70 protein-coding genes and 6 pseudogenes are annotated in these 81,500 nt (G+C 70.0%); 36 read left to right on the plus strand and 40 right to left on the minus strand.

Annotated elements, in window-relative coordinates; translation table 11 throughout:
* Positions 1-665: 665 nt before the first annotated feature.
* Positions 666-1,553: an alpha/beta hydrolase gene (locus AB0I51_RS39600; RefSeq protein ID WP_362983236.1), complete on the minus strand. Its 888-nt coding sequence runs from the start codon at positions 1,551-1,553 to the stop codon at positions 666-668.
* An 88-nt stretch (positions 1,554-1,641) separates the two neighbouring features.
* Between AB0I51_RS39600 and AB0I51_RS39605 the strand changes: the two genes are divergently transcribed.
* The gene (locus AB0I51_RS39605) at positions 1,642-2,121 is read left to right on the plus strand and encodes a MarR family transcriptional regulator (protein WP_362983237.1); all 480 of its coding nucleotides are present in this window, start codon (positions 1,642-1,644) and stop codon (positions 2,119-2,121) included.
* Between the two features lie 362 nt (positions 2,122-2,483).
* On the opposite strand, the gene AB0I51_RS39610 is transcribed toward AB0I51_RS39605, so the two are convergent.
* The 3 genes from AB0I51_RS39610 to AB0I51_RS39620 all read right to left on the minus strand — a co-directional run bounded on the left by AB0I51_RS39610 (position 2,484) and on the right by AB0I51_RS39620 (position 4,013).
* Complete coding sequence (locus tag AB0I51_RS39610) at positions 2,484-2,984, minus strand: hypothetical protein (RefSeq protein ID WP_362983238.1); 501 nt, start codon at positions 2,982-2,984, stop codon at positions 2,484-2,486.
* Positions 2,981-3,550 carry a SigE family RNA polymerase sigma factor gene (locus AB0I51_RS39615; protein ID WP_362983239.1) on the minus strand — a complete coding sequence of 190 codons (570 nt, stop codon included), beginning with the start codon at positions 3,548-3,550 and terminating at the stop codon, positions 2,981-2,983. Before AB0I51_RS39615 ends, AB0I51_RS39610 begins: the two co-directional genes overlap by 4 nt.
* 316 nt (positions 3,551-3,866) lie before the next feature.
* The gene (locus AB0I51_RS39620) at positions 3,867-4,013 is read right to left on the minus strand and encodes a hypothetical protein (RefSeq protein WP_362983240.1); all 147 of its coding nucleotides are present in this window, start codon (positions 4,011-4,013) and stop codon (positions 3,867-3,869) included.
* 398 nt (positions 4,014-4,411) lie between these two features.
* Between AB0I51_RS39620 and AB0I51_RS39625 the strand changes: the two genes are divergently transcribed.
* From AB0I51_RS39625 to AB0I51_RS39635, 3 genes are all read left to right on the plus strand, one after another.
* Positions 4,412-5,662 (plus strand): Clp protease N-terminal domain-containing protein, encoded by a 1,251-nt coding sequence (locus AB0I51_RS39625; RefSeq protein ID WP_362983241.1) that lies wholly within the window; start codon positions 4,412-4,414, stop codon positions 5,660-5,662.
* A gap of 206 nt (positions 5,663-5,868) precedes the next feature.
* Positions 5,869-7,275, plus strand: coding sequence for a histidine kinase (locus tag AB0I51_RS39630; RefSeq protein WP_362983242.1), 1,407 nt, complete (start codon positions 5,869-5,871; stop codon positions 7,273-7,275).
* 4 nt (positions 7,276-7,279) lie between these two features.
* Positions 7,280-7,933: a response regulator transcription factor gene (locus AB0I51_RS39635; protein WP_362983243.1), complete on the plus strand. Its 654-nt coding sequence runs from the start codon at positions 7,280-7,282 to the stop codon at positions 7,931-7,933.
* Between the two features lie 651 nt (positions 7,934-8,584).
* Here the strand turns inward: AB0I51_RS39635 and AB0I51_RS39640 are convergent.
* Positions 8,585-9,056: pseudogene (locus AB0I51_RS39640) on the minus strand (transposase family protein); the annotation flags it as partial.
* An 82-nt stretch (positions 9,057-9,138) separates the two neighbouring features.
* Complete coding sequence (locus tag AB0I51_RS39645; RefSeq protein WP_362983244.1) at positions 9,139-9,393, minus strand: hypothetical protein; 255 nt, start codon at positions 9,391-9,393, stop codon at positions 9,139-9,141.
* A gap of 588 nt (positions 9,394-9,981) precedes the next feature.
* Between AB0I51_RS39645 and AB0I51_RS39650 the strand changes: the two genes are divergently transcribed.
* The 4 genes from AB0I51_RS39650 to AB0I51_RS39665 all read left to right on the plus strand — a co-directional run bounded on the left by AB0I51_RS39650 (position 9,982) and on the right by AB0I51_RS39665 (position 13,352).
* Entirely contained in the window at positions 9,982-10,428 is a 447-nt protein-coding gene (locus tag AB0I51_RS39650; RefSeq protein ID WP_362983245.1) for an SMI1/KNR4 family protein, read from the plus strand.
* Between the two features lie 751 nt (positions 10,429-11,179).
* Positions 11,180-12,244 (plus strand): aromatic ring-hydroxylating dioxygenase subunit alpha, encoded by a 1,065-nt coding sequence (locus AB0I51_RS39655; RefSeq protein WP_362983246.1) that lies wholly within the window; start codon positions 11,180-11,182, stop codon positions 12,242-12,244.
* On the plus strand, positions 12,241-12,420 hold the full coding sequence (locus AB0I51_RS39660; RefSeq protein ID WP_200715902.1) for a hypothetical protein: 180 nt from the start codon (positions 12,241-12,243) through the stop codon (positions 12,418-12,420). The genes AB0I51_RS39655 and AB0I51_RS39660 overlap by 4 nt, the downstream gene beginning before the upstream one ends.
* On the plus strand, positions 12,417-13,352 hold the full coding sequence (locus tag AB0I51_RS39665; RefSeq protein WP_362983247.1) for a PDR/VanB family oxidoreductase: 936 nt from the start codon (positions 12,417-12,419) through the stop codon (positions 13,350-13,352). The genes AB0I51_RS39660 and AB0I51_RS39665 overlap by 4 nt, the downstream gene beginning before the upstream one ends.
* Here AB0I51_RS39665 and AB0I51_RS39670 read toward each other — a convergent pair.
* Positions 13,303-14,076, minus strand: coding sequence for an IclR family transcriptional regulator C-terminal domain-containing protein (locus AB0I51_RS39670; RefSeq protein ID WP_362983248.1), 774 nt, complete (start codon positions 14,074-14,076; stop codon positions 13,303-13,305). The genes AB0I51_RS39665 and AB0I51_RS39670 overlap by 50 nt on opposite strands.
* A 202-nt stretch (positions 14,077-14,278) precedes the next feature.
* Between AB0I51_RS39670 and AB0I51_RS39675 the strand changes: the two genes are divergently transcribed.
* Genes AB0I51_RS39675 through AB0I51_RS39690 form a run of 4 tightly spaced genes read left to right on the plus strand, consistent with a single transcriptional unit; the run spans position 14,279 to position 17,632 of the window.
* Positions 14,279-15,247 (plus strand): ABC transporter substrate-binding protein, encoded by a 969-nt coding sequence (locus tag AB0I51_RS39675; RefSeq protein WP_362983249.1) that lies wholly within the window; start codon positions 14,279-14,281, stop codon positions 15,245-15,247.
* A complete protein-coding gene (locus tag AB0I51_RS39680) occupies positions 15,244-16,017 on the plus strand; it encodes an ABC transporter permease (protein ID WP_362983250.1) in 774 nt (257 codons plus the stop codon). Before AB0I51_RS39675 ends, AB0I51_RS39680 begins: the two co-directional genes overlap by 4 nt.
* The gene (locus tag AB0I51_RS39685; RefSeq protein WP_362983251.1) at positions 16,014-16,793 is read left to right on the plus strand and encodes an ABC transporter permease subunit; all 780 of its coding nucleotides are present in this window, start codon (positions 16,014-16,016) and stop codon (positions 16,791-16,793) included. Before AB0I51_RS39680 ends, AB0I51_RS39685 begins: the two co-directional genes overlap by 4 nt.
* A 20-nt stretch (positions 16,794-16,813) precedes the next feature.
* The gene (locus AB0I51_RS39690) at positions 16,814-17,632 is read left to right on the plus strand and encodes an ABC transporter ATP-binding protein (protein WP_362983252.1); all 819 of its coding nucleotides are present in this window, start codon (positions 16,814-16,816) and stop codon (positions 17,630-17,632) included.
* On the opposite strand, the gene AB0I51_RS39695 is transcribed toward AB0I51_RS39690, so the two are convergent.
* The 15 genes and pseudogenes from AB0I51_RS39695 to AB0I51_RS39765 form a co-directional block, all read right to left on the minus strand.
* Positions 17,601-19,781 (minus strand): discoidin domain-containing protein, encoded by a 2,181-nt coding sequence (locus AB0I51_RS39695; protein WP_362983253.1) that lies wholly within the window; start codon positions 19,779-19,781, stop codon positions 17,601-17,603. The two genes, AB0I51_RS39690 and AB0I51_RS39695, sit on opposite strands and share 32 nt — an antisense overlap.
* 115 nt (positions 19,782-19,896) lie before the next feature.
* Positions 19,897-21,498 carry a glycoside hydrolase family 13 protein gene (locus AB0I51_RS39700; protein ID WP_362983254.1) on the minus strand — a complete coding sequence of 534 codons (1,602 nt, stop codon included), beginning with the start codon at positions 21,496-21,498 and terminating at the stop codon, positions 19,897-19,899.
* A 39-nt stretch (positions 21,499-21,537) separates the two neighbouring features.
* Entirely contained in the window at positions 21,538-22,413 is an 876-nt protein-coding gene (locus tag AB0I51_RS39705) for a carbohydrate ABC transporter permease (protein WP_362983255.1), read from the minus strand.
* Complete coding sequence (locus AB0I51_RS39710) at positions 22,410-23,366, minus strand: sugar ABC transporter permease (protein WP_362983256.1); 957 nt, start codon at positions 23,364-23,366, stop codon at positions 22,410-22,412. Before AB0I51_RS39710 ends, AB0I51_RS39705 begins: the two co-directional genes overlap by 4 nt.
* Before the next feature lie 4 nt (positions 23,367-23,370).
* Positions 23,371-24,717 (minus strand): extracellular solute-binding protein, encoded by a 1,347-nt coding sequence (locus tag AB0I51_RS39715; protein ID WP_362983257.1) that lies wholly within the window; start codon positions 24,715-24,717, stop codon positions 23,371-23,373.
* A 109-nt stretch (positions 24,718-24,826) separates the two neighbouring features.
* Positions 24,827-25,825 carry a LacI family DNA-binding transcriptional regulator gene (locus AB0I51_RS39720; protein ID WP_362983258.1) on the minus strand — a complete coding sequence of 333 codons (999 nt, stop codon included), beginning with the start codon at positions 25,823-25,825 and terminating at the stop codon, positions 24,827-24,829.
* Between the two features lie 86 nt (positions 25,826-25,911).
* Positions 25,912-26,604, minus strand: coding sequence for a GntR family transcriptional regulator (locus tag AB0I51_RS39725; protein WP_362983259.1), 693 nt, complete (start codon positions 26,602-26,604; stop codon positions 25,912-25,914).
* A 50-nt stretch (positions 26,605-26,654) separates the two neighbouring features.
* Positions 26,655-27,656: a proline racemase family protein gene (locus AB0I51_RS39730; protein ID WP_362983260.1), complete on the minus strand. Its 1,002-nt coding sequence runs from the start codon at positions 27,654-27,656 to the stop codon at positions 26,655-26,657.
* A 36-nt stretch (positions 27,657-27,692) separates the two neighbouring features.
* Positions 27,693-28,589 carry a dihydrodipicolinate synthase family protein gene (locus AB0I51_RS39735; RefSeq protein WP_362983261.1) on the minus strand — a complete coding sequence of 299 codons (897 nt, stop codon included), beginning with the start codon at positions 28,587-28,589 and terminating at the stop codon, positions 27,693-27,695.
* Between the two features lie 31 nt (positions 28,590-28,620).
* Entirely contained in the window at positions 28,621-30,081 is a 1,461-nt protein-coding gene (locus AB0I51_RS39740; protein WP_362983262.1) for an NAD(P)/FAD-dependent oxidoreductase, read from the minus strand.
* Positions 30,074-30,382 carry a (2Fe-2S)-binding protein gene (locus AB0I51_RS39745; RefSeq protein ID WP_362983263.1) on the minus strand — a complete coding sequence of 103 codons (309 nt, stop codon included), beginning with the start codon at positions 30,380-30,382 and terminating at the stop codon, positions 30,074-30,076. Before AB0I51_RS39745 ends, AB0I51_RS39740 begins: the two co-directional genes overlap by 8 nt.
* Positions 30,379-31,533, minus strand: coding sequence for an FAD-binding oxidoreductase (locus tag AB0I51_RS39750; protein WP_362983264.1), 1,155 nt, complete (start codon positions 31,531-31,533; stop codon positions 30,379-30,381). Before AB0I51_RS39750 ends, AB0I51_RS39745 begins: the two co-directional genes overlap by 4 nt.
* A 109-nt stretch (positions 31,534-31,642) precedes the next feature.
* Positions 31,643-31,996, minus strand: coding sequence for a VOC family protein (locus tag AB0I51_RS39755; RefSeq protein WP_362983265.1), 354 nt, complete (start codon positions 31,994-31,996; stop codon positions 31,643-31,645).
* A 48-nt stretch (positions 31,997-32,044) separates the two neighbouring features.
* A pseudogene (locus AB0I51_RS39760) lies at positions 32,045-32,209 on the minus strand (ABC transporter permease); the annotation flags it as partial.
* 197 nt (positions 32,210-32,406) lie between these two features.
* Positions 32,407-33,069, minus strand: coding sequence for a hypothetical protein (locus AB0I51_RS39765; RefSeq protein ID WP_362983266.1), 663 nt, complete (start codon positions 33,067-33,069; stop codon positions 32,407-32,409).
* A 223-nt stretch (positions 33,070-33,292) separates the two neighbouring features.
* Between AB0I51_RS39765 and AB0I51_RS39770 the strand changes: the two genes are divergently transcribed.
* Entirely contained in the window at positions 33,293-33,949 is a 657-nt protein-coding gene (locus AB0I51_RS39770) for a helix-turn-helix transcriptional regulator (protein WP_362983267.1), read from the plus strand.
* A gap of 33 nt (positions 33,950-33,982) precedes the next feature.
* Here the strand turns inward: AB0I51_RS39770 and AB0I51_RS39775 are convergent, their stop codons facing one another.
* A complete protein-coding gene (locus AB0I51_RS39775; protein WP_362983268.1) occupies positions 33,983-35,008 on the minus strand; it encodes an alpha/beta hydrolase in 1,026 nt (341 codons plus the stop codon).
* 218 nt (positions 35,009-35,226) lie between these two features.
* Between AB0I51_RS39775 and AB0I51_RS39780 the strand changes: the two genes are divergently transcribed.
* Positions 35,227-35,454, plus strand: coding sequence for a hypothetical protein (locus AB0I51_RS39780; protein WP_362983269.1), 228 nt, complete (start codon positions 35,227-35,229; stop codon positions 35,452-35,454).
* A 21-nt stretch (positions 35,455-35,475) separates the two neighbouring features.
* Here the strand turns inward: AB0I51_RS39780 and AB0I51_RS39785 are convergent, their stop codons facing one another.
* Together AB0I51_RS39785 and AB0I51_RS39790 are read right to left on the minus strand one after the other, a co-directional pair.
* Positions 35,476-36,156 (minus strand): 4'-phosphopantetheinyl transferase superfamily protein, encoded by a 681-nt coding sequence (locus AB0I51_RS39785; RefSeq protein WP_362983270.1) that lies wholly within the window; start codon positions 36,154-36,156, stop codon positions 35,476-35,478.
* Positions 36,104-37,009 carry a metallophosphoesterase gene (locus AB0I51_RS39790; protein ID WP_362983271.1) on the minus strand — a complete coding sequence of 302 codons (906 nt, stop codon included), beginning with the start codon at positions 37,007-37,009 and terminating at the stop codon, positions 36,104-36,106. The genes AB0I51_RS39785 and AB0I51_RS39790 overlap by 53 nt, the downstream gene beginning before the upstream one ends.
* Before the next feature lie 325 nt (positions 37,010-37,334).
* Between AB0I51_RS39790 and AB0I51_RS39795 the strand changes: the two genes are divergently transcribed.
* Both AB0I51_RS39795 and AB0I51_RS39800 read left to right on the plus strand, forming a co-directional pair.
* Positions 37,335-38,483 (plus strand): ATP-grasp domain-containing protein, encoded by a 1,149-nt coding sequence (locus AB0I51_RS39795; protein WP_362983272.1) that lies wholly within the window; start codon positions 37,335-37,337, stop codon positions 38,481-38,483.
* A gap of 155 nt (positions 38,484-38,638) precedes the next feature.
* A complete protein-coding gene (locus tag AB0I51_RS39800; protein ID WP_362983273.1) occupies positions 38,639-40,324 on the plus strand; it encodes a carbohydrate binding domain-containing protein in 1,686 nt (561 codons plus the stop codon).
* A 3-nt stretch (positions 40,325-40,327) separates the two neighbouring features.
* On the opposite strand, the gene AB0I51_RS39805 is transcribed toward AB0I51_RS39800, so the two are convergent.
* The 5 genes from AB0I51_RS39805 to AB0I51_RS39825 form a co-directional block, all read right to left on the minus strand.
* Entirely contained in the window at positions 40,328-41,212 is an 885-nt protein-coding gene (locus AB0I51_RS39805; RefSeq protein ID WP_362983274.1) for a sulfotransferase, read from the minus strand.
* Positions 41,213-41,410: 198 nt separating this feature from the next.
* Positions 41,411-42,661: an alpha-L-fucosidase gene (locus AB0I51_RS39810; RefSeq protein ID WP_362983275.1), complete on the minus strand. Its 1,251-nt coding sequence runs from the start codon at positions 42,659-42,661 to the stop codon at positions 41,411-41,413.
* Positions 42,662-42,747: 86 nt separating this feature from the next.
* A complete protein-coding gene (locus AB0I51_RS39815; RefSeq protein WP_362983276.1) occupies positions 42,748-45,807 on the minus strand; it encodes a glycoside hydrolase family 38 C-terminal domain-containing protein in 3,060 nt (1,019 codons plus the stop codon).
* Positions 45,808-45,909: 102 nt separating this feature from the next.
* Positions 45,910-47,247, minus strand: a complete 1,338-nt coding sequence (locus AB0I51_RS39820; protein ID WP_362983277.1) for a 6-phospho-beta-glucosidase — start codon at positions 47,245-47,247, stop codon at positions 45,910-45,912.
* Positions 47,244-48,008 (minus strand): DeoR/GlpR family DNA-binding transcription regulator, encoded by a 765-nt coding sequence (locus AB0I51_RS39825; protein WP_019069862.1) that lies wholly within the window; start codon positions 48,006-48,008, stop codon positions 47,244-47,246. Before AB0I51_RS39825 ends, AB0I51_RS39820 begins: the two co-directional genes overlap by 4 nt.
* 151 nt (positions 48,009-48,159) lie before the next feature.
* On the opposite strand from AB0I51_RS39825, the gene AB0I51_RS39830 reads away from it, so the two are divergent.
* The 8 genes from AB0I51_RS39830 to AB0I51_RS39865 all read left to right on the plus strand — a co-directional run bounded on the left by AB0I51_RS39830 (position 48,160) and on the right by AB0I51_RS39865 (position 59,786).
* Complete coding sequence (locus tag AB0I51_RS39830; RefSeq protein WP_362983278.1) at positions 48,160-49,176, plus strand: carbohydrate kinase family protein; 1,017 nt, start codon at positions 48,160-48,162, stop codon at positions 49,174-49,176.
* A gap of 99 nt (positions 49,177-49,275) precedes the next feature.
* Positions 49,276-50,562 carry an extracellular solute-binding protein gene (locus tag AB0I51_RS39835; RefSeq protein WP_362983279.1) on the plus strand — a complete coding sequence of 429 codons (1,287 nt, stop codon included), beginning with the start codon at positions 49,276-49,278 and terminating at the stop codon, positions 50,560-50,562.
* Complete coding sequence (locus tag AB0I51_RS39840; RefSeq protein WP_362983280.1) at positions 50,562-51,521, plus strand: sugar ABC transporter permease; 960 nt, start codon at positions 50,562-50,564, stop codon at positions 51,519-51,521. The genes AB0I51_RS39835 and AB0I51_RS39840 overlap by 1 nt, the downstream gene beginning before the upstream one ends.
* Before the next feature lie 14 nt (positions 51,522-51,535).
* Positions 51,536-52,399, plus strand: coding sequence for a carbohydrate ABC transporter permease (locus AB0I51_RS39845; RefSeq protein ID WP_362983281.1), 864 nt, complete (start codon positions 51,536-51,538; stop codon positions 52,397-52,399).
* On the plus strand, positions 52,399-55,320 hold the full coding sequence (locus AB0I51_RS39850) for a glycoside hydrolase family 2 TIM barrel-domain containing protein (RefSeq protein ID WP_362983282.1): 2,922 nt from the start codon (positions 52,399-52,401) through the stop codon (positions 55,318-55,320). The genes AB0I51_RS39845 and AB0I51_RS39850 overlap by 1 nt, the downstream gene beginning before the upstream one ends.
* Before the next feature lie 69 nt (positions 55,321-55,389).
* Complete coding sequence (locus AB0I51_RS39855) at positions 55,390-57,243, plus strand: LamG-like jellyroll fold domain-containing protein (RefSeq protein WP_362983283.1); 1,854 nt, start codon at positions 55,390-55,392, stop codon at positions 57,241-57,243.
* A gap of 27 nt (positions 57,244-57,270) precedes the next feature.
* Positions 57,271-58,944, plus strand: a complete 1,674-nt coding sequence (locus AB0I51_RS39860; RefSeq protein WP_362983284.1) for a PHP domain-containing protein — start codon at positions 57,271-57,273, stop codon at positions 58,942-58,944.
* Positions 58,944-59,786 carry a hypothetical protein gene (locus AB0I51_RS39865; RefSeq protein WP_362983285.1) on the plus strand — a complete coding sequence of 281 codons (843 nt, stop codon included), beginning with the start codon at positions 58,944-58,946 and terminating at the stop codon, positions 59,784-59,786. Before AB0I51_RS39860 ends, AB0I51_RS39865 begins: the two co-directional genes overlap by 1 nt.
* Positions 59,787-59,808: 22 nt before the next feature.
* On the opposite strand, the gene AB0I51_RS39870 is transcribed toward AB0I51_RS39865, so the two are convergent.
* Genes AB0I51_RS39870 through AB0I51_RS39885 form a run of 4 tightly spaced genes read right to left on the minus strand, consistent with a single transcriptional unit; the run spans position 59,809 to position 63,593 of the window.
* A complete protein-coding gene (locus AB0I51_RS39870; protein ID WP_362983286.1) occupies positions 59,809-60,264 on the minus strand; it encodes a MaoC family dehydratase in 456 nt (151 codons plus the stop codon).
* Positions 60,265-60,278: 14 nt separating this feature from the next.
* Complete coding sequence (locus AB0I51_RS39875; protein ID WP_362983287.1) at positions 60,279-61,784, minus strand: long-chain fatty acid--CoA ligase; 1,506 nt, start codon at positions 61,782-61,784, stop codon at positions 60,279-60,281.
* 10 nt (positions 61,785-61,794) lie between these two features.
* Positions 61,795-62,664 carry an amidohydrolase family protein gene (locus tag AB0I51_RS39880; protein ID WP_362983302.1) on the minus strand — a complete coding sequence of 290 codons (870 nt, stop codon included), beginning with the start codon at positions 62,662-62,664 and terminating at the stop codon, positions 61,795-61,797.
* Positions 62,665-62,675: 11 nt separating this feature from the next.
* A complete protein-coding gene (locus tag AB0I51_RS39885; protein WP_362983288.1) occupies positions 62,676-63,593 on the minus strand; it encodes an SDR family oxidoreductase in 918 nt (305 codons plus the stop codon).
* Positions 63,594-63,830: 237 nt separating this feature from the next.
* On the opposite strand from AB0I51_RS39885, the gene AB0I51_RS39890 reads away from it, so the two are divergent.
* The 5 genes and pseudogenes from AB0I51_RS39890 to AB0I51_RS39910 all read left to right on the plus strand — a co-directional run bounded on the left by AB0I51_RS39890 (position 63,831) and on the right by AB0I51_RS39910 (position 67,761).
* Complete coding sequence (locus tag AB0I51_RS39890) at positions 63,831-64,256, plus strand: MarR family transcriptional regulator (RefSeq protein WP_362983289.1); 426 nt, start codon at positions 63,831-63,833, stop codon at positions 64,254-64,256.
* A 22-nt stretch (positions 64,257-64,278) separates the two neighbouring features.
* Positions 64,279-65,049, plus strand: coding sequence for an IclR family transcriptional regulator (locus AB0I51_RS39895; RefSeq protein WP_362983290.1), 771 nt, complete (start codon positions 64,279-64,281; stop codon positions 65,047-65,049).
* 100 nt (positions 65,050-65,149) lie between these two features.
* Positions 65,150-66,342 (plus strand): annotated as a pseudogene (locus AB0I51_RS39900) (sensor histidine kinase).
* A pseudogene (locus tag AB0I51_RS39905) lies at positions 66,339-66,840 on the plus strand (response regulator transcription factor); the annotation flags it as partial. The pseudogenes AB0I51_RS39900 and AB0I51_RS39905, both read left to right, overlap by 4 nt.
* Positions 66,841-67,104: 264 nt before the next feature.
* Positions 67,105-67,761: a winged helix-turn-helix domain-containing protein gene (locus tag AB0I51_RS39910; protein ID WP_362983291.1), complete on the plus strand. Its 657-nt coding sequence runs from the start codon at positions 67,105-67,107 to the stop codon at positions 67,759-67,761.
* On the opposite strand, the gene AB0I51_RS39915 is transcribed toward AB0I51_RS39910, so the two are convergent.
* The 3 genes and pseudogenes from AB0I51_RS39915 to AB0I51_RS39925 form a co-directional block, all read right to left on the minus strand.
* A complete protein-coding gene (locus AB0I51_RS39915) occupies positions 67,673-68,038 on the minus strand; it encodes a hypothetical protein (RefSeq protein ID WP_362983292.1) in 366 nt (121 codons plus the stop codon). The genes AB0I51_RS39910 and AB0I51_RS39915 overlap by 89 nt on opposite strands.
* A complete protein-coding gene (locus tag AB0I51_RS39920; protein WP_362983303.1) occupies positions 68,029-69,276 on the minus strand; it encodes a hypothetical protein in 1,248 nt (415 codons plus the stop codon). Before AB0I51_RS39920 ends, AB0I51_RS39915 begins: the two co-directional genes overlap by 10 nt.
* A gap of 56 nt (positions 69,277-69,332) precedes the next feature.
* Positions 69,333-69,697: pseudogene (locus AB0I51_RS39925) on the minus strand (FAD/NAD(P)-binding protein); the annotation flags it as partial.
* Positions 69,698-70,038: 341 nt separating this feature from the next.
* On the opposite strand from AB0I51_RS39925, the gene AB0I51_RS39930 reads away from it, so the two are divergent.
* Positions 70,039-71,283: an Ig-like domain-containing protein gene (locus tag AB0I51_RS39930; RefSeq protein WP_362983293.1), complete on the plus strand. Its 1,245-nt coding sequence runs from the start codon at positions 70,039-70,041 to the stop codon at positions 71,281-71,283.
* A gap of 43 nt (positions 71,284-71,326) precedes the next feature.
* On the opposite strand, the gene AB0I51_RS39935 is transcribed toward AB0I51_RS39930, so the two are convergent.
* Entirely contained in the window at positions 71,327-71,521 is a 195-nt protein-coding gene (locus AB0I51_RS39935) for a hypothetical protein (protein ID WP_362983294.1), read from the minus strand.
* Between the two features lie 315 nt (positions 71,522-71,836).
* Between AB0I51_RS39935 and AB0I51_RS39940 the strand changes: the two genes are divergently transcribed.
* The gene (locus tag AB0I51_RS39940) at positions 71,837-73,240 is read left to right on the plus strand and encodes a glycoside hydrolase family 16 protein (RefSeq protein ID WP_362983295.1); all 1,404 of its coding nucleotides are present in this window, start codon (positions 71,837-71,839) and stop codon (positions 73,238-73,240) included.
* Positions 73,241-73,269: 29 nt separating this feature from the next.
* Here the strand turns inward: AB0I51_RS39940 and AB0I51_RS39945 are convergent, their stop codons facing one another.
* Both AB0I51_RS39945 and AB0I51_RS39950 read right to left on the minus strand, forming a co-directional pair.
* Positions 73,270-74,373, minus strand: coding sequence for a hypothetical protein (locus AB0I51_RS39945; protein WP_362983296.1), 1,104 nt, complete (start codon positions 74,371-74,373; stop codon positions 73,270-73,272).
* Positions 74,374-74,376: 3 nt separating this feature from the next.
* Positions 74,377-75,276: an AraC family transcriptional regulator gene (locus AB0I51_RS39950; RefSeq protein WP_362983297.1), complete on the minus strand. Its 900-nt coding sequence runs from the start codon at positions 75,274-75,276 to the stop codon at positions 74,377-74,379.
* A gap of 146 nt (positions 75,277-75,422) precedes the next feature.
* On the opposite strand from AB0I51_RS39950, the gene tkt reads away from it, so the two are divergent.
* The 5 genes and pseudogenes from tkt to AB0I51_RS39975 form a co-directional block, all read left to right on the plus strand.
* Positions 75,423-77,498 carry a transketolase gene (tkt, locus tag AB0I51_RS39955; RefSeq protein WP_362983298.1) on the plus strand — a complete coding sequence of 692 codons (2,076 nt, stop codon included), beginning with the start codon at positions 75,423-75,425 and terminating at the stop codon, positions 77,496-77,498.
* A 19-nt stretch (positions 77,499-77,517) separates the two neighbouring features.
* A complete protein-coding gene (tal, locus tag AB0I51_RS39960) occupies positions 77,518-78,675 on the plus strand; it encodes a transaldolase (protein ID WP_362983299.1) in 1,158 nt (385 codons plus the stop codon).
* A complete protein-coding gene (gene zwf, locus AB0I51_RS39965; protein ID WP_362983300.1) occupies positions 78,672-80,270 on the plus strand; it encodes a glucose-6-phosphate dehydrogenase in 1,599 nt (532 codons plus the stop codon). The genes tal and zwf overlap by 4 nt, the downstream gene beginning before the upstream one ends.
* A complete protein-coding gene (opcA, locus tag AB0I51_RS39970; RefSeq protein ID WP_362983301.1) occupies positions 80,267-81,202 on the plus strand; it encodes a glucose-6-phosphate dehydrogenase assembly protein OpcA in 936 nt (311 codons plus the stop codon). Before zwf ends, opcA begins: the two co-directional genes overlap by 4 nt.
* Positions 81,195-81,500 (plus strand): annotated as a pseudogene (locus tag AB0I51_RS39975) (glucose-6-phosphate isomerase); the annotation flags it as partial. The gene opcA and the pseudogene AB0I51_RS39975, both read left to right, overlap by 8 nt.

Genomic DNA, 81,500 nt, shown 5'->3' on the forward strand with positions numbered 1-81,500 from the left:
GGCGACCGACCGCTACGGATCCACGGACACCGGCAACGACCGTCCCACTGAGCCCAGTTGAGCCGAACCGAAGCGACCTCGGCCCGGCTGTCGAACGTCCACCCGCGCAAGGCAGTCCACCGCGACAGCGCAGAGCTCAAGAGGTGTCCCTCGCTCGCCTTGGAGGAGCCCTCCACCGTCGGACGAGGGCACGGAAGATGCGCCGCCGCTCAGCCGCACACCGCCCGCGATCCCCGCTGACGCCCAGTCCCTGGCCGAAGCGCGGGAGGTACCGAGTGGGCGGTTCGTGAGTTGATGTCCGTTCCGGACTTGGTTACTGCTTCTCGCTGAAGCTGGCGGTGTCTGTCTAAGTGAGGATCCCGAGTCTGACCAGTCGTTTCAGCTTGGCGCGGGCGCCTTCGACATTCTTCGGCAGCAGTTCGTGGCCGCGAACCCGGCAGACGTCCTTGGCCCGCAGCGGCCCGGTCGTGTGGTTGAAGGCGGCCAGGATGCGGGGGCAGTCCGGGTGCTCGGGCAGGTGCGGAACACAGGGCCCCGGGGAGAGTCACGTTCGTTCGGTTTGGTGACGGGATGCCATGGGAGGGAGGTGGCTTCGGGGTGGGTGCCCAGGATTCCCGGTCAAGTCCCAGGTCGGGGTGGTCCCTTCTGTAAGTCATCTGGAACCGTCAGAGGGAGTCGACGTTTCCGATGAATTCGAGAACGGCCTTCGCCAGTTCGTCGGGGGCCTCCATCGCGGCGTAGTGGCCCACGCCGTCGAGTGATACCGAGTTCACGTCGGCTGCCGTGGCCTTGGACATGGTGCCGGCCGTGAAGGGGCCTCCGACCGCGCCGACCGCGAGTACGGGCACGGTTAGGCCGTGCGTGTCGGCGAGAGCCTTGATTTCGGAGCCCTCCCGCAGCATCGACCGGTAGAGGCCGATCGCTCCGCGCCAGCCGTCGGGGCGCGCGTAAGTGCGGGCGAACTCCTCGATGTCGGCGTCGGTGATCGCTCCGGGGGTTGCGCTCAGGGCGGGGAATGCGAACTGTCCCAGGAATTCGCGTTCACGGCCGGCCAGGAGCATCTCGGGGATGCCGGGGGCGGCGAGAACGCCGATGTGCCAGGCGCCGCCGTGGGTGATGTCGGCCAGCGTTTCGAGGCCGAACCCCGGCAGGCCCATTTCGATCGCGGTGAGGCTGCGCACGTCCTGGGAGCGGGCGGTCGCCAGGCGGAAGACGGTCGCTCCGCTGATGTCCTGCCCGGTGAGGTGGACGGGGCCGACGTCGAGATTTTCGATGAGGAGGTGCAGGTCCTCGGCCGAGGTCGTGCTGTCGTACGGACCGGGCCCGTTGTCGGAGTCGCCGAAGCCGCGCAGGTCGACGGCGAAGACTCGGTGGGTCCGCGCGAGGCGCGGGATGAGCTTGTGAAAAGTCCACCAGGTCTCGGGAAACCCGTGGACCAGGAGGATCGGGGATCCGCTGCTTCCCGCCGCTACGTAGTGCAGCCGGGTCCCGTTGACCTCTGCGCGGTGGTGCGTGATCCCCGGAAGCGTGCGGCCCGCAGGAGTGGTGTCCATTGCCTCTCCCCATTTCGACAACCTTGTTGTCCATCAAGTTAGACAACCAGATTGTCGTTGTCCAGTCGCGTGGCCGTAGTCTTCTTCCATGGCACGATCCGGCGCTGATCTCGCACTGCTCCTGCTCGGAGGCTTCCGCTCGCTGGTGGACGCCGCGACCGCCGAACTGGCCCGCCGCGGCTACGACGACGTACGTCCTGTCCATGACTTCGCCATGCGGGCCATCGCCGCCGGCGCGGACAACGCTTCAGAACTCGGGCGGCGTTTGTCGGTCTCGAAGCAGGCAGCGGCGAAGACCATCACGGTGCTGCAGGACCGCGGATACGTGGCACGCGACACCGACCCTCTCGACGCCCGCCGCAAGCGTCTGCACGTCACCCCGCTCGGTCATGAGGTGCTGCGACAGGGCGAATCGATCTTTGACGAGTTGCGCGACCAATGGAAACAGCAGATCGGTTCCGCCGAGCTCGCGAGCCTGGAGTCGCATCTGACAGAGCTGGTCGGCGCCGAGCCGGTGCGCCTCGAGGCGCCGGGCTGGATCGTGCAGGATCTCGGCGAGCCGGTCTGACACCCCTCCCGCCCAGGGCGGCGCCTGCGAACGCCGGCAGTCACTGCGGCGGGGCGATGTCCGTGCCGTGGCCGTTGGCTTCACCGATGGTGGGACACAGACGCTGCAGCAGTCCCTGGCCACTGATGCCGTCACACACTCGGGCTGACAGGGACCCGCTCTCCTGCGGCAACAGCGGCGCCAGAGCGAGCCGCCACCCGTGGGGAGTTGGGTCTGGGCTTCGCCCCGTCACAAGTGCCGTCCCGATCGCCGTGGCTGCCGGCGGATTGCGATTGTGGCGCTTGGTGGATACGTCGGTTGGGCCGTCCTGAGCGGCTCGCGCGCGCACGCTCAGGACGGCTGCTACCGGACGACGGGTCTGATCAGCCCGCGCAGAGCGTCACGTTCACCGTGTCGCCCTCGGTCACGACCTTCGGGCTGTGGGGAGTGAGCTCGATGACCGAAGTCGGCTTGCAGCCGGGGCTGCTCACCTTGACGACCCTGCCGAGCTTCAGCCCCGCCTTGAGGAACTGCGCCTTGGCGGTGTCCAGGACCTGGCCCGTGAGGTCGACCGCGATGGGCTCCTTCGTGACGCCGCCCAGGAGAAAGGTGGCCCTGCTGTGGTCGACGGTGGCAGTGGCGGCGGGCGTCGCCGACGTCTGTGAGGCACCCGCCATGGAGGCCAGCGCCGTGCCCCCGCCCGCCACGACCAGGGCGGCGGCGAACCCGGCGATGAGGGTGGCCCGCCGGCGGCGGGTGCGGTGGACCATGCCGGCGGTGTCGAAGGCCGGGGCGTCGGTGGAGTGCGCGAAGTTGTTCATGGCGTTGATCAGTTCCTCTTCGAAAAGTGTGCAGCCGGAAGGCCGCGGCTCGTAGGAACTCATCGGGTTCCTTCCGTGGGCTGCTGTGGTGAAGGGGCGGAGGGTGCGGGGAACTGGCCTTTGAGCCGGTCGATTCCGCGGGCCAGCTGGGATCGGACGGTGCTCGGCGAGATCTTCAGGTCGGCCGCTATCTCGTCGTCGGACAGATCGTGGAAGTACCGCAGCACCACCACCGTCCGCATCCGCATGGGAAGTTGCTGCAGAGCACGGACCAACTGGTCCCGGCTGTCGATCCGTCCGTACTCGTCGCCGGGCGCGGCAGGATCGCCGTCGACGGGGTGTTGAACTGTGCGGCGGAATCTTCGCCAGCGGTCGTTGGCGAGGTTGACCATGATCCGCCGGACATATGCTTCCGGAGCGTCCTTGACGCTGATGGTGCGCCACTTGCGGCAGGCCCGCTCCAGGGTCTCCTGGACCAGATCCTCCGCCGCCTCGCGGCTGCCCGTCAGAACGAGTGCGCCCCGGAACAACGCAGCCGACCGGGCGGCGACGAATCCATGGAAGTCCCCCTCCACCGACTCGGCGCCACCGCGCTCGACGCCCGTTGCCCGCTTGGCTGTCAGATCCACACGCTCCGCCCTTCCTGTCACCCCTCCTCGACGGAAAGGCGTGCCGATCTGCTGCACGGCCACCGTGTGACCTGAATCACGCCGGTGATGCCCACTCGTCCCGCCCGCCGCCCGCGGACGGTGATGTCGCCCGAGCCGTCGACGCAGCCGCGCCGCAGAAACGGCCTGCCCAGCTGTTGGCCGTGATGTCGCAGAAGACTTCGTGCTCGCGATCCGGGGCGCTGGTCGGGATCGATCCGCCGGTTCCAGCCATGTGGGCTCCTCGCAGGGTTGGTGAACCAGGAGGGAGGAGGGCAGGCGGTCGAGGACGTTCGGTTTACGGGACGGCGACGATGTCACGGGCTGTGGTTGTCACCGACAGCAGGCCGGTGAGCTCGTCCGATCGTGCGGCAACGTCGGGCAGCGCGGACCAGGTCACCGACTCGCCGTCGGTGAGCCGGGAGGTACCGGAGGCGGCCGTCACCGAATGGCCTGCGATGCCGGTGGGACGACGGTCACGGTGATCGACCCATCGGTTCCTGTCGCAGCCCTGAGCACGTCGAAGGTGCCCGCAGTGCTGGGAGACCTGCCGATGCGTCGAAGGGCGTGCTTCGCCTCGCCTGCTGCCGGATCGGACCGAACGGCTTCCCGAGCGCAGTGCCGTACGTGGACGTCGAGCGGCCCCGCTGCCGACTCTCGCCGGGCGTGGGCAACGGCGGTGATCCGGGCCGAGGACGTCGCCGAGGTCACTGCGGGCACGCTCGGACGGGCCGGTCGGACCGGGAGTCTGGACGGTCGGCCGACGCGGTGTCCCTGGGCGCACGCCTAGCGTCGTTCCCACCAAGCCACCACGGCAGGACAGCTATCACGAGGGGACGTTCGATGGATCAGCGATCGACAACCGGAGCACACGCCGACACCACACCCGTGGCCGGTTCGACCACGGAGTTCGAGCCCGACGTCATGGACCTGCTCGTGGAAGCACTGCGCGGCGCGGTCAAGCACGAGTCACCGGCCGTGGGTACGGACACTGTGCTGGCCGCGCTCGTCATGGGGGACACCGACGCCGGTGCGGCCATAGCGCCGGGCATGCGGGCGTCCGGTGCGCTCAGCGGTGTGATCTTCGGCCGGGCAGGCCACGGTTGGGCGAACGACGACGAGGGCGGCACCGCGCCGGCCGCAGCCGACGCCGATGCGCTGGAAGTTGATACCGCATGGCGCGAGGCGCAGTGGCGCCTGCGCCTCGCCTCCCGAGGGCCCGGTCCGCGGAGCGACCTGCCCCGGCTGCGGATGACCGGAGCGTTGCGCACGTGCCTGCTCCTGGCGATGGCATCGGCACGCGCGGAAGGGACGATCTCGGTGCGCTGCCGCCACGTGGCCCGGGCCCTCGTGGACCTGCCCTGCGGCAGGGCACGCGAGGCCCTGCACCTGCGGGGACTGGATCCGGCCGCGGCGGCCACGGCGCTCGACGCGCTGCGCACAGCCGCCTCGGCCCAGGGCGAAGGCCCGGAGTCCCGTGGCGTCACCCTGCTCCGCCGGGCCGGAACCCTGGGCAGGAGCGGCAACCGCCTCACCCGCGCGATCACGTCGTGGGCCTCGGGGGCCGCCCAGAACGGCTCGCCGGTCCTGTTCGCGGTGTCCGTCGAGGCCATCCGGCAGGCAGTGCGACGCGGGCGCACCGAGGCCGAGTTGGTGGATCTCCTGCTGGGAATACTGTCCCTGGACCGGGCCCTCACCGTAGCCGGCCGGTCGCTTCCCGAGAGCCTCGCGACGACCAATTCCGCCGCGCAGTTGTCGCGCCTGTACGGTGTGCGGCAGGCTTCCCTGACCCTCGCGGCGGTCACATCCGTGCCCGGCGCAGCCGACGTCCATGATGTCGCCGATGTACGGCTCTCCGCCGCCGCCGACCAGATGATGGCCGTCGCACGGCTCATCGCGGCCGAGCACGGCTCCCCCACGGTCGGTACGGTCCATCTGCTGGCTGCGCTGCTCAGCGGGCCGGCGGCGGATACGAAGGCGGAGGCGGGCGTCGAGGGCGCGGACACGGGCGCGGTCGTACGGCTGCTGCGGACGTCCGGTCAGATGGACATGGCCGGCCTGCAGACGGAGCTGCGTCTCCGGTTGGGCGCGTGACTGCGCCACCAGGGAGCACTGGGGAGGCGTCTGCCACCGGCAGGGCCACCGCGTCGACAGCGGCAGCAGCAGGAGCAGGAGCAGGAGCAGGAGCGAGTATGAGTCAGGTGCCCGAAGACTCGGGACGGCTTCCCGTGCGACTGGGGCGCGGGGTGGCCGACATACCCCGGCGGACGAGGGCGTCGCTGGCTGCATGCCGGGCCGCGGTGCGCACCACTCCGCGCCGTACGGTCGTAGGCGAATTGCTGCTGTGCGCCCTGACGGCGTCCTTCGGACTGCTCCCCCTGCTGCTGGTGCCGCCGGACCGGCCCGCTCTGGCGGTACTCGAAGCTCTGTGGGCGACGCTGCTTGTCGCCGCGCGGCGGAACAGGCCGGTCGCCGTGGTCCTCGGCGTATCTCCGCTGATCGTCGGTCACAACGTATGGACGCTGGCGGCGGTGGCGCTGCTCACGCTGTCAGCCACCCGGCGTATCGCCCCGACGCGGCGTGCCTGGCAGGTCGTCGGAGTAGGCTGCGCCGCCGTGGCCCTCCTGACTGCCGTACGGGTGATCCCCCAGTGGGAGGACCTGCCGGTGGAACTGGCCGGCAACGCGGTCTCCATGGTGCTGCTCCTGCTGCTTCCCGCTGTCGCCGGCACCCTGCTGGGACAGCGGCGGCCCCTGGTCGATCTGCTGCGGGAGCGCAACGCCTATCTGGAGCAGGCCCGTTCGCTGAGCGCCTCGACCGCCCGGCTGGAGGAGCGGAACCGGATCGCGGGCGAGATGCACGATCTGCTGGGCCACCGGCTGAGCCTGATCTCCGTACACGCCGGGGCACTGGAACTCGCGGCGGCGCGCCAGGCGCCTCCCCTCACCGGACAGGCGGAACTTCTGCGCACGACCGCCGGTACGGCCATGGAGGAGCTGCGCGAGATCCTCGGGGTGCTGCGCCACGCCGACCTGGCGGACGGCTCCGGGAGCGACCGGGGTACGCGGGAGGACATCACCGCCCTGGTGACGGAGTTCCGCCGGACGGGCGGAGTGATCGAACTCGACTGGTCCGTGCCCGACTCGGCGATGGTGGGCGACCGCACCCGGCAGGCGATCCACCGGGTGGTCCGCGAAGGACTGACGAACATACTGAAGCACGCGTCCGGTGCGGCCACCCGGGTGGATGTCAGGAACGCGGGGGACGGGACAGAGGTGTCCGTCACCAACGGCGCACCGCTTACGGACGGCCGCTCACAGGGCGGAACCCGCAGTGGGCTGGCCGGTCTTCAGGAGCGGATCTCATTGCTGGGCGGAGCGTTCGAGGCGGGTGCCGTGCCCGGCGGCGGTTTCCGTGTGGTGGCATGGCTGCCGTCACGGTCGCAGGAACGGAAGCAGAGGGAGGAGCAGGAGAGTGTGCGCGCGTTCGCGGGGCCGGCCGCCGGACCTCCCGCGGACGCGCCCCGGCCCCTGTCCGGGGCCACAGGACAGGGGGAACTGGCCGGACAGGGAGGCAGTCGCTCTCCCCTTGCCGACGAGATCCTGACATGGCCACGTGTCCTGGGAGCAGGTTGCGCAGCGGTGCTCGTGGTCCTGCCGACAATCGGGTATCTCGTGTTCCTGCTGATGACGGCCGCCCTAAGATGAGCCGGTGATCCGAGTTCTGGTAGCCGACGACGAGGCACTGATGCGCGTCGGGATCCGGCTGATCCTGGAGAACGCCGACGACATCGAGGTGGTGGCCGAGGCGGGCGACGGCCTGGAAGCCGTCGCGGCGTGCCGCACGCGGGAGATCGATGTGGCACTGCTCGACATCCAGATGCCGGGCAAGGACGGGATCGCGGCCGCGGAGGACATCGGCCGTCTCTCGCCCCGCACGTGCGTCGTGATGCTCACGGCGTTCGGCCAGGAGGCGAGCGTGACGCAGGCTCTGCGAGCCGGGGCGAGCGGGTTCCTGCTCAAGGACACCGGCCCCACAGAGCTGATCCGCGCCGTGCAACTCGCCGCGAGCGGGGAGCCGGTCCTGGCACCGCGCATCACAAGACAACTACTGGAACGGCACATACGGTCCGGCCGTGACACCGAGGCCGCCCTGCGCAGGACCGAGGAGCTGACCCCGGCCGAACGGGACGTCCTGCGGTTGCTCGGCACCGGTCTGTCCAACGGGGAGATCGCAGAGCAGTTGTATCTGAGCGCCGGCACGGTCAAGGCGCACATCAGCAGGATCCTGACCCGCACCGGCTGCGCCAACCGCGTACAGGCCGCCGTCCTGGCGCACGACGCGGGTCTGCTCACCGAACGCTGAGAACCCTCGGTGCCCCACCGGGGAGCGGATTCAAGCTGCGGGCCGGTCGTAGCCGGTCGCGCCCACGCGGCGGAGCGCACCATGACACAGCTCCGCGCTCCAGCCGTCTGTGCCGTCTCCTGACGTTGCTCCCCGCTGTCGGGCCGGACGGGCGCAGGACGCAAGGAGCTCGGCGGAGTTGCTCCCGGCGGTGGGGTAACTCCCCTTTCCCACTCTGATGCTTGGTCTGCCGGGCCGCGCGGTACGGGCAATGCGCGCCGACTCGCCCCGCTCAAGGCGCACTTGATCCAGGGGCGGCGATTCGGCCACACCGCCGATCCCCCGCGTCGGGCGGGTGAGGTGAGTGCCGCCCGCCGTCCCTGTGCTCAGTCGATGCGCCCCACCGGCTCCGCACCTCGGTCCGCATCGGCAAGTCGGCGAGTGCTTCGGCGAGTTGTTCGGATCCGGTCCTCGGGGAAGCGGGTGGACGAGTCGGTGATCTCGATCAGCCGGCCCTTCGGATACGGCTCCGCCAGTCGGGAGCTGTGCTCACGCAGCGACAATGGGTCCTCGGTCGACCGGACGACCATCTCGCAGTCGGCCTCTTGGACGATGCCGACTGTCTGCCGGTAGATCCAGATGGCGGTGTCCGCGGTGAGCGGATGGTCTACCGCCGCAGGCGAGCACGGTGGTTCCGGAACAGACCACGGCCAGGCCGGTGTCCCGAAAAGCATGGGCGTCGGCCACGTTGCCCGCCACCGGAGCGCCGGTGGCTGTGACCAGGCGGGCGTCGGCATCGATGACGACCTACACGTTCACGGAGAAGCGGTAGTTGCGGCTGGAGGCGGCACCGGTGCGGTCGCGCACGGGGATCAGCTTGCCGTCCACGATCCGCAGCCGGTCCACCGCACCTTCGGGGCGGAGCGCCGGCTCCGGCGCCAGGGGCGTGTCCGCTTGCTGGATGGTCCGGCACACGGTGGCCGGACAGATCCCGAACAGCACGGCCGGCTGGCGCATGGTCAGGCCGGTCCGGCAGTACACCGCCACCAGGCAGCACCCGCTCGGCCAGCGACAGCCGCCACGGCCGCCTCATCCGCGGATGCCCACCACCCCGCTCCCGCGCGGCCCGCACCGGCCGGGCGAACCAAGAAAGGCCCGTCCAAGGACTTCTACAGGCTTAAGGAGAACCCTCGACGCTGCTGTCCCAGAAGCGCAGGGCACCTCAGTCAGGTGCCGCGGCGCTGCTCCTGGACGGCCCTCATAAGGTCCTCGATGGCGGACTGGGTGTCGCGGTGTCGCCCCTCGTCAATCGCTCCGAGAGCGGCGGCCGCGGCCTCACGAATCTGATGGGGAAGCCCGTCGGCGGGCGTGAGTTGGCAGGCGGCCTTGCGGCGCGCCATGCGCTCGGCGGCGTCTACTGCGTCGGGGCCGGACAGCGGAAAGACGGAGGCCCGGTATGCGGATATCCCCAGCACCATCATGTCCGCGATGCCGTCGGCGTACCCGAGCGCGGCGGCCTTCCCCTGGCCTTCCCGAATGGTTGCGACGATGCGACAGGGCCGTGCCCACGGCGGCGCTGCCTCCCACGGAAAGGCCGCAGGTGACGGCGAGGAACGGTCCGCCCCAGGCGAAGTCTGTGAATCCTCCGAGGACCGCGAGCGCAACCGTCCATGCGGCGGCTGTCCGGGAGCTTATTTACTCGGGCGTGGTGTCCATGGTGGCAGTGTGCCGGCCGGGACGGACAGCACCGGTACGGGATGGCCCGCCGGTCCCGGATCTTGAGCAGTTACGCCCGGAGGGCGAACCGCACGGGCCGATGTCGTTCACCCCAGTGCCACAGCCGTGCCACATCGGGCGGTCAGTCACGGTCAACGACGGTTCATCGCAGTCGACATGACTTGCTGAGCTGGGGACTCCTCGATCCTGACTTGACCTGCACACCCTCGACGATCCTGACCACCAGACCTACAACGGCTAACACAAAGAGATGGATCGGTCCTGATGGCCGTGTACGGGGCGGGAGTTGAGTGTCCGGTCCGATGTGGGAACGTCGCCGTGGATCCTGTCGGATGAGCTGCGGGACTGTCTGGAGCCGTTATTGCCGCAGGAGCCGGTCGGCCGACCCCGCCGATCAGACGGCGGCCCGCGCTCTGGCCGGACTGGATCTCGCCCCCGCCGACCTGGTCACCCTCTACGACAGCATCGGCGACATCGTCTGGGCGGACGTCGGCAACGGCTACTTCGTCGACCCGGTACCTGACGTCCTTCTGCGGCTCAAGGAGTACGGCGCTGCCGGCGACGGCACGGGTGAGGAGGCTCGTGGCCTGTTCATCGGCTCGAACGGTGGCGGACTGTGTTATCTCACCGGTCCCAGCGGAGTGGTCTACCGGACGCGCACAGCATCAATGGACGATCCCGAACTCGACAGGGTGGCTGATGATCTGCGTCAGTTTCTGGAGCTGCTGGAGCAATCCCTGACACGGTTCGTGGCCAACGGGGAGCCGGGATACCTGTAGGTACGGTTCCCGGCGCTTCTTTGTGTTAGCCGCGGCCAGTCGGGGGCGGCCGACGGCTCGGGGTCTCCGACACGGCGGTCTCCAGCACGCGGCGCAGCCAGCGCTCGACTCCCCAGAGTGCGGCAACCACGAGGGCAATCCCCCCGAGTCCTGAGCGATCACTGCGTGCATGCCGTCAGCAGCAACCAGGCACACAGTCGACACGCCGGTCAGCAAGCCGATCAGTGTGGCTGCGCGCCGGTCGGTCTGCAGCACCCACCGAAGCAGGGCCCAGAAGATCACGGCGGTCGCGTCGTCACACCGCATGACCAGCGCGGCGGCCACGAAGCCCGCTGCCAGACGGGACCGCTCATCCCCGCCCCTGACCTGCAACTACGCGCTGGAGAGGCGGAAAACGGCAAATTCGACCCGGCTTCGACCCCGCAGCCTGTCGACGCGGAAACAATCAGGATTGATCTGCTGCGATACAACTTCTGCCGGTGTATCACCAGTTGGTGGCACAACACTAGATAGAAAATGCCCAAAGCTGCCACATAGAACAAAACGGAAGCGCCGGGGTTGACGCAACCCGCCGACGGGAACGCTCAGCGACGTCGTCGGCCCTTCGCACTCCTGATTCCACTTCCACAGACGAGCACCTGCCCTGAACAGGCAATTTCCCCTGCTCCTTCCGCGAGACGGAAGAGGTATTGCGCCCCGGTGACGCCCTTCCGGACGATGTCGCCACCACCCAACGACGGGAGCCGCAACGATGCCGCACACCACCGCCTTCGCCAGGAACCAGTGGTACGTCGCCGCCTACAGCCACGAGGTCGGCCGTGACCTGCTCGGCCGGACGATCCTCGGCGAACCCCTCGTCTTCTACCGCACCGAGGACGACGGCACCCCCGTGGCGCTGCACGACCGGTGTGTGCACCGGCGGTTCCCGCTCTCCGAGAGCCGGCTCGACGGGGACCGGATCGTCTGCGGCTACCACGGCTTCACCTACGACACGACAGGCAGCTGCGTGTACGTGCCGGGGCAGAAACGCATCCCCCGCACCGCCCGTGTCGCCTCGTACCCGGTGGTCGAGCAGGACGCGCTGGTCTGGGTGTGGATCGGCGACCCGGCCCTCGCCGACCCGGAGATCGTCCCGCGGGCCCCGCACCTCGCCTCCCCCGACTGGGTCACGGTCAGCGGCATGGAGCCGATCGACGCCGACTACGGCCTCCTCGTCGACAACCTCCTCGACCTCTCCCACGAGACATACCTGCACGGCGGTTACATCGGCTCCCCCGAGGTCGCCGAGACGCCGATCACCACAGAGGTCGACGAGGGCGCCGGCGTCGTACGCGTGAGCCGGCACATGGACGACGCCGAGTGCCCGCCGTTCTACGCCAGGTCCACCGGCATACAGGGGCGGATCACCCGCTGGCAGGACATCGAGTACCACGCGCCCTGCCTCTACCTCCTGCACAGCCGCATCGCCCCGGTGGGCGTACTCCCCGAGGCGGACGGCAGCGACCCGAACGGCTTCCACACCGAGATCACCTACGCCATCACGCCCTCCTCCGACGGCAAGGTGTACGACTTCTGGGCGGTCTCGCGCGACTGGGCCACGGACGACGCCGAGGTCACCGAGTTCCTGCGGAGCAACAACCACACCGTCGTCATGCAGGACGTGGACGCCCTCAACCTCCTTCAGCGGACGCTCGGTTCGGAGCGCGCCGGCTATCAGGAGCTGAGCATCAACATCGACACCGGCGGTCTCGCCGCCCGCCGGATTCTCGCCCGGCTGGCCGAGGAGGGCGCCAAGCCGGTGGAGAAGGTCCAGTGACCGCTCCGACCGGCGAGGTCTACCGCATCGACTGGCTGCCGGGCACCGACATCCTGCACGGCACCTGTCACTGCGGGCGCGAGCACACCTCGCAGGATCCGATCGAGATGTGGGAGTGGATGCTCGCCCACCCCCGGGGCCACTCGGTCGACGAGCCGCAGGGAGCCGACGCATGACCACCTACGAGGCCGAACTCGTCGTCGACCGGCGGGAGTTCGCGGCCGACGGCGTGCTCGCCCTCACCCTGCGCCACCCGCTCGGCGAGCAACTGCCGCTCTGGGAGCCGGGCGCGCACATCGACGTCCTCCTCGGTTCCGGTCTGGAGCGCCAGTACTCGCTGTGCGGTGACCCGGCGGATCGTCGGGCGTGGCGGATCGCGGTGCTGCGGGAGCCGGACGGGCGGGGCGGATCGGCGTATGTGCACGAGCAGTTGGGGCAGGGCGACAAGGTGCGGGTGCGCGGACCGCGCAACCACTTCCGGCTGGAGCCGGCCCCCCGCTACCGCTTCGTCGCGGGCGGCATCGGCATCACCCCGCTCCTGCCGATGCTGGCCGCGGCGGAGGCGGCGGGCGCCGAGTGGAGCCTGCTCTACGGCGGCCGCACCCGCAACTCCATAGCCTTCACGGAGGAGTTGAGCCGCTACGGCGACCGCGTCACCGTGGCCCCGCAGGACGAGGTCGGACTGCTGGATCTGCCGTCCGTCCTGGACGACGTGCCCGAGGGCACCCTCGTCTACTGCTGCGGCCCCGGACCGCTGCTCGACGCGGTCGAGGCACGGTGCCCCGGCGGCATCCTGCACCTGGAGCGCTTCCAGCCGAAGGTCCAAGAGGCGGGCGCCGACAGCGAGTTCGAGGTGGTGTTGGAGCGGAGCGGCAAGTCCGTCACCGTCCCGGTGGGCGTGTCCGTGCTCGACACCGTGCGCGCCGCCGGGGTCGAGGTGCTGTTCTCCTGCACCGAGGGCACCTGCGGGACCTGCGAGACCGACGTCCTCGAAGGCACCCCGGACCACCGGGACTCGGTGCTGAGCGAGGAGGAGCGGGCGGCCGGCGAGACGATGCTCATCTGCGTCTCACGCTGCCGGGGGAAGCGGCTCGTGCTCGATCTGTGATCCGCAGATCGTCGTCGATGAGCGCCACCGCCGCCAGCAACTGGGGCAGCACGTCCCGCCGTACGGCCTCGGCGGAGTGCCGGCCCGCGGGCACTGCGACACTCACGCCGGCGACCACCGCGCCGTCCCGGTCCCGCACCGGGACGGCGACCGATCTGAGCCCCTCCTCCAGTTCCTCGTCGCCGAGCGCGTACCCCTCGTGCCGTAGCCGGTGAAGTTCCTTGCGCAGTACGTCGGTTGACGGTCGGGCGGCCAATTCATCGGCCGGCAGGTGGGCGAGGAGCACCCGACCCACCGCGGTGGTGCGGGCGGGGTGGCGGGTGCCCACCGTGATCGTGGCGGCCAGGATGCGGCGGGCCGGGAGACAGGCGACGTGGACGACGTCGTCGCCGTCGAGGACGCACAGGGACGCCGACTCCCCTGTCCGCGCGACGAGTTGCTCCAGATGCGGGACCACGATCTGCGGCAGGGTGGAGCCCGCGAGGTAGGAGTAGCCGAGCTCCAGGACGCGCGGGGTGAGCCGGAACAGGCGCCCGTCGGACTGGACGTAGCCGAGGTCGGCCAGGGTCAGCAGCAGCCGGCGGGCGGCGGCGCGGGTCAGCTCGCAGGCGCGGGCCACCTCGCTGAGCGTACGGGCGGGATGCTCGGCGTCGAAGGAGCGGATGACGGCGAGGCCGCGCTCGAAGGACCTCACGAAGTGCGGTGCGCGGACTGCCGCAGGCATCGTCGCCTCCAGACGGACGCACGGGGTGCGCTCCGGGAGCACGGTAGAAGCGCATTTCGATAACTGTCAACAATTTTGTTAGCCAAACCATTGACCCGGTCGGACGCCGGGTTCTACGTTCCCGCTGAGCACCAAGAAGAGCACCACTGTGCGCTGTGCGCACAGCCTGTCGGAACACCGTTGTCTGCACAGGAGGAGCCGTATGCGTCGTCTGCTCGCCGGTCTCACGGTCGGCACATTTCTGCTCGCCACCGCGGCCTGTGGCTCGTCCGACGGGTCGAGTTCGTCGAAGAGCACGTCCTCGGGAGGCACCACCACGGTCAAGGTGGGGGTCATCCCCATCGTCGATGTCGCCCCCCTCTACCTCGGCCAGAAGCAGGGCTTCTACACCAAGCACGGCCTGAAACTGACCATGACGCTCGCACAGGGCGGCGCGGCCATCGTGCCGGGTGTCGTCAGCGGCCAGTTCCAGTTCGGCTTCTCCAACATGACCTCGCTGATGCTCGCCCAGTCCAACGGCGTCCCGGTGAAGGCCATCGCCAACGGTGTCGCCTCAACCGGCGTCTCGGGCAAGGACTTCGGCGCCCTCGTCGTCAAGAAGGGCAGCACCCTCAAGTCGGCGAAGGCACTGGAGGGCAAGAAGGTCGCGGTCAACACGCTGAAGAACATCAACGAGACGGCCGTACGCGAATCCGTCCGCAAGGCCGGCGGCGACCCGGACAAGGTGAAGTTCGTCGAGCTGGCCTTCGACCAGATGCCGGCCGCGCTCGACAAGGGGCAGATCGACGCGGCGATGGCCGTAGAACCCGCGCTCACCACGATGCTGAACCAGGGCGCCCAGCAGATCGCGTGGCCGCTGGTCGACGTGGCGCCGAACCTCACCGTCGCCATGTACTTCACGTCGTCGGCGTACGCGGCCAAGAACCCGGACGTGGTCAAGAAGTTCCAGGAGGCCACCGCCGAGTCCCTGGCCTACGCCGACGCCCACCCGGACGAGGTCCGCCAGATCGTCGCCACCTACACCAAGGTCCCGGCCAGTGTGCTGGCCAAGGTGATCCTGCCCAAGTGGCCCGCCGATCCCAACCGTTCCTCGATCGAGGCGCTGGAGAAGCTGAGTGAGACGGACGGCCTCTTCAAGAAGACCCCCGACCTGAACACGCTGCTCCCGTGAAGGGACTGAACACCGCACTCGGTGCGGCCGGACTCGCGGCCTTCCTCGCCCTCGGCGAGGTCGTGCCGCGCGTCGGCATCGTCAAGGAGGCCTACTTCCCTCCCACCAGCCGGATCGCGTCCGCGCTCTGGGACGAGCTGACGGACGGCGCGTTCTGGTCGGCGCTCGGCGACACCCTCACCGGCTGGGCCCTCGGCCTCGCGATCGCCGTCGGCGCGGGCGTCGTCGCGGGAGTCCTGCTCTCCGTCGTCCCCTACCTCCGCGAGGCGAGCGCCTCGACGATCGAGTTCCTCCGCCCCATCCCCTCGGTCGCCCTCATCCCCCTGGCAGTGCTGTTGTACGGCACCGAACTCAAGTCAGTGCTGTTGCTCGTCGTCTACGCCTCCTTCTGGCAGATCCTCATCCAGGTCCTCTACGGCGTCCAGGACGTCGACCCGGTCGCCGAGGAGACGGCGCGGTCCTACGGTCTCGGCACCTGGGCGCGGGTCCGGCACGTGCTGTGGCCGAGCGCGCTGCCGTACGTCATGACGGGTGTACGGCTGGCGGCGGCCGTCGCGCTGATCCTCACCATCACGGCCGAACTGGTCATCGGGGCACCGGGGTTGGGCGCCACCATCATGGTCGCGCAGAGCTCCCAGGCCGTGCCCGAGATGTACGCGCTGATCGTGGTGACCGGTCTGCTGGGGCTGATCATCAACGTGGGCGCCCGGACGGTGGAACGGCGGGCGCTGGCCTGGCACCAGTCCGTGCGCGGGGAGGTGGCGGTGTGAGGCGCGTTCTGCTCCGGCCGCTGTTCGTGGTCGCGCTCCCGGCGGTGCTGCTCACCGTCTGGTGGCTGGCGTCGGACGGCAGCACCAATGTGTTCTGGCCACCGCTGCGGACCATCCTCAGGACCTTCCCGGACGTGTGGACCGCCGACCGGTTCAGGACGGACGTCCTGCCAAGTGTGCTGCGGCTGACGGCCGGTTACGCCGCTGCAGCTGTCGCCGGGATCGCGCTCGGCACCGTCATCGGCTCCTACCGGCGGGTGCGCGCGGTGTGCGAACCGGTTCTGGAGTTCCTGCGCGCGGTGCCGCCGCCGGTCCTGGTCCCGGTCATCATGCTGTTCGCTGGCATCGGTGACACGATGAAGATCGTGGTCATCGCGAGCGGCTGCGTCTGGCCGATCCTCCTCAACACGGTCGAGGGCGTCCGCGCGGTCGACCCGGTCATGAAGGAGACGGCCCTCTCCTACGGCATCACGGGCGCCGCCCGCCTGCGGAGCCTGGTGCTGCGCTCGGCGAGCCCGCAGATCTTCACCGGGCTGCGCCAGGCCCTGTCCATCGGGATCATCCTCATGGTCATCAGTGAGATGTTCGCGGGCACCGACGGTCTGGGCTACACCGTCGTCCAGTTCCAGCGCAGTTTCGCGGTGCCCGACATGTGGACCGGCATCCTCGTCCTGGGGATGCTGGGATTCCTGCTCTCCGTCGTCTTCCAGATGGTCGAGCGGCGGGTGCTCGGCTGGTACCACGGTCTGCGCGCGGCCACCCGCCGGTCCCCGTGAACATCGTGAAAGGGCGGTCCATGCTCGACGTACGCGGCCTCAACAAGGTCTACGAGGGTTCCGGCCGCCGGGTGGAGGCGGTGCGGGACCTCACCTTCACCGTCGAAGCCGGCGAACTCGTCTGTCTCGTCGGCCCGTCGGGCTGCGGCAAGACCACCCTGCTCAAGTGCATGGGCGGACTGCTCACCCCGACCGCGGGCGAAGTCCTCCTGAACGGACGGAAGGTGAGCGGTCCGCCACCCGGGATGGCGTTCGTGTTCCAGGAGTACGGGCGCAGCCTGTTCCCCTGGATGCGGGTCGGCGAGAACGTCGAACTGCCCCTGAAGCAGAAGGACCTGAGCAAGTCCCGGCGACGGGAACTGGTCACGGACGCGCTGGAGTCGGTGGGACTGGCGGAGGCGGCCGGGGCGTATCCGTGGCAGCTGTCCGGTGGCATGCAGCAACGGGTCGCGATCGCCCGCGCACTCGCCTACGAGCCCGAAGTCCTGCTGATGGACGAGCCGTTCGCGGCGGTCGACGCGCAGACCCGGGCCGATCTGGAGGACCTGGTACGGGGGTTGTGGCGGGAGCGCGGCATCACCATCCTCTTCGTCACCCACGACATCGACGAGGCCGTCTACTTGGGCGAGCGGGTGGTCGTCCTGTCCGCGTCGCCGACCGTCGTGCAGGAGCAGCTGAAAGTCGATCTGCCCGTGGAACGCGACCAGTTGCACACCCGGGTCGCCCCGCGCTTCGCCGAACTGCGGACCCATGTGTACGAGCAGATCCAGGCGGCGAAGCGCGGGACGCTTCCGGTCCAGGACCGGCTCACGAAGTCTGATACGCCTCCATTTCGCTGAACTGCGCCGCCGGCCAGCCGGAGTTGGCGCTGACACTGAGCCGCAGACAGCGCAGGCTGGTGCCGCTCGGCAGGGCCACGGTGACCGTGTTGCCGGTCGCCGGGTCGAAGCGGTAGCCGGTGGCGCCGACGACGGTCGAGTAGGTGGAGCCGTCGGTGCCGCCCAGCACGGTGACGGTCTGCGTGCGCGCGCTCCACGCGGACGCGGGCGGCAGCTTCAGCACCAGCCTGCGGACGGCCTGGGCCGCGCCGAGGTCGACCGTCCAGGCCTGCGGGAAGGCGTTGTCGGTGGACTCCCAGTAGGTGTTCGCGTCGCCGTCGACAGCCTTGCCGGGCGTGTACACGTCCTGCGAGCCGGTCGCGGTGGCCGGACGGCCCTTGGCGAGGTTGGTGTTCTGGTCCGGGGGCGGGTTGCCCTGGCCGGGCTGCGGCCAGGTCGAGCAGTCCGACCAGGTGCTGTTCCAGCCGGAGTTGCCTCCGCCGTCGGCGAGGGTGAAGGTGCCGGAGCCGGACGGGTAGGGGCAGTTGTAGATGCCGGCCGCGCCCACACCGGTGGCCTGGACGTTGCTGAATTTCGCCGCACCCTGCGCCTCGGCCTGGACGACGACCGTGCCGGTGTTCTGCACGGTCGCGCCGCTGACGGTGACGTTGCCTGTCGAGTGGCCGTGGCCACCGCCGGACACGAACTCGAAGGCGCTGTACGGGCTGTTGGTGATCGTCGTGTTGGTGATGTCGACGGTGGCGTTGACCGCGCTGTCGTACGAGTCGACGCGCAACGCGCCCATGGGATGGCCCCAGTTGGGGTTGATCGCGCCGGTGCGGACGAGGGTGTTGCCGTCGACCGTGATGGTGCCGGCGAGGGGGTAGAACGGGTCGAGGAACTTCTGGTTGGAGATCGCGATACCGCTGCCGAGGGCGTTGGTGTCGGAGATCAGGTTGTTCCTGACCGTGATGTTGGTGCCGTCGTAGATCGCTATGCCGTTGGCGAGGTTCGGCTGCGAGATGGTGTTGTTCTCGAAACTGCTGTTGGTGTCCGGGGAGTTGAGCGACCACATGGCGAGGGAGTCGTCTCCCTGGTTGCGCAGGAAGTTGTTGCGGACGATCACGCCGTGGGCGGTGCCGTTGAGGTTGAGGCCGTCGGCGGTGGTGTCGAGGATGCGGTTGTTCTCGACGACGAGGTTGTCGTTGTCGCCCATCAGCCAGAAGCCGCACTTGAGGTGCTGGATCCACATCCCGGAGACCGAACTCCCGGGCCCGAGCGTCCCGTTGACGAAGTTGTCCGGGTTGGAGTCGACGCGTTCGGTGACCTCGCCGACGACCGCGAAGTCCTTGATGTGGACGCCGCCGGAGGAACCGGACTGGTCGATGAACCGCGAGGTGTGCACGACCGAGTACCACTGACCGGCACCCTGCAATGTCACATTCTGTACGCCGCTGAGGGAGGAGGTGAGCCGGTAGTCGCCCGGCTCGATCCACACCACTCCCCCCTGGGCGGCGGAGATGGCGTCCCGGAAGGCCTGGGTGGAGTCGCCCGCGCCGCTGGGGTCAGCGCCCTTGGAGACCACGGACACCGAACCGGCGGGCTGTGCGGCGGCCCCGGCGACCTGCTCGAATTCGGCGACGTCGACGGTGACCTGGGTGCCCGTCGCGACGAAGGCGACCTTGTCGCCCTGCTGCACGTTCTGGCCCAGCAGGAGACGGGAGTTGTCGAAGAAGTGGTGCGTCTTGGCGCCCGCGATCCAACCGGTGTCGACGTACGAGTACTTGGAGGTGACGGCGAGCGTCTTGGCGATCCTGGTGCCGTTGACGTACACGTCGAGGCTGCCGCTCTGCCCGTCCAAAACGCTGTAGGACACGTTCACGGCGTTGGCCGCGCGCGGCACGGTGAACTCGACGCGCTGTCCGGAGGTGAGCCGTACGGCCTGCCGTCCGGAGGCCTCGGAAGCGAGGCTTCCCTGGGTGTAGTCGGGGCCGATCCTGGTCCCGGTCGTGGTGGCGGACTCGGCCTCGACGGAGGTGAAGGGGAGGGATGCGCCGGAGGCCGCGTGGGCGGCGGCGGGGGTCAGGGCGACGAGCATGCCCGCGGCGAGCGCGACGGCCGCACCGATGCTTGGCATGCGCCTGACAGTTCCGAACATGGTGCTGCGCATGTGCTGATCCCTTCGAGGTGGGGGTGCGGGGATAGCGGGATGCGGGGTGGCGGTCGGCTGGTGACTGGCCGCCGTCGACCGTTGATCGTCGACTGTCGGCAGTCGCCCGTCGGCATTACGCGGTGTGCAGCCAGGCCGCCGTGTCCTGTGACAGCCGGCCCTGGTCGTCCAGGGGGCCGCTGGTGAGCAGGAGTCGGGTGTCCGGGGGGAGGTCGACGGGCGCGCCCGAGAGGTTGACCACGCAGGTCGCGCCGTCCGCACGGGCGAAGGCGAGGACTCCGTCGGGGGCGGGCTGCCAGGTGAGGGGGCCGTCGCCGAAGGCCGGCCGGAGACGGATCGCCTCGCGGTAGAGGTGGAGCATGGAGTCGGCAGTCCGCTGCTGACGGTCGACCGCGTACGATGTCCAGCCGGCCGGCTGCGGCAGCCAGGGCTCACCGCGCGAGCCGAAGCCCGCGTACGGCGCGTCGGCCACCCACGGCAGCGGTACCCGGCAGCCGTCGCGGCCGGGGTCGGTGCCGCCCGACCGGAGGTACATCGGATCCTGGATGCGGTCGACCGGCAGCTCGACCTCGGGCAGCCCCAACTCCTCCCCCTGGTAGAGGTAGACGACGCCGGGCAGGGCCAGCGACAGCAGCGCCGCCGCCCTGGCGCGCCGGGTGCCGAGGGCGAGGTCGGTCGGGGTGCCGAAGGCCTTGGTGGCGAAGTCGAAGCCGGTGTCGGCGCGGCCGTAGCGGGTGACCGTGCGGGTCACGTCGTGGTTGCACAGGACCCAGGTGGCGGGGGCGCCGATCGGGGCGTGCTCGGCGAGGGTCTCGTCGATCGAGGCGCGCAGCCGGTCCGGGTTCCAGGGGCAGGACAGGAAGGAGAAGTTGAAGGCGGTGTGCAGTTCGTCGGGGCGCAGGTAGCGGGCGAAGCGTTCGGTGTCGGGGAGCCAGACCTCGCCGACGAAGACACCGCCGTACTCGTCGGCGACGGCCCGCCAGGCGCGGTAGATGTCGTGGAGTTCGTCGCGGTCGACGAAGGGGTTGGGGTCGCGGCCCTCGACGAAGTCGGGCAGTGCCGGGTCCTTGGCTAGCAAAGCCGCCGAGTCGATGCGAACTCCGGCGACGCCGCGCTCGAACCAGAAGCGCAGGATGTCCTCGTGCTCCTGGCGCACCGCCGGGTGGGCCCAGTTGAGGTCGGGCTGTTCGGGGGTGAACAGGTGGAGGTACCAGTCGCCGTCGGGGAGGCGGGTCCACACGGGTTCGGTGGAGGCGGCGAACTGGGACGGCCAGTCGTTGGGCGGGAGTTCACCGTGGGCGCCGCGTCCGGGGCGGAAGTGGAACAGGTCGCGTTCGGGGCCGCCGGCGAGGGCGGCACGGAACCACGGGTGCTGGTCGGAGACATGGTTCGGCACGATGTCGACGATCGTGCGGATGCCCAGCTCGCGTGCCTCGCCGATGAGTTTCTCGGCCTCGGCGAGCGAGCCGAAGGCCGGGTCGATGGCGCGGTAGTCGGCGACGTCGTAGCCGCCGTCCTTCATCGGCGACAGGTACCAGGGGGTGAACCACAGGGCGTCCACGCCGAGTTCGGCGAGATACGGCAGTCTGGAGCGGACTCCCGCGAGGTCGCCGGTGCCGTCGCCGTCGCCGTCCGCGAAGCTGCGCACGTACACCTGGTAGATGACGGCGGAGCGCCACCACTCGTCGTGGCTTTGGGCATGCCTGGGCTGTCCCACTGTGCTGGCCTTTCTGTCGGGGGGCGCCGAGGGGCGGTGTCAGCCCTTCGTGCTGCCCGCGCTGATCCCGGCGATGATGTGGCGCTGGAAGACCAGGAACATGGCGACCATGGGGATGCTCGCGATCACCATCGCGGCGATGAGCACGGTCAGTTGGATGTTCTGCGACAGCTGGACGAGTGCCACGCTGATCGGCTGTCTGTCGGTGTCGGAGAAGACCATCAGCGGCCACAGGAAGTCCTGCCACACGGCGACCAGGGCGAAGATCGAGACGACGCCGAGCACGGGCCGGGACATGGGCAGCACGATGGACCACAGGATGCGGAGTTTTCCGGCTCCGTCGATCTCGGCGGCCTCCATGACGTCGCGCGGGAGTTGGTCGAAGAACCGTTTGAGGAGGTACAGGTTGAAGGCGTTGGCGACGGCCGGCAGCCAGATGCCGAGGGGGTCGTTGAGCAGGCTGGTGTGGATCAGCGGGAGGTCGGCGACGGTCAGGTACTTCGGTACGACCAGGGCCTGCGCGGGGACCATCAGCGTCGCGAGGATGCCGCCGAGGATCAACTTGCCGAAGGCGGGCTTGAGTTTGGACAGGGCGTAGGCGGCGGCCGTGCACAGGACCAGCTGGAAGGCCCAGGCGCCGGCGGCCTGGACGACCGTGTTCCACAGGTGCTGCGGGAGCTGCATCAGGTCCCAGGCGTCGGTGTAGCCGCTGAGGTGCCAGTGTTTGGGGATGATCGTGGGCGGGGTCTGCGCCACCTCGTCCGGCGACTTCATCGCGCCGGTGACCATCCAGTAGACGGGGAAGAGGAAGGCGACGGCGAAGAGCACGACGACGCCGGTGAACACGGTCCAGTAGACGGCCCTGCCGCGCGGCCGGGCGAGCGCCGCCGGGGAGAGAAGCGTGCGGGTGCTCACAGGTCGTCCTCTCCGGAGCGGGTCAGCCGCAGATAGACCGCGGAGAAGACGCCGAGCAGCACGAGGAGCATCACGCTGAGCGCGCAGGCGCCGCCGAAGTCGTTGTAGAGGAAGGCGTATTTGTAGATCAGGTAGAGGATGGTGACGGTGGCGCTCTCCGGACCGCCTCCGGTGATCACGAAGGGTTCGGTGAAGACCTGCATCGTGGCGATGATCTGAAGGAGCATCAGCATCAGGATGACGAAGCGGGTCTGAGGGATCGTCACATGGCGCACGCGCTGGAGGAGGCTCGCGCCGTCGAGTTCGGCGGCCTCGTACAGCTCGCCGGGGATGGACTGGAGTGCGGCCAGGTAGATGAGGACGGTGCCGCCCATGTTGGCCCATGTGGCCACGATCACCAGGGAGATGAGGGCGGTGTCGGTGCCGTTGGACCAGTTCGAGGTGGGCAGGTGCAGAAAGCGCAGCGTCTCGTTGGCGAGGCCGGCCCCGGGGTCGTAGAACCACTTCCACAGCAGGGCGGTGACCACCGGCGGGATCATCACGGGGAGGTAGACGACAATCCTGAAGAACGCCTTCCAGTGCCTCAACTCGTTGAGGACCAGGGCGAGTACGAAGGGGATCGCGAAGCCGACGAGCAGGGCCAGCAGGGTGAAGACGAGGGTGTTGCGCCAGGCGGCGGTGAACTCGGGGTCGTGCCAGACGCGGGTGAAGTTGGCGGTGCCGACCCACTCGGGCGGGGAGCCGGGCGTGTACTTCTGGAAGGCGATCACGACCGCGCGGATCGCCGGGTACCAGGAGAACAGGGCGAAGCAGATGAGGCCGCCGAGGAGGAAGGCGTAGGCGCGGGCCTGGTCGAGGAGGCGGCGCCGCCCCCGGCCCCCTACCGGGGGCGGCGCCTGTACCTGTCGTACCGCCGTCGTCCGGGCGGGACTCCGGGTGGCCGTCCGGGTCATCGGGTCAGCCCCGGGCCAGGATGCCGTCGATCTTTCCGGAGGCGTCCTTGAGGAGTTGATCGATGTTCGCGTCCTTCTTGGTGAGGACGGCGGAGACGGCAGAGTCGAGGACGGAGTAGAGCTGCTGGGCGTCCGGCGGCTCGATCTTCATCTGGAGGGACTGGTTGCCGTCCAGGAAGGCCTGGTAGTTCTGCACCGGGACGTTGGAGTTGGCCTTCTTGACCTGTTGGTCCTTGGCGTCGGCGGCGCCGGTGAACAGGCGCGGTTCGGGCAGTCCGACGGGGGCGTCGGCCTTCTTCGCGCGGGCGTAGTCGCCGAGGAAGCCGCTGCCCGGGGTGAGGAACATGCTGTCGAGCCACTTGAGGCCGGCGCGGATCTGGGCGGGCGTGTCGTGCTTGTTGAACATGTAGCCGTCGCCGCCGATGAGCGTGCCCTGGCCGCCGGGCATCGGGCCGAGGGCGAGGTCGTCGTAGTTGCCGCCCTTCTCCTTGACCAGGATCGGGATGTTGTCCGGGGCGGAGAGGTACATGCCGAGCTTGCCCGAACCCATCAGCTGCTGCACGTCGTTGATGACGAGGAGCTGCTTGCTGCCCATCGAGTTGTCGGTCCAGCGCATGTCGTGCAGGTTCTGCAGCACGGCGTGGCCCTGCGGGGTGTCGATGGTGGCCTTCTTGCCGTCGTCGCTGACGACGTCGCCGCCCTGTGAGTACATCTCGGCGGTGAAGTGCCAACCCCCTTGGTTCTGGGCGCTGTAGTCGGCATAGCCGATGGTGCCGTTGCCGAGGGCGGCGATCTTCTTGGCGTCGGCGCGGACCTCGGCCCAGGTGGCCGGCGGCTTGTCGGGGTCGAGGCCGGCCTGCTGGAAGAGCTTGCGGTTGTAGATCAGGCCCATCGAGTAGCCGGTGCGCGGTATGCCGTAGATCTTGCCGTCGACGGTGTAGATGTCGCGCAGCTGCTGCTGAAGAGTGCTGTAGCTCTTCAACTCCTTGATGTACGGGGTGAGATCGGCCGCCTGGTTGATGTCGACGACGTGCTTGGCGTCGGTGAAGTACGTGTAGAACACGTCCTCCATCTGGCCGCCGGCGAGCTTGGCGTCGAAGGTCTTCGGGTCCTGGCAGGGGAAGGCGTCGTGCGCGACGACGTCGATGTCGGGGTTCTTCTTCTCGAAGGACGCGACATCGGAGTCGAAGAACTTGCGGTCGACCTTGGCGCTCTTGGGCGGCTCGCAGTTGACCGTGATGCGTGTCTTGCCGCTCGCCGAGTCGTCACCGGACCCGCAGGCGGCGGCGGTGAGCGCGAGAGAACAGACGCCGATCGCGGCGAAGGTACGGCGGAACCCGGTGCTTCTCATCGGTGGACCCCTCTGGGCAGGAGCGGTGGGCGCCCACACTCAAGCACCGCCGACATCCCTCCGCAAGATGTCGCGCAGAATCTGTAATTATTCGACAGCGATACGGCTGTCAGCTGCGAGGGGCTTGCGCGGTGGAACCCCTGACCACCAACTCCGGTTCGAAGAGCAGCTCTTCGGCGGGTACGACGGAGCCGCCGACCTGAGAGTTCAGGAGCTCGACGGCCGCCCGGCCCATGGCCTCGATGGGCTGGCGGACGGTGGTCAGCGGGGGCTCGGTGCAGTTCATGAACGCGGAGTCGTCGTAACCGACGACGGAAATCTGTGACGGAACGTCAAGTCCCTTGCGGCGAGCGGCCCTTACCGCGCCGAGAGCGAGCGGGTCACTGGCGCAGACGATGCCGGTGACACCGCGGTCGATCAGCCGGGAGGCCGCGGCGTGGCCACCCTCGATGGAGAAGATGGCACGTGCCACGAACTCGTCGGGCAGATGCGGGGACAGGGCCCGCGCGGCGGTCAACTTCCTTGCCGACGGCATGTGGTCGGCAGGACCGAGGACCAGCCCGATGCGTTCGTGGCCGAGGGAGGCGAGGTGCCGCCAGGCCTGTTCCACTGCGACGGCGTCGTCACAGGAGACGGCGGGGAAACCGAGGTGGTCGATGGCCGCGTTGAGCAGGACGACCGGGATCTTGCGCTCGGCGAGCAGCCGGTAGTGGCCGTGCGGCGCGTCCGCCTGCGCGTACAGGCCGCCGGCGAACACGACGCCGGAGACCTGCTGTTGCAGCAGCAGCGTCACATAGTCGGCCTCGGAGACCCCGCCCTTGGTCTGGGTGCAGAGCACCGGGGTGAGGCCGAGCTGGGCGAGCGCGCCGCCGATCACCTCGGCGAAGGCGGGGAAGATGGGGTTCTGCAACTCGGGCAGCACCAGGCCCACCAGCCGCGCTCGTTCACCGCGCAGCTGGGTGGGCCGCTCGTAGCCGAGGACGTCCAGGGCCGACAGCACCGACTGCCGGGTCGAATCGGAGACTCCGGGTTTGCCGTTGAGTACCCGGCTGACCGTGGCCTCACTGACCCCGACCTTCTTCGCCACCTCAGCAAGTCGTCGCGTCATGTGCGCAAGAATAGCGCAATTAACGCAAGCGGTTTGCATAATCGGGCAACCGGCCGGAACGCACTCACGGCGCCACGACTCCGATGTCAGTCGTGCGCGGCCCACAGACCGCGGACATGCCCCAGGTGACGGGTCATGATCTCACGCACGGCCCGCTCGTCACGGTCCACCAGGGCGTCGAGGAGGTCCAGGTGCTCCTGGGCGGAGGCCAGCAGACGTCCCTCCTTGACGAGGGCGGTGAGCCCGTAGAGGCGGGACCGCCCCCGCAGGTCACCGACGACCTCGACGAGATGGGCGTTGCCCGCCAGGGCCAGCAGCCCCAGATGGAAGCGGGTGTCGGCCTCGACGTACGCGATGAGGTCGCCGGCCACGGCCGCCTGAACGATCTCCCGGGCGGCGGGCCGCAGCGCCTCCAGCGACACGGGGTCGGCGGTCTTGGCCAGCCCCACCACCGTGGGGATCTCGATCAGGGCGCGGACGTGGGTGTACTCGTCGAGCTGCTTCTCGGAGACCGCGGTGACCCGGAATCCCTTGTTCGGGACGGTGTCGACCAGTCCCTCCTTGGCGAGGTCGAGCATGGCCTCGCGCACCGGTGTGGCCGAGACGCCGAAGCGGGCGGCGAGCGTCGGCGCGGAGTACACCTCGCCGGGCCGCAGCTCGCCCGCGATCAGCGCGGCCCTGAGCGCGTCGGCGACCCGCTCGCGGTAACTGCTCTTCCCGCCCAGCGCGGGCAGATCCGGTGCGGTGGTGGGTGGGGCGCCGGTGCGCTGGACGGCCATGGAGTCTCCTAGTGGTGCAATGTCACGCGTGACCGGCCATTATCCCCGGGCTAGAGGATGAACCCGCCGGGGAACGGGTCGGTGGGATCGAGCGAATACTGCGCGGTGCCGGTGATCCAGGCACGACCGGTGAAGCTGGGCAGTACGGCGGGCACGCCGGCGACCTCGGTGGTGCCGAGGAGCCGCCCGGTGAACCGGGTGCCGATGAAGGACTCGTTCACGAACTCGGTGTGAAGCGGGAGTTCGCCGCGCGCGTGGAGCTGCGCCATGCGGGCGCTGGTGCCCGTGCCGCAGGGTGAGCGGTCGAACCAGCCGGGGTGGATCGCCATCGCGTGCCGCGAGTGCCGAGCGGTCGCGCCGGGCGCGTACAGGTGGACGTGATGGCAACCGCGAATGGAGGCGTCCTCGGGGTGGACGGGCTCGTCCCGGTTGTTGATCGCCTCCATGAGGGACAGGCCCGCATTGATGATGTCGTCCTTGCGAGACCGGTCGAAGGGCAGCTCGAACTGGTCCAGCGGCAGAATGGCGTAGAAGTTGCCGCCGTACGCCATGTCGTATGTCACCGTCCGCCCGTCGGCGAGTGCGATTTCTCTGTCCAGGCCGACGGAGAACGACGGGACGTTCATGAGGGTGACGTTCTTCGCCGCGCCGTTCTCGACCGCGACCTCGGCGACGACCAGGCCTGCCGGGGTGTCCAGCCGGATCGTGGTGACCGGCTCGACGACCTCGACCATGCCCGTCTCCACGAGCACGGTGGCCACGCCGATCGTGCCGTGCCCGCACATCGGCAGATAGCCGGAGACCTCGATGTAGACGACGCCCCAGTCGCAGTCGGGGCGGGTGGGCGGCTGCAGGATCGCACCGCTCATCGCGGAGTGGCCGCGCGGCTCGTTCATCAGGAACTGCCTGATGTGGTCGCGGTGTTCGCGGAAGTACAGCCGCCGCTCGTTCATCGTCGCACCGGGGACGGTACCGATGCCGCCGGTGATCACCCGGGTCGGCATGCCCTCGGTGTGCGAGTCGACGGCGTGCAGGACGAGTTTGCTGCGCATGACGCTCCTGGTGGATCGGTGCCGATGCGAGGGTACTTACGCGAGTCCGGCCGCGACCGCCCTCTCGGTGGCGGCGCGCACGACGGCCTCCTGCCCGGGCAGCAGCGGAACGCGCGGCGGGCGCACCGGGCCGCCGTACCGGCCCACGATGTCCATGGACAGCTTGATGGCCTGCACGAACTCGACCTTGGAGTCCCAGCGCAGCAGCGGGTGCAGCTGCTCGTACAGCTTCTTCGCGGTGGCCAGGTCGCCGTCGACGGCCGCGTGGTAGAGCTCGACGCTCGCGGCGGGCAGCGCGTTCGGGTAGCCGGCCACCCAGCCCTTCGCGCCCGCGAGCGCCAGTTCCAGCAGGACGTCGTCGGCGCCGATCAACAAGTCCAGTTCCGGCGCGAGTTCGGCGAGCTGGTAGGCGCGGCGGACGTCGCCGGAGAACTCCTTGACGGCGTGGATGTACCCCTCGCCGTGCAGCTTGGCGAGGAGTTCCGGCACCAGGTCGACCTTGGTGTCGATGGGGTTGTTGTACGCCACGATCGGCAGGGCCGCCTTCGCGACCTCCGCGTAGTGCGCGAGGACCGAACGCTCGTCGGCGCGGTAGGCGTTGGGCGGCAGCAGCATCACAGAGGCGCAGCCGGCGTCGCGGGCCTGCTCGGCCCAGCGGCGGGACTCGGCGGAACCGTAGGCGGCGACACCGGGCATCACCCGCGCGCCGCCGATCGCGGCAACGGCCGTCTCGACGACCTTGGCGCGCTCCTCGGGGGTGAGTACCTGGTACTCGCCGAGCGAACCGTTCGGTACGACGCCGTCGCAGCCGTTGTCGACCAGCCAGGAGCAGTGCTCGGCGAACTTGTCGTAGTCGACGGCGAGTTCGTCGGTCAGCGGGAGCGCGGTGGCGACGAGGATGCCGCGCCAGGGACGGTTCGGGGTGGTCGTCATGGAGAGTCCCCTCTCAATAGGGTGTGACATGTCATTGATGCGCGTGCTCGTCCTCGCCGGCGTGCGCCAGTACGCCGAGCGGCACGGGTCGGGCGAACGGCCGCCGGGACGGGGTGAGTTCGCACCCGGCGAGTCCCGCGACCGCGGGCCCGCACATCCGCCCCTGGCACCAGCCCATCCCGGCCCGCGTCAGCAGTTTCACGGTGCGCACGTCACCGGCGCCGAGCCCGGCCACGGCCTCGCGGATCGCACCTCCGGTGACCTCTTCGCAGCGGCACACGATCGTGTCGTCGGTGACGAGATCCGTCCAACTGGCGGGCGGCGCGTACACGGTGTCGAGGGCGGCGATGAACTTCCGCGACCGTGTACGGGACTTGGCGGCCGTCGCCCACCCGTGCGGGTCGGGTACGGCACGCGTCAGGCGGGCGGCGGCGGAGCGTCCCGCGATGTGTCCTTCGGCGAGGGCGAGGTCCGCGCCGCCGATGCCGGTGGTCTCGCCGGCCGCCCAGACACCGGGGACGTCGGTGCGCTGTTCGTCGTCGACGTGGACGTGGAGCCCTTCGAGCCGGCAGCCGAGGGTCTCGGCGAGGTCGGTGTGCGGGAGCATGCCGTGGCCGACTGCGAGGGTGTCGCAGACGAGGCGCCGTTCGGTGCCGGGGCAAACCCGCCCGTCGGTGTCGAGGGCGGCGACGGTCACCGCCTCCAGCCGCTCGTCGCCGTGCGCCTCGACGACGGTGTGCCGGGTGAGCAACTTGACGCGGTGGCGCAGGAGTTGGGCCGCGTACTGGGCGCCTTCGACGACCTTTCCGGGCTGTGCCGCGATCGCGCGGGTCCGTCGCAGGAACGCCTTGGGGGCGGCGGACTCGACGAGCGCGGCCACCTCGACTCCGGCCGCGGCGAGACCGGTCGCCACGGGGAGGAGGAGCGGGCCGGTGCCTGCGACCACTGCGGTTCGTCCCGGGACTGCGAGGGAGCCCTTGAGCATGGCCTGCGCACCGCCTGCGGTGAGGACTCCGGGGAGGGTCCAGCCGGCGAAGGGGAGGACCTTCTCGTAGCCGCCGGTGGCGAGGAGGACGGCGTCGGCGCGGACCTCGACGGGGACTTCCTGTTCGGGGCCGACAAGGGCGTGCACGGTGAAGGAGTGACGGCTGCCGCTTCTGTCGGCGGCACCATCCCCTTCATCCAACCGCCGTTCCACGAACCAGATGTGATGATCCGTCAAGTGGCTTACGCGGCCTGCCTCCACGTGACGGGCGAGCGTGTCACTGAGTCGCTGCCACGTCCTCCACCGGTGGTGCAGGGCCTGCGGGCGTGCGGCGCGCAGCTCGGCGGCGGGCTGACGGTAGAACTGGCCGCCCGCCCGCGCGGCCGAGTCGAGCAGGGTGACCCGGACGCCGTGTGCCGCGGCGGCCGCGGCGGCCGCGGCGGCCGCGGCGGCCGCGAGGCCCGCCGGGCCCGCGCCGATCACGGCGAGGTGCGGTCGCTCAGTCATCGTGGCCCGTTCCCTCCTGTGTGCGGATGGCGTCACCGGGGTGCAATGGCACCAGGCAGGCCCTCTGGTTCGGGCGGTCGTTGACGGTGACGAGGCAGTCGTAGCAGACCCCCATGCCGCAGAAGACGCCGCGCGGTGCTCCCCCGACCCGGGTGGTGCGCCAGGACGTCACGCCCGCCGACCACAGTGCGGCGGCGACGGTCTGGCCGGGGACCGCCTCGATCAGGTGGCCGTCCAGGGTGACCGTGAAGGCCGGTTCCGGGTGGGCGTCGGCGAGGTCCTGCGGGGATCCTGAGCTCACTCGCCCTCCTGGTCGGGGAAGCGGTCGGGGCGGAAGGGTGCCAGGTCGAGGTCGGGGGTCCTGCCGCCGAGCAGTTGGGCGATCAGGTGCCCGGTGCCGGTGGCGAGTCCGATGCCGGCGCCTTCGTGTCCGCAGGCGTGGACGAGGCCGGGGACCCTGGGGTCGGGACCGATGGCCGGGAGGTGGTCCGGCAGGTAGGGGCGGAAGCCGAGGTAGGAGCGCATCGCCCGCACGTCGGCCAGGAACGGGAACAGGCGGGTCGCGCCCGCCGCCAGCGCCCGCAGGACCGGCAGCGGGAACTCCCGGTCGAAACCGACGCGTTCACGGCTGGCGCCGATGAGGACGGGTCCGGCGGCCGTGCCCTCCACGACGGGTGAGGTCTGCAGGGCGGCCGAGTCGCTGGCCACGTCGGCCACGTAGTCGGCGGCGTACACCTTGTGGTGGATCAGGCGCGGGAGCGGTTCGGTGACGAGGACGAAGCCGCGGCGCGGGAGGACGGGGAGGGTGGTGCCGGCGAGGGCGGCGAGTTCGCCGCCCCAGGTGCCGGCGGCGTTGATCACGGTCGGGGCGAGGATGTCGCCCAGGGCGGTGCGGACACCGTGGACCGTTCCATCCGCGTTGCGGAGTACGGCCGTCACGGTGCGGCCGGTGAGCAGGCGGGCGCCGGAGACCCGGACGAGGTGGGCGGCGGCCAGGGCGGGCATCACCTGGCGGTCCTGGGGGTAGTGCACGCCGCCCGGGAGGTCCGGGGCGAGGCGGGGTTCGAGGTCGTACAGGGCCTCGGCGTCGACCGGTTCGGCGACGACTCCGGCGGTGCGCTGTTCCCCGGCGAAGCGCTCCAGGGCGGTGAGTCCGCTGGGCGTGGAGGCCACGACGAGGCCGCCTTTGGCCTCGTACTCGATGAACTCTCCGATTTCCTGGGCGAGTTGTTCCCACAGGCGGGCGGAGAGGAGGGCGAGGTCGAGTTCGGGGCCGGGTTCCTTGTCGGAGACGAGCAGGTTGCCCTCACCGGCGCCGGTCGTGCCGCCGGACACCGGGCCGCGATCCACGATGACGACGTCGAGGCCGGCCCGGGCCGCGTAGAGGGCGCAGGCCGCGCCCACCACTCCGGCTCCGACGACCACGACATCGCAGGTCAGTCGCTTGCTCACGTCAGTACTATGTCACATACCTCTCTGTCTGAGTATGCCCCCGCGCCAATGTCGCCGCGCGCGAGGACGGTGAGCCGGAACGGACCGGGGACAACCCACCCAGGGGTGCTTACTGGCGCCGCTGCCCGAGGATGCAGAACTCGTTGCCCTCGGGGTCCGCCAGGACGACCCACGGCTGTTCGCCCTGGCCGATGTCGACCCGCTGCGCGCCATGGGCCTCCAGACGGGCCACCTCGGCGTCCTGGTCGTCGGGCCTGAAGTCGAGGTGCAGCCGGCTCTTGGACTTCTTGCTCTCGGCGAGCCGCACGAAGTCGATCCCCGGCAGGCGGTCCGGCGCCGGACGGATCTCGAACTCGTCGTCGGAGGAGTGGACCACCACCCAGCCGAGAGCCGTGGCCCACCACTGGCCCAGGGCCGCCGGATCCTCCGCGTGCACGATTACCTGTTCCCATTCCAAGGTCATCCGCAGAGCCTAGACCGGCCGACGCCCGGAAAACAGGTGCTCAGGGCGTCAGACCCGGCTGGCCGTGGCCGTGTCGGCGGACAGCCGCTGCGCGACGTAGATCGGGACGGCCGAGAGCAGGACGAGCACCGCGGCCACCACGTTGACGACCGGCGCCTGTTGGGGCCGGGTCATGTTGTTGAAGATCCAGATCGGGAGGGTCTCGATGCCGGGTCGCCGCGTCCACCGACCCGCGCCACCTGATCGGTTCGCTCAGCAAGGGCCCGGACTTCACAGAGGCGCTCGCGGCGGGCCGGGCCGGATATGCGCGAGGGCTGCGGCTGGTGCCGTGCGACGGGGTGCCGCTGGTGCTGGTCGTCGCCGAGCGCTGACCCCGGCTCCCGCAGCGAAAGAGCGAGTCGGGGCAGTGCTCAGTCCGCCGCCGGGACCACCCTCAGGCGTCCCGCACCGCGTCCCGGCCTGCGCATCCTGGGTGGCGGGGTGCGGCGGGCCTCGCGCAGAACCAGTGTCAGACGCGTGTAGCCCATGTTCTCAAGGGTCTTGGGGGTCTCGCCGACGATCCGGCAGTCCGTGACGCCCCAGCGCGGGTCGGGGTGCAGTACGGGCCGGACCGCGCCGTCGTGCTCGACGGCCTCCTCGCCCACCGCGCGGATCCAGTGCGGCAGGCCCTGCCGGTAGGCGGCCTCCATGATCGGGTCCTGGGCGATTTCGCGGCGGATCGCCTGCAGGCCGTGGTCGTGGCCGTGGCTCTCCACCACGGAGGCGAAATGGGCCAGCATCGGCAGGCACCAGCTCGACTCGTGCTCACCGAGAACCGTGCTCGCGTCGGGATGGAAGAGCACGAACCTGAGGAAGTTGTCGCCCGGCATGGCCGTCGGATGCGGACCGACCGCGCGGAAAAGTGACTTGAACGCGCCGTTGGTCAACACCACGTCCCAGCGGTGGTCCATGACGACGGAGGGGAAGGGGACGGCCTCCAGCAGCGTGGCGTAGTCCAGCAGATACGCCTGGGCCTCGGGACTCTCGGGGGCGGGCCGCGGTGCGGACCGCTGCCCACCTGCCTGATACGCCATCGGGAGGTCACCCCTCTTGCCTATGCGGCCTTCTCGCGGCGCCCTGATCCTGCTGCCCCGACGCGAGCCGTGTCAACTATCGTGGCATTTCATGCTTGTTGACGGCTGAAATTGGCCACAGTTGTGGCGAGACCTGGATGCAAGTTCGAACGAACCGCTACCCTCCGGGATGTTCACGGCCACCGTTTGTGAGAAGCCTGTGAGAGACGTAGGAGATCTGTCGGTGTCGGATGGCTTCGAGGTACCGGGCGCGACGGCGGGTGCCGTGCTGCCCGTCGTCGTCGACCGCGTCACCGCGCTCGCCGAGCGGCTCGACGTTCCGCAGGCCGAGGTCTTCCATGTGGGCCGGCTCTCCGTGGCCTCCGGTGTCCCGGACTCCGTGGTCAGGGCCCTGCTGAGCGGCCGTCCCGCGGGCGAGCCCGATGTGCAGGCCCGGTTCCTGCAGCGCCTCGACCTGCTGCGCCGCACCAGGCTCAAGCCCAACGGGCGCAAGTACACCCAGCAGGAGATCGCCGACGGCGCGGGCATGTCGCGCCAGCAGGCGGGCGCGCTCATCAACGGCGACCGGCGTCCCACGATGGAGCACTGCGACGCGCTCCAGCGCTTCTTCCGGGTGCACGCCGGATTCCTGACGGCCGAGGACCCCGAGGCCCTCGCGGGTACCCTCCAGCGCACCGAGCAGGAGCTGTTGCAGAAGCTCGCCGACCGCGAGCGGGCGGCGGACGAGGCCGCGGGAGACCCGCTGGAGCGGCTGCTGCAGGACCACGGGGTGCGCGGAATCGCCTGGCGCGCCGCGCAGTTGCCCACCGACCAGCACCGCGACAAGGTCGCCGAGTGGCTGGACATGCTCCTGGAGAGCGTGAAGCGTCCCGAGTCGTGATCCGGGGCCGCGCGGCCGGGAATTGACGGGGTGTCAGGTGGCGCTGCGTTCGCTCGCCTCCTTCAAGTCCCGTTCCGTCGCGTCGCCCTGGGCCGTGACACCGGGCCTGCCCTCGCACAGGAGGTCGCGCCAGTGCTCACGGCTCCAGTGGGCCGGGGTGGTGGTGCCGGTGAACTCGGTGACCAGGGCGAGGAATCGGGCCGGGTCGGTGTGGAACGGGAAGTGCCCCGCCCCCTCGAAGATCTCCAGCCGACTGCCCGGCATGGCCTCGTGGGCGCCGTGGGCGTGCCGTACCGGCACCACGCTGTCGCGGTCGCCCCACAGCAGCATCGTCGGCATGCCCTCGGTCAGATAGCAGCGGTCGAGCATGGTCACCACCTGGCCGCGCCAGTCGACGACCGCGCGCAGGGTGCGGATGAAGGCGTTGCGGGCGGTCTCGTCGGGCAACGCGTCGACGAGGGTGAGGAGTTCGGGGGCGTCCTGGCCGAGGTCGGTGTCGAGGAGCCTCATCAGGCCCACGGCGAGCCCGACCTGGAGGCGCATGCCGGGCAACCGGAGCGCGGACAGGGCGAGATGGGAACCCGGAAGGGTGACGAGCCGCAGCACGGGGTTGACCTCGCGGCCCACACCGCCGGCGCTGACGAGGACGAGCCGTTCGGTGCGTTCGGGGAACTGGTAGGCGAACTGCATCGCCACTCCCCCGCCCAGCGAGTGCCCGAGCAGCGTCGCGGACTCGATGCCGAGGGTGGTGAGCAGATCGCGCACGCCGTTCGCGTAGGCGGCGACCGAGTAGTCGGCCCGTGGTTTGTCGGAGGCACCGTGGCCGAGGAGGTCGGGGGCGATCACCGTGTGGGTGCGGGCGAGGTGCGGGATCAGCTCGGCCCAGGTGGCCGAGGAGTCGCCGATGCCGTGGATGAGGACGAGCGCCGGGCCCTCGCCGGCCATGCGGAAGGCACGGCGGTATCCGTGCACGACGCGGTACTGGAGCGTGAGTTCCGCGTCGCCCACCGGGCGCAGCCGTGCGGCGCGCGCCGGGCGCCGTGCCGGGACGTCCTCCACGCACTCGCCTCCCGTTCACCTGGCCGCCCGCGGACGGCCGAAAACCCTTCCTCTCAGCGTAGGGCCGCTGTCCCACGGGGGATTTCGGGGACGTTTCGCCTCCGCTAAGCGGGCGAACCGGGGCCGGGGGAAACGGGATTGTCAGTGGCAGGCGGCAAGCTGGAGTCGTGCCACCGCCGTGCGGGGGCGCACGACGCCGATCAAGGGAGAGCCGTCCTATGCAGACCGCAGTGATGACCGACCGCGAGCGCGCCGCCGTCCAGGCCTATCTACGGCTGCTGCACACGGTCAGAGCCGCCTTCGACGGCCCCCCGGGCGACCCACGCCCGGTCCTGGTCCCGCCCTCGGTGCTGGCCGAGGCGGACCGGGCTCTGACGGACGCCGGACTCGCGGGCAACGAGGAGGCGTTCTTCGGGCTGCTGGAGATGTGGTGCCCGGAGGGATGAAGCCGGAGGGATGAAGAGGGGTCACGGGTGCGGGACCGTGATCGCCGTGGCGACCAGTCCCCGTCGTACGGTCCAGCGGCCCTCGAAGGTGTCGAGGCGCTCGCCGCCGACCACCGGGCCGGGGACGAGGAGACGGGCGCGCAGGCCGCCGCGCGGTTCGTCGCCGGGGTCGGCGAGGAGTTCGATGTCGGCCTCCGAGAAGTCCAGCCACTTTCCGGTGAGGGGGAACCAGGCCTTGTAGACGGACTCCTTGGCGCTGAACAGGAGCCGGTCCCAGTGGACGGCGGGCAGTCGGGCCGCGAGCCGCGTCAGCCGTTCCTGTTCGGCGGGCAGGGCGACGGAGAGGAGGACGCCGTCGGGAAGCGGTGCATGGGGTTCGGCGTCGATGCCGAGCGAGGCGAGGTCGGTGGCGCGGGCCAGCGCGGCGGCGCAGTAGCCGTCGCAGTGGGTCATGCTGCCGATGAGTCCGGCGGGCCAGGCCGGCGCGCCGTGGGCACCGGGCAGGATCGCCTGCGGGGGCACGCCCAGCTTCTCCATGGCGCGCCGGGCGCAGGCCCGTACGGCGGTGAACTCGCGCCGCCGCTTGGGCACCGCACGGGCCACGCGGGCCTCTTCCCCGGGGTACAGCGGGGCGTCCTGGAAGCCCTCGTCACCGTGTGTCTCCACGGTCACCACGGACTCCGGGAGCAGCTCCTCGATCACCGGCTCGGACCTCCATCGGCAGGATGCGGCGCAGTCGTCCCGGGGGTTCCGGGCGCTTCTGCCACTCGCGGGGGTATCCCACGGACACCTCTTCGAAGCGGACTCCCTCGTGGTGGGTGGTCCGCGGGATGTGGAGATGGCCGTAGACCATGGTGTCCACGCGGAATCTGCGGTGCCAGTCGGCGGTCAGGGTGGTGCCGCACCACATGGCGAACTCGGGGTACCACAGGACTTCGGTGGGGTGCCGGTCCAGGGGGTAGTGGTTGATCAGGACCGTGGGCAGGGTGTCGGGGATCTCGGTGAGCCTGCGTTCGGTCTCGGCGACCCGGGCCCGGCACCAGGCCTCGCGGCTGGGGTAGGGGTCGGGGTGCAGCAGGAACTCGTCGTTGCAGACGATGCCGGTGCCGTGCGCGTACGTCAGTCCCTCGTCCTTGGTGGCGCAGCCGGCCGGCAGGAACGAGTAGTCGTAGAGGAGGAAGAGCGGGGCCACGACGACCGGGCCGCCGGGGCCGTCCCACACGGGGTAGGGGTCCTCGGGGGTGAGGACGCCGAGTTCCCGGCACAGGGCGACGAGATGTTCGTAGCGGGCGACGCCGCGCAGGGTGACGGGGTCCTTGGGGTGGGTCCACAGTTCGTGGTTCCCGGGGGACCACAGGACCTTGCGGAAGCGGCCGGCGAGGAGTTCGAGGACCCAGCGGATGTCGGCCACGGTCTCGGCGATGTCACCGGCCACGATCAGCCAGTCCTCGTCCGTCCGGGGGCGCATGTCCTCGACCAGGGCGCGGTTCTCGGCGTACCCGATGTGCAGGTCACTGATGGCCAGCAGCTGTCCGGCACCGGCCGTCGGCTCCACCCCTCGCCCCCTCCGCCTCCACGCGCACGAATGAGGCCACGAGATCACATCCCGCCGTTGCACGACAAGACGGCGGGCGGGACGGCCGGGGGCCGGACGAGGCGGGCGGGACGGCCCGACGGCGGGAGTTCATGTGCCGGGTGGGCAGGATCGGGAAATCCGTAACACGGGCGTTGCACGCGGCACCCCTTGAAAGCCGTATGATCGCCCCAACACCACCGCCACGAACGCCTCTTCGCCGAGGGCGGTTTGGTGTCCCTCCAACCACCCTGGCCGGGCACGGCCTCGCTCCGCCGTGCCCGCGAACCCGAAAGGACGGCCCTGCATGGTCTCTCGCGTACGCGTCTGGCTCAACCGCACGTACGCGGAGAACGTGTTCTTCATGGATCAGCTGCGGAGAAATCCCAGCGATCGGGCCGTCGAGATCCATGCCACGCACGGCGACGCGGACTCCCCCGTACTGGCCGCCGCCGACACCGCCGACCTGGAGCCCGAGGGCCTGTCCCCGGCCGGATACGTCGAGTACGCGCTCGACCAGTGCGCCCGCCGCGGCATCGACGTGTTCGTGCCCCGGCTGCACCAGTCGGGGATCGTGGCGCACCGCGCGGACTTCGAGGCGGTGGGCACGGCACTGCTGGCGCCGACCCCCGAGGCCGTCGCCGTCTTCCACGACAAGGTGATCGCCTACGAGGCGGTCCAGGCGATCGGCGTGCCCGTGCCGCCGTGGTGGCGGGTCCGCACGGCACCCGAACTCGTCGCGGCTGTCGAGGAGTTGGAGGCGGCCGGGCACAAGGCGTGCTTCAAGCCGGCGTCCGGTGCGGGCGGGGTGGGCTTCCGCGTGATCACGCGCGCCCCCTTCTCGCTCATGCACCTCAACGGATTCCCGACCCCCTACGTCCCGCTCGACACGGTCGTCGAGGCGCTGGAGCAGGCCGACGAGCAGGTCGACTGGCTGGTCATGCCGCGCCTGGAGGAGCCGGAGGTGTCGGTGGACTGCCTGACCGGTCCCGACAACCTGCTCCGGCTCGCGGTGGGCCGCACGAAGAACGGCCGCCGGCGCGGTTTCACCCTGCACGAGCAGTGGCTGGAGCCGGCCCGCCGGATCGCGGAGGGCTTCGGACTGCACTACCTCTCCAACATCCAGTTCCGGATGTTCGGCGACAAGCCGGTGTTGATGGACGTCAACACCCGGCCCGCGGGCGGCCTGCACCAGCTGTCGCTGTGCGGGGTCAACGCCCCTTGGGCGGCAGTGCAGTTGGCGCTCGGCGAGGACCCGGGCACGATGGAGCCGCCGTTCCTGGGCGCGGACTACGCGGTGGTCTCGGGCCCCCGTCAGCTGCGTCCCGTGACGCTCCCGCACCAGCGCGCGGAGGAGTCGGAGCCCCTGCTCCCGACGGTGCCGGCGCAGACCGGGGCGGAGCCGGAGACCACCCGCGCACCGGAGCTCGACAGCCGGGCGGCGGCCCGCGCGTAGCCCTCCGCGGTCTCCCCTTCCTCACTCCGCACCACAACTTCATACCGGTCTGGACCAATCATGGAGCAGCGTCTTGACACCATGATTGGTCCAGACCACATTGGTTGCGCACCTTCCTGCACTCCCGAACACCCCCATTCCTTCAGGGAGATCGCGTGCGCGACACACTCAGACGTTCCAGACGTCGCCTCCTCGCTCTGCTCGGTACCGCAGCCCTGGCCATGGCCGGCGCCATCGCGCTGCCCGGTACCGCGCAGGCGGCCAACGTCCTGACCAACCCCGGCTTCGAGTCGGGTTCCCTGTCCCCCTGGTCCTGCACCGGAAACCTCGGCTCGGTGGTCTCCTCACCGGTGCACGGCGGCTCCAAGGCCCTTGCGGGCGCGGTGAGTTCGAGCGACACCGCACAGTGCTCCCAGACGGTCGCCGTGCAACCGAACACGGCGTACTCGCTCAGCGGCTGGGTGCGCGGCAGTTATGTCTATCTCGGTGTCGACGGCGGTTCCTCGACGTGGACTTCGTCCCCGTCGGCGTACGCCCAGTTGACGACGTCGTTCACGACCGGCGCCTCGCAGACCAGCGCCACCATCTACGTCCACGGCTGGTACGCGCAGGGCACCTACTACGCGGACGACATCAGCCTCGACGGCCCGGGCGGCGGTGGCGGTGGCGACACCCAGGCGCCGACCGCGCCGACCGGACTGACCTCCACGGGCAAGACGTCCTCCAGCGTGTCCCTGTCGTGGGGCGCCTCGACGGACAACGTGGGCGTCACGGCGTACGACATCTACAGCGGTGCGAACCAGGTCCTCAGCGTCTCCGGTACGAGCGCCACGGTCAGCGGGCTCTCCTCCAGCACCGCCTACACGTTCACCGTGAAGGCGCGGGACGCGGCCGGGAACACCTCGGCGGCCTCCAGCGCGGCGAGCGTCACCACGAGTGCCGGCACCGGCGGCGGCACCGGGTTCACGCAGGCCGCGCCCTACCTGTACGAGGGCTGGGGCGATCCGCCGAGCCCGAGCACGGTGATGAGCGCGACCGGCATCAAGTGGTTCACGATGGCGTTCGTTCTGGACTCCGGCGGCTGCACCCCCGCCTGGGACGGCAGCCGGGCCCTGACCGGTGGCGTCGACCAGACCGCCGTCAACCAGATCCGCGCGGCGGGCGGCGACATCGTGCCGTCGTTCGGCGGCTGGCAGGGCAGCAAGCTCGGCGCCAACTGCTCCTCCGCGAGCGCGCTCGCCGGGGCGCTGCAGAAGGTGATCGACGCCTACGGCCTCAAGGCGATCGACATGGACATCGAGAACACGGACGAGTTCGAGAACGAGGCCGTCCAGGCGAAGATCCTGACCGCGCTGAAGACCGTCAAGGCCAACAACCCCGGTCTGAGGACGATCGTCACCTTCGGCACCTCGACCACCGGCCCGACGTACTACGGCAACCGGCTGATCGAGCAGGCGCAGTCGCTCAACGCCAACATCGACGTCTTCACCATCATGCCGTTCGACTTCGGCGGCGGCGCAGACATGTACGGCAACACCGTCGCGGCGGCCGAGGGCCTGAAGACCAAGCTGAAGTCCACCTTCGGGTGGGACGACGCCACGGCCTACTCGCACATCGGCATCTCGGGCATGAACGGTCTGTCGGACCAGTCGGAGACCACGACGCCCGCCATCTGGACACAGATCCGTGACTGGTCGAACTCGCACCACATCGCACGGCTCGCGTTCTGGTCGGTCAACCGTGACCGCGGGTGCGCCGGTGGCGGAGTGGTGAGCAACTGCTCCGGCATCAGCCAGAACACCTGGCAGTTCACGTCCATCACGGCCGGTTTCACCGGCTGAGCGTCAGCGTGGGGGTGCCCCGTCGGGGTATCCCCACGCCCGCGCCAACTCCGTAAGTCTGGGCGGGAGTTCGGTGGCCGGATCGGCGGTTCGGGCGGGCTGGACCCGGCCCGACTTGAGGGTGCTGCTCCAGTCCCCCAGCTGCGGCCGGTAGACGCCGTGGTCCTTGCTGCCGTAGTCGAGCATGCCGCTCTCCCAGGGGACACCGAGGTACTCGCACAGGCCGCGGGTCGCCTTCTCCGGTTCGGCGGTGAGGTCCTCGTACGTCATCACATGGGCGTCGAGATGCTGCCGGGCCTCCTCCAACTTCTCGGCGTAGCCGAGGACTTCGGCACGGATCGCCTCGTGGTCGGGGTCGTCCCGGCGGGCGGTGAGCGAGGCGACGACGGCGCCGGGGTGGCGCAGCAGCAGGATGTAGCGGGCGTGCGGCCAACATCGGTGCAGGCGGGGCCAGATGAGGGTGTTGGGCGGGGTCTTGTCGACGATGACGTCCTTGCCGCTGCGCTGCAGTTCGAGGTGGAGCACCCGGTCCCACAGGACGTGTTCCAGCTCCTCCTTGTCGAGTGCGAGCGCCCGCATGGCGTCGTCGGTGAACTCGCGGGATAGATGGACGTGCAGGGTGCGCAGATGCATCTCGTGCGGGGCGCGGATCCGGCTGTGACTGTTCATCAGCACCCGCAGCAGCGTGGAACCGGAGCGCACGGAGGACAGCACGAACACCGGCGAGTCCACCAGGCGCGGGGCGCGCGGCGCGGTGTAGCCGTCGGCGGCCGGCCGGGGCGCGGGCATCGCGTCGAGGGGGCGGCGCGGCGGGCTGACCGCCTGGGCCATCAGCCTCCCCCGCCGCCGCAGCCCCTTGCCGATCGCGGACATCCGCGGGTCTCGCATGCTGACACCTTTCGCTCGCCGTTCCCCCGGGATCCCAGAGGGGGCAGGCGAACTCCAGGTGTCACGGAGTCGAACGGCACGGGCCAAAACCGGCCGGAAAGCGCCGCCGACCTGCCCACTTACCGTTTCCTTAATTCTTGATGGGAACTGGTCCAAGTCTTGATGGGCGCTGGTCCGCGCTTCGGGACGCCAACGTTCTCAGAAGCGGCCCGAGCCCCGGTACAGCTCCAGTTCCCCGTCGAGTTCCACGGCGAGCACGGTGGCGTGCGGGTCGAGGTCGGCCGCGGCGGGCGGGTCGATCCACAGCACGCCGACCGCCTCGTGCAGCCCTCCGATCACGCGGTGGGCGAGTTCGGTGCCGGTGCCGAGCACGGTGACCCTGCGGACCGGGGTGACCAGTCCCCGGACACCGATCTCGGCGCGTGGGACGTCGAACAGGGTGAGATAGAGGGTGCGGCCGTCGGCGGAGAGGGTGCTCGGCCCGTAGTGGTGACCGGCCGGGAGGCCGCGGACCGTGCCGTACACGGCGTCGGAGTGCTTGCGGATCCACTCCCCCAGGCCTTCGAGGCGCTCGACCTGCGGCTGCGGGATCGTGCCGTCCTCCATCGGGCCGACGTCGAGGAGGAGGTTGCCGCCCCCGCCGATCGTCTCCGTGAAGTAACGGACCAGCTGGCTCAGCGACTTGTGGTTGTCGTCGTGCTGTCGGTAGCCCCACGAGTCGTTGATGGTGAGGCACAACTCCCAGGGCCCGTCCGGTGGTTCGATGGGGGCGCCCTGCTCGGGTGTCGCGTAGTCGCCCTCGCTGAGCATGCGGGCGTTGAAGACGACGTGCGGTGAGTACGAGCGGATCAGCGCGGCGAGTTCCCTGATGCGCCACTGCTCCTCGCTGCGGTCCCACTCGCCGTCGAACCACATCAGATCGGGCCGGTACCGGGAGGCCAACTCCCGTATCTGGCCGTCCCGGTAGGCGATGAACCGCTCCCAGGCCACCAGATCCTCGTCCTCGGCCGAGCACTCGGAGTACCGGTTGTCCTCCTGCTCCGGCGGGCGGCCCGGTTTGCGGGTGGTCGCGTAGTCGGGGTGGTTCCAGTCGGAGTGCGAGTAGTAGAGGCCGACCTTGAGACCCTGCTCGCGGAGTGCGTCGGCGTAGCCGGTCAGGTAGTCCTTGCCGAGGTTGAGATCGCCGAACTCGGTGTCCCACAGGGCCACTCCGTCGTGGTGACGGCTGGTGAGAACGGCGTACCCGGCGCCGGCGCGGGCGAACAGGTCGGCCCAGGCGCGCGGGTCGTACTTCGCGCCGGTGAACCGGCCGAGCTGGGACATGTACCGGTCGTGCGGCACGATGTCGTCGTAGAACGACCAGGACTCCTGGACGCCGTCGACGGCGTAGATCCCCCAGTGGACGAAGATCCCCAACTTGGCGTCGGTGAACCACGGTTGCATGGGCACGGCTGAGCTCCCGTTACGTACAAGGTCAGTTGGGGATGCCGGAGGGCGGGCCCGGCGTGCGACGACCGGGCCCGCCCTCCGGGGTTCTACTGGCCCGCGTCCGCCCGCTTCAGACGGAGCGTCAGAATCTGGAAGGGCCGCAGGGCGACGGCGACCGAGCCGCCGTCGAAGGAGACCTCCTCCTCCAGCGGGCGCTCCAGCAGGTCGGTGATCCGGGCGTCGGCGATCGGGAAGCCCGTGCGCAGTGCGCCCTCGGCGCGACCGCCGTTCGACTCGTAGAGCCGGACCACGACGTCGCCGGACTTGTCGTCGGCGAGCTTGACCGCCTCGACGGTGATGCCGTCGCCGTCGACGGAGACGACCGGCTGCGGGGCGCCGCCCGAATCGGCCACCCGCAGCGGGAGGTTGACGGCGTAGCCCTCGGCGACCGCGTCCTCGATGCTGGCGCCGGGCAGCAGCGAGTAGACGAAGCGGTGCCTGCCCTGGTCGGCGCCCGGGTCCGGGATGCGCGGGGCGCGCACCAGGCTCAGGCGGACCGTGGTCGTCGTACCGCCGTCCTCGCGGACGGTGCGGGAGACGTCGTGGCCGTACGTCGAGTCGTTGATGACGGCGACGCCGTAGCCGGGCTCGGCGAGGTGCACCCAGCGGTGGCCGGAGACCTCGAAACGGGCCGCCTCCCAGCTGGTGTTGGTGTGGGTGGGCCGCTGGATGTGGCCGAACTGGATCTCGGCGGAGGAGTGCGCCGCCCGGATGTCGACCGGGAAGCCGGCCTTGAGGAACTTCTCGGCCTCGTGCCAGTCGATGTCGGTCTCGAAGTCGATGCGTGCGCTGCCCGCGCGGACGGTGATCGTCTGCACGATCTTCGAGCCCTTGCCGAAGGACCGTTCCACGCGGATCGCGCCGAGCAGCGGGTCCTGCTCGACGACCGTGATGGAGTCGGCGTCCAGGAGGTCGGTGAAGCGGTTCTTGTAGTGCTTGTCGACGTCCCAGGCGTCCCAGTAGTTCGGGAGGTCGGTGTGCAGGCGCAGCAGGTTGCCCTGGTCGGCGAGGACTTCACGACCGCCGTGGCGCAGGTCGCGCACGGAGGCGAGGGTGCCGTCGTCGGCGAGTTCGACGCGGACGATGCCGTTGTCGAGGACGCGGTCGGTGACCGTGACCGCCTGCGGGACGTACTCGGCGGACAGCGGGGCGCTGCCGTTCGCCGGGACCGTCGCGTACATCGGCACACCGGTCGCGGTGCGGATGACCTCGGCGCGGTCGTAGGGGCTGGTGTTGAAGACGGTGGTGCCGCCGCCGCCCAGCGCGGCCACGGCCGCCGTCGTCAGCTCCTCCAACTCCGTTGCCACGCGCGCGTATTCGGCCTCGGCCTCGCGGTGCACCCAGGCGATCGAAGAGCCCGGCAGGATGTCGTGGAACTGGTGCAGCAGCACCGTCTTCCACAGCCGGTCGAGCTTCTCGTACGGGTAGGCGTAGCCCGGGGCGTGCAGCGCGGCCGTGGTCGCCCACAACTCGGCCTCGCGCAGCCTGTGTTCGCTGCGCCGGTTACCCTGCTTGGTGCGGGCCTGGGAGGTGTAGGTGGCGCGGTGGAGTTCGAGGTAGAGCTCGCCGACCCAGACCGGGGCGTCGGGGTACTCGGCGCGGGCCTTGGCGAAGAACTCGTCCGGGTGCTCGACGACGACCTTCGGCGAGCCCTCCAAGTCGGCCAGCCTGCGCGCCCGTTCCATGATCTCGCGGGTGGGGCCGCCACCGCCGTCGCCCCAGCCGAACGGGGCCAGCGAGCGGGTGGCGCTGCCCTTCTCCTGGTAGTTGCGGACCGCGCGGGACATCTCCTCGCCGCTGAAGCGGGCGTTGTAGGTGTCGACCGGCGGGAAGTGGGTGAAGATGCGGGTGCCGTCGATGCCCTCCCACCAGAAGGTGTGGTGGGGGAACTTGTTGGTCTGGTTCCAGGAGATCTTCTGGGTGAGGAACCACTCGTTGCCGGCGAGCTTGGCCAGTTGCGGGTAGGCCGCGTTGTAGCCGAAGGAGTCCGGCAGCCAGACGCCCTTGGTCTCGACGCCGAAGTGCTCGATGAAGAACCGCTTGCCGTGGATGAGTTGGCGGGCGATGGCCTCGCCGCCGGGCAGGTTGCCGTCGGACTCGACCCACATGCCGCCGACCGGCGCCCACTGGCCGCGTTTGACGGACTCCTGGATACGGGCCCACACCTGCGGATAGTTGTCGCGCACCCACTCGTACTGCTGGGCCTGCGAGCAGGCGAAGATGAAGTCCTCGTACTCGTCGGCGAGCGAGGTCACGTTCGAGAAGGTGCGGGACGTCTTGCGCTTGGTCTCGCGGATCGGCCACAGCCATGCCGAGTCGATGTGGGCATGTCCGACGCCGGAGACGATGTGCGCGCTGGCGTTGGCGGGCTTGGACAGCACCGGCTTGAGCGCGGCGCGTACGTCGGCGGCCGTACCGGAGACGTCGTCGAGGTCGAGGAGGTCCATGGCCCGGTCGAGGGCGTGCATGATCTCGTGCCGACGGGGGTCGTGCTCGCCGAGTTCCAGCATCAGTTCGCGCAGCACCTGGACGTCGAGGTCGAGGTGGAAGACCTCCTCGTCGAGGACGGCGAGGTCGGCGCGGCGGAATGTATACAGTGGACGGTCGCCCGCCGTCAGCACATCGCCGAGCGGCGTCGGCTCGGCGAAGTTGTTGGCGAGGATGTCGGGGTTGGAGGCCGCCTCGACCAGGTAGTCGATCTCCTCGCCGCCGGTCGCCGGATTGGCGATCGCCACGTACTGGTTGAGCGGGTTGACCGCCTTCAGCGGTGTCCCGTCCACGAGGTGGACCAGCGCCTCGGCCTGGTTGCCCGGCCAGTCGCCCGTGAAGCCGAGGTCGATGACGGCCTCGACGCGCTTCCCGGCCCACTCCGCGGGCACCTGTCCACGCATCCGGAACCAGGTGGTGCCCCAGGGCGGACCCCACGGGGTGTCCATCGCGAACGGCTTGTACGGCGCCGCCGCGGCCTCCTCGAAGGAGACCGGCTCGCCGGGGGCCTGCCAGGCCTCGACCGTGAAGGGCGCGGTGGCCGCGTAGATCGCGGGCTTGATCCGCTGGTCATGGGCGCGCTGGACGCGCTCCTCGATCCGGCTGCGTTCGTCGTGCATGGGAGGTCTCCAGGGAACCAGGGAGCTGAGCTGCTGAGTACGTGGGGAGCTGTCGAGGACTCGCTGCCGAGCACTCGGGGAAAGCGCTTACTGGGGCGGTGCCTACTTAAGGTACGCCAGACCCGGGTGGACCTCGGTGTAGCCCTCCACCAGACGGCGTGCGACGTTCACGGAGTCGACCAGCGGGTGCAGCGCGAAGGCCTTCACCGCCGTCGTGCGGGAGCCGTTCTCGGCCGCCGCGAGGACCTCGCGCTCGACACCCTTCACCGCGCAGACCAGGCCGGTGGCGTGGTCGGGCAGCGGGTCGACGGCGACGGGGTGGGCGCCGTTGGCGTCGACCAGGCACGGCACCTCGATGACGGCGTCCGAGTCGAGGACGGACAGCGCGCCCTGGTTGCGGACGTTGAGGATCAGGGTGGCGCGCTCGTCGCGGGCGATGGCCCGCATCAGGGCGAGGGCGACCTTCTCGTAGCCGCCGGAGAGGTCGTCGGCGTCGCGTTCACCGGCGCCGGCCGTCTCCCGGTTCTCCGACATGTAGGTCGCCTCGCGCTCGGCACGGGTGCGGTCCCAGGCGGTCAGCGCGGACGCGTCGGGGTGCTTCATCTCGTCGTAGAACTGGGCCTGTTGGTCACGCAGGAACGCGCCGCGGGTCCGCTCGGCCTCGCTGTAGGCGCGGACGGTCTCACGGTTGAAGTAGTAGTAGTGCAGGTACTCGTTCGGGATGGCGCCGAGCGACTGGAGCCAGTCGGTGCCGAAGAGCTTGCCCTCCTCGAAGGAGCCGAGCAGGTCGGGGTCGGCGAGCAGGCGCGGGAGTTCGTCGCGGCCGGCGACGCGCAGGCCGCGTACCCAGCCGAGGTGGTTGAGGCCGACGTAGTCGATGAAGGCCTCGCGAGGATTGGCGCCGAGCACCTTGGCGATACGGCGGCCGAGGCCGACCGGTGAGTCGCAGATGCCGATGACGCGGTCGCCCAGGTGGCGGGACATGGCCTCGGTGACCAGGCCCGCGGGGTTGGTGAAGTTGATGACCCAGGCGTCGGGGGCGAGGCGGGACACGCGCTGGGCGATGTCGACGGCAACCGGGACGGTTCGCAGACCATAGGCAATACCGCCGGCGCCGACCGTCTCCTGGCCGAGGACACCTTCCGCCAGTGCCACCCGCTCGTCGTTCGCGCGGCCCTCCAGGCCGCCGACGCGGATCGCGGAGAAGATGAAGTCGGCTCCGCGCAGGGCCTCGTCGAGGTCGGTGGTGGCGGTGACCTCGGGGGCGTCGGGGACGGTGGCGGCCTGTTCGGCCAGTACACGGGCGACCGCATACAGTCGACTGTCGTCGAGGTCGTGCAGCACCACTTCGGTGACCCGGCCCTCGCCGCGGTCCGTCAGCAGTGCCCCGTACACGAGCGGCACGCGGAATCCGCCGCCGCCCAGAATCGTCAGCTTCACGCTTTCACCTTTCCTGCCACGACGACCTCGACGCCCGCTTCCTCCAGGGAGGAGCGGGTCGCCGGATCGACCGGGGCGTTCGTCACGACCGCGTCGAGGTCCTCGGGACCGCACACCTTCGCCATGCCCGTACCCGGGAACTTCTGCGCGTCGGCGAGCAGGACGACCTTTTCGCCGGCCTTGATCATGGCTCGTTTGACCGGCACCTCAACGACCGTCGTGTCCATGACCTGCCCGCCGGGCCGCACGCCGCTGGTGCCGAGGAAGAGCCAGTCGGCGTGCAGCTGGCGCAGGTTGTCCTCGGTGAGGAAGCCCACCAGGGAGCGGTACTCGCGCCGGACCATGCCGCCGAGCAGCACCAGTTCGATGCCCTCGTCGTCGGCCAGCTCCTCGTAGACGACCAGGTTGCTGGTGATCACGGTGAGCCGGCGGCCGTGCAGCTGCCGGGCCAGCCGGTAGGCGGTGGTGCCGATGTCGAGGAGGACCGACTGGCCGTCGGCCACCATGGCGGCGGCGCGCGCGGCTATCGCGTCCTTCTCGGCCACCCGTACCTCGGCGACCTCGGCGAAGGGCTGATCCCCCTCGTCGGCCACGGCACCGCCGTGGACCCGGGTGAGCAGTCCGTCCTCCTCCAGTTTGAGCAGGTCACGCCTGATCGTGGCGGGGCTCACACCCAGCTGCTCGGAGAGATCGGTCACGGCCGCGGGGCCCCCGGAGCGCAGGGCCCGCAGGATGAGTTGATGTCGTCGTTCTGCCAGCACCTCGCGAACACTACTCGTCATCTTCAATCATTTCTATGCTCAGTTCTGCTTGGGTATTGACCAATCTCGTCGAGCAGCGCACGATTCCGGTCACCGAAATGAAGAGTTTTGACGAACTCTCCAGACGACCTGCCGACGAGAGGATGCGCGCGTGGACGACCCCCGGCCCGATGTACTGCTGACCGGGCTGCTCTTCTACGACCTCGTCCTCACGGGTCTGGGGCAGCCGCCGACGCCGGGCGAGGAGATCTGGACGTCCGGCATGGGCTGCGGCCCCGGCGGCATCGCGAACCTCGCGGTCGCCGCGTCCCGCTTCGGCCTGCGGACCTCCCTGGCCACGGTCTTCGGCGACGACTTCTACGGCGCGTACTGCCACGAGATCCTCGCCGGCCAGGAGGGCGTCGACCTCTCCCTGTCCCGCACCGCGAACGGCTGGCACACCCCCGTCACCGTCTCGCTCGCCCACGGCGACGACCGGGCACTGGTCACCCACGGCCAGGAACCGCCGTACTCGCAGGACGTGCTGATGGGCGACCCGCCCGAGGCGCGGACGGCGCTGGTGCACATCGAGGCCGAGCCGCGCGCCTGGCTCGCCAAGGCCTCCGCGAACGGCACGCAGATCTACGCCGACGTCGGCTGGGACCCCACCCAACAGTGGTCCACGGACCTCCTGGAGCAGCTCACCCTGTGCCACGCCTTCCTCCCGAACGAGGCCGAGGCGATGGCGTACACCCGCACCGACAGCGCGGTCGCGGCGCTCGGCACGCTCACCGAACTGGTGCCGGTCGCGGTGATCACGCGGGGCGGCGACGGGGCGATCGCCGTCGACCAGACGACCGGCGAGTACGCGGAGGTCCCGGCCCTGACCGTGGACGTCCTGGACGCGACGGGCGCCGGTGACGTGTTCGGCGCGAGCTTCGTCGCGGCCTCGCTCGGCGGCTGGCCGCTGGAGGAACGGCTGCGGTTCGCGGTACTCGCGGCCGGGCTGTCCGTCCAGCACCCCAGCGGCGCACTGGCGGCGCCGGGCTGGTACGGCGTCGACCGTTGGCTGCATACAGTCCGCGATCCCGAACTGCGGCGTGCATACGGCTTCCTCGTCGACCGCATCCCGGCCGACCCCGGCCCGCCCGTCGCCTACGCGCCCGTCACTCCCCCCGCACGGCAGTAACCCCCCACCACCTGGCAAGTCCCCTGCAAGTCCCCCCACTTCAGCCCCTCGTATGCACGACCCGAACAGATCGAACAGATCCGAAAGGCGGTGGGAGCTGTGCGGCTCTCACGAAGAGGCCTGCTCCGTGCGGGCCTGGCCGGTACGGCCGCCACGGCGCTCGGCGGCCTGGCGTCCGGCTGCGCCGTACCGACCGGTTCCACCGGCCGGAACATGGTCCTGTGGTACTGGGACGGCGGCCTCGGCGACACGGTCGTCAAGAACGCCAAGGCGCGTTACGACAGTACGGTCGACCTCCAGGCGATCAAGATCGGCGGCTACTACCGGTCGAAACTGATCACCACGATGGCCGGCCGGGCCCACATCCCCGACATCGCCGGCCTCAAGGGCGAGGACATGGCGTCCTATCTGCCCAACGCCGACCAGTTCGTGGACCTCAGGACACTCGGCGCGGACAAGTACAAGAGCCAGTACCTGACCTGGAAGTGGGAGCAGGGCATCGCCGACGACGGCACGATGGTCGGCTTCCCCATCGACTGCGGTCCGGTGGCGCACTTCTACCAGTACGCCGTGTTCCGGAAGGCGGGTCTGCCGTACGAACCGGCCGACGTGTCAACGGAGTTGAACACCTGGGAGAAGTTCTTCGCCGCGGGCGAGCAGCTCCGGAAGCGGATCCCCGGGAGCTCGCTGGTCACCGACGTCAACAGCATCTTCGAGAACGCGGTGAACCAGGGCTCCAAGCGGTACGTCGACAAGGACCGTCACTTCATCGGCGACCAGGAGCATGTGCGCCGGGCCTGGGCGCTCGCGGTGGAGGCCAAGCAGCGCAAGATCGTCTCCAATCTGGTGAGCGGTACGCCGGACCAGCTCTCGGCCGTGGAGGACGGCAAGCTGCCCAGCCAGCTGGGCGCCTCCTGGGCCACCAGTGACCTCAAGACCGGTGTGCCGAAGACCAAGGGCAGGTGGCGGGTGGCCGACATGCCGGTGCGGCCGGCCAACAACGGCGGCTCGTTCCTGTCGATCACCAAGACGTGCCGCGAGCCCGAAGAGGCCTTCCGGATCATCACCTGGATGATGAACGCGGCCAACCAGGCCCAGGGCTTCGTCGACGCGGGACTGTTCCCGTCCACCCCCGCCTCGTACGGCCTCAAGACGCTGCGTGCGCCGGACCCGTTCTTCGGCGGGCAGGACACGATGGACATCTTCGGGCCCGCCGCGCAGAAGATCACGGTCGCCTACAACAGCCCGTTCGACATCGCGCTCGGGCAGCCCCTCAAGGACGAGATCAAGAACGTCGGTGTCCTCGGCAAGGACCCCAAGAAGGCCTGGAGTGACGCCATGAGCAAGTGCCGGCGCATCGCGGACCACCTGGGGGTGAGCTACTGATGGCCACCGCACTGGACAAGCCTCCGACCGCCGTGGGCAGTTCGACCGCCTCCGCGCGGCCGAAGAGCGGCTTCCGCAAGTACTGGCATCTGTATGCCGCGATCTCCCCGTTCTATCTGCTGTTCCTCTGCTTCGGGCTGATCCCCGTCGGCTTCTCGCTCTATCTGTCCTTCCACCGCTGGGACGGCCTCGGCTCCATGGAGTGGGCGGGCCTGTCGCAGTACAAGTACTTGCTGGCGGACAGCGACTTCTGGAACTCGATCGGCAACACGCTGATCATCTGGGCGCTGGCCACCTTCCCCATGATCTTCCTCGCTATGGTCACGGCCGTGATGCTCAACTCGGCGGTCCGCTTCAAGAACGTGTACCGCTTCGCCTACTTCCTCCCGAACGTCACCTCGGTGGTGGCGATCGCGATCGTCTTCGGCTCGGTGTTCTCCACCAACTTCGGCCTGGTGAACGCCCTGTTGCAGGCGGTGGGCATCGACCAGATCGCCTGGCTGAACACCCCGTGGGGCATCAAGATCGCCATCGCGACGCTGATGACCTGGCAGTGGACCGGCTACAACGCGATCATCTTCCTCGCCGGTCTGCAGACCATCCCGAGCGAACTGTACGAAGCGGCGAGGATGGACGGCGCCGGACCGGTGCAGACCTTCTTCCGGATCACGCTGCCGATGCTGCGCCCGGTGCTGCTGTTCGTGCTGGTCATCTCCACGGTCACCGGTCTGCAGAGCTTCTCCGAACCACAGGTGCTGCTGCAGAACACCTCCAACGACTCGACGTTCGCGGGCGGTCCGGGCCACTCCGGCCAGACGATGGTCCTGTACTTCTTCCAACAGACCTTCGACAACAACGACTTCGGTTACGGCGCCGCCGTGGCCTGGGGCATCTTCCTCGTCGTCATCATCTTCTCCATCGTCAACTGGCGCCTGGTGCAGCGCCGGGGCGAAGACTAGGGAGTCCGGTCACCATGGCATTCCTTCAAGGCACACGGCGACCGAAGGCCATCCGGGGCACCCGGAGCCGCGGCATCGCACTCCATGTCTCCCTGATCCTGGGCGTGTTGCTCTCGGCCTTCCCGTTCTACTGGGCCGTGATCATGTCGACGCACACCACGTCGGAGATCTTCTCCTACCCGCCGAAGCTGCTGCCGGGCTCGCACTTCCTGGAGAACGTCCGCAGCCTCTTCGACAACATCGACTTCTTCGGCTCGATGTTCAACTCGGTACTCGTGGCGGGGTCGGTGACCTTTCTGGTCCTGTTCTTCGACTCGCTGGCCGCGTTCGTCTTCGCCAAGTTCCACTTCCCCGGCAAGAACGTGCTGTTCGCCCTGCTGATGGTCATCTTCATGGTGCCGGCGCAGTTGGCGGCCATCCCGCAGTTCGTGATCATGGCGAAGCTGGGCTGGATCGGTTCGATGACCGCGCTGATCGTGCCGGCGGCGGCCAACGCGTTCGGCATCTTCTGGATGCGCCAGTACATGAAGAGCGCGATCCACGACGAACTCCTCGACGCCTCCCGCATCGACGGCGCGAGCTTCCTGCGCCAGTACTGGCACGTGGCCCTCCCGGTGGTCCGCCCGGGCCTGGCCTTCCTCGGCATCTTCACCTTCATGGGCCAGTGGAACGACTACGCCTGGCCCCTGATCGCCCTCACCAACCCCGACAACGTCACCCTCCAGGTCGCGCTGTCCCAGCTCAACGGCACGCACGGCACCACCGACTACGGAATGGTCATGACCGGCGCGCTGCTCGCCCTGGTCCCCCTGCTGATCGTGTTCGCGGTCGGCGCCAAGCAGATCATCGGCGACCTCGGCAAGGGAGCCATCCGCTGATGACCGACCCGCTCCTCGCGCTCCGCCCCTGGGAGTCACCCGAGGTGACCTCCTGGGGGCGGTTGCCCATGTCGGCCGTCGACCGCCGCGCGGGTGCCGTGTCCCTCGACGGGGACTGGCGCTTCCAGCTGCTGCCGGCGCCGGACGCTCCGCTCGCGGACACCTGGTCGTCCGCATACGTGCCGGGTGTATGGACCATGCAGGACACGGACGACCTTCCGCAGTACACGAACGTCCGTATGCCGTATGCAGAATTCCCTCCACTGTCGCCCGCCGACAATCCGACGGGTGTCTACGAGCGTGAGATCGACGTCCCGGCCGAATGGGCCGGCCGGCGCATCGTGCTCCAGGTCGGGGCAGCCGAGAGCGTGCTGCTCGTGCACGTGGACGGGCGGCCCGTCGGTGTCTCCAAGGACTCCCACCTCGCCGCCGACTTCGACCTCTCGGACGTCGTACGCCCCGGGGAGCAGGTCACCGTACGGCTGACCGTGGTCAAGTGGTCGGACGCCTCGCACATCGAGGACCAGGACCAGTGGTGGCACGGGGGCGTCACCCGGTCGGTGCTGCTGTACGCGACCGACCCGCTGTATCTCGCGGACGTGACCGTGCGGGCGCGCTTCGACGGGGGGCTCCAGGTCGACTGCCAGGTGCGGGACGCGGGCGGAACGCTGCCCGCCGGATGGTGGATCAGCGGCGAGGTGGACGGTCGACTCCTCTCCCAGGACAGGGAGTTCGACCGTTTCAACACGGAGGACGACCGCGTCTCCGACTTCCTCGGCGAGGCCCGCATCCGGGCCACCGTCCCCGAGGTGCGCACCTGGAACGCCGAGACACCCGAGTTGTACGGCCTGACGGTCCGGCTGCACCGGGCCGACGGAACGGTCGCCGACACGTCGTACCGGCGGATCGGTTTCCGGGACGTGGAGATCGTCGGGCGGGATCTGCTCGTCAACGGCGAGCGGGTGTTCGTCCGGGGCGTCAACCGGCACGACTTCCATCCGCTGACCGGCCGCACGGTGTCGCACGACGACATGCGCGCGGATCTGGTGCTGCTGAAGCGGTTCGGATTCAACGCGGTCCGCACCTCGCACTACCCGAACGACCCGGCGCTCTACGACCTCGCCGACGAGCTGGGCTTCTACGTCGTCGACGAGGCGGACATCGAGTCGCACGACCACGCGCACGAGATCGCCGACGACCCGCGCTATCTGAACGCCTTCGTGGACCGCGTCTCGCGGATGGTGCTGCGGGACAAGAACCACCCCTCCGTCATCATCTGGTCGCTCGGCAACGAGTCCGACTACGGCGCCAACCACGACGCGGCGGCCGGCTGGGTCCGCCGGCACGACCCCACCAGACCGATCCAGTACGAAGGCGCGGCCAAGCGCGGCTGGGCCGACCCGGACCTGGCCTCCGACATCGCGTGCCCGATGTACGCGCCGCTGGAGGACTGTGTCGCGCACGCGCTGTCCGGCGAGCAGACCAAGCCGTTGATCCAGTGCGAGTACTCGCACGCGATGGGCAACAGCAACGGGACCCTCGCGGACCACTGGGCTGCCATCGAGTCGACCCCGGGTCTTCAGGGCGGCTTCATCTGGGAGTTCTGGGACCACGGAATCCTGCAGCGTGTGAGCGACGGAAGACCCACCGGCCGCGCGGGCGCCGGACTCCATGACAACGGTGTCGCCGCGCCCGGCCGACGCTGGGCGTACGGCGGTGACTTCGGCGAGGAGATCCACGACGGCGCGTTCATCGCGGACGGCGTGGTGTTTCCCGACCGCACGCCCAAGCCGGTGATGTTCGAGCACCGGGAGATCGCGGCGCCGGTGCGCATCGAGTGCTTCCGTCACGAGGGCATCGTCCTCGGCAACCACCAGCATTTCCGGGGCCTCGAATGGCTCGCCGGGACTTGGGAGTTGGCGCTCGCGGACGGCCGTACGCTGACCGCTCCGGCCGAGCTGCCGGCGCTGTGCCCGGGCGGGACGGCGGCCGTACCGCTGCCGTTCGAACTGCCGGAGGACGGCGGCGAGGCCTGGCTGACGCTGCGGGTGACCACGGCCGAGGACCAGGTGTGGGTGCCGCGCGGCACGGAGGTGTGCGCGCCCCAGGTACGGCTGCGGGCGGCGGAACCCGTGGCCGGGCATACGGCGGGCGGCGGCCGGGTCGAGGTCGACGGCGAGGGTCTCCTGATCCACCCGCTGCTGACGGTCGCGCCGACGCTGTCCCTGTGGCGGGCGCCCACCGACAACGACGAGTTGGGCGGGATGGCGGCGCGCTGGCGGGCCTGGGGGCTGGATTCGCTGGTCCGCAAGGTCGTCTCGGTGCGGCGTGACGGCGAGCGGGTGACGGCGGTCGCCGAGTACGCGGGTGCCACGGGGGTGGTCCGGCACTGTCAGGTGTTCACCCCTCTCGAGGGCGGGGTCCGGGTCGAGGAGTCGGCCGAACTGCCCGAGGAGTTCGTCGACGTGGCCCGGGTGGGCACCGTGTTCGAGACGGTGCCGGGTCTTGATCTGCTGGAGTGGTTCGGCCGGGGTCCGTGGGAGTCGTACCCCGACCGCAGCGCGGGCGCGCCCGTGGGCCACCACTCGGTCCCCGTCGACGAGTTGTTCACCCCGTATCTCCGCCCGCAGGAGAGCGGCGGCCGTAACGGGGTACGGCGGTTCACGCTGTCGGCACCGGACGCCACCGGTCTCGCGGTCGAACTCGACGAGCCCCGCCAGGTCTCGGTGACCCGCCATCGCGCCGAGGATCTGACCGCCGTACGGCATCACGACGAGCTGGTGCCGCGCGCGTCCTGTGTGGTGCATCTCGACGCGGCGCACCGGGGGTTGGGCACGGCCTCGTGCGGCCCCGACACCACACCGCAGTACCTCGTCGCACCGGGTGTCCATCGCTGGAGCTGGACCCTGCGCGTTCTCTGAACCCACCGGTTCGGAACTTCCCGGCTCCGAACTCCCCAGCTTTCACGAGCACTTACCCACGGAGCACACGTGTGTACTTCGCATGACCACGAGCACGAGCACGAGCAGTGCGAGAGCGCCCAGGCCGGCGCCGGACGGCGCAACTTCCTGCGGGCCACCGCGCTGCTCGGTGCCGCCGCCACGGCCGGTGTCGCGCTGCCGGGCGTCGCCGGGGCGGACCCGATCTCGGCGTCCACGAAGGCGAGTTGGCGGCCCGACACCGAGAGCCGCCGTTTCACGCTCGCCGTGATGCCGGACACCCAGTACCTCTTCGACGGGCCGAGCATCGACAAGACGCCGATCGAGGCCTCGCTGCGCTATCTCCTGGAGCACGGCAAGGACGACAACATCGTCTTCCTGTCCCACCTGGGCGACCTGACGCAGAACGGGGCCGTGGCCGAATTCGCCGCCATCGGGGAGGCGTTCGGGCTGCTGGACCGGCGGGGCGTCGGCTACAGCGTGCTGGCGGGCAACCACGACATCAAGTCGTCGACGGACGACCAGCGCGGGGCGTCTCCCTACCTGGACACGTTCGGCCCGCAGCGGTTCAGGAGCAAGTCCACGTTCGGCGGGGCCTCTTCGGACGGCTACAACACGTACCACGTGTTCAGGGCGGCCGGGCGGGAGTGGCTCGTGCTGGCGCTGGACTGGCGGCTTTCGGCCAAGGGCTACGCGTGGGCGAAGGACGTCATCGCGCGGCATCCGAAGACGCCGGTCGTCCTGACCACCCACGAACTGGTCGTGGACGACGACACGTTGTCGGACTACGGGCAGCAGCTGTGGGACCAGCTGATCGAGGACCACGACCAGATCTTCCTGACCCTGAACGGCCACTACTGGCCGGCGGGCCGGGCGACGCGCAAGAACGCGGCCGGCAACGACGTCCACCTGCACCTGACGAACTATCAGAACCGCTACTTCGGCGGCGCGGCGATGATCCGTCTCTACCACTTCGACCTGGACCGCGACGTCATCGACGTCGAGACGGTGTCGCCGTGGATCCTGGGCCGGGCCGCGAAGGGCCTCAACGAGCTGGAGCGGCAGGAGATCGAACTCAGCGGCGACGCCGACCGGTTCTCCGTCGGCGTCGACTTCGCCGACCGCTTCGCCGGCTTCGACCCGGTGCCGGTCCGTCCGGCTCGCCCCGCGTCGAAGATCGTGATCCCGGGCACGGCCGCCTACTGGCGCTTCGAGTCCGCGGTCTCGGGCACGGTCCGTGACCTGTCCGGCCGTGGCAACGACCTCACCGTGGTCTCCGTGAACGGCGGCACCCTCGGCTGGTCGGCCGACCACCACCCCGACCAACCGGGCCACGGCAGCCTGGAGTTCACGGGTTACAAGTCGCCGCTGAAGGGCGCGTACCTGCGCACTGTCGACCGCGCGCCCCTCAACTCCGCGACGTTCGAGCGCGGTTACACGATCGAGGCGTTCTTCCGGCTGCCCGCCGACTGGGACCCCGACCACAACGCCTGGTCGGGGCTGGTGAGCCGGACCGGTACCGGGGGCGCAGCGGGCAAGACCGCGGACGACCCGGACGAGCCCCTCGCCACGCTCTCCCTGTCCAACGACCGCGAGCCGCAGTGGGCGGTACGCCCGCTCAGCCAGGAGGGCATAGCCAGCAACTGGGGCCAGGAGACCCCGCTGGAGACCTGGTGCCACCTCGCCGTCGTCAACGACGGCAGGCACACCACGCTGTTCGTCGACGGCTGCCCTGTCGTGCGCAATCCGAAGGCGGCCGCCGTGGGCCTCACCTCGGTCGGCCTGCCCTGGCTGCTCGGCGGATACGAGTACGCGGACAAGATCGACCAGATCCTGCACGGCCGCCTCGGCGACGTCCGGATCGTCTCGCGGGCACTGCCCGTGACCTCCTTCATGACCCACTGACAGCCCTCCAGAGGACTCCCGAAGACCATGACCGAGCAGCAGCTGCCCACCTGGGCCGACCCGTCCGTCTCCCCTGCCGCCCTCGACGCCCAGGGCATCTCACGACGTCAACTCCTGCGCCGCGCGGGCCTGTTCGGCGCCGCGTTCACCCTCGGCGCAGGGCCGCTCGCCACACCCGCGGTGGCGGCCGGTAGGGGCTACGGCGGCAACGATCCGCGCCTCGCCTACCTCGTCGGCGACCACCATGTGCACTCCGTGTACAGCCACGACGCCAAGTACACGTTCTCCCAGCAGGCGAAGGCCGCCGCGCAGTACGGCCTCGACTGGATGGTGTTCAACGAGCACTCCAACTTCGGACACGCCGACTACGGCGCGAAGTTGGAGCACGCCGAGATCCTCAAGGCGCGCGCCGAGAACCCGCGTCAGCTGATCTTCCAGGGCCTGGAGTGGTACATCCCGGCCGCCGAGCACTGCACGGTGTTCGCCGCGCCCGGGCGCCACGAGGTGGATCTGCTCACGCAGTTCGAACTCGCCTACGACGGCAAGCTGTTGGGCTACACGGAAGGCTCGGCCGGCGCCACGGACACCGCCCGCAACGAGGCGCACGCGGTGAAGGCCATCAAGTGGCTGACGGAGCAGCGCCGTTCGGGCTATGTCGACGACGTTCTCGTCCTCGCCAACCACCCGCTGCGTCTCGGCATCGACTCCCCGCACGAGATGCGGGCCTGGCGGGACGCGGCCCCCGAGATCATGATCGGCATGGAGGGTGCGCCCGGCGCCCAGGGCGCAGCGCTCCCCGGCTGGCGCGGCGCGACGTCGATCCGGGGCGAGTACGAGAACAAGCCGTCGGCGCAGTCCTGGGCGGGGTATCCGGCGGACGCCTATGTGACGTACGGCGGTTTCGACTGGGCGACGGCGACCGTCGGCGGGCTGTGGGACTCGATGCTGGCCGAGGGCCGGCTGTTCTCGATCACCACGAACTCCGACAACCACCGTACGGTCTACGACACTTGGGCCAACGGCGCCTGGCCCGAGGGGCAGAACTTCGACAACACCGGGAAGCTGCCCGACCCGGTGCAGACCGGCACCCCGCAGCCCGGCAGCGACTTCTGGCCCGGCGAGTTCAGCCGCACGCATGTGGGTGTGACCCGTTACGGGTACGGCGCGGTGATGGCGGGGATGCGCGCGGGCCGGGTCTGGGTCGACCACGGGCATCTGCTGGACGGGCTGGACGTGCGCCTGAAGCGGGACTGCGACTCCGGCCGGGGCGTCACGCTGGGCGGCCGGCTGCGGGTCCGCAAGGGCGACCGGCTCACGCTGAGCGTCACCGTGACGACCGCCTCGCGGCCCAACGCCCAGGGAATCCTGCCTGAGTTGGCGCACGTGGACGTGATCCGGGGCGCGGTGCGCGGTGCGGTGTCCGACCAGGACGCGTGGCGGGCTCCGGACACAAAAGTCGTTCGCACCACCGACGTGAGCGGCCGCACGGGGACGTACACCCTGCGCATCCCGGTGACCGCCGGGGACGAGCCCTTCTACCTGCGGCTGCGCGGCAGCGACGGCAAGCGGCACGGCGCGGGCTACCTCGGCGCCTCCGTCGATCCGCACGGCCCGGTCCCCCACGAGCCCGGAAACGGTGACCCGTGGGCCGACACATGGTTCTATTCCAACCCCATCTTCGTCGACCTGACAGGTAACTGATGAAGCGTCAACTCACTGTCCTTGCTGCCTTATTGGGTTCTCTCACGCTCGGCGTGAGCACCTCCTCGGCCGCTGCCGCCACCACCTGGACGGAGACCGGCACGGCCTACACCGACAGCCTCGGCGGCGGCGAGGGCGTGGCCAGTCGCGCGGACGGCTCGCTGCTGTACCGCGGGCTGGCGTCCATCCCGCTGGATCTGCGCGCCCAGGGCTGGAACCACATCGGTGACCCCGACATCGCGAACGGCTACGTCTTCGACGCCTACCAGGCCGCCGACACGGGCACGTCCAAGATGTTCGCGGTCACCACGCCGTCCGGGACGCGCTATACGTACGTCCACCCGCTCGACTCGGGCGAGAAGATCAACAACTCGTTCGACGCCATCTCGCCCGACACGCAGTGGATGGTGTCGGGCGAGTGGGGCGACCAGTCCAGACTCCAGGTCTTCCCCACTCCCCTGCTCAATCCGTCGACTCCGGCGACGGGCGGAACGCTGCCGCAGGCCGGGCAGATCACCCTGGACAGGACGGTGAACGACATCCAGGGCTGCGACTTCGTGACGGACACCCGCCTGGTGTGCGTCTCGGACGACGCGTCGGGGACCAAGTTCCCCGAGATCCGCCCCCTCCTCCAGGTCGACCTGCCGCACAAGCTGGACGGCCAACCGATCACCGGTACGGTGACGAGCCTGTTCGCGCTGCCCCAACGCAGCATCTGCACGGGCACGTTCGAGGCCGAGGGCGTCGACTACGACGTGAACAGCGGGACGTTGCGGGCCGAGGTCGTGCAGCCGGGCGTGTGCGTGGTGTCGACCAGCGTCTACTCGTACAAGCAGCAGTAGCTGTGGCAGCGGCGCGGGTCGCTCAGGCGTAGAACCGCGAGAGGCTCTGCAAAACGGCGGCGGGCTTCGGCCCGCCGTCGATCTCTATCGTGCCGTCGACGGCGATCTGCACCCCGCCCGGCACGTCCTCCACCGACGCGAGCCTCGCGGCGAGCCGGATCCGCGAGCCGACCGTGACCGGTGCGGGGAAACGCACCTTGTTCAGGCCGTAGTTGACCTTTGTGGAGACGCCCTCGACGTCGAGCAGTTCGGTGAAGAGCGGGATGAAGAGGGAGAGGGTCAGATAGCCGTGCGCGATGGGCGCGCCGAAGGGGCCGGCCGCGGCCCTGTCCGGGTCGACGTGGATCCACTGGTGGTCGCCCGTCGCGTCGGCGAACGTGTTGATGCGCTCTTGGGTGACCTCGATCCACTCACTGGTGCCCAGGTCGCTGCCGGCGAGCTTCTTGAGTTCGTCGAGGCCGTTGACGGTGATGCCCATGTCGCTTTCCTTACTTAAGAGTTGGTGCCGAAGCGCTTGCGCACCCGGGACTTGAGGAGCTTCCCCGAGGCGGTGCGCGGGAGTTCGTCCGCGACCACCACCGACTTGGGGATCTTGTACTTGGCCAGGCGGCCGGCCAGCGAGGCCAGTACGTCGTCGGGGTCCAGCGAGGCGCCTTCCCGGGGTACGACGACCGCCCGCGGCACCTCGCCCCACTTGTCGTCCGCGACCCCGATGACCGCGCACTCGACGACGTCGGGGTGGGCCAGGAGCAGGTCCTCGATCTCCGCGGGGTAGATGTTCTCCCCACCGGAGATGATCATGTCCTTCATACGGTCGACGATGTACACGTATCCGTCTTCGTCGGTCCGGGCCGCGTCCCCGCTGCGGAACCAGCCGTCGGCGAAGACCGCGGCCGTCTCCTCGGGCAGCCCCCAGTAGCCGGGCATGACATGCGGTCCGCGCACCACGACCTCGCCGGTCTCGCCGACGTCGGTGGGGGTGAGGTCCGGCCGTACGACCCGTACATCGCTGAAGAAGTGCGGCACGCCCGCCGAACCCGCCTTGCTCACCGCGTGTTCGGCGTCCAGGAACAGGGTTCCGGGCGAGGCCTCCGTCATGCCGTAGCCCTGGAGGAAGGTCAGACCCCGCTCCTGGTACGCGGCGATCAGCGGGGACGGGACCGGGGAACCGCCGCAGGTGAGGATGCGCAGCGAGGACAGGTCGGCGTCGGCCCAGCGGGGGTGCCGGGCGATCTGGTCGAACATCGTCGGCACCCCGAACATGAAGGTGATCCGGTGCCGTTCGACGAGGTCGAAGGTGGCGTCCGGGTCGAAGGACTCGACCAGGACGCAGGTTCCGCCCTTGAGCAGCACAGGCAGGGTGAGCATGTTGAGGCCCGCCGTGTGGAACAACGGGGCGGAGACCAGGGCACGTTCGTCGGCGATCAGGTCGGTGTCGACGAGGACGTTGAGCGCGTTCCAGGTCAGGTTGCCGTGCGTGAGCATGGCGCCCTTGGGGCGGCCGGTCGTGCCCGAGGTGTACATGATGATGCAGGTGTCGTCGGCGGTGACGGGCTCGTCGATGGGCTCGGCGGATGCCGCGCCGAGCAACTCCTCGTATTCGGGGCCGACTTCGACGAAGGTGCGTACGTCGGTGCTGCCCGGAAGGCCGGCGACGAGGGCGGTGTGCGTCGGGCCGTGGACGAGCATCCGGGCACCGGAGTCGGCGAGTTGGTAGGCGATCTCGGGGGCGGTGAGGCGGGTGTTGAGGGGAACGAAGACCGCGCCGAGGATGCCGGCGGCGAACAGGGTCTCCAGGTAGGAGGGGTGGTTGGGGCCGAGGTAGGCGATGCGGTCGCCGCGGCGGACGCCCCGGGTGCGCAGGGCGTGGGCGAGGCGGGTGGTTCGTGTATGCAGTGTGCTGTAGTCCGTCGGCGAACCACCGTGTACCAGTGCCGTGCGGTGCGGGGTCTTGCGGGCCCGGCGTGCGGGCCATGACCCCAGTCCCTCGTTGCGCATCCGGTGCCCCTTACGTCAGCCCGAGCAGGCGGGCGGCGTTGTCCTTGAGGATCTTCGGTCTGACCTCGTCCTTGATGGGCAGCTTCTCGAAGTCGGCGAGCCAGCGGTCCGGGGTGAGGACGGGGTAGTCGGAGCCGAAGAGGACCTTGTCCTTGAGCAGGGTGTTCGCGTACTGCACGAGCTGCGGCGGGAAGTACTTCGGCGACCAGCCGGAGAGGTCGATGTGGACGCCCGGCTTGTGGGTGGCGACGGCGAGGGCCTCGTCCTGCCAGGGGAAGGACGGATGCGCCAGGATGATCCTGAGGTGCGGGAAGTCCGCGGCGACGTCGTCCACGTGCAGGGGGTTGGAGTACTTGAGGCGGATGCCGCCCCCGCCCGGCACGCCCGCGCCGATGCCCGTCTGGCCGGTGTGGAAGAGGGCGATGGCGCCCGTCTCCTCGATGACCTCGTACAGGTCGTAGGCCACGGCCCGGTCGTTGGGGAAGAAGCCCTGGATGTTGGGGTGGAACTTGAAGCCCTTGACGCCGTACTCCTCGACCAGCCGCCGGGCCTGCTTCACGCCCGCCCGGCCCCGGAACGGGTCGATGGACGCGAAGGGGACGAGGACGTCGGCGTTGGCGGCGGCGGCCTCGGCGACCTCCTCGTTCGGGACGGGTTCGGTGCCGGTCGCGGACTCGGCGTCGACCGTGAAGACGACGGCGGCCATCTTCCGCTCGCGGTAGTACGCGGCGGTCTCCTCCAGGGTGGGCTTCCGCTTGCCCTCGACCTTGAAGTAGGCGGAGGAGGCGTCGTGGAGATCGTCGTCCAGGGAGGAGTGGCCCTTGGAGGACACCTCCGCGTGGGTGTGGACGTCGATCGCGACGAGTTCGTCGATGTTCATGGGGGAAGCCATCACGCCTCCGGCAGCTTCGGTGCGGGGATGCCGACCGACTGGAGTTCGGCGCCGACCGAGGTGGGGAAGGCGGCGGCGAGGGTGTCGGGGGTCCAGCCGCCGTCGGCGTAGGCCGTGCTGATCTCCTGCGGGTGGGACCAGAGTGCCACCTTGTCGCCGCCGATACCGATGGCCTGGCCGGTGATGGAGCGCGCGGCGTCGGAGGCGAGGAAGGGGACGAGGGCGGCGCAGTCCTCGGGGGTGCCGAAGCCCTCGCCCTTGCGGAGGAAGTCGGGCAGTGCCTCGCCGTTCTTCATGGCCTCGACGTACGGGGCGAACGCGGGGATCGTCTCGGTCATCGCGGTCGCGGCGACCGGCACGATCGCGTTGACGGTGATGCCGGCGCGGCCCAGTTCCATCGACCAGGTGCGGGCGAAGGCGGCGATGCCCGCCTTGGCGGCGGAGTAGTTCGTCTGGCCGAAGTTGCCGCGCTGGCCGGCGGGCGAGCCGACCAGGATCAGGCTGCCGCCCTCGCCCTGTTCGCGCATCTGTACGGCGGCGGCGCGGGCGCAGGTGAAGGTGCCCTTGAGGTGGGTGGTGATCACCGCGTCGAAGTCCTCGTCGGTCATCTTCCACAGCACCTTGTCGCGCAGGATGCCGGCGTTGGTGACCAGGACGTCGAGCCGCCCGAACTCCTCGACGGCACGGTCGACCAGCCGTTCGGCGGCCTCGGTCGTACCGACCGGGACCACCTCGGCGACGGCGGTGCCGCCCGCCTCGGCGATCGATTTCACGGCCTGGTCGGCCACCGCCTCGTCGATGTCGTTGACGACCACGGACGCGCCGTGGGCGGCCAGGGCCCGGGCGTAGGCGAGACCGAGGCCCCGGCCACTGCCGGTGACGACGGCGACCTTGCCGGTCAGATCGATGCTGGGCACGAGCGAGTCCCTTCACAAGGCGGTGCACCGCGATGCGGCTGCTGACGCACCGGTGCGGCTTCGAGATCGAAGCTAAGAGCAATAATTGTTGACGTCAATAGTTGTTGCCGACGGACCAGGTGCGTCACACTGACCCCGAACCACCGCACGCCCCACCCGGGGCCTCGACCCAGGGAGCCCGCCATCGCCCGCCAGCAGCACGCCGCGAACCCCCCGATCGACGCGCACGAGCCGTGGATGCGCGGGCTGCACGCGGACACCGGTTACCTCCTGTACCGGCTGGGCCTGCGCTCCGGCCAGCTCTTCAACACGTTCCTCCAGGAGTCGGGCCTGCGCCTGCGCCACTACGCGCTGCTCCGCTTCCTGGCCACGTCCGAGGGCGCCCTCCAGCGCGAGCTGAGCACGCGGCTGGGCTACGACCCGAGCGCGATCGTCGGACTGGTCGACGACCTGGAGAAGCTGGGATTCGCCGAGCGGCGCCCTTCCCCCGACGACCGGCGAAGCCGCATCGTGGTGCTGACGGAGGACGGCCGCGGCTTCCTGCGCGACACGGACGAGGCCGGCCTGCGGGTGACGAACGAACTGCTCGACCCGCTGGACGCGACCCAGCGGGAGACCCTGCACACGTTGTTGCAGCGGGTCGCCGAGGACGGACTCGCCTGACGCCGGACAAGGAGGTGCGGCGATGACCACCACCCGGTCGAAGACGACCGCCCGCTCCGCTCCCGACCGGCTGCTCGCCGTGCTCGCCGCCTTCGACCACGAGCACACGGCCCTGTCCCTGTCCGACATCGGCCGCCGGGCCGGACTCACCCTGACCACCGCGCACCGGCTCGCGGGCGCCCTCACCGAGTGGGGCGCGCTGGAGCGGGACGCGTCCGGCGTCTACCACGTGGGACTGCGGCTGTGGGAGATCGCGGTGCTCGCGCCCCGCGGCCTCGCCCTGCGTCAACTGGCCCTGCCCTACCTGGAGGACCTGTACGAATCGACGCACGAGAACGTGCAGTTGGCGGTGCGGGACGGCACGGAGGTCGTCTACACCGAGTGGATCTCGGGCCGTTCGGCGGTCGGCGTGCACATCCGGGTGGGCGCCCGATGGCCGCTGCACGCCACCGGCGTCGGCCTCGCCCTGCTGGCCCACGACGAACCCGATCTCCAAGAGGCCTACTGCGCGGGCCCGTTGGCGTCCTTCACGCCGTACACGATCACCGATCCGGTACGGCTGCGGCGGGTGCTGGCCGAAGTGCGGCGCGCCGGCGTGGCAGTGAGTGACCGTCAGGTCACGGACGACGCGCTGTCGGTGGCCGCCCCGGTGCGCGGGCCGGGCGGTGCGGTGGTGGCGGCCGTGTCGGTCGTCGTGCCGCAAGTGGACGCCCAGGTACCGGCGTTGATCCCGGCGGTACGGCTCGCGGCGCGCGGGATCTCGCGGGCGCTGGGGTGGCGGCCGGAGCCGTGACGGGGTCCACCGTGCCCGGCACGGATATCCCTCTCACCGGCGAGGCCATGCCGGTGTGACGTCGCGATACTGGAACGGCCCTTGCCCCGAGGAGCCGCTCATGCGTGTTCAGCACTGGTTCGCGACGGTCGTCGCCCGGCTCAGGACCGCCAATCCGTACGCCGTCGACTCCGCGCTCGCCGCGCTGGTCCTGTTCGCGGTGTCGTTGCAGTGGCTCTTCCCCGACGAGGGCGGTGACCCGCTCAGCTGGCAGGGCTGGCTCCTCGGGGCCGGTACGGCGGTGCCGCTGGTGTGGCGGCGGGCGGCACCGTTCGCGACGGCGTGGGCGGTGTCGGCGGCCTCGCCCGCGATGGCGGTGTACCGCTCCCCGCCGCCGGACGTGATGTACGGCGGTCTCGTCGTCCTGTACACCGTCCCAGCGCGGTGCCTTCCCTGGCAGCGGCGGCTGATGCCCGCCGGTTGGCTGACCGGCGTGTCGCTGGTCATGCAGCGCAAGGAGCACGCCCAGCCCTTCGAGTACGCCTTCCATCTGCTGAGCCTGCTGTGCGCCTACGGCTTGGGCAGCCCCGCCCGGGTCCAGCGCGCCCACACCGCCGCCCTGGAGGACCGCGCCCGGCGCCTGGAACGCGAGCGGGCCGCCGACACCGCGCGGGCCATGGCGCAGGAACGGGCCCGGATCGCGCGGGACATGCACGACGTCCTGGCGCACGCGGTGAGCCTGATGGTGGTGCAGGCGGAGGCCGGTCCGGTGGTCGTCCGCAGTGATCCCGAGCGGGCCGAGGCCGCGTTCGACGCGATCGCGGATGCCGGACGCGATGCGATGGCCCAGCTCCGGCGCGTCCTCGGGGCGCTCAAGGAGGAGCAGCGGGAAGGGAGTTCGGAGCACCGGCCGCAGCCGGGGGTCGCCGCGCTGCCCGGTCTGGTGCGCCAGGTCGGCGAATCGGCGGTCTGCGCGTCGAGTTGAGAGCCGTCGGAGATCCTCGCCCGCTGCCCCCGGACACCGAGGTCGCCGTCCGTCGCATCGTGCAGGAGGCGCTCACCAACACCGTGAAGCATGCGCACGCCTCCGCCGCCACGGTCGGACTCGACGGGACGGAGGACGAGTTGGTGCTGACGGTGGCAGACGCCGGAAGGGGGCCCGCGGGGACCGCAGGCGGGCACGGGCTGATCGGACTGCGGAAGCGGGCGGCCGCCTGCGGGGGTACCGCGGGGACCGGGCGCGGACCCGACGGCGGCTTCCGGGTCGTCGTACGCCTGCCCGTCGCCACCGACCGGCAGGCGGCGCTGGGGTGAGCATCCGGGTGGTGGTGGCCGACGACCAGGAACTGGTGCGCAGCGGGTTCAGCATGATCCTGGAGCAAGGTCGTCATGCTGACCACCTTCGACCTGGACGAGTACGTGTACGAGGCGCTGTACGCGGGCGCCGGCGGCTTCCTTCTGAAGGGCGTCCGGCGTGACGACCTCGTGCACGCGGTCCGGGTGGTCGCGGCCGGCGACTCGCTGCTCGCGCCGACGGTGACCCGGCGGCTGGTCGCGGACATCGTGCGGCGCCGCCGCGCCGAGGCCGTCACCGAGGTCGCGCCCCGCCGCCTGGAGGTCCTGACCGCCCGCGAGGAGGAGACGCTGCGGCTGCCGGCCCGGGGCCTGTCCAACGCCGAGATCGCGAGGACGCTGTTCGTCAGCGAGCACACCGTGAAGACCCATGTCAGCAATGTGCTGGGCAAGTTGGGGCTGCGGGACCGGGTGCAGACGGTGATCTGCGCGTACAAGACGGGGCTGGTGACACCGGGGCCGCCCAGACGAACCCACCGCGAGCGGTACGGGTCGGCCGGTCCCGGCGCTGCGGGGCCCGCCGATCCGTCATCCGCCGATCAGCAGATGGACGACCAGCGGTGCGAGCGGAGCTTGAAGTTGAGGCTCGACCAGGTACCGCCGTGCTGTGCGATGAAGTAGCAGGTGGTACCGCCGTAGTTCGCACCGCTGTAGAGAACGACCCAGTCGTATCTTGAGGCCGTTCTGGCGACACCGTACGAGCGGGTCGCGAGCGAGGTCGGCGTGCTCACCCGGACCGTCGGTGCCCCGGCCTGGGCGGGCCGGCTCACCGAGCGGGACATGCGCGAACAGCTCGTGGGCGCCCTGCGCGCCTACCACCGTGCCGTGATCGCCCCTCACGAGGAGGCCATCCAGGAACGTCTGCACGCCGAGCGGACCCGGCACGCCCACACCTTGTTCCGCGCCGGGACCGAGGGGATGCTCAACGGACTGAGCCCCACGGTCCGCTGGCGGTCTCCGGTCCTGGAGATCGATCCGTATCCGGACCACCGCGACGTCCACCTCGCCGGGCAGGGGCTCCTCCTGATCCCCTCCCACTTCTGCTGGCACACTCCCGTCGCCCTGGCCGACCCCGGACTCCCGCCCGTTCTGCTCTACCCCCTCCACCACCTGCCGGAGACGGCATCGCAGACCGACTCCCCACCTCTGAACGTGCTCCTCGGCCCTACCCGCGCCGCGATCCTGAGAGCCAGCGCCACCGGCTCCACCACCACCGAGGCCGCCCGCCGGGCCGGTGTGACACCCACGACGGCCAGCCATCACACGGCCGTCCTGCGCGACGCGGGCCTGATCACCAGCCACCGCCACGCCAACACGGTCCTGCACACCCTGACCCCGCTCGGCGCCGCCCTGCTGCGAACAGGGCGGGGCAGCCGCTGACGCCGGCTCCCAACACCCTTGCCGGCGGCGGGGATTCCTCCCCCGCCTGGCGCAGGAACGCGAGCAGCGAGGTGTGGAACCAGTGGCCGTCGTAGGCGGGAGAGGTTCGCTCGACGAGGCGGAGCGCGTAGTCGTCGTCGAGGTCGGTGGCCCCGGAGAAGGCGGTGGTGGGTACGGCGGCGGCGAGGGCGAGCGCGTCGACGGGGTGGACGTCGAGGTGCCGTATCAACGCGCGGTCCCCGCCGGCGGATTGGACGCGGCGGGTGATCACGTCCACGAAGGACCGCTCCCGCTCGCCGGCCCGTTCGTGGGCGCAGCGCCGGGCGTCGGCAAGGGCGCGGGGTACGTCGACGGCGGCCCCGCACTCGTGGCCGAGGAGGGCCAACGCCGCGTGGCCCAGGGCGAATCCGGGGTCCAGGGCGATCGCGCGGGCGAAGGCGTCCTCGGCCCCGGCGCGTACTTCGAGGACCCGGTCGAGTCCGCTGCGGTAGCCGGTGGCGGCCTCGGCGTGGGTGGAGAGCGGGAGTCCGAGTCCGTCGACGGGCCTGCGGCGGGCGGTGCGGCGAACCGGGCTCTACGAAGAAGGTAATGGGCGAACAGTTGCCGGGCCAGGGCGGCGGCCTGGACGCGGATCTCGGGGATCGCGGTGGTCTCCCACAGTTCGCCGCGCCGTGGGGCGCCGAGGGTGAACAGGGGGCGTGCGCAACGGCCCTGGGCGTCGAGGAGGCGTCCGTCGCGGGTGGCGACGCCCATGCCGAGCGGCCCCGGCACCGCCATGCCGGCCGCGAACAGGCCGCGCCACAGCGGGTCTTCGAGCCGCTGCCCCGGCCCGGTGCAGTCGATGCCCCAACCGACGTGCAGTGTCCGGCCGTTGGAGAGCGTGATCACCAACCGTTCGCCGTCCTCGACGACTTCGGCGATGGTGCCGGTGTGCACCTGGAGGCGTCGTGCAATGCGGGCGCGGGTGACCGATTCGGCGGTGGTGGGAGCCATGCGGTGCCGGTGGGTGTTCCAGATCGCACTCTGGTGGGCGAGGAATTCCCCGCGTTCTTCGGGGGTGAGGCTGCGCCAGAGGCGCGCGGTGTGCGGGCGCAGGCTGTCTAGTGCGGGCCGCCAGTCGCCGTGGGTGCGCACGGAGCGGCTGACGTGCCGGTAGACGGTGCGGCGCAGTCCGCTCAGGGTCAGGTCGCGCGGCCAGGTGGGCGCGTCCGTCGGGCCGGCCGGTCCCAACGCGTGTGGCTGGGGCAGGAGTCCGCTGCGGGAGGCGGCGTGCACGGTGCGTCCGGGGCGGTCGAGGGCGAGGTCCACGGCGGTGAGGCCGGTGCCGACGAGGAGGAGGTCGGCGGTGTCCTCGCGTACGGCGTCCGACTCACCCGGTGTCCAGGGTGAGTTGACGAAGCGGGGCGAGTTGCGCAGCGCGGGCGGGGCCCAGGCGGCTGTGGGGGCGGCGGGGCCGGTGGCGAGGACGGCGCTGTCGGCGGTGAGCAGTCCCCCGTCGGCGAGGTGGAGTTCCACCGGGCCTCCGGGGTGCCGGTACAGCTCTCCGCGCGGGTGTGCAGGCCGCGTACGGCGACCGTGCCGTGGGAACGGACGACGGCCTGGGCGAGGGTGTCGGCGAGGTAGACGCCGTAGCAGTAGCGGGTGGCGAAGTCCGCGGCGGCGACGGTGGGTTCGCCGTGGCGGCAGGGCCAGCGGGTGAAGTGGCCGGGGTCGTCGGGGTAGCAACTCGTGCCGCCCGCGGGGACGTTGAGGCGTGGCGCGGGTCCTGGGTCGCGGAGGCGGTGCCGCGGCCGGCTTCCGGGGCCGGGTCGACCAGCACCAGGTCGAGCGGGTTCCGGCGGCGGGTGGCCGTCTCGCAGAGCTGGACCGCGGTCAGGGTGCCTGCCGCGCCCGCTCCGACGATCGCCGTGGTGGACCGCTTGCGGACTTCGGTCACGTATACCTCCGGCGCGGTCTGCCGCGGAGCCGCCGAAGCGGAACTCCGCCTTCAGTTCCTTCCTCACTATTCCGACCGGACAGGCGGGGAAGCCATGGCGGGACGGGGATCTCACCGGACACTCAGGGCACCGGCCGGCGCCTTCATACTCTGCTCACACTCGCGGAGCCTCCGACAACCGTGGTTTCAGGCCTTCTTTCAGGTTCTCTTCACAGGAATCTCAGGTGGGGGCCCTGGGATTCAAAGATTCAACCCATGGAAGTGACGCAGGATGCAACGGCACTGGTGATCTCGTCGCGTACGGCCAGGGAGTGTGCGCGACATATGGAGGAAGGCCTGCCGTGGGCGTGTCGCACATATCCAACCGGTCCGAGAAGCCGTCGGAGAGGTGGTCCCGGCGAGGGATCCTCACCGTGCTCGGGGTGGTGCCGGCGGCCGTGCTGACCGGTTGCAGCGGCTCGGCGGGCGCCGCGGAGAGCGCCTCGTCCGGCGGTGCGTCGGCGAAGGCGTCGGTGAAGGCCGCGAAGACACCGACCGTCACGGTCTCACCGGCCGACGGCACGAAGAAGGCCGATTTCACGGCCCGGGTCACGGTGACGGTGACCGACGGCACGTTCGCCACGGTGAAGGTGACCGGCAACGACGGCTCCACGCTCGCCGGGACCTTCAACGCCGCCAAGACGAAGTGGACGTCCACGAAGAACCCGTACTCGGGCACGAAGTACACGGTCGCCGCACAGGCGCAGGGCGCCGCCGCGAAGACCGCGACCTTCACCACCAAGTCGCCCGGCGAGACCTTCGTCGGCTACTTCACCCCCGAGGCGAACTCCACCTCCGGCGTCGGCATGCCCGTGTCGATCAACTTCACGCACGCCGTCAAGGACCGGGCGGCCGTCCAGAAGGCGATCACGGTCACCGCCGAGCCCGCCGTCGAGGTCGTCGGCCACTGGTTCAGCGACACCCGCCTCGACTTCCGCCCCGAGACGTACTGGGCGGCCGGCACGCAGATCACACTCAGCCTGCGACTCAAGGACGTCGAGGGCCAGGACGGCATCTACGGCATCCAGTCCAAGGACGTCACCTTCCACATCGGCCGCGAGCAGATCAGCACGGTCGATCTGTCGAGCAAGGAGATGGTGGTCAAGCGGGACGGCAGGACGCTGGCCACCTACCCGGTCAGCGGCGGCAACGCCCAGCACACCACCTGGTCCGGGATCATGGTGATCAGCGAGCGGTTCAAGCAGACCCGCATGGAGTCCTCGACGGTCGGGCTCGGCGACGAGTACGACATCTCCGACGTCCCGCACGCCCAGCGCCTGACCACCTCCGGCACCTTCGTGCACGGCAACTACTGGGCGTCCACCGCGGTGTTCGGCCACGAGAACACCAGCCACGGCTGCGTCGGCCTGCACGACGCCAAGGGCGCGAACAACACGTCGGTGGCGGGCTACAAGTTCTACGACAGCTCGATGCTCGGCGACGTCGTCATCGTGAAGAACTCCGGCGAGAGGACGGTCGCGGCCGACAACGGCCTCAACGGCTGGAACCTCTCCTGGGCGGACTGGAAGGCGGGCAGCGCGGTCTGAGGCCGTACCGCGGGTGAACGCCCGTCCCGCCGGTTGGGCGACATCATCTGCCGCCGGCGGAGCGGATCCACGGCCACTTGACGAAGCGGACCACCACGGGCGCGACGAGCACGGCCAGCATCCACAGTCCCACGCCGGCCGGCGAGCGGACGTAGTACTGCCAGTGCTCGGGCAGGGCGGCCGGAGCGAGCAGGAGCACGAGCAGCGCGACCCACGTGGCCAGCACCGATGCCGCCATGCGCACTGCCACCATCGTCGTCGCCCCTGCCCGTGACCGCCCGGTTCCCGTAGTCGAACGATACGACGCGTGGCCCGTCCGCCCACGGCGCCCCTCGTGACCCGCCCGCCGGGGGGCCGCTCGGAAACCTCCTCTTTCACCCGCATTCATCGCCTTCATCACCTGAACTCCCGCACAGCGAAAGGACTTTCCCGGCTTCACCTCTTGACGGCCGGGGTGGCTGAGAGCACATTGACCGCGCACCCCACTGCGTGAGAGCGCTCTCAGGCAGCAGGCGCGGCACCCGCACCCCCACTCCGTATCCGAGAGGCACCCATGAGTGAAACCTCCGGCACGCAGCGCAGACCCCGTCCCCTCCGGCGCGTTTTGATCGCCGCCCTCAGCACCCTCGGCCTGGCGATCGCCACCGCCACGGCCTTCACCCTGCCCGCGGACGCCTCCGCGCCCACGCCCCCCACGGGCTGGACGCAGGTCTTCCTGGACGACTTCAACGGCGCCGCGGGCACCGGCGTCTCCACCACCAACTGGCAGTACGACACCGGGACCTCGTATCCGGGCGGCGCCGCCAACTGGGGCACCGGCGAGGTCGAGTCGATGACCTCCTCCACCAACAACGTGGCGCTCGACGGCAACGGCAACCTGTTGATCACCCCGCGCCGGGACTCCTCCGGCAACTGGACCTCGGGCCGCATCGAGACCAACCGCACGGACTTCCAGCCGCCGGCCGGCGGGAAGCTGCGGGTCGAGGCCCGCATCCAGATGCCGAACGTCACGGGCTCGTCGGCGCTCGGCTACTGGCCCGCGTTCTGGATGCTGGGCGCGCCCTACCGGGGCAACTACCAGAACTGGCCCGGTGTGGGCGAGTTGGACATCATGGAGAACGTCCAGGGCCTCAACACCGACTGGGCGACGATGCACTGCGGCACCAGCCCGGGCGGCCCCTGCAACGAGACGACCGGCATCGGCGGCAACACCGCCTGCACCGGCACCACTTGCCAGGCCGGCTTCCACACGTACGCCATGGAGTGGGACCGCTCGACCAGCCCCGAGCAGATCCGCTTCTATCTCGACGGCGTCAACTTCCACACGGTCAACGCCAGTCAGGTCGACGCGACCACCTGGGCCAACGCCACCAACCACGGCTTCTTCATCATCCTGAACGTGGCGATGGGCGGCGGCTTCCCGGCGGCGTACGGCGGCGGCCCCACCAGCGCCACCGACCCGAACCACCCGATGACGGTGGACTACGTCCAGGTGCTCCAGTCCACGGGCAGTGGGAGCGGTACCACGACCCCGCCGACCGGCAACCGGGACGCCTACAGCGCCATTCAGGCCGAGTCATACGACAGCCAGTCCGGCACGGTCGCCGAGACCACCACGGACACCGGCGGCGGCCAGGACCTCGGCTCCATAGCCAACGGCGACTGGGCGCTCTACAAGGGCGTCAACTTCGGCTCCGCGGCGGCCACCCAGTTCTACGGCCGGGTCGCGAGCGGTGCGGCGAGCGGGGTCAGCGGTCTGGTCCAGGTACGCCTGGACAGCCCGACCGCAACCCCGATCGGCAGCTTCGCGCTGGCCAACACCGGGGGCTGGCAGTCGTGGAAGACGGTCCCGGCGAACATCAGCTCGGTCACCGGCACCCATGACGTCTATCTCACGTTCAGCAGCGGCCAGCCGGCGGACTTCGTGAACGTGAACTGGTTCGACTTCGGGCACTGACACCCAACTCCCCACGGGGGCAAGGGGCTTCACGCGGGTGCGTGGGGCCCCTGCCGCGTCGGCGCGATCATGCGGTGCATGACGGCCACGGGAAGGGCCGGATTCCGGGCGGCGTCCAGGGCGCTTCGCTCGTCGAGGAGCAGCGGCACCAGGGACGCCGGGGGCAGCGCCGGGTTTCGCCGGGCCGGGTGGTATACCTCCGAGGCGGCGTCCTGGGCCGGCCTGACCGCGGCGTCCGGGGGCAGTCGCCGGTCTTCCGCCGCCCGCCCCCGCACCTCGCTGTCGGGATCGCGGCTGAACCGCTCGACGAGATCCTCGCCCGACGCGGGATCGTCGAGCGCGAGGAGACGCATGCGCGGGCGCGGGTCGTCGGCGAAGCGCAGCAGGCCTTCGCGGGGGAGGTTGGGGTGGTTGCGCGGACGGCCGGGGAAGGAGAAGCTGCCGGACCACCAGGACCACACGTCGAGGAGCAGGTCTCCGGGTGCGTCGTCGCAGGACTCGGTGAGGAAGAGCCGTACGACGCGGTCCTCGTCGTGGGCCAGCAGGTCCACGGCGTCGGGGGGAAGGTGCACGGCACGGGCCACGCTCCGGCGGATCAACAGGTTGGCGGACGAGGCCAGTTGCCTCATGGCGGCCGGGTCGTCGTGCAGGGCCGCGACCCACCACAGGGCGTAGCTGCGGTCGTCCGCCGTGATGTCGGGGACGGTCCCGGCCATGGCGGCGATCTCGGCGGGCGTGGCGGGCGGGCGGGACTCCGGGGACGGCGCCAGGTCCACGCCGACGCGCGCGCCGCGTCGCCGGCTGTCGTCCTGCTCCTGCGCCATCTCGGCCAGCACCCCGTGATGAGGCAGCCCGGCGGTGGCGGCCAGGAGCCTGTCCCACTGGTCGCGCGAGAGCTTCCCGCTCTCCGCGGCCCTCCCCCAGACGTTTCTCGACGGATGGACCACGGCCGCGTCCAGCACCTCGGGCGGAAGATCCGCACGGTACAGAAAGCTCGCCTCTCCGACGTCGAAGAGGCTGACCAGCACGTCTGCCGGGGCGGCCGGGTTGAGGCCCAGTCCCGACAGCCAGTCCCGGGCGACCCGCCCGGTGGGCCGGAAGCCCTCGGACAGCGCGGACCAGACATCACTCATGCGTCACCGCAGCTCCGCCCGGAAGCCCGCCGGCGTCACATCCGTGTGCTGCTGGAAGAACTTGGAGAAGTTCGCCGCGTCGGGGAAGCCGACCGCCGCCCCCACGCGGCCGATCGGGAGATCCGTGTGGGCCAGCAGCCGTTTCGCCTCCAGGACGACGCGCTTGTCGATGAAGCCCTTGGGGGTCTCGCCGGTGGCGGCGCGGACCGCGCGGACGAGGGTGCGGCGGGAGTAGCCGAGGGCGTCGGCGTAGGCGCTGACGCTGTGGTTGGTGGCGAAGTCCTTCTCGACGGCGTCGCGGAAGAGCGTGAACGTCGTGTCGGCCTGCTGCCGGGCCGCCTCTGCCGAGCTGGCGGCGAGATGCGCGAGGCGGAGCAGGAAGGCCGTCAGGGAGTGCCGTAGGACCGAGGTGTGCAGGCTCAGGGGGAGCGTCTGCGTGTCCTCGTACTCGCGTTCCAGCTGGGCGAGGGAGGAGCGGAGGGCGGCCAGGCGGGGCTCGTCGAGGTGCAGGAGGGGCGGGAGGTCGTAGCGGTAGAGGCCGGTCGCCTCGACCGTGGCGCGGGGCAGGAAGCCGGGCTGCATGGCCAGGGCGGTGCCGCGGTACTCGTCGGGGCGGGAGAAGCGGTGGACCTGGCCGGGGCGGATCCACAGGAGGTCGCCGGCCGCCGCCTCGTACTCGGCGAAGTCGATCATGTGGCGGACCGGGCCCTCGTCGAAGAGCATCACCACATGGAAGTCGATGCGGTGCACGCGGTGCAGGGGTACGTCGGCGTGCCAGGCGCGTCCGGCGTTCATCGGGCCGACCTGCATGCCGACGCCGCAGACGCTCAGATCGACAGGGAAGGGAAACGTTCTGATCACGTCGCCGTCACCGGCGACGCCTTGGATGGTTCTGTCCGCCATGTCCTTCTCGTGCCACCTCGGTGCGGGTTCCCGTGTCCCACTTTCACCACAGGCTGGCACACGCAGACCTTCCCCCGTAAAAGTCAGACTTTTAGTTTTGAAGGCGTCCGAGCAGTTCAGTCGCTCATACCGAGGACTTCTTGAAGATGAACGCGCACACACCTGACAGCTTCGAGTGGACCGATCTCGACCGTCGTGCCGTCGACACCGCCCGCGTTCTGGCCGCTGACGCGGTGCAGAAGGTCGGCAACGGGCACCCGGGCACGGCGATGAGCCTGGCCCCCGCCGCGTACACGATCTTTCAGAAGGTGATGCGTCACGACCCCGCCGATCCCGAGTGGACCGGTCGTGACCGCTTCGTCCTCTCCCCCGGCCACACCTCGCTGACGCTCTACACGCAGCTGTACCTCGCCGGCTACGAGCTGGAGCTGGACGACCTGAAGGCGTTCAGGACGCACGGGTCGAAGACGCCTGGTCACCCCGAGTACGGGCACACGGCCGGTGTGGAGACGACGACCGGCCCGCTCGGACAGGGCGTCGCGAACGCCGTGGGCATGGCCATGGCCGCCCGCTACGAGCGCGGCCTGTTCGACCCCGAGGCCCCCGAGGGCGAGTCGCCCTTCGACCACACCGTCTGGGCGATCGTCTCCGACGGCGACCTGGAGGAGGGCATCTCCGCCGAGGCCTCCTCGCTGGCCGGCCACCAGAAGCTCGGCAACCTCGTCTTCGTCTACGACGACAACCACATCTCCATCGAGGGCGACACCGCGACCGCGTTCTCCGAGGACGTGCTGAAGCGGTACGAGGCCTACGGCTGGCACACCCAGCGCATCGAGCCCGGCGCCGACGGCGACATCGACCCGCAGGCGCTGTACACGGCGCTGAAGGCGGCGCAGGCCGAGACCGGGCGCCCCTCGATCATCGCGATGCGCACGATCATCGCCTGGCCCGCCCCGAACGCGCAGAACACCGAGGCCGCGCACGGCTCCGCGCTCGGCGCCGACGAGGTCGCCGCCACCAAGCGCGTCCTCGGCTTCGACCCCGAGAAGTCCTTCGAGGTCGCCGACGAGGTCCTCGCGCACAGCCGCAGGGCCCTGGACCGGGGCGCCGAGGCGCACTCCGCGTGGGACAAGCAGCTCGACAAGTGGCGCGGCGCCCAGCCCGAGCGCGCGAAGCTCTTCGACCGGATCGTCGCCGGCCAGCTCCCCGAGGGCTGGGAGCAGTCCCTGCCGGTGTTCGAGGAGGGCTCCTCCGTCGCCACCCGGGCCGCCTCCGGCAAGGTCCTCCAGGCGCTCGGCGCGGTCCTGCCCGAGCTGTGGGGCGGCTCCGCCGACCTGGCCGGCTCGAACAACACCACCATCGACAAGACCTCGTCCTTCCTCCCGGAGGGCAACCCGCTCCCGGAGGCCGACCCGTACGGCCGTACGATCCACTTCGGCATCCGCGAGCACTCCATGGCGGCCGAGATGAACGGCATCGCCCTGCACGGCAACACGCGCGTCTACGGCGGCACCTTCCTGGTGTTCTCCGACTACATGCGCAACGCCGTCCGCCTCTCCGCGCTGATGCAGCTCCCGGTGACGTACGTCTGGACGCACGACTCCATCGGTCTCGGCGAGGACGGCCCCACCCACCAGCCGGTCGAGCACCTCGCCTCGCTGCGCGCCGTCCCGGGCCTGAACATCGTCCGCCCGGCCGACGCCAACGAGACCGCGATCGCCTGGGCCGAGGTCCTCAAGCGGCACGCCACCAAGCCCGCCCCGCACGGCCTGGCGCTGACCCGCCAGGGTGTGCCGACGTACGCGCCCAACTCCGATGCGGCGCGCGGCGGTTACGTCCTCAAGGACTCCTCCGCCGAGACTCCCGACGTCGTGCTGATCGCGACCGGTTCCGAGGTCCACCTCGCCGTCGAGGCGCGCGAGCGGCTGGAGGCGGAGGGCGTGGGCACCCGGGTGGTGTCGATGCCGTCCGTGGAGTGGTTCGAGGAGCAGTCGCGCGAGTACCGCGACAGCGTCCTTCCGCCGTCCGTGAAGGCCCGCGTTGCGGTGGAGGCCGGGATCGGTCTCACGTGGTACCGGTTCGTGGGTGACGCAGGACGCATCGTCTCCCTCGAACACTTCGGCGCCTCCGCCGATGCCAAGACCCTGTTCGCCGAGTTCGGTTTCACGGCCGAGAACGTCGCCGCAGCAGCCCGGGAATCCCTTGCCGCCGCGCGCGGTTGATCCGATCGCCAGAAAGAAGATGATCACAGTGACCGAAGTGACCGCCACCGCGGGAACACTCAAGCGCCTGTCCGACGAGGGCGTCTCCATCTGGCTGGACGACCTGTCGCGCAAGCGGATCGAGTCCGGCAACCTCGCCGAACTCGTCGACACGAAGAACGTCGTGGGCGTCACCACCAACCCGTCCATCTTCCAGGCCGCCATCGGCTCCGGCGAGGGTTACGAGGAGCAGCTCGCCGACCTCGCCGTGCGCAAGGTGACGGTCGAGGAAGCCGTACGGATGATGACCACCGCCGACGTCCGCGCCGCCGCCGACATCCTGCGCCCGGTGTACGAGGCGACCGGCGGCCGGGACGGCCGGGTCTCCATCGAGGTCGACCCGCGCCTCGCCCACCGCACGGCGGCGACCATCGCCGAGGCCAAGCAGCTGTCCTGGCTGGTGGACCGCCCGAACGTGATGATCAAGATCCCGGCGACGAAGGCCGGTCTCCCGGCCATCACCGAGGTCATCGGCGAGGGCATCAGCGTCAACGTCACGCTGATCTTCTCCCTGGAGCGCTACCGCGAGGTCATGGACGCCTACCTCGCCGGCCTGGAGAAGGCACGCGCCGCCGGCATCGACCTGGCGACCATCCACTCCGTGGCCTCCTTCTTCGTCTCCCGCGTCGACTCCGAGATCGACAAGCGCCTGACCGCGCTCGCGACGGACGAGGCCCTCGCCCTCAAGGGCAAGGCCGCGCTCGCCAACGCGCGGCTCGCGTACGAGGCCTACGAGGACGTCTTCTCCTCCGACCGCTGGACCGCCCTCGCGGGCGCCGAGGCCAACAAGCAGCGCCCCCTGTGGGCCTCGACAGGTGTGAAAGACCCGTCCTACAAGGACACCCTGTACGTCGACGAGCTGGTCGCGCCCGGCACGGTCAACACCATGCCGGAGGCCACCCTGAACGCCACCGCCGACCACGGCGACGTCCACGGCGACGTCCACGGCGACACGGTGACCGGCGGCTACGCGCAGGCACGCGCCGACCTGGACGCCGTGGAGCGGCTGGGGATCTCGTACGACGTGGTCGTCAAGCAGTTGGAGGACGAGGGCGTCGCCAAGTTCGAGGTGGCCTGGCAGGACCTGCTGGGTGCCGTCGCGAAGTCGCTGAGCGGGAAGGGGGGCGACGGGGAATGAGCGAGGAACTTCCCGCAACGAGGACGGCCGAAGCACCGCTGTCGGCCGAGGAACTCACCGACGCCCTGGCCGCCCACTGGGACAACCCGCTGCGTGACGAGCGCGACCGCCGGCTGCCGCGCATCGCCGGTCCGTCCGGTCTGGTCATCTTCGGTGTCACCGGTGACCTGTCCCGCAAGAAGCTGATGCCCGCCGTCTACGACCTGGCCAACCGGGGCATGCTGCCGCCGGGCTTCTCCCTCGTCGGGTTCGCCCGGCGGGACTGGGAGGACCAGGACTTCGCGCAGGTGGTGCACGACTCCGTACGCGAGCACTCCCGGACCGAGTTCCGCGAGGAGGTCTGGCAGCAGCTCGCCGAGGGGATGCGGTTCATCCCGGGCGACTTCGACGACGACACCGCGTTCAAGCAACTGCGTGCGGCCGTCGACGAGTTGGACACCTCTCGCGGTACCAGCGGCAACTACGCGTTCTACCTCTCCGTACCGCCGAAGTTCTTCCCGAAGGTCGTCCAGCAGCTGAAGAAGCACGGCCTGGCGGACGCCCCGGAGGGGGCATGGCGGCGCGCGGTCATCGAGAAGCCGTTCGGTCGCGATCTGAAGAGCGCTCGCGAGCTGAACAAGATCGTGCACGAGGTGTTCGAACCGGACCAGGTGTTCCGCATCGACCACTACCTCGGCAAGGAGACCGTCCAGAACATCCTGGCGCTGCGCTTCGCCAACCAGATGTACGAGCCGATCTGGAACCGGTCCTACGTCGACCACATCCAGATCACGATGGCCGAGGACATCGGCATCGGCGGCCGGGCCGGCTACTACGACGGCATCGGTTCGGCGCGTGACGTGATCCAGAACCACCTCCTGCAGCTGATGGCGCTGACCGCCATGGAGGAGCCGATCGCCTTCGACGAGGAGGCGCTGCTCACCGAGAAGCTGAAGGTGCTGAAGTCGGTGCGGCTCCCCAAGGAGCTGGGCGAGCACACGGTGTTCGGGCAGTACGCGGAGGGCTGGCAGGGCGGCGAGAAGGTCGTCGGCTACCTCCAGGAGGACGGCATCGACCCCAAGTCGAAGACCGACACCTACGCGGCCGTCAAGCTGGAGGTCGACAACCGCCGCTGGGCGGGCATCCCCTTCTACCTGCGCACCGGCAAGCGGCTCGGCCGCCGCGTCACCGAGATCGCGGTCGTCTTCAAGCGCGCCCCGCACTCCCCCTTCGACTCCAGTGCCACCGAGGAGCTGGGCCAGAACGCGATCGTCATCCGCGTCCAGCCCGACGAGGGCATGACGGTCCGGTTCGGTTCGAAGGTGCCGGGCACCTCGATGGAGATCCGGGACGTGTCCATGGACTTCGCCTACGGCGAGTCGTTCACGGAGTCGAGCCCGGAGGCGTACGAGCGGCTCATCCTGGACGTGCTGCTCGGCGACGCCAACCTGTTCCCGCGCCACCAGGAAGTGGAAGAGTCCTGGAAGATCCTCGACCCGATCGAGGAGTACTGGGCACAGAACGGCAGGCCCGCGCAGTACTCCTCGGGCAGTTGGGGTCCCGAGGAGGCGGACGAGATGCTCGCACGAGACGGACGGAGCTGGCGCAGGCCATGAAGATCGACCTGAGCGACACCACGGCAAGCAAGATCAACAAGGCGCTGGTGCAGGGTCGCCGCGACATCGGCACCCCTGCTGTGGGCATGGTCCTGACGATGGTCATCGTCACGGACGAGGAGAACGCCTACGACTCGATCAAGGCGGCCGAGGAGGCCTCGCACGAGCACCCCTCGCGCACCCTGGTCGTCATCAAGCGGCACGCCCGCACCCCGCGCGACCGCACCGACTCGCACCTCGACGCCGAGGTCAGGGTGGGCGCCGACGCGGGCACCGGCGAGACGGTCGTACTGCGGACCTACGGCGAGGTGTCCGACCACGCCGACTCCGTGGTGCTGCCGCTGCTGCTGCCGGACGCGCCGGTCGTCGTGTGGTGGCCGGTGGAGGCGCCCGAGATCCCGGCGAAGGACCCGCTGGGCGCCCTCGCGCAGCGCCGGATCACCGACCTGTACGCGGCGGAGAACCCCCTTGAGGCCCTGGACGCCCGCGCCCGTTCCTACGCGCCCGGCGACACCGACCTCGCCTGGACCCGGCTGACCCCGTGGCGCTCCATGCTGGCGGCGGCCCTCGACCAGGCCAAGGCCAGGATCACCTCGGGTGCCGTGGAGAGCGAGGCCGACAACCCGGCCGCCGAGCTGCTGGCGCGCTGGCTGGAGGCACGGCTGAAGGTGAAGATCGACCGCGTGGTCACCGCCGGACCGGTCGTCACCGCCGTCCGCCTGGGCACCGCGGCCGGCGAGGTCGTCATCGACCGTCCCGAGGGCCCGCTGGCCACGCTGTCCCTGCCCGGACAGCCCTCCCGCACCCTGGCGCTGAAGGTCCGCACCACCTCCGAACTCATCGCCGAGGAGCTGCGGCGCCTCGACGCCGACGAGATGTACGCCATCGCCCTCCGGGCCGAGGGCACCAAGGAGACCCCCTCTCATGTCTGACTCCCCCAAGCTCGTGCGGCGGCCCGAGTGGACCGCCCTGGAGGACCACCGCGCGGGTCAACTGAACCCGCAGCTGCGTGAGTTGTTCGCGGCGGACCCGGGGCGCGCGGAGCGGTACGTGGTCACCGTCGGTGACCTGCGCATCGACTACTCCAAGCACCTGATCACCGACGAGACCCTGGCCCTGCTCCAGGAACTCGCCACCGCCACGGACGTGTTCGGCCTCCGGGACGCCATGTTCCGCGGCGAGAAGATCAACGTGACCGAGGACCGCGCGGTCCTGCACACCGCCCTGCGC

Origin of the sequence: Streptomyces sp. NPDC050549 (assembly GCF_040655035.1) — a bacterium.
Taxonomy (GTDB): Bacteria; Actinomycetota; Actinomycetes; order Streptomycetales; family Streptomycetaceae; genus Streptomyces.

Excerpts from the sequence above, each read along its gene's own strand:
- AB0I51_RS39720 (WP_362983258.1), bottom strand. The coding sequence starts at position 25,825 with ATGACGCGACGACTTGCTGAGGTGGCGAAGAAGGTCGGGGTCAGTGAG.
- AB0I51_RS39950 (WP_362983297.1), bottom strand. The coding sequence starts at position 75,276 with ATGGCGGACAGAACCATCCAAGGCGTCGCCGGTGACGGCGACGTGATC.
- AB0I51_RS39650 (WP_362983245.1), top strand. The coding sequence starts at position 9,982 with ATGAGCTGCGGGACTGTCTGGAGCCGTTATTGCCGCAGGAGCCGGTCG.
- AB0I51_RS39675 (WP_362983249.1), top strand. The coding sequence starts at position 14,279 with ATGCGTCGTCTGCTCGCCGGTCTCACGGTCGGCACATTTCTGCTCGCC.
- AB0I51_RS39695 (WP_362983253.1), bottom strand. The coding sequence starts at position 19,781 with ATGCGCAGCACCATGTTCGGAACTGTCAGGCGCATGCCAAGCATCGGT.
- AB0I51_RS39895 (WP_362983290.1), top strand. The coding sequence starts at position 64,279 with ATGACCACCACCCGGTCGAAGACGACCGCCCGCTCCGCTCCCGACCGG.
- AB0I51_RS39625 (WP_362983241.1), top strand. The coding sequence starts at position 4,412 with ATGGATCAGCGATCGACAACCGGAGCACACGCCGACACCACACCCGTG.
- tkt (WP_362983298.1), top strand. The coding sequence starts at position 75,423 with ATGAACGCGCACACACCTGACAGCTTCGAGTGGACCGATCTCGACCGT.
- AB0I51_RS39670 (WP_362983248.1), bottom strand. The coding sequence starts at position 14,076 with ATGCCTGCGGCAGTCCGCGCACCGCACTTCGTGAGGTCCTTCGAGCGC.
- AB0I51_RS39655 (WP_362983246.1), top strand. The coding sequence starts at position 11,180 with ATGCCGCACACCACCGCCTTCGCCAGGAACCAGTGGTACGTCGCCGCC.
- AB0I51_RS39710 (WP_362983256.1), bottom strand. The coding sequence starts at position 23,366 with ATGACCCGGACGGCCACCCGGAGTCCCGCCCGGACGACGGCGGTACGA.
- zwf (WP_362983300.1), top strand. The coding sequence starts at position 78,672 with ATGAGCGAGGAACTTCCCGCAACGAGGACGGCCGAAGCACCGCTGTCG.
- AB0I51_RS39690 (WP_362983252.1), top strand. The coding sequence starts at position 16,814 with ATGCTCGACGTACGCGGCCTCAACAAGGTCTACGAGGGTTCCGGCCGC.
- AB0I51_RS39755 (WP_362983265.1), bottom strand. The coding sequence starts at position 31,996 with ATGACCTTGGAATGGGAACAGGTAATCGTGCACGCGGAGGATCCGGCG.
- AB0I51_RS39605 (WP_362983237.1), top strand. The coding sequence starts at position 1,642 with ATGGCACGATCCGGCGCTGATCTCGCACTGCTCCTGCTCGGAGGCTTC.
- AB0I51_RS39665 (WP_362983247.1), top strand. The coding sequence starts at position 12,417 with ATGACCACCTACGAGGCCGAACTCGTCGTCGACCGGCGGGAGTTCGCG.
- AB0I51_RS39735 (WP_362983261.1), bottom strand. The coding sequence starts at position 28,589 with ATGACGACCACCCCGAACCGTCCCTGGCGCGGCATCCTCGTCGCCACC.
- AB0I51_RS39780 (WP_362983269.1), top strand. The coding sequence starts at position 35,227 with ATGCAGACCGCAGTGATGACCGACCGCGAGCGCGCCGCCGTCCAGGCC.
- AB0I51_RS39765 (WP_362983266.1), bottom strand. The coding sequence starts at position 33,069 with ATGGCGTATCAGGCAGGTGGGCAGCGGTCCGCACCGCGGCCCGCCCCC.
- AB0I51_RS39860 (WP_362983284.1), top strand. The coding sequence starts at position 57,271 with ATGACCGAGCAGCAGCTGCCCACCTGGGCCGACCCGTCCGTCTCCCCT.
- AB0I51_RS39865 (WP_362983285.1), top strand. The coding sequence starts at position 58,944 with ATGAAGCGTCAACTCACTGTCCTTGCTGCCTTATTGGGTTCTCTCACG.
- AB0I51_RS39840 (WP_362983280.1), top strand. The coding sequence starts at position 50,562 with ATGGCCACCGCACTGGACAAGCCTCCGACCGCCGTGGGCAGTTCGACC.
- AB0I51_RS39815 (WP_362983276.1), bottom strand. The coding sequence starts at position 45,807 with ATGCACGACGAACGCAGCCGGATCGAGGAGCGCGTCCAGCGCGCCCAT.
- AB0I51_RS39805 (WP_362983274.1), bottom strand. The coding sequence starts at position 41,212 with ATGCGAGACCCGCGGATGTCCGCGATCGGCAAGGGGCTGCGGCGGCGG.
- AB0I51_RS39940 (WP_362983295.1), top strand. The coding sequence starts at position 71,837 with ATGAGTGAAACCTCCGGCACGCAGCGCAGACCCCGTCCCCTCCGGCGC.
- AB0I51_RS39740 (WP_362983262.1), bottom strand. The coding sequence starts at position 30,081 with ATGACTGAGCGACCGCACCTCGCCGTGATCGGCGCGGGCCCGGCGGGC.
- AB0I51_RS39875 (WP_362983287.1), bottom strand. The coding sequence starts at position 61,784 with ATGCGCAACGAGGGACTGGGGTCATGGCCCGCACGCCGGGCCCGCAAG.
- AB0I51_RS39730 (WP_362983260.1), bottom strand. The coding sequence starts at position 27,656 with ATGCGCAGCAAACTCGTCCTGCACGCCGTCGACTCGCACACCGAGGGC.
- AB0I51_RS39845 (WP_362983281.1), top strand. The coding sequence starts at position 51,536 with ATGGCATTCCTTCAAGGCACACGGCGACCGAAGGCCATCCGGGGCACC.
- AB0I51_RS39870 (WP_362983286.1), bottom strand. The coding sequence starts at position 60,264 with ATGGGCATCACCGTCAACGGCCTCGACGAACTCAAGAAGCTCGCCGGC.
- AB0I51_RS39795 (WP_362983272.1), top strand. The coding sequence starts at position 37,335 with ATGGTCTCTCGCGTACGCGTCTGGCTCAACCGCACGTACGCGGAGAAC.
- AB0I51_RS39890 (WP_362983289.1), top strand. The coding sequence starts at position 63,831 with ATGCGCGGGCTGCACGCGGACACCGGTTACCTCCTGTACCGGCTGGGC.
- AB0I51_RS39610 (WP_362983238.1), bottom strand. The coding sequence starts at position 2,984 with ATGAGTTCCTACGAGCCGCGGCCTTCCGGCTGCACACTTTTCGAAGAG.
- tal (WP_362983299.1), top strand. The coding sequence starts at position 77,518 with ATGATCACAGTGACCGAAGTGACCGCCACCGCGGGAACACTCAAGCGC.
- AB0I51_RS39935 (WP_362983294.1), bottom strand. The coding sequence starts at position 71,521 with ATGGCGGCATCGGTGCTGGCCACGTGGGTCGCGCTGCTCGTGCTCCTG.
- AB0I51_RS39715 (WP_362983257.1), bottom strand. The coding sequence starts at position 24,717 with ATGAGAAGCACCGGGTTCCGCCGTACCTTCGCCGCGATCGGCGTCTGT.
- AB0I51_RS39725 (WP_362983259.1), bottom strand. The coding sequence starts at position 26,604 with ATGGCCGTCCAGCGCACCGGCGCCCCACCCACCACCGCACCGGATCTG.
- AB0I51_RS39850 (WP_362983282.1), top strand. The coding sequence starts at position 52,399 with ATGACCGACCCGCTCCTCGCGCTCCGCCCCTGGGAGTCACCCGAGGTG.
- AB0I51_RS39945 (WP_362983296.1), bottom strand. The coding sequence starts at position 74,373 with ATGAGTGATGTCTGGTCCGCGCTGTCCGAGGGCTTCCGGCCCACCGGG.
- AB0I51_RS39880 (WP_362983302.1), bottom strand. The coding sequence starts at position 62,664 with ATGAACATCGACGAACTCGTCGCGATCGACGTCCACACCCACGCGGAG.
- AB0I51_RS39600 (WP_362983236.1), bottom strand. The coding sequence starts at position 1,553 with ATGGACACCACTCCTGCGGGCCGCACGCTTCCGGGGATCACGCACCAC.
- opcA (WP_362983301.1), top strand. The coding sequence starts at position 80,267 with ATGAAGATCGACCTGAGCGACACCACGGCAAGCAAGATCAACAAGGCG.
- AB0I51_RS39645 (WP_362983244.1), bottom strand. The coding sequence starts at position 9,393 with ATGATGGTGCTGGGGATATCCGCATACCGGGCCTCCGTCTTTCCGCTG.